Source organism: Nitratireductor sp. ZSWI3, assembly GCF_024655565.1.
Taxonomy (GTDB): domain Bacteria; phylum Pseudomonadota; class Alphaproteobacteria; order Rhizobiales; family Rhizobiaceae; genus Nitratireductor.
Genome location: NZ_JANKOF010000004.1, coordinates 1 through 111,281, shown reverse-complemented (window position 1 = coordinate 111,281; position 111,281 = coordinate 1). Strand labels below are relative to the sequence as shown.

Below are 111,281 nucleotides of genomic sequence, written 5' to 3'. Positions count from 1 at the left end.
GGATGCCGCCGATGGCACGGGTAATGTCCTCGGCGGCTTTGCGCACCACCGAACCGTGCTCGTCGTCGCGCCCCGGCGTGACGCGAAAGGCCGGGCCGGACAGCGAAACGCCGGCCACCGCCTCGCCGAACTGGTTGAAGATCGGCGCGGCGATGCAGCGCATGCCCTGCGTGCGCTCCTCGTCGTCGATGGCGAAGCCCCGCGCGCGGATCGTCTCCAGTTCGGCCGAAAGCGCCTCGCGCGAGACGATGGTCTTGTCCGTGAACGCATCCAGCGACCGCTTCTTCAGAACGTTTTCGGCCTGCGCCCTCGGCAGATAGGCAAGGAGCGCCTTGCCGATGCCGGAGGCATGCACGGGGCCACGTGTGCCGGGCCGGAAGAAGGCGCGGATCGGCTCGTGCGTCTCGACCTGGCTGACGAAGATCACCTCGCCGCGGTCGATGATCGCCAGATTGGCGGTCTCTCCCGTCTCGGCCATGATGCGTTGCATGACCGGCCGGCTCTGCTCGACGATGCTGGTGCGGCCGAGGAAATGGCTGCCGATGCGGAACGCCTCGATGCCGACATGCCAGAGCTGCGCCGCCTCGTCGAATTGCACGATGCGGTGCTTTTCGAGCGTGATCAGGATGCGGTAGGCCGTGGACGCCGACTGGCCGGACGCCTCGGCGATTTCGGTCAGCGACAGCCCGCCGCCGCGCGCCACCACCTTCAGCACGTCCATCGCCCGGTCGAGCGACTGGATAAGCGTGTTCTGCGCGGTGTCGTGAAAGGAGCGGGGCCTGCCGCGCGCGCGGCCGATCTGCTGTGCCATCCTGTCCTCCGATTGCGGCTCTTCTCGATTCCAGAAAAATTTTGCATCTGACGCAAAATAACAAAATCATATAAAAACAAACGTGTAGGCGCGTCCATTAGGAAATAAAAATATTTTTCAAAAAAATTGCTCGCGCGATGGGTAGAGCTTTAATCTGATCCCGAAACCGCAATGCGGCCAGTTTCGGAGGCAGACCGATGTCGACACAGAACCCGATCTTCATCCCGGGCCCCACCAACATCCCCGAAGAGCTTCGCCGGGCGGTGGACTATCCCTCGATCGACCACCGCTCGCCGGCCTTCGCTGAGATGTACAAGCCGGCGCTGGACGGCGTGCGGCGCATCCTGCAGTCGAAGGAGGCGGAGGTGATCCTGTTCCCTGCGACCGGCACGGGCGCATGGGAAGCGGCCGTCACCAACACGCTGTCGCCCGGCGACAAGGTGCTCGCGGCGCGCTACGGCATGTTCTCGCATCGCTGGATCGACCTTTGCCGCCGGCACGGTCTGGACGTGGAGGTGATCGAGACGCCCTGGGGCGAGGGCGCGCCGGCAGACGCGTTCGAGCAGGCCTTGAAGGCCGACACGCGGCACACGATCAAGGCGGTGCTCGTCTGTCACAACGAGACGGCGACGGGCGTCGTCAGCGACATCGCCAGCGTGCGCCGGGCGCTCGACGCGGCGCGTCACCCGGCGCTGCTCTACGTCGACGGGGTGAGCTCGATCGCCTCCATGGATTTCCGCATGGACGAATGGGGCGTCGACATCGCCATCACCGGCTCGCAGAAGGGCTTCATGCTGCCGGCCGGCCTCGCCATCCTCGGCATCAGCCCGAGGGCGCTGGACGCGGTCGCGTCGGCGAAGTGCCCGCGCTGCTTCTTCGACTTCCGCGACATGTTGAAGACCAGGGCGACGGGCGGTTTCCCCTACACGCCGCCAGTCAATCTGATCCGCGGCCTGAGCGTTTCCATCGGCATGCTGGAGGCAGAGGGGCTGCCGCGCGTCTTCGATCGCCATCGGCGCATTGCCGAAGGGGTGCGCAAGGCGGTCGCGGCCTGGGGCCTGCATCTGTGCGCCAAGAGGCCCGCTCTTTATTCCGATACGGTCAGTGCCGTCCTCGTGCCGGACGGTTTCGACGCCACCCGCATCGTCACCCATGCCGCCGAGAAATACGGCGTGGCCTTCGGTGTCGGGCTGGGCGAGGTGGCCGGCAAGCTGTTCCGCATCGGCCATCTGGGCTCAATGACCGACGTCATGGCGCTATCGGGCATCGCCACGGCGGAAATGGTCATGGCGGATCTCGGCTTGCCGGTCGCGCTCGGTTCGGGTGTCGCCGCCGCGCAGGAGTATTATCGTGCGAGTGCCGGCCGCGAGAAGACGGCAGCGTCGCGCGCCGCGGCTTGAAGGAGAGCGAAATGGACATACCCACCTATGCCGATGTCGAGGCGGCGCATGAGCGCATCCGTCCGCACATCCACCGCACGCCGATCCTCGCCAGCAGCTACATCAACGGCCTTGCCGGCGCCGAGCTCTTCTTCAAATGCGAGAACTTCCAGAAGGCTGGCGCCTTCAAGGCGCGCGGGGCATCGAACGCCGTGTTCGGACTGGACGAGGAGATGGCATCCGTGGGCGTTGCCACCCATTCCTCGGGCAACCACGCCCTGTCGCTCGCCTATGCCGCCGGCAAGCGCGGCATTCCGGTGACCGTGGTGATGCCGAGAACGGCGCCGGAGCCGAAGAAGGCGGCGGTGCGCGGCTATGGCGGCCGGATCGTCGAATGCGAGCCCAGCACCTCCTCGCGCGAGGCGGTGTTTGCCGAGGTGGTGGCCGAGACCGGTGCCGAGTTCGTGCATCCCTACAACGATCCGCGCGTCATCGCCGGCCAGGCGACCTGCTCCAAGGAGATCATCGAAGATCTCGGCGAGATCGATGCCGTGGTGGCGCCGATCGGCGGCGGCGGCATGGTTTCGGGTTGCTGCTTGACGCTGTCGACCATCGCGCCTCGGACCAGGGTCTATGCGGCCGAGCCGAAGAATGCCGACGATGCCTACCGTTCCTTCAAGGCCGGACACATCATCGCCGACGATGCGCCGGTGACGGTGGCCGACGGGCTGAAGGTGCCGCTCAAGGAACTGACCTGGCACTTCGTATCGAGGCATGTGGATGACATCCTGACCGCCACCGAGGAGGAGATCGTCGCGGCGATGCGGCTCATCTGGGAGCGCATGAAGATCGTCATGGAACCGTCGAGCGCCGTGCCCCTGGCGACCATCCTGAAGAATCGCGAGCTGTTCGCCGGCAAGCGTGTCGGCGTCGTCATCACCGGCGGCAATGTCGACCTGGGCAGGCTGCCCTGGGCCGAAGCATAGGAGATACAAATGACCAAGCACGAGACCATCGCCGGCCACGAGGTCGGTTACGACATCCCGGCAGCGGTCGGCATGGACGAGAAGGACATCCAGACACCGTGCCTGATCCTCGACCTCGACGCGCTGGAGCGCAACATCCGCAAGATGGGTGACTATGCCAGGGCGCATGGCATGCGCCACCGCGTGCATGGCAAGATGCACAAATCGGTGGACGTGGCCAGGCTGCAGGAGAAGCTCGGCGGCGCCGTCGGCGTCTGCTGCCAGAAGGTGTCCGAGGCTGAGGCCTTCGCCCGCGGCGGCATCAAGGACATCCTGGTGTCGAACCAGGTGCGCGATCCGGCCAAGATCGACCGGCTCGCCCGCCTGCCGAATTACGGCTCCCGCATCATCGTCTGCGTCGACGACGTCGACAACGTCGCCGAATTGTCGGCGGCGGCGCAGAAGCAGGGGACGGCCCTCGAATGCTTCGTCGAGATCGACTGCGGCGCCGGACGGTGCGGCGTCACGACGAGCGAGGCGGTGGTGGAGATCGCCAGGGCGATCGATGCCGCGCCCAACCTGAAGTTCACGGGCATCCAGGCCTATCAGGGCGCGATGCAGCATCTCGACAGCTATGAGGACCGCAAGGCCAAGCTCGACATCGCAATCGCCCAGGTGAAGGAGGCGGTCGAGGCGCTGAAAAAGGAGGGGCTCGATCCGGAACTGGTCTCGGGCGGCGGCACGGGCAGCTATTATTTCGAGAGCGGCTCGGGCGTCTACAACGAGCTGCAGTGCGGATCCTATGCCTTCATGGATGCCGACTACGGCCGCATCAAGGACAAGGACGGCAACCGCATCGACCAGGGCGAATGGGAGAACGCGCTGTTCATTCTGACGAGCGTGATGAGCCACGCCAAGCCCGACAAGGCGATCTGCGACGCCGGCCTCAAGGCGCAGTCGGTCGATTCCGGCTTGCCCTTCATCTACGGCCGGGACGACGTGAAATATGTGAAATGCTCCGACGAGCATGGCGTGATCGAGGATCTGCAAGGGGTGCTCGCGATCAACGAAAAGCTGCGTCTTGTCCCTGGCCATTGCGACCCGACCTGCAACGTGCACGACTGGTATGTCGGCGTGCGCGGCGGCAAGGTGGAATGCCTGTGGCCGGTGACGGCGCGCGGCCTTGCCTATTGAGGCCGGCATGCTGATCGTTTCGGAGGAAAACTGCCGCAAGGTGGTGACGCGCGAGAACGCCTTCAGCGCCGTCGAGGGCGTGTTTGCCGCGATGGCGGGGGGCGAAGCCTACAACTTTCCCGTCATCCGCGAGGCGATCGGCCATGCGGATGCGCTGTACGGCTTCAAGTCGGGTTTCGACCGGGCTGGCGGTGTGCTGGGATTGAAATCGGGCGGCTACTGGCCGGGCAACGAGAAGCGCGGCCTGACCAACCATCAATCGACCGTGTTCCTGTTCGACCCGGACACCGGCCGGCCGCACGCCATGGTGGGCGGCAACCATCTGACGGCGATGCGCACGGCGGCCGCCTCCGCCGTGTCGATCCGTTACCTGGCGCGCGAGGATGCGAAGGTGCTCGGCATGATCGGCGCCGGCTTTCAGTCGACCTTTCAGATGCGGGCGGCCGCGGCGCAGCGCCGGTTCGAGAAGGTGGTGGGCTGGAACCTGCATCCTCAGATGCTGTCGCGCCTGGCGGAGACGGCAGCCGAGCTCGGCCTGCCCTTCGAGGCGGTGTCGCTCGACCGGCTCGGCGCCGAGGCCGACGTGATCATTACCATCACCTCCAGCTTCGAGCCGATCCTGACGCGTCGGCAGGTGAAGCCGGGAACGCACCTGGCCTGCATGGGCACCGATACCAAGGGCAAGCAGGAGGTGGATGCCGCGCTGGTGGCCGCCGCCACGCTGTTCACCGACGAGGTGGCCCAGGCGGTCAGCATCGGCGAATGCCAGCACGCGGTGGCGGAAGGGCTGATCGGCGAAAGCCGCATCACGCCCATCGGCGCCGTCATCAACGGCACGCAGCCGGGGCGCACGCGCGACGATGAGATCACCCTCTTCGATGGCACCGGCGTCGGGCTGCAGGACCTGGCGGTGGCGGCGCTGGCGGCCGATCTGGCAGGCAAACGCGGAATGGCCGACGAGGTTTCCCTTTAGCCCTGCTCGCGGAGGAGACGGCGCATGACGATAAACGTGGCCGGGATCGGCCGGAAAAGCGATGCGGCGGCCGAAACGCCACCGGCCGGCGCCTGCAGCGTCCCGGTTTCCTGCCGGGCGCTTCTCACGGACCGGCGCGGCCGCGTCCTGCTGGTCCGCCCGCACGCACCGGAAAAAAGCGGCCGGTCACCGGAATGGCAGTTGCCTGGCGGCGCCGTCGCGGCCGGCGAGACGCTGGCGCTGGCGCTGATCCGCCGCCTGCACGAGCAGCTCGAGGTGCTGGTCTGCCCGCACTGCATCCTGCACATCGTCGACCATGTCGACGGAACGAACACCATGCGCTCGCTGTCGATCGTCTTCGGCGCCTCGGTGGTGTCCGGCGATCCGGTGCGGCCCGGCGGGCGCTTTGCCGAGGGGCCGCGCTGGTTTGCGCTTGCCGATCTTCCCGAGCCCCTTGCAGGCCACGTCGCCGATGCGCTGGCAAGCCGCAGCGCGATGCCCCTTTCGGCCTGCCGGCGCGACGCCTGAACGTCCCGGGGGCCGGCGGGCAAGGTCCCACGGCCGGTGCGGTGGGCCATTGCTGGAGCCCAGCGGGCGAGGCTTGCCCGGACGATCCCGTTCCTCCATAAGCACTCTGCGAAGAGGCATCGAAGGACGGCCGTGCTCCCAGAACGCAACATCGCGATCCTGCTTGCGACCTACAACGGCGCCGATTTCATCGATGAGCAACTGGATTCCATCGCGCGCCAGGACTGGCCGCTCGTCGACGTCTGGGCGAGCGACGACGGGTCCGCCGACGCGACCGTTGAAAAGCTGGCGGCCTGGCAGGCGCGGTGGCGCAAGGGGGCATTCCGCATCCTCGAGGGGCCGCGCAGAGGCTATGTCGAGAATTTCCGCTCGATGATGGCCAACGGGGCCGTCGATGCCGCCTATGTGGCCTTCAGCGATCAGGACGACATCTGGGACGAAAACAAACTTTCCACTGCGGTAAGAAAACTTGAAGAGATCGCCCCGACGCATTCGGCTATGTATTGCGGCCGGACCCGGCTCGTCGAGAGCGACGGGACACGGAGAGGGGCCTCGCCCCTGTTCTCCAGGGCGCCGAATTTCGGCAATGCAATCGTCCAGAGCATCGGCGGAGGCAATACGATCGTTCTCAACAGGACAGCATTCGGGCTCGTTCGGGAAAGCGCGCGCCGGGCGAGCTTCGTCAGCCATGACTGGTGGTGCTATCAGATCGTTGCCGGAGCCGGCGGCCGGGTTCTCTACGACCCGGTGCCGCGGATCGGCTATCGCCAGCACGGCGGCAACCTGATCGGCGAGAACCAGGGCTGGCGAGCCCGGCTGAAGCGCATCAGGGGACTGGCGGAGGGCCGTTTCGCCGCATGGAACGCGACAAACATCGAGGCGCTCGAGGCCTGCCGCGACCTGCTTGACGAGAACGGGCGCCGCACGCTGGACGGCTTTATCGCCGCAAGGCAGGCAAGGCCTCTGGAAAGCGCGCATAAGTTGTGGCGTTATGGCATACATCGTCAGACGCGGCTTTCCAACGTCGCCCTGTATGTGGCAGCGCTTCTCGGGAAGCTTTGATTCCGATTTGTTGATTCTGGTCTGTTGATTTTGGCCTGCTGATTCTGGAGGGCGGTTTGAAAGGGATTATTCTTGCGGGTGGAAGCGGAACGCGCCTCTATCCGCTGACCATGGCGATCTCGAAGCAGATATTGCCGGTCTACGACAAGCCGATGATCTATTACCCGCTCAGCACGCTGATGCTGGCTGGAATCCGCGAAATCCTCATCATCTCGACGCCGCGCGACCTGCCCACCTTCCGGGAGCTTCTCGGCAATGGCGAGCACCTGGGCATCGAGATCTCCTATGCCGAGCAGCCGCAGCCGAACGGCCTGGCCGAAGCCTTCATCATCGGGCGGCAGTTCATCGGCAACGATCCGGTGGCGATGATCCTCGGCGACAACATCTATTACGGCGTCGGCCTGCCGGCATTGTGCCGGGCGGCGATCAACCAGCCAGGCGGCGCCACCGTGTTCGCCTACCGGGTGGACGACCCGCAGCGCTATGGCGTGGTGGCCTTCGACCGGCAGACGGGCCTTGCCCAGTCGATCGAGGAAAAGCCGGAGAAGCCGAAGTCGAGCTGGGCCGTCACCGGCCTTTATTTCTACGACAACGATGTGGTGGAGATCGCCGCCGCGATCGAGCCCTCGGCGCGCGGGGAGCTGGAGATCACCACCGTCAACAACATCTATCTGGAGCGCGGCGACCTGAGGGTCCAGCAGCTCGGCCGCGGCTATGCCTGGCTCGACACCGGCACCCACGACAGCCTGCATGAGGCGTCCTCCTTCGTGCGGACGATCGAGCACCGGCAGGGCATCAAGATCGCCTGTCCGGAGGAGATCGGCTTCCTGATGGGCTGGCTGAGCGCCGATCAGGTGCTGGAGCGTGCCGCCCTTCTGGGCAAGACCGAATATGCCGCCTACCTGAAGCGGCGGATGGCGGAAGGAGACCTTCTATGATCGAGGTCCGACCGCTCGCCCTTGCCGGCGTGCTGGAGGTCGTGCCGCCCAAATTCGGCGACGACCGCGGCTATTTTTCCGAGACCTACAACCGCGAGAAGCTCGCCGCGCATGGGGTCGATCTCGAATTCGTGCAGGACAACCAGTCCTATTCGGCGCGCAAGGGCGTGCTGCGCGGGCTGCACTACCAGTTGCCGCCGCGCGCGCAGGACAAGCTGGTCCGCGTCCTCAAGGGGCGCATCTTCGACGTGGCGGTGGACATCCGGCGCGCCTCGCCGACCTTCGGCCGCTGGGTCGGCGTCGAGCTCTCCGAGGCGAAGTGGAACCAGCTTCTCATCCCGCAGGGCTTCGCCCACGGCTTCGTGACGCTCGAGGAGGACACGGTCGTCGCCTACAAGGTGAGCGACTACTATTCGCCCGAGCATGATCGCAGCATCCGCTACGACGACCCGGACATCGGCATCGAATGGCCGCTCGAGGGCATCGAGGTGCAATTGTCGAGGAAGGATACCGAGGCACCGCGCCTGGCGGATGCCGAGGTGTTTTAGACACGCCAGGGCAGGGCGGGGCGCATCAGCAGTCGCACAGCAACGCGAGGAACGGACGCGAGATGAACATATTGGTAACCGGCGGGGCCGGCTTCATCGGATCGGCGGTGTGCCGCCTGCTCGTGCAGCGGCCGGATGTCGAGGTGATCAACCTCGACAAGCTGACCTATGCCGGCAACCTGGCATCGCTGAGGCCGATCGAGAACGCCCCCAACCACAAGCACTACCAGGCCGACATCTGCGACGGGGCGGCGGTCCTCGACATTCTGCGCCGGGAAAAGATCGACACGATCATGCATCTGGCGGCCGAGAGCCATGTCGACCGCTCCATCGACGGGCCGGGCGCTTTCATCGAAACCAACGTGCTCGGCACGTTCCGCCTGCTCGAGGCGGCGCTGACCTACTGGCGCACGCTGCCGGGCAGCCGGCAGGACACCTTCCGCTTCCACCACATCTCCACGGACGAGGTGTTCGGCGACCTGCCGTTCGACGAGGGCGTCTTCACCGAGGAGACGCCCTACGCCCCGTCCTCGCCCTATTCCGCCTCGAAGGCCGCATCCGACCACTTCGTGCGCGCCTGGCACGAGACCTACGGGCTGCCGGTGGTGCTGTCCAACTGCTCGAACAATTACGGGCCCTTCCACTTCCCCGAAAAGCTCATCCCGCTGGTCATCCTCAACGCCCTCGACGAGAAGCCGCTGCCGATCTACGGCGAGGGCGCCAATGTGCGCGACTGGCTCTATGTGGAAGACCACGCGCGCGCGCTGGCGCTGGTGGCGACGAAGGGAACGCCCGGCGAGAGCTACAACATCGGCGGCCGCGCCGAGCGGACCAACCTCGCCGTCGTCGAGACGATCTGCGACATCCTCGATCAGCGGCGCCCGCGCCGCGGCGGTAAGAGCCATCGCGACCTGATCACCTTCGTGACCGACCGGCCGGGCCACGACCGGCGCTATGCCATCGACCCCTCGAAGATCGAGAGGGAACTCGGCTGGCAGGCCGAGGAAACCTTCGAGACCGGGCTGGCCAGGACCGTCGACTGGTATCTGGCCAACCAGTGGTGGTGGGCCCCGATCCGCGACGGCCGCTATGCCGGCGAGCGGCTCGGCATCGGGGCGCCGGCATGAGGATCGTCGTGACGGGCAGGCAGGGCCAGGTGGCCCTCAGCCTCGCCGAGCGCGCCGCCCTCCATCCGGGCATCGAGATCGTTCATCTCGGCCGGCCCGAATTCGACCTTTCCCGGCCGCGGACGATTGCGCCGGCGATCGCTGCGGCGCGGCCGGACATCGTCGTCTCGGCCGCGGCCTACACGGCCGTCGATCAGGCCGAGGACGAGCCCGAGGCGGCCTTCGCGGTCAATGCCGAGGGCGCCGGGGCGGTGGCCGCGGCGGCAAACGAGGCGGGCGCGCCGGTGATCCATCTTTCCACCGACTACGTGTTCGACGGCAGCCTCGACCGGCCCTATCGCGAGGACGACCCGACCGGGCCGCAGGGCGTCTACGGCGCTTCGAAGCTGGCCGGCGAAGGTGAGGTGGCGGCCGCCAATCCGCGTCACCTGATCCTGCGCACGGCCTGGGTCTACAGCCCCTTCGGCAGGAATTTCGCAAAGACGATGCTGAAGCTCGCCGAAACGCGCGACCGCCTCGCCGTGGTCGGCGACCAGTGGGGCAACCCCACCTCGGCGCTCGACATCGCCGACGCGATCCTCTTAATGGTCGGGACGCTGAATGAAGATGCGCCCATCGCTGGAATCTACAATGTCGTTGGGGAAGGCAGTGCGACATGGGCTGATTTTGCACGTCACGTGCTGTCTGTAAGCCGAGCACATGGCGGTCCTTACGCGGAGGTGTTCGATATCCCGACATCGGACTTCCCAACAAAGGCGCGGCGCCCTTCGAATTCCCGCCTCTCAACAGAGCGATTGGCTCGTATTTTTCACCATCGGTTGCCGGATTGGCGGGAATCGGTGGAGGCTACGATCAGTCGATTGATATCATCGCCACAAACGTAAAAACCGTTGTGCGAGAAGAGATGCAGGCGTTGCACGACAAGAAGAAAAACGAGATCATGCGCCCCGAGTTCGATAGCGTGATGCTTTTTGCTCTTTTATGTGACGGAACGTAAGATGACCCAGAGTAAATCACATCAGAGACTTAAAGAATTCGGTGAAGATGAAATGTCAAAAACATTGGTCGATCTGCGGAAAGAACTGGAGTCCAGCCGCGAAGCCCGAGCTCAGGCGGAGCGAGAAATCGCGAGCAAGGAGGAGGAGCTTGCGGAGCTCAGAAAGATGCTCGCTCAAACCCAACTGGAGCAGGACGCGCTCAGAATGGAACTGGGCAGGATCCGTCAAAGCCGATCGTTTCGATTGTCGGCGCGCCTTTCGCGCGCATATGCCAGTTCATCGCTGCTGCAATGGGCACTGAGGGGGCGCGTCGGGTTTGAGCTCGTCGACCGTCTTACAAGCGGGGCGGGAGCGAGATCTGCAAGGAAGCGGGGTGCTGGACGAAACGCCGCGAGATATATGGACGCAGAGGTGATAGCCAAAATCAGGGAAACGGGGCTATTTGATGATGCGTTCTATTCTGAAAAATATCTTGGAAGTATAAAGAATAAAGAAGACCTGATCGCCGATTGCTTGGAGGTCTTCCCTCAGGAAATTCGAGACCCTGGCCCTCTTTTTTCAGCCGAGCATTATCTCAGAATTCACCCGGATGTTTCCTCTTCCGGAATGCATCCCCTAATTCACTATGCTGTATTTGGTATGTTCGAGGGTAGGGAGGCTTTCTCGGCGAATAAGGTTCGAGATTTTCTTTCGTCTATGGAAGAGTGTAAATATAATCCCATCGAAGACGTAGTCAGTTCGGGGAAAGCGATTAATATTCTATATGCTCCGAACGGGAATTTCTTTTTTCGCGACATTGCCGAGTATACGAAAACCTTCTTGTCAGAAAAAGGATACGAGGCGAGGGTTCTGGTTGCTCCTCGACGCGAGCCCGGAGAGCAAGAATGTTTGAACCTGGTGGTCGCGCCGCACGAGTACATGGTAATCGGCCCGGGTAAGAACTGGAGTGCCGAGCAGTGCGCTTCGGCCATCTATCTCAATACGGAACAGTGGCAAACGCCTTGGTTTGCAAAATGCTTCTCGTATATGGCGCAAACCACAACCGGCGTTCTGGACATCAATCCAAATTCTGCCGCGGGTCTGTGCAGACTGGGAATAAAAGCTGCCTTCTTGCCGATCGTGCCAATCCCGGGATCCTGTTTTGTGCAGGATAAAGAGATGGTATCCAAGGCTCTAACCAGGGCAAAATACGTTAAAAACCTATCATATTCTGATGATATAAGGGGTAGAGATTATGATATACTTTTTGTCGGCGTCGTGAATGAAAGAAGAGAAAGGGTAATTTCTGAGCTATCAATAAATATATCAAAATTTGAGAATTTCATTCATTGCCCTCGGTTTAATCGACCGATTTCCGATGGCGACGTGGATATGCTCAGCAACAAGGATCTGACACAGATTGCTAAGAATGCGAAAATACTTCTGAACATCCACCGGGATGATGTCGGGTATTTCGAGTGGCATCGTATCTTCTTGTATGGGGTTATGAATGGTTGTGTGGTGGTTAGTGAGCCATGCTTTTCCAATTCATTTATAAAGTCTGATATTCACTACATCGAAGCCACTGTTCCAGACATGGCGGGCGTGCTTGACGACCTCCTGGGAACGGAGCTGGGGTTGGTGCGCCTCAATGAAATAAGTCTTCGGAATTTGGAATTGGCAAAAAATATAAAGTCAGGTGAAAGGCTTGTTTGGTGATGAAGACGCAGGAATACGAGATAAATTTCCAGTCGTTCTACGCCGAAAAAACCTGGCCAAAACTGAGCGTAGTCGTCCCTCTATATAATTATGAGTCTTATATAATAGAAACATTGGATTCTCTGCGTGATCAAACTTTGGCCAATTTTGGCCTCGTAGTTGTGAATGACTGCAGCTCGGATGACTCTGCATCTGTCGTTTCTGGTTGGCTGGAGGAGAATGGAGAACGTTTTGAAGCAGCGGTTCTTGCTAGCAATACCAGAAACGCTGGACTCTCCATTACCAGGAATACGGGCATCCATATCGCGGAATCGGAATTTATTTTCTTTCTTGACGCCGATAACGTCATTTATCCGCGCTGTCTGGAACGGTTGCAGGAAGCGCTGCTTTCTAGTGATGCGGTATTCGCGTATAGCATACTAAACGTGTTTGGTGCGGATACGGGGCTGATGGGAACCGAGGCGTTCAGCCGGGAGCGTCTCAAGATTGGAAACTACATTGATGCGATGGCGCTGATCCGCAGGAGGACGCTACTCCAGCATGAAGGGTATCACGATCTCAAGCATGGATGGGAGGATTACGATCTTTGGCTGCGCTTCTGCGAAAATGACGAATATGGCATTCAGGTTCCGGAGATCCTCGGCGGATACCGCGTGCACGCAAAGTCAATGCTGAGAACGGTTACCTCCGAGAAGAAAAATCACATCGAATTGCGCAAGTTGATAACCCAACGCCATTCCTGGTTGGAGATATAAAGATTATGAAGCTAGCAATCGTTGGGATGCCCGGATTTATCGATCGATCTTTTGCGCGGAGTACGGAAGAACTTTATCGCCTTTGCGGAAATAATACGGGGAATCTCGTTTTTTGGTATGCATTTCAGATGCATGTTCAGGCAGAGGAGAGGGTTTTTCTTCCTTTTAATTTTAACCCGGATGTCGTGAACAAATGCGACATAATGGTCTTCATCTTCGCCAATCACGTCAATCCAGGGATGGATCTCGGCGACCTCGTGGAGAAACTTGAACGTGTTGAAGTTCCGGTTGTCGCCTTTGGATTGGGGGCGCAATCCAAGCTAGGCGAGGATGTTGTTTCACTTCCGGAAGGGTCGGTGGAGTTTTTCCAGGCACTGTCACGGAAGACGGACAAGATTGGTCTCAGAGGAGAATTCACGAAGGAGACCTTGTCGCGATTCGGGGTGCACAACACCGAAGTGATAGGTTGCATCTCTAATTTCATCTCCAGCGATGCTGCCGCACGTATACCGGCTGATTTCAAGAATGTGCAGAATGTGCGGCGAGTCGCAGTGAACTCCGATTTCATTGATTCCGTTGCTCCCTTCAACCGAATGATTGGCCGTGTGTTTCCCGATGCTGCGCTGGATGTCGTGGTTCAGGCACCGATCGAGCTTCTCCATCTTTCCAGGAATGAGCACACAAAAATCGGTAAGGCTTACCGGGCCAAGATCGATAAGGTGCTCTCGTCGTTTGACGGGAAGGATCGGGAAGCGCTGCGGGATCGAGTGTATGCGTTTTATGATGCCCGCTCCTGGATGGAGCATGCACAACGCTATGATTTCTCAGGCGGTTCCCGCATGCATGGCAACATGGTCTCGTTCCAGACAGGAACGCCGACCGTTTTTGTTCCGCACGATTCCAGAACATTGGAACTGGCTTCGACGATGCGCTTGCCTCGATTCCCGATTGCCGATTGTGATGAGGTAAAGAGCGCGGGGGATTTCTTCGCCAACGTCCGTTTTGACAAGGACGAATATATGCAGAAACGGCAGGAGCTCAAAAAGAGGTACGAGAGTATCCTTTTGAATTCCGGTCTTCGGCTCTCGAAAATATTCGAGAGGATTTGACGCAACTTCGATTAATTTCGGTCGAGCGCGGCCCACTCGCTTTCCGATTGGAAGGCTGAAATGGTCCCTTGATCCAGCGTCAATATTTTATTGCAAGTTTTCTTGAGGAGCGCGTGATTGTGGCTGGCGATAACCACTATCCCAGCCTTCTCCGCTAGATTCGCCAAGCGGATTTTCGCCTTTTCCTGAAATCTCGGGTCGCCAGCACCGATCCACTCGTCCATGAGGAGTATCTCGGGTTGCATGCTGGTCGCCGTGGAAAAGGCGAGCCGCGCCGCCATGCCCTGGCTATAGCTCTTGAAGGGCAGATCGATGAACTCGCCGAGCTCGCTGAACTCGATGATTTCCTCCATCCTGGCCTCGATCTCCTGCATGCTCCAGCCGTTGATCAGGCCGCGCAGCACGATGTTGCGCCGTCCGGTGGCTTCGCGGCGAAAGCCGAGATTGATGTTGAACAGCGCGTCGACCCGCCCCTGGATCGCGATGCTGCCGCTGGTCGGCGGGTAGATGCCGTAAAGGACCTTGAGGAGCGTTGTCTTGCCGGCGCCATTGGAGCCGACCAGGCCGAGCCGGTCTCCGGCCTCCAGCTCGAAATTGATGCCGCTGAGGGCAGTGATGACCTGGTTGCGGCCTGACCCTTCGATGCGTCCGCCCGTCGGGGCGCGCTTGTCGCGGCGGGCGAGCGTGAGTTTTTCGCGCAGGACGTAGGACAGGCTGAGGTCCCTGACGCAGATCGAAACGCTCATATGACGAAGACCACCTGTTTGCGGAACCGGCCGAGGAGCAGGATCGCCACCGCCCACAGGGTGAGGCCGGTGACAATGCAGAAACCGAACGCGCCGGCCGGAAAACTGCCATGCAGGATCGGCTGTCGCACCATCTCCAGGAAATAGGTGAAGGGGTTCCAGTAGTAGAAGAGGTGCTGGACGCCGCCGCTGCCCTCGTAGTTCCAGAAGACCGGTGTGAGGAACATGCCGATCCTCATGAGGTTTCCGACGATGAACTGGCTGTCGGGAAAGAAGGCGCCGAGAAAGGCGAACAGCATGATCGCGGCGGGTGTGATGGCCAGAATGATGGCGATCGCCAGCGCCGACCAGGCCCAGGAAAGGGTCGGCATCGTTCCGGTGAGTGCCAGGATCATGGCGCAGCCGAGCAGCGCGTAGCCTGCGCGGATCACCGCCTGCATGGCCATGCGCATCACATAGACCGACAAGGGCAGCGTCGTGCCCTTGATGAAGCTCTCCTCGCGCACGAACAGGGAGATGCTCTGGGTGACCGTCTCCATGATGTAGAACCACACCAGCAGCCCGGTCGCCACGTAAATCGGGTAATTGGAGCTGCCGGCCGAGCCGCGGTGGAAGACGAAGATGAACGTGCCGGCGAAGGCGAGGTAGTTGATCAGCAGCCACAACGGGCCGAGCGTGGTGCGCCGGTGCTGATCACCTATATCTTCCTGCGCCAGCGCAACCCAGACGCGTCTCATGCGCAATCCTGCGTAGATGTCCGCCAGCGCGCTTTTGATGGTTTCGAACATTCACCAGCCTTCAAGATCGGTGGCTGTTAGCATAAGCCGAAACGAATGCAAACAACGTGAAATTGACGCGGCCGGGAAGTTCTCCACAACGGGCCGCGCCGTCCGGACGCGCGCGATCCCGGCGGGAAGGGCATCCCCGGCATCCCCTCTTTATGCTCCGGCGGTGAACGCTTCGAGCTGTCTTGATCGCTCATCGACGTGGGTGATCCGTCAGAAATCCGGGCCGTGCCTGCGCTAGTGGTGCGATCCCAACAGATGGTACCCATCTGTTGGGAAAAATCGCCCCACCAGATCAATAGCTTGTGGGCTGACTTGTCGAAACAGATGGGCACCATCTGTTTCGGTCAGACCACCAGCGCAGGCCGCCGCGCTTTACATCACCCGAATTTGTGCATTTTCGGGCAGCCGTCCGGTCTCGGCCGGGCCCGCTGCAAACCCGCCGCCGCCGGCGTGTCGGCGACCGGCGCCGGGGCTCGGCGCGCGCTGTCGAAAAGAGCTTCCCGGTCCCGCGGAACCCTGTGCGGCCGCCCCGAAAATATCGGCCAAAGCATTGGCTCTTGACTCCGGGAGGCGATCGCAACTTAATTGTAAAGCGTTTTACTAAACCGCTTTACAAGGCGAGCCACACGACGATGCAGCACAAGAAGCCGAGCTTGAAGGATGTGGCCCGCCGGGCGGACGTGTCGGTGACCACGGTCTCGCGGATGCTCAACGGCTCGCTCGAGCTGCCGGCCCTCACGCGGCAGCGCATCGAGCGCGCCATTCGCGAATTGAACTATCAGCCGAACCCGCATGCCAGGCGCCTGAGCCGCGGCCGGTCGGACACGATCGGCCTCGTCGTGCCTGATATCGCCAACCCCTTCTTCGCCATGCTGGTGGCGGCGGTCGAGCAGGCGGCCGACGAGCGGCAACTCGCCCTGGCGCTCTATGCGACGCTGAACCGTCCGGGACGCGAGGTGGCCTATCTCGAACTGATCGAGCGCAACCATGTCGACGGGCTGATCTTCGTGACCAACCACCCGGACGACGGCCGGTTGGCCGAACTCATCAACCGCACGGGCAATGTCGTGGTGGTCGATGAGGATGTGCCGGACGCTCGGGCGCCGAAGCTTTTCTGCGACAACGAGCAGGGCGGCTTCCTGGCCGGCAGGCTGCTCGCCGAGAACGGTCACCGCAACGTCCTGTTCGTCGGCGGACCGGAGGAGATGATCAGCGCGCGCCGGCGCTACCACGGCCTTGCTGCGGCGCTCAGCGAGCATTTCGGCACGGAAGTCGTCCCCGCCCGGTATGCCGGCGATTATACGGAGGAGTTCGGTCGCCAGGCCGCGCAGCGTTATCTTTCCGAGGGCGCCAAGCCGACGGCTATCTTCGCCAGTTCGGACGAGATCGCCATTGGCCTGATCGAGGTGCTGCGCGCCGAGGGCGTGTCGATCCCGCAGGACGTGTCGATCATCGGCTTCGACGATGTCGGCCCGCTTCACCTTTTTGCTCCACCCTTGACGGCGATACGGCAGCCCGTCCGGTCCATCGGACGGCGCGCCCTGTCGCTGCTCACCGAAACCGACTGGAAGGCACGCGGCAGTGTGCCGTCGGAAGAATTGCTTCCGGTCGAAATCGTCGTGCGGGACTCCGTTGCCCCGTGCACGAAGCCATGAACAGCAGCGGAACGCCAAAGAGGAGAACACGATGAGCATGAAATCCACCCGCAGGAACATCCTGACGCTCGGTCTCGGCGTCGCCATGGCCCTGCCGCTCGGCTTGGGCGTCGCCGGCGCGCAGGAGGCGAAGACCTTCGCCCTGGTGCAGATCAACCAGCAGGCGCTTTTCTTCAACCAGATGAACGAAGGCGCGCAGAAGGCCGCCGACGAGGCCGGCGTCAAGCTGGTCATCTTCAACGCCAACAACGACCCGGCGGCGCAGAACAGCGCCATCGAAACCTATATCCAGCAGGGCGTGGACGGGCTCGCCGTGGTCGCCATCGACGTCAACGGCATCATGCCGGCCGTCAACCAGGCCGCGGAAGCCGGCATTCCCATCGTCGCGATCGACGCCATCCTGCCGGACGACGGCCCGCAGAAGGCGCAGATCGGCGTCGACAACGGAGCCGCCGGAGCGGACATGGCCGCGCACTTCCTCGATTATGTGAAGGCAGAGATGGGCGGCAAGGCAAAATACGGCGTCGTCGGCGCGCTGAACTCCTACATCCAGAATGTCCGCCAGAAGGGTTTCGAGGAGGTGGTCGACGCGGCCGAGGGCATCGAGAAGGCCGGCGTTGTCGACGGGCAGAACATCCAGGACAACGCCCTTTCGGCGGCCGAAAACCTGATCACCGGCAATCCGGACATGAATGCGATCTACGCGACCGGAGAGCCGGCCCTGATGGGTGCCATCGCCGCCGTCGAGAGCCAGGGCAAGCAGGAAGACGTGAAGATCTTCGGCTGGGATCTGACGGCCCAGGCGATCGCCGGCATCGATGCGGGCTACGTCACGGCGGTGATCCAGCAGGACCCGGCGGCGATGGGCGCGGCGGCGGTCGATGCGCTCAAGACGCTCGCCGAGGGCGGCTCGGTGGACAAGACCATCTCCGTGCCGGTGACCATCGTCACCAAGGAGAATGTCGAACCCTACAGGGCGATCTTCCAGTGATGCCGGGTAGACAGCAGGAAAGCGCTGTCGCCGCGACCGGGTGGGCGAGCCCCACCCGGGAAGGCGGCACGGCGGGCGGGGCGCGCGTCCCGCGCATCTCGCTCCGGAACATCCGCAAGAATTTCGGGTCGCTCCAGGCGTTGCGCGGCGTCGACCTCGACATCTATCCGGGCGAGTGCCTCGGCCTTGTCGGCGACAATGCGGCGGGCAAATCGACGCTCACCAAGATCATCTCGGGGACCTACATCCCCGACGACGGAACAATCGCGCTCGATGGTGTCGAGGTGTGCTTCAGCGGACCGGCCGAGGCGCGCGGACGCAACATCGAGATGGTGTTCCAGGACCTCAGCCTGTGTGATCATATAGACGTGGCCGGCAACCTGTTTCTCGGCCGCGAGATGACGAAGGGGCTGTTCCTCGATCGCAAGGCGATGCTTGCGGAAGCCCGCAAGATGCTCGATGCGCTGGAGATCCGCATCCCGCGGCTGACCGGCAAGGTGGCGCAGCTCTCGGGTGGCCAACGGCAGGCGATAGCCATCGCCCGCGCAGCCTCGTTCGATCCCAAGGTGCTGATCATGGACGAGCCCACCTCGGCGCTCGCCGTGGCCGAGGTCGAGGCGGTGCTGTCGCTGATCAACCGCGTCAAGGCCAGCGGCGTTTCCGTCATCCTCATCACGCACCGTCTCCAGGACCTGTTTCGCGTCTGCGACCGCATCGCCGTCATGTACGAGGGCACCAAGGTCGCCGAGCGCTCGATCGCCGAAACGGACCTCGAAGATCTCGTCAAACTCATCGTCGGCGAAAAGGACGAAAGATGACCGCCTATACCGAACGAAGCCAGGGCTCCCCATGGGCCGACTTCCTGTCGGAGCAGGCCCAGGTGCTCTCGATTGCCTTTTTCTTCCTGGTCTGTGTGCTGTTCTTTGCGGCGACGACAGACACCTTCCTGACCGTCGGCAACCTTCTGAACGTCATCCGGCAGGCGGCGCCGATCCTGATCGTCGCCGTTGCCATGACCTTCGTCATCATCACCGGCGGTATCGATCTCTCTGTGGGCTCCCAGGTGGCGCTCGTCAACGCCGTGGCGGCGATCGCGCTTGCGGCCGGCCTGCCGTGGCCGCTGGTCGTCGTGGCGATGCTGTGCTTCGGCGCGCTGATCGGCCTCGCACAGGGCTGGTTCGTCGCCTATCAGGGCATTCCCGCCTTCATCGTCACACTGGCCGGGCTTTCCATGCTGCGCGGCATAGCGCTCTATCTCACGCAGGGCTATTCGATCCCCATCAAGGGCGTGCCGGGCTTCTTCGCCCTCGGGCGCGGCGAACTCCTTGGCATTCCCGTGCCGGCGCTGATCGCGATCGCCGTCGCGGCCCTCGGATACGTGGTCATCACCGCCACCCGCTACGGCCGTCAGGTGATTGCCGTGGGATCGAACATGGAAGCCGCCCGCCGCGTCGGCATGCCGGCGCGCTGGACGATCGCCTCCGTATACGTGGTGGCCGGCGTCGCCTCGGCGCTGGCCGGCCTGCTGGTCGCCGCGCGTCTGGGCTCGGGCTCTTCCAACGCTGCCGTCGGTTTTGAATTGCAGGTGATCGCCGCCGTGGTGCTCGGTGGCACCTCCCTGATGGGCGGACGCGGCACCATCGTCGGCACGATCCTCGGCACGCTGACGATAGCCGTCATCGGCAACGGGCTGATCCTGATGCACATCTCGCCGTTCTTCACGCAGATCGTGACGGGCGCCATTATCCTGATCGCCATCTGGCTGAACACGCGCATCTTCACCGCCAATTTCCGCTTCGGCTTCGCAGGGAGGAAATAGGTCATGGGCGACGAACGTTCGAAGGCGCATGTCGGCTCCGGCCTGGTGATGACCGTCGGCGGGGCGATCCCGGCCGAAAGGCTCGGCGTCACGCTGATGCACGAGCACATACTGAACGATTGCCGCTGCTGGTGGAACGAGCCGAAGGAGCCGGAAAGGCGCTATCTGGCCGAGCAGCCGGTGAGCATCGAGATCCTCTCGGAACTGCGTCAGGATCCCTTCGTCAACAAGCACAACATCGCACTGGACGACGAGGCCCTGGCCATTGAGGAACTGGCCCGGTTCGCCACCGCCGGCGGCAGCACGGTGGTCGACCCCACCTGCCGGGGCATCGGACGCGACCCGCTCGCCCTGCAGCGGATCGGTGCGGCGACCGGCCTGCAGATCGTCATGGGTGCCGGTTACTACCTGCAATCCTCCCACCCCCCCGAGGTGGCGGAGCTGTCGGCGGACGGGATCGCCGACCAGATCGTCCACGAGGCGCTGGAGGGCGTCGACGGCACGGGCGTGAAGATCGGGCTCATCGGCGAGATCGGCGTCTCCTCGGACTTTACCCATGACGAGGAGAAGTCGCTGCGCGGTGCCGCCCGCGCGCAGGCGCGCACCGGCCTGCCGCTGATGGTGCATCTGCCGGGCTGGTTCCGGCTCGGGCACCGGGTGCTCGACATCGCGGCGGAGGAGGGGGCGGACCTGCGCCACACCGTGCTCTGCCACATGAACCCCTCGCATGACGATTTCGCCTATCAGAGCGAACTGGCCGAGCGCGGCGCCTTCATCGAGTTCGATATGATCGGCATGGACTATTTCTACGCTGATCAGCAGGTGCAGTGCCCGAGCGACGAGGAGGTGGCACGCGCCATCGCCCGGCTGATAGAAGCCGGCCATCTCGGCCGCGTCCTGCTGTCGCATGACGTGTTCCTGAAGATGATGCTCACACGCTATGGCGGCAACGGATATGCCTTCGTGCTGCGTCATTTCCTGCCGCGCCTCGAACGCCACGGCGTCGAGAGGGCGGCGCTCGACACGCTGATGCGCGGCAATCCGCTGAGTGTCTTTCATGCCGGCTGAGGCCGGCCAATTCCCGAGAAAAAAGAGAAATGCAATGACGAAAAAAGTGCTTCTGGTGGGCGAAAGCTGGTTCAGTGCCGCGACCCATTTCAAGGGGTTCGACCAATTCGGCAGCGTCACCTTCCATCTGGGCGCCGAGCCCCTGGTGAAGGCGCTGAAGGACAGCGAATACGAGCTGACCTACATGCCGGCGCATGAGGCTGTCGAGAAGTTTCCGTTCGAGATGGAGGGGCTCGACGCCTACGACGTCGTCATCCTGTCGGACATCGGCGCCAACTCGCTGCTCCTGCCGCCGGCCGTTTGGCTGCAGTCGAAGACCGTGCCCAACCGGCTCAAGCTCATTCGCAACTGGGTCGAGCAGGGCGGTCATCTTCTGATGGTCGGCGGCTATTTCTCCTTCCAGGGCATCGACGGCAAGGCGCGCTGGCGGCGCACGCCGGTGGAAGAGGTGCTGCCGGTCACCTGCCTGCCCTATGACGACCGCGTCGAAATCCCCGAGGGGACGGTGCCCGACATCGTCCTGGCGAACCATCCGGCCGTCGCTGGCCTGGAGGGCGAGTGGCCGGTGCTGCTCGGCGTCAACGAGGTCGAGCTGCGGGACCGGGACGATGTCGAACTCGTCGCGCGCCTGCCGGACGACCAGGGCGGCCATCCGCTGCTCGTGACGGGGCGCTACGGCAAGGGCCGCACGGCGGTGTGGACCTCCGACATCGGCCCGCACTGGCTGTCCCCGGCCTTCTGCGAATGGAAGGGATACGGCATCCTGTGGAAGAACATCCTGGGCTGGCTGACGGCCCCGGCGGCGCGGTGACGCGGACCCGGAAGACCGTTTCAGCCGGCGGCGAGGATCGCCTTGAGTTCGCTTCTGGAGGGGAATGCGGCATGGGTTCCGTGGCGGCCGACGGTGATCGCCGCGGCCTTGACGGCATCGCCGATGGCGCGCCGGTCGAGCGCCGTGCCGCGCAAGGCGGCGGAGGCGAGCGCGACGGCCATGAAGGTGTCGCCGGCCCCCGTCGTATCGACCACGTCGCAGGCTTCGCCGGGCACATGGACCGCCCCGTCCGCATCGACCAGCAGGGCGCCATTGCCGCCGAGCGTCACGACGACCTGGCGCACGCCCTCGGCGAGCAGACTTCGCGCCGCCTCGGCACCGTCGACGCCGGTGAGCGCGCGCGCTTCGCCCTGGTTGACGAAGGCGATGTCGATCAGCGGCCACAATTGCCCGAAATAGGGCCTCAGCGGCGACGGGTTGAAGGCCGTCAACAGGCCCTTGTCGCGCGCCGCCTTCAATGTCGTCGCGGTGGTCTCGTCGCTGAGATTGCCCTGCAGGACGGCAAGGTCGCTGGCGGTCGCATCGGCGAGCGCGGCGCACGCCTCGGCGGCTGCCAGGTGGCTGGCGCAGTCCGTGGTCGTGACGATCGCGTTCTCGCCGTCGGGCGTGGTGAGGATCATCGAGAAATCGCTGGCACGGCCTTCCAGGAGGATGAGCCGGCAGGCCGCCGGCTCGCCGCTCAACTGCTCGCGGATGGTGGCGGCGCGAAAATCATCGCCAGTCGCCGCCACAAGGCTCGTCGGCAGGCCGCAGCGGGCCATGACGACCGCCTGGTTGCACCCCTTGCCGCCGAGACCCCGCGCCGTCTGTGCGCCGAGGATGGAGGCGCCCGGCTGGGGCCAGTCGTCGATGGCGATCGTTTCATCGACGGTGACATTGCCAATCACGAATGCCTGCATAACCTGCTTTCAGTAGAGGTGAAACAATGACAGCGATAGCGAACACGTCGTCGAACGCCATAAGTGACATCTTCGGCACTGGCAAGGTTCTGATCGGGATGATCCATTGTCCGGCCTTTCCCGGCGCGCCGCGCTATCGGGGCGGCGGCATGGAGGCCATCTATGACGCCTGCATGCGCGACGCGGAAGCGCTGGTCGAGGGTGGCCTGCACGGCCTGATGATTGAGAACCACGGCGACATCCCGTTCTCGAAACCCGATGACATCGGCCACGAGACGGCGGCCTTCATGTCGGTGGTGACGGACCGCATCAACCGTGCCTTCGGCGTGCCGCTCGGGGTGAACGTCCTTGCCAACGCGCCGGTCCCGGCCTTCGCGATCGCCATGGCCGGCGGTGCGCGGTTCATCCGGGTCAACCAGTGGGCCAACGCCTATGTCGCCAACGAAGGCTTCATGGAGGGGCGGGCGGCCGAGGCCATGCGCTATCGCTCGCTGCTGCGGGCCGAGCACATCAAGGTCTTCGCCGACAGCCACGTCAAGCATGGCAGCCATGCCATCGTCGCCGACCGGTCGATCGAGGAATTGACCCGCGATCTCGCCTTCTTCGACGCGGATGCGGTGATCGCCACCGGGCAGCGCACCGGCAACGCGGCGACCTTCGAAGAAATCGAGGAGATCGGCGCGGCAACGCATCTGCCGGTTCTGGTGGGCTCGGGCGTGACCAGCTACAACGTCGCCGACATTCTGCAGCGCACCAGCGGCGTCATCGTCGCCTCCTCGCTCAAGAAGGACGGGGTGTGGTGGAACCCGGTGGATATCGAACGCGTGCGCGCCTTGCGCGCCGCCGCCGCACCCGCACTCGAGGCGTGACCCCGTGCCGTCCGAAACTTTGAGCGAGCAGATGCTGCGCGAGAACGCGGCGGTGCTCGAAGCGATGGTCGACCATCGCTTCGTGAACGACATCGAGCAGGACCGCCTGCCGTTGGAGGTTTTCGAGCGCTACCTGGTCTATGAAGGGGCCTTCGTCGACACGGCGATCTCGATCTTCGCCTACGCGGCGGCGAAAGCCGGGACGATCGGCCAGAAGCGCTGGCTGATCGGCGTTCTCGACGCGCTGGCGAACCGGCAGATCGCCTATTTCGAGCGGACCTTTGCGGCGCGCGCGATCGATCCGTCCTCGCATGCGCTCGACCGGCCGCCGGTGGAAGCCTTCCGCGCGGGCATGCTGGAGATCGCCCGGCGAGGCGGGTTCCTCGACATCGTCGCGGCGATGTTTGCCGCAGAATGGATGTACTGGACCTGGTCGAAGCGGGCCGCCGCCACGAGGATTTCCGACCCCGTCCTCAGGGAATGGGTCGACATGCATGCCGACGACGCATTCGCGGCGCAGGCGAGGTGGCTGAAGGACGAGCTCGACGCCGCCGGCGCCGGGCTCGATGCGGCGGAACGGGCACGGCTGAGCGGTGTGTTCGGCCAGGTGCAGCGGCTCGAGATCGCCTTCCATGACGCTCCCTATGACGGGCGCTGACCGGGTGATGCCGAGGGATACCAGCTTGGCGATCAACGGATGGGGCCGATGCCGCCGTCCGTTGATCGACCCATGCCGATTTCCAGCGCCGGGGAACCGCGATCGTGCTAGATTAAGTGCCGTGCAGGAACGGCGTTGCCGGCAGGAACGACCTTGTCAGGCTGGCCGCATGGCCTTGACCGGAAAGTGCGCCTGACGGGACGGCACCGGGGCTCCCGGCGATGTCGCTCTTAGATCGCGATCAAAAAGTTTGAGCGGGATGCGGGCGGAAAACCGCTTCACACTTTTCCTCATCCCGCTCTGGCGTTCGAGCACGACAGGATTGCCACCAGACTTCAGTGCAGAGCCGGGATGAACATTCCCGCAGAACAGGAGGAGCACATGTTCGTCGCACGTTGGCAAATCGACGCCCGTTTCGGTCACAAGCAGACCGTGATCGACCTGATGCGCAAATGGGAAAACGAGATCGGAGAGCAGGTCGGCCTGCGGGAAATGGAGTTTTCAATGCTGAGCGGCTCGATCGGAGCGCGCGAGGCGACGCTGGAGGCCGATCACCGCGTCAAGTCACTCACCCAGCTCGAGGACTTCTTCTCGCGCATCGGCGCCCTCGATGCCCATCGGGCCTGGGGCAAGGAGATCGAACCTTACGTCGTGTCCGGTTCGTCGCGCTGGGAGATCTTTCGCGTGATCGACCGCTGACCCTCACTCTGCCTTTCAGGCGCCGAAACTCGCCTTCGCCGCCACCTGCCGAAAAGGCGGCGGCGGGGGCCGCACGCCGAGCGGAGCCCCGCTTTGCCCGGCGATCGCGAACCTGCTCGCAGGGCGCGGCGTTCTTCGCAAAAACAATCCGATGGCATCGGAGCGGCGCGGCCGCAACGCATGATCTCACGACGACGCAGCCCGCCTCGCGGCGGCAAACATGCCGTGTGCTCATCGATATTGCGAGTGATCCTGGCGGCTGTAAATGAATGGCTGGGGAACCTGGATTCGAACCAGGACTAACGGAGTCAGAGTCCGTGGGTCTACCGTTAACCTATTCCCCAGCATCGCGGCGGCTGTCGCGCAACCGCTATTTAGCGATCCCACATCCATAGTCAAGTCCGCTTTGAGATTTGAATGGCATGCGCCGGCCTCTGTGGAGAAAAAGTCGGCGCGCAGCGGCGATGCCGCTCTTGGTGAAATCTCCCCGGGCTGATACTCTGTCGTCAACGTAAGAGAGTTGAGCCGCCTGCAGCGCCTTTCATGGCTCGCGCGGCGGCGAAGGAAAAGCGGTGGACAACCACGACGATGCCGGCCTGAGGCCGGCCGCGCGGGGTGTCCGGAATGCCGCGTCGGAAGGGGGCGTTACCCTCGGCTTCGACGACCGGTCGGCCGGACCCTCTGCCTATGCGGAAGAAGCGGCTGCTTCTTCCAAGGGTGCCGATGCGCACCCGCAAAAGCGCAAGCGTCGCAAGCGCCGCCGCCGGCGCGTCTATGTGAAGGGGCCGGAGGGTGCGCGCTCCGCGGCGTCACAGGCGCCTGGGCCCGAGGCCACGCCGGCGCGCCAGCCGTCGGCATCCCGCCGGCCGGTGCCGGCCGGGGAAGAGGCGCGGGCGACCTATGCGGCGCTCGATCTTGGAACCAACAATTGCCGCCTGCTCATGGCCGTGCCGAGCCGCCCCAGCCATTTCCAGGTGGTCGACGCGTTCTCGCGGATCGTTCGTCTGGGCGAGGGATTGTCCCGGGATGGCCGTCTCGGCGAGGCGGCGATGGACCGCGCCGTGGCGGCGCTCAAGATCTGCGCCGACAAGCTCGACCACCGCAAGCCGCGGCGGGTGCGCCTGATCGCCACGGAGGCATGCCGCTCGGCGGAAAACGGTGCGGCCTTCATCGGCCGGGTGAAGAAGGAGACCGGGCTGACGCTCGAGATCATCGACCGCCGCACCGAGGCGCGCCTCGCCGTGGCCGGTTGCAGCACGCTGGTCGAGCGCGGCACGGAAGGCGTGGTCCTGTTCGACATCGGAGGCGGCTCCTCCGAGATCGCGCTGGTCGACATTTCCCGCCACCGCACGCCGCGGCTGGCCGACCACATCGTGTCGTGGACGTCGCTGCCGGTCGGCGTCGTCTCGCTCGCCGAACGGTTCGGCGGCCATCACGTGACGAGGGAGAGCTTTGCCGCGATGGTCGAGGCCGTGTCCGAGCTGCTCGACCGGTTCGACGACGGCGGGCGGCTGAACCAGATCGCCGCGGGCGGCCGGTTCCACCTGATCGGGACCTCGGGCACGGTCACGACGCTGGCCGGCGTGCATCTCGGCCTCACCCGCTATGACCGCCGCCGCGTCGACGGCCTGTGGATGGAGCGCGACAATGTCGACCGGATGATCGACACGCTTCTTTCCTGGGATTTCGAGCAGCGCAAGGCCAATCCGTGCATCGGCGCCGACAGGGCCGATCTGGTGCTCGGCGGCTGCGCGATCCTCGAGGCGATCCGCCGCCGCTGGCCCGCCGAGCGGCTGAGGGTCGCCGACCGCGGCCTGCGCGAGGGCATGTTGAGCGAGATGATGGCCGCGGACGGCGTCTGGCGCCGCCGGCGACGCATGGGGCGAAGCGCATGACGAAGAAGCCGGCGAACAAGGGCGGAGGCGGAGCCCGGGCGCTGAAGACGCGGGTCAAGAAGAAGCGCGGGCTGAAGAACTCTTCCCGCCGCTGGCTGGAGCGGCACCTCAACGATCCCTATGTGCACCGGGCCCAGGCCGAGGGCATGCGTTCGCGCGCTGCCTACAAGCTCACCGAGATCGACGACCGCTACAAGATCCTGGCGCCCGGCGCGCGGGTGATCGATCTCGGCGCCGCTCCCGGCGGCTGGTGCCAGGTCGCCGCCGAGCGCGTGAAGTCGACGCCGGAAAACCCGCTCGTCGTGGGCATCGATTATCTCGGCATGGATCCAGTGCCGGGCGCCATCGTGCTCGAGATGGACTTCCTCGACGACGATGCGCCGGCGCGCCTCATCGAAACGCTCGGCGAAGCGCCGGACGTGGTGCTGTCGGACATGGCGGCGCCGACCACCGGCCACCGGCGCACCGACCACATCCGCACCATGCATCTGTGCGAGACGGCGGCGGATTTCGCCATGTCCGTCCTGAAGCCGGGCGGGCATTTCCTCGCCAAGACCTTCCAGGGCGGTGCCGAAAACAGCCTGCTCGATCAGCTGAAGAAGAATTTCCGCTCCGTTCACCATGTCAAGCCGCCGGCCTCGCGCGGTGAATCGGTCGAGCTCTACCTGCTCGCCAAGGATTTCAAGGGACGCCCGCAGGACGCGGGAGCGGACGCCGAGCAAGCCGGCTGAGCGTCCGGCGGAGGCATGGGAGGGGGTGATGTGGCATCGACTTCGAAGCCCCGTGCAGCGCGTGGCCTACTACACCGTGTCGATCGGCCGCGAGGCGGTCCCGCGCCGCTTGTGGCGGCGGTGGTGGGCGAAGCGGCTCGCCGGGATCGAAGCGGGGCCGCTCGACCCGGAGATCGCCGAGCGCGTCGCCTACTACAACAAGCTGTGGCCCGGCGCCGCGGTTGGCGAGGCGCCGCCACTTGACGCGATGGCACGCCGGCCGAGCTACTATTATTACGATCTGCGCCAGTTCGCCCTGGCCTTCGCGCCGCATCTGCGGTTCGCCCACGTCTTCGGGGACGTGACCACGGTTCCGCCGGTTCCAGCCATCGTCAAAAGCCGGCCGGTCGATGGCGCCAACGAAAATTCGGTCCTGATGAAGCTCGATCGCCTGCGCCATTTCCGCTGGCCGCGCGATGGTGGTGCCTTCATCGACAAGAAGCCGGCGGCCGTCTGGCGCGGCGTCATGAACAACGCCGCCAGGAAGCGCCTCGTCGCGCTTTACGGCAACGACCCTCGTTTCGACATCGGCCATGTGGGGGCGGTGTTCGAAAGCACGATGGCCAAGCCCCGCCTGACGGTCCGCGAGCAGCTCGCATATCGTTACGTCATCTCGCTGGAAGGCCATGACGTCGCCACCAACCTCAAATGGATCATGGCGTCGAACTCGCTGTGCATGATGCCCCGCCCGCGCTACGAGACGTGGTTCATGGAAGGCCGTCTCGAGCCGGGTGTCCATTATGCCGAGCTGCGTGACGATCTCGGCGATCTTCCCGAGAAGGTGGAGCATTTCGAGCGCCACCCCGACGAGGCGCGCCGTATCATCGCGGCCGCGCACGCCCATGTCGCCCGCTTTTCGGATCGCAAGCGCGAGGAACTGATCTCCCTGCTGGTGCTGCAGAAATATTTCGAATGCACCGGGCAGATCGATCCGGGATTTGCCTCGGCAAATCTCTGCCGCTGAGACTCCTGAAATCGTCGCGGGGCTCACTCGGCGGCTTGCGGCTGCTCCTCGCCATCTGCCGTCGGCCGGCGGCGATGGCCGGAGACCCGGCTGCCGGCTTCCGGGGGAAGCATGAAGAACGGCACCGCCGCCAGCGCCGAAAGGGTGGCCACGACCAGGAAAGCGTTGACGAAGGCATCGAGCCCGAGCGCGGTGCCGGTGAGGAAGGCCGTCGCTTCGAGAACGCCGCCGCCGACGGCGACGCCGATCGCGATGCTGATCTGCTGGCTGGCCGCGGCGATGGTGGAGGCCTGGCTCGCTTCACGGTCGTCGACCTCGGCGAACACCAGAGCATTCGACGAGGTGAAGAACAGCGAGCGCAGGAGGCCGGACGCGATCAGCACCGCAACGATGACCGCATGCGGCGTCGATGGGGTGAAGAAGGCGTTGATCGCGATGGTGGCTGCCCCGAGGATCGCCGCCAGGATGAGGACGTGCCGGAACCCGGCGACGCGCAGGGCGGTGGTGGCGACGAATTTCATGGCGATGGCGCCGAATGCCGAGGCAAACGTCAACAGGCCGGATTCGAACGGCGTCAGGCCGAAGACCACCTGGAACATCAGCGGCAGCAGGAACGGCACGGCGCCGATGCCGACGCGGAACAGCGACGCCCCGACGATCGCCGAGCGGAAGGTGCGGTTGGAGAACAGGCCGAGCGCCAGAACCGGGTCGGGCGCGCGTCGCGCATGGCGGATGTAGAGGGCGCCGGCCGCGGCGCCGACCAGCACCGTGAGGACGCCGACGAAGGGTGGCAGCGCCGGCAGGCTGATCACCGAAAGGCCGAACACGACGCCCGAGGCGGCCATGCTGGCCAGCAGGAAGCCCGTCACGTCGAGCCGCCCGCGTTCCTCGCCGGGAAATTCGGGCAGGATGCGCCCCGAGACGAGGATGCCGGCGAGGCCGATCGGCACATTGATGAGGAAGATCCAGTGCCAGGAGAAATAGGTGGTGATGAAGCCGCCGAGGGGCGGCCCGGCGATCGGGCCGATCAGGGCCGGCACGGAAAGCCATGCCATGGCGCTGACGAGTTGCTCGCGCGGCGTCGCCCGCACGAGCACCAGCCGCCCCACCGGCGTCATCATCGCGCCGCCCATTCCCTGCAGGAAACGCGACAGGACGAAGGCGCCGAGGGAGCCGGAAAAGGCGCATGCGACGGACCCCAGAACGAAGACGCCGATGGCCGTGCGGAAGACACGCTTGGCGCCGAACCGGTCGGCCATCCAGCCGCTGATCGGGATGAAGATGGCGAGCGCCACCAGATAGGTGGTGAGGGCGAGCTTCAGGGTGACGGGGCTGGTGCCGATATCGGCGGCAATGGCCGGCAGCGACGTCGCGATGACGGTCGAATCCATCTGCTCCATGAAGAGGGCGACGGCGAGAACGAGCGGGAGGGTGCGTTTCAAGGCCTTGCTTCTTGTGGGCGTTGCGGCGCCGGAGCCACATCGGGACAAGCGGCAAGGAAGCCCCGATGCGCCGCGCAGTCATCCGGACGCGTGGCGCTGTAGCACGCTTGGCGCGGCCTGTCCTGTGGCAGTCCGCGCTGCCGTTTGGTGCTGTTCGGGGCGACTGCGGCAAGAATCCCGCCGCCGAATGAGCCATGCCACCTTTTCATGAGCGCGCCGACGTGGTACCAGCCAGCGCCAATCCTGAAAGGGAATCAAGAAATCGTGGCCGTGCCCTTCCACCGGGGCAGGGTCGCGTATCCTCTCATTTGCAAGGGTCGGCCATGGCTAGAATCATCGAGACAGCAACCGGCGCCCAGGCGCTCACCTTCGACGACGTGCTCCTGCAGCCCGGCCATTCCGAAGTGATGCCCGGGCAGACCGATGTGCGCACGCGCATTGCGGGCGACATCGAGCTGAACATCCCGATCCTCTCGGCGGCGATGGACACCGTGACTGAATCGCGTCTGGCCATCGCCATGGCGCAGGCCGGCGGCATCGGCGTCATCCACCGCAACCTGTCGCCCGTCGAGCAGGCCGAGGAAGTGCGCCAGGTCAAGAAGTTCGAATCCGGCATGGTCGTCAATCCGATCACCATCGGTCCCGACGCCACGCTGGCCGAGGCGCAGGCGCTGATGCGCGCGCACGGCATCTCCGGCATTCCCGTGGTCGAGAACGGCGGTGCCGGCGGACACATGACCGGCCGTCTCGCGGGCATCCTGACCAACCGCGACGTGCGCTTCGCCTCCGATCCGGACCAGCCCGTGCGCGAGCTGATGACCCACCAGAACCTGATCACGGTCAAGGAAGGCGTCGAGCAGGATGAGGCCAAGCGCCTTCTCCACCAGCATCGCATCGAGAAGCTTCTGGTGGTCGACGACGCCGGCAATTGCGTCGGCCTCATCACCGTCAAGGACATCGAGAAGTCGCAGCTCAATCCCAACGCCGCCAAGGATGCCCAGGGCCGCCTGCGTGCCGCTGCGGCCACCAGCGTCGGCGACGACGGCTTCGAGCGCGCCGAGCGCCTCATCGATGCCGGCGTCGACCTTCTGGTGATCGACACGGCGCACGGCCATTCGCAGCGCGTGCTCGATGCCGTGACGCGCGCCAAGAAGCTGTCCAACGCCGTGCGCATCATCGCCGGCAACGTGGCGACCGCGGAAGGCACCAAGGCGCTGATCGACGCGGGGGCGGATGCGGTGAAGATCGGCATCGGGCCGGGCTCCATCTGCACCACCCGCATCGTCGCCGGCGTCGGCGTGCCGCAGCTCTCAGCGATCATGTCGGCCATGGAAGAGGCCGACAAGGCCGGCATTTCGCTGATCGCCGACGGCGGCATCAAATATTCGGGCGACCTGGCCAAGGCGCTCGCCGCCGGCGCCGCCGCGGCGATGGTCGGCTCGCTGCTCGCCGGCACGGATGAGAGCCCGGGCGAGGTCTATCTGCACCAGGGGCGTTCCTTCAAGGCCTATCGCGGCATGGGCTCGGTCGGCGCGATGGCGCGCGGCTCGGCCGATCGCTACTTCCAGGCCGAGGTGCGCGACACGTTGAAGCTGGTTCCGGAAGGCATCGAGGGCCAGGTGCCCTACAAGGGGCCGACGGCCGGCGTGCTGCATCAGCTGACGGGCGGCCTGAAGGCGGCCATGGGCTATGTCGGCGCCGCCGACCTCGCCGAATTCCGCCAGAAGGCGACCTTCGTGCGCATCTCCGGCGCCGGGCTGCGCGAAAGCCACGCGCATGACGTGACCATCACGCGGGAAAGCCCGAATTATCCAGGGGGCGCGTGAGCCTCGTCCGCCCGCTCCGGAACGGGATGGGGAGACGGCAGGGGCCGGCTTCCCTGCCGTCTCGGGCGGATATCTTCACTCCGCCAGATCGCGCATCACCTTGATCAGGTCGGATTTGCCCTCGAACCCGATCCCCGGCAATTCGGGCATGGTGATGTGACCGTCAATCACCTCCACGCCGTCCGGAAAGCCGCCATAGGGCTGAAACAGGTCGGGGTAGCTCTCGTTGCCGCCGAGGCCGAGGCCGGCGGCTATGTTCAATGACATCTGGTGCCCGCCATGCGGTATGCAGCGGGACGGCGACCAGCCGAACTGCTCCAGCATATCGAGCGTCCGCAGATATTCGACGAGCCCGTAGGACAGCGCGCAATCGAACTGCAGCCAATCGCGGTCGGGGCGCATCGCGCCGTATCGAAGAAGGTTGCGCGCATCCTGATGCGAGAACAGGTTCTCGCCCGTTGCCATCGGACCCGGATAGAACGCGCCGATCGCCGCCTGCAGGGCATAGTCCAGGGGATCGCCGGCCTCTTCGTACCAGAACAGCGGATACTGGCGAAGCATCCTGGCATAGGCGATCGCCGTTTCGAGATCGAAGCGGCCGTTCGCATCCACCGCAAGACGAGCCTTCCCGTCGATCTCCTCGAGAACGGCTTCGATGCGCCGCCGATCCTCATCGATGCCGGCGCCGCCGATCTTCATCTTCACGACAGTGTAGCCTCGCTCGACATAGCTGCGCATTTCAGCGCATAGGGCCGCATCGTCCTTGCCGGGGTAATAATATCCGCCGGCGGCGTAGACGAAGACCCGCGGGTTGGCCTCAGTTCCCTTCTGTTCGGCGAGCAGGCGGAAAAGGGGCTTGCCCTCGATCTTCGCGATCGCGTCCCAGACCGCCATGTCGATGGTTCCGACGGCCACGGAGCGTTCGCCGTGCCCTCCCGGCTTCTCGTTCTGCATCATGGCCGCCCAGATCCTGTGGCCGTCGAAATTGGTTCCCTCGTCGTTGAGAAGCGACGCTGCGTCGGCTTGAAGGATGCGGTCGCGGAAACGCTCGCGGATGAGGCCGCCCTGTCCGTAGCGGCCATTGGAGTTGAAACCGTAGCCGACGACGCGGCGACCGTCGCGGATCACGTCGGTGACCACGGCAACCAGGCTAGTGGTCATCCTGCTGAAGTCGATATAGGCGTTGCGGATGGGCGAGGAGATGGGTTTCGTGACTTCGCAGATGTCGATGATGCGCATGAGCCCATCCTTTCAGCTGGACAAGAGCGCGCAAAAGGCGCCAACCACCGCTTTCGTACACGCCCGGCGCTGCCATCTCCAATGCCGACCCCGTAAAGATCCATGCAGATCGCGTATGGATCACGCCGGGTCGATCAGGACGATCTTCTTCCAGAACTGCTCGGCATGGGCCGAAAGCCGCGATCGGGGCCTGAAGACGACGATCTCGACGGGGATATCGGAGCCGGCGCCGCCGGCGCGAACAAGCGTTCCTGCAGCGATGGCTGTTTCGGCGAGCGAGAGCGGCAGCCAGGCCACGCCTTGTCCTTCCTTGGCCATTTCCAGGTTGGTCGCCGCCAGAAGAGAGCTCATCCGCGGCACGAGCGGAGGCCGTCCGTGCATCTTCCAATGGGCTTCCAGGATGCGGCTAAGCCCGGACGCGCTTCCATAGGCGAGATGCGGCACCTTCGCATCCCATGCGTCAAGGTTCCACCTGGGATTGCCCGAGATGTCGGGTGCTGTCAGCGCCACCAGCCGATCCTGGCCGATGACCCGATGGGTGAACTGGTTTTCGGGCAAGCCTCCGCCGGCCGAGGCATGCCAGTGGCAGACGAAAAAGTTGACCGTGCCGCCCAGCATGAGGCGCTCGCATTGCTGCTGACTGTCGGACATCATGTTGAGCGCGCCGATGCCTGCGGGGCCGGCGATCTGCGTGAGCCATCTGGGGACGAAGGTGAAGGAGAGCGCGTGCGTTGCCGCCAGGCTCAGCGCATGTTCCGCCACGCCTGCCGCTTCAAGGGCCGCGCTCCGCGCCTCGGCGACGAGGCGCACGAGCGGAACGGCGCGCGAATGGACGGCCAGGCCGGCGGGGGTCAGCGCGACCGATCGGCTGGTGCGTTGCACGAGCGGCGTGCCGATCGCATCCTCGAGGCTCCTGATCCGGCGGCTGAACGCCGGCTGCGACATGTTGCGAAGATCAGCCGCGCGCGAGAAGTTCATCTCCTTGGCCAGTTCGAGAAAGTCTTCCAGCAATGCCAGGTCCATTGCGATACCTCCTTCACCGCGACGCCGATTGCGCAGGACCGATCGGATCGTGCAGTTCGCGAGCGGTCAGTTGCCAGGGCGTCACGCCGTTGGCGCTCCTGATCTGGGCGGCAAGATGGTCAACGAAGACGCGGACCTTGGCCGACAGGTTGTGCCGCTCGGGATAAACCGCCGAGATGTTGGCGGTCTGCATGTATTCGGGCAGGACGATGCGCAACCGGCCGCTGCGTATGTGCTGTGCGATGTCCCATTCGGACCTCAGCATGATGCCGTGGCCGTCTAGTACCCAACCCAGAGCGATCTCGCCATCATTCGTGCTCAACGCTCCGCCGACCTTGGCCGAAGGTGTCTGCGCGCCGCGATCGTCGAAGCGCCACACGTCATAGGCATCATGATCCTGCCGCAGGACGATGCAGGCGTGTTTCTGCAGGTCCTTCAGGCTCTGCGGGGCGCCGTGCCGTTCGAGATAGGATGGCGCCGCGCACAGGAATCGGCGGTTTCTTTGCAGCAGCCGCATGACCAGGCGGCTGGTCGGCGGCTCGCCGAAGCGGATCCCGAGATCGAACCCCTGCTCGACCAGGTTCAACGGAGCGTCCGTCAGCACGAGCTGGACCTCGACATCGGGGTAGCGCCTCAGGAAATCGGATATCGTCGGTGCAACATAAGCCCGTCCGAAACCGAGGGTAGCATTCACCCGCAGCAATCCGGAGGGCGTGTCGCGGGCCTTGGAAAGACTGTGCTCCAATGCCTCGATCTCGCCCAGCAGCCGGATCGCCTCGACGAAATAGGCCTCTCCTTCACCCGTCAGGCTGACCCTTCGGGTGGTCCGGTTCAACAGCCGAACGCCGAGCCGGTCCTCAAGCCGGGCCAGCCTGCGGCTGACGGCAGAGGCGGACAGGCCGAGCTCACGAGCGGTCTCCGAAAAGCTCTCGTGGCGTGCCAGCAGAACGAAAAAGGACAGGTCGCCTTCGGCCATATTTGCGTCAGTCGCAATAATGATTTGAGAAATCGGAATTTATCAAGTCAGACGAAAAAGTCTACGGTTCATCGATGCCGCGCGGAGCGGCAGTGAACCGGTCGCCGGGCCTTGCCGCCCTCACAAGAACCGGGACGGGAGGAGACACGACATATCCGGATCCGCTCCGAGACAGGCTGCGGCTTCTCTCCTTCCATCTGAAGGGCCGGCGCCCGCCCGGGGCGAGGTCCCGACGTCGCAATTGAGATAGGGAGGAGACCCAATGAGAATTCTCACCATCGCCACGGCGCTTGGCGCCCTCGTGACGGCTGTGCCGCTTGCCGCTCACGCGGCGGAAGACTTTCCGACCAAGCCGATGAACTACATCATTCCGTTCAACGCGGGCGGCGAATCCGACATCTCGGCCCGCTTCCAGCAGGCCGAATGGGAAGCTGTCGCCGGTCAACCCGTGGTCATCCAGTACCAGGCGGGCGCCGGCGGGGCGCAGGCCTGGTCGCAGCTCAATTCGATCGAGGGTGACGGCTACACCATCATGGGCATCAACCTGCCGCACACCGTCCTTCAGCCGATGGAGGCCAATGTCGGCTACCAGACCGACGATCTCACGCCGGTTCATTATTTCCACTACACGCCGGATGCGATCTTCGTCTCCAAGGACAGCGAGTTTGAGACGCTGGAGCAGCTCGTCGAGCATGCCAAGGCCAATCCGGGCCTAGTCACCTTCGCAGGGTCCGGTTCGAACTCCTCGAACAATCTCGCCCAGGCGAAGTTCAACCAGCTTGCCGGCATCACGACGACCTACATCCCCTTCTCCGGCACGGGGCCGGCGATGACCGCGGTGCTCGGCAAGCAGACCGTCGCCGGCTTCAACTATGCGACGTCCGGGGTGAACCAGGGAGAAGAGCTTCGCATGCTGGCGGTGGCTGCGGATGAACGCCTGCCGGTCTTCCCGGACGTCCCGACCTTCAAGGAGCTCGGCTACGACCTGGTCGGCGGTGCCTATCGCGGTGTGGCCGTTCCGGCTTCCACGCCCGAAGAGCTGCGCGAGCGCATCTCGGACATCGTTTCACAGATCAACCAGCGCCCCGATTTCGTGAAGAAGATGGAGGAAGGCGGCTTCGTCCTGACCGACATCCCCTACGACAAGATGAGTGCGTTCGTGGCCGAGAAGAAGGCCGAATATGCCGAGGGCGCCAAGGCGCTCGGCATCGGCAACTGACGCGCCGGGACCGGTGATGGATGTTCTGGCTTACCTCGTCGGCGCGCTGACGCCGTTCAACCTTGCGCTTGCACTTGTCGGCGTGGTGCTTGGCACCGTCGTCGGGGCTCTGCCCGGGCTCTCCGCCACCATGGCGGTGGCGGTGCTCGTCCCCTTCACCTTCACCATGGCCCCCGCCGCCGGCCTGATCGCCCTCGGGGCGATCTACACCGGCGCCATCTATGGCGGCGCCTTTGCCGCCATTCTCGTCAACACGCCCGGCACCCCGTCGGCCATTGCGACGACGTTCGACGGCTACCCGATGGCCCGGCGCGGCGATGGCGGCCTGGCCATCACGCTGGCGACGGTCGCCTCGGTGGTCGGCGGCGTGATAGGAGCTGTGACGCTTCTCCTGCTGGCGCCGCCGCTCGCGCGCGTGGCGCTCGCCTTTGGCCCGACCGAATATTTCTGGCTGGCGGTCTTCGGCCTGACGCTGATCGCCGCGCTGTCGGTGGGCAACACGCTGAAGGGCCTGATCGGAGCCTGCCTCGGCCTCTTCTTCTCGATGGTCGGCGTCGCCGTGGTCGGTGGAGACGTGCGCTACACGCTCGGCATGCAGCGCTTTCTCGGCGGCATCGACATCACCTCGGCGATCATCGGCCTTTACTGCATTCCGGTTCTGCTCGATCTCGTCGCCACCCGTGATCCGCACCTCAGGCCGGCGGAGACCGGCGGCCTCCGCGTCGCCGAGGGTCTGCGCCTCACATGGGCGCGGAAGCTCAACGTCGTCCGCTCCTCGATCATCGGCACCATCATCGGCATCCTGCCCGGCGCGGGCGGCTCGATCGCCGGGCTCGTCTCCTATTCCGAGGCACGGCGCGCCTCCCGTCGCCCGGAAAATTTCGGCAAGGGCGAACCGGACGGCATCATCGCGACGGAAGCCGCCAACAACGCCACGGTGGGTGGCGGCTTCATTCCCACGCTGGTGCTCGGCATCCCCGGAACGCCGCCCGATGCGATCATCCTCGGCGCGCTCCTGGTCCAGGGCATCAAAATCGGCCCGACGCTCTTCAGTGCCGAGGCCGGCGTCGTCTACACGTTCATCTGGGGCCTGCTCATCGCGACCGTGCTGATGCTGCCGGCGGGCCTTCTCATCGGGCGCTATGCCTACCGCTCGGTCGTCGCCATTCCCAAGGCGATGCTTGCCCCGACCGTCGCGCTGCTGACGGTCATCGGCGCTTTCGCCATTCACTCGAACGTTCACGACGCGCAGCTCATGGTCGGGCTCGGCCTCATCGCCTGGGTGCTGGCGCGCTATGGCTTCGCCCCGTCGCCGATCGTGCTCGGGCTCGTCCTGGGGCAGATCGCCGAGCAGGGCTTCGTGCAAACCTATCTGATCGGCAACGCCTCGGGCCGCACGCTCGAAATGTTCTTCGGCCGGCCGATCAGCATCGGCATCATCCTGGCCGCCGCGATCACGCTGCTTTACCCCTTGGTGGCAGAACGCCGGGCGCGCCGGCGCGTCGCGGCGGCGGCGGTTGCCGCGCCGGTTGGCGAGGACAGCGTGCCCGACGCGCCGAACGGCGGTCGCGACGTCGCCGGCATGATCTGCGCAGCCGGCTTCGTCCTCCTCGGGGGTATCGTTTTTTGGGGAGCGCGCAACATGTCGCAGGTCGGGTCGATCTTCCCGACAACCATCGCCGTCGGCATGGTCGTGTTTTCCCTCGCACTGATCGCCGCCATCCTGACCGGCCGCGCCGCGCCGGCGACGGTCCGGGAAATGCGTGCCGGCGGCAGTCGTCACCGGTTAGCACTCGCGGCCGCCATGGCCGCCTGGGTGGCGCTTCTTCCCGTGCTCGGCTTCATCGCGACGAGCCTTGTAGCCTATGTCGCCATCATGGTGATCGCCGACCACGACCGTCCCGGCCCGCGCACCTGGGCGGTGTGGATCGGCTGCGGCGTTGCCATCGTGCTCGGCTTCTGGTGGGTCATGGCTGACGTCCTGTTGCTCCGGATGCCGGCGGGAATTCTCTTCTGAACAGGAGCTCACTGAAATGAACATCCGTACCCACAGGATCGCCGCGATTCCCGGCGACGGCATCGGCGTGGAGGTGGTTGTCGCCGGCCTCGAGGTTCTCGAGGCGCTGGCCGACCGCGAGGGGACCTTCCGCTTCGACGTCGAGCATTTCGACTGGAGCACCGACCGCTACAAGAGGACCGGCGCGTTCATGCCGGCCGACGGCGCGGAACGACTGCGCGCCTTCGACGCCATTCTCTTCGGTGCGGTCGGAGCGCCGGACGTGCCTGACCATCTGACGCTCTGGGGGCTGCGGCTCGCCATTTGCCAGCCGCTCGATCAATACGCCAATGTGCGGCCCACGCGCGTGCTGCCGGGCATCCAGAGCCCGCTACGCCATGTCGGCGCGGGCGAGCTCGACTGGGTGATCGTGCGCGAGAACTCCGAGGGCGAATATGCAGGGCAGGGGGGACGATCGCATCCGGGCCTTCCCCTGGAGGTCGCCACCGACGTGGCGATCTTCACCCGCGCCGGGGTCGAGCGGATCATGCGCTTCGCCTTCAAGCTCGCGCAATCGCGGCCGCGCAAGCTTCTGACGGTGGTCACCAAATCGAACGCGCAGCGGCACGGCATGGTGCTCTGGGACGAGATCGCCGGCGAGGTGGCAGCGGACTTCCCGGACGTGACCTGGGATAAGATGCTCGTCGATGCGATGACCGTTCGCATGACGCTCAAGCCTCAGACGCTCGACACGATCGTGGCGACGAACCTGCATGCCGACATCCTCTCCGATCTGGCTGCGGCCTTGGCCGGGTCCATCGGCATCGCGCCGACGGCGAATCTCAACCCCGATGGCGACGCGCCGTCGATGTTCGAGCCCATCCACGGTTCGGCCTTCGACATCACCGGCAAGGGGATCGCCAACCCGGTCGCGACCTTCTGGACGGCCGCCATGATGCTCGAGCACCTGGGCGAGCGCGAGGCCGCGATGCGGCTGATGGAGGCGATCGAACGGGTGACGGCGGATCCTGCATTGCACACACCCGATCTCGGCGGGCGGGCGACGACACGCGAAGTGACGGATGCGATGCTTCGCGCGATCCGCGGCCGCAACCTCTAGAGCGGGATGAGGAAAAGTGTGAAGCGGTTTTCCGCCCGCATCCCGCTCAAATTTTTTGGAACCGATCGCGTTTATGATTTTGGATTGATTCAATCCAAAATCATCGCGATCTAAGGAGCCGGAAGAATGACCGACAATCATCTGAGGATCGCCGTCATCGCCGGCGACGGGATCGGCAAGGAAGTCGTGCCCGAGGGACTGCGCGTGCTCGAGGCGGTGGCAAAGCGCCATCATCTCGACCTGCGCTTCGACGAGTTTCATTTCGCATCCTGCGACTATTACCAGAAGCACGGGGCGATGATGCCGGAGGACTGGAAGGAACAGATCGGCGGGCACGACGCGATCTTTTTCGGCGCCGTGGGCTGGCCGGCGACGGTGCCCGACCACGTTTCCCTGTGGGGGTCGCTGATCCAGTTCCGCCGCCAGTTCGACCAGTATATCAGCCTCAGGCCCGCGCGCCTCATGCCCGGGGTCCCGTCGCCGCTTGCCGGGCGCAAGCCCGGAGACATCGACTTCTGGATCGTCCGCGAGAACACCGAAGGCGAATACTCGTCCATTGGTGGAAAGATGTTTCCGGGCACCGAGCGCGAGGTCGTGATGCAGGAAACGGTGATGAGCCGGATCGGCGTGGACCGGGTCCTGCGCTACGCGTTCGAGCTGGCGGGCAAGCGCGAGCGAAAACGCCTGACCTCGGCGACCAAGTCGAACGGCATCTCCATCACCATGCCCTATTGGGACGAACGCGTGGAAGAAATGGCCAGATCGTATCCGCAGGTGGCGTGGGACAAGTATCACATCGACATCCTGACCGCGCATTTCGTGCTCAACCCGGACAGGTTCGACGTCGTGGTGGCCTCCAACCTGTTCGGCGATATCCTGTCGGACCTCGGCCCGGCCTGCACCGGCACGATCGGGATCGCACCGTCGGGGAACATCAATCCCGAGCGGGTGTTCCCGTCGCTCTTCGAGCCCGTTCACGGCTCGGCGCCGGATATCGCCGGGCAAGGGGTCGCCAACCCGGTCGGCCAGATCTGGGCGGGCGCGATGATGCTGGATCACCTGGGTCACCCTGAAGCTGCCGCGGACATCGTGTCGGCGATCGAGCGCGTGCTGGCGGAAAGGACACTCCGCACCCGCGACCTCGGCGGCACCGCCGATACCGTCGCCTGCGGCAAGGCGGTTGCCGACGCCCTGGCCTGACGACTCGTTCCTCCCCACATCGCCTCCCGACGGGTGGGCACGGCATTTCCTGGAACTTTTTTGAAGACGCTGCGTCCTTACGCCACCGGCAACACCCGTTCCGGCACGCGTTCGGAGAACGCGAACCCAGGAAACAACGAGAATCGGGAGGAACATCATGAAGTACGGGAGCGCCAAAGGCCTCGCCATCATCACGGCCCTCGGGCTGGTCACCTCGTTTTCGGCATTCGCCCAGGAGGATGCATTGCCGGCCGGCTTCACCGCCGAACCGCTCATCAAGACGAGCGTTACCCGCGACGACGAGCCGATCACCTATCCGACCGGAAAACCGGAGATCATCTCGGTCATCGGTACGTTGGAACAAGGCGGCCGGACCGCGCTGCACGAGCATCCGGTACCGGTCTACGTCTATGTCATGGAGGGCGAGATCGAGCTGAAATCCGAAGGCGGCGAACCGCACCGCTACAAGTCCGGCGAAGCCTTCATCGAAGCTCAGAACCGCAAGCACCAGGCCTTCAACGTGGCCGAGGGGCCGAGCAAGCTGCTCGTGGTGTTCGTGGGCGAGGAAGGCAAGCCCACCACCGTGGCGGCATCCCAGTAGCGCCGGCAGGCAGTTGCAGGGATGCGGGGCGCGAGGGCCTTGGCCGGCCGGCCGAGGCTCCTCATCCGGTCCCGCCCCTGGCTGCCGCAAACAGGAGATCTTGCATCATGAGTGTTACGACGATTGCCTTCGATCCGAGGGACCTGGAAGCCAAGGTCAAGGAGATGTACCGGGCCGTGGCCGAGAACCCGGACGGCGAGTTCCACTTCGAGATGGGACGGGCGCTTGCCGAGCGTCTGGGCTATCCAACAGCCGACCTTGACCGTATTCCGCCCGAAGCCATCGCCTCGTTCGCCGGCGTCGGCTACTATTTCCATCTGGCCGATCTCAAAACGGGTGAAACCGTGATCGACCTCGGCAGCGGGTCGGGAATGGACACGTTCGTGGCAGCCCTTCACGTGGGCGCGCATGGAACGGTGATCGGCATCGACATGACCGACGAGCAGCGGCGGAAAGCGGAGAAGCTGCGCGATGCGAACGGTTTCGCCACCGTCAGCTATCTCAAGGGCTATATCGAACAGGTTCCGCTGCCCGACGCCAGCGCCGACGTGGTGATCAGCAATGGGGTGATCAACCTCGCGCCCGACAAGGCGAGCGTGTTCCGCGAGGCGGCACGCCTGCTGAAGCCCGGCGGCCGGCTCGTGCTGTCGGACATCGTCACGGAGGTGCAACTGCCCGAAAACATCGTCTGCAACTCGACCCTATGGGCTGCCTGCATCGGGGGCGCGGCCCAGCAGGACAGCTACCGCGGGATGATCGAGGCGGCGGGGCTGCGCGTGACGGCGATGGAGGACAATACGGCCTACGCGTTCATTTCTGACAATGCCCTTGGTGCCAGCCGAAAATACGGCGTCAAGAGCGTGTCCATTCTGGCCGTGAAGCCCTGACAGAGGCGACGTTGGAACGGGCGCCCCGGCATCCGCGGGGCGCCCGTTGCGAACCGACCGAGAGGCTGGCAGTATGTAACATGGGCCAGAGTTCCGACCGTGTGTTCTTTCGGACAGAAATCGAGAGGCTGATGGATCGCCTCTACGGGACGGCGCTGCGCCTCACGCGCAACCGCGCGGATGCCGAGGACCTGGTGGCGGAAACGGTCATGAAGGCATGGGCGCATTTCGGCCAGCTCGCCGATCGCCGGTGTTTTCACAAATGGCTCCTGCGCATCCTCGTCAACACCTTCGTCTCGAACCAGCGGCATCTGCACGCCGACATGTTCGAAGCACTCGATCCCGACGACGAGGCGTGCCAGTTTTCCCTCTTCGAGAAAATGCATCAGCCCTTCCTGCTTTGGTGGAGCAATCCCGAGCAGGAACTGGTCAGCAAGATGCTGCGCGAGGACATCGAGGCCGCCATCGACGCCATTCCCACGGCCTTCCGCACCGTGCTCGTGATGGTCGAAATCAACGGCCAATCCTACGCGGAGGCCGCCGAGGCGCTGGCGTTGCCGGTGGGCACGGTGCGCTCGCGCTTGAGCAGGGCCCGGTGCCTGCTGCAAAAGGCGCTGTGGGAGCAGGCCCGAGAAGCGGGGCTGACGCTGGAACGACCGGCCGGAACCGCTCATTCCAACGACAAGAGGACCAAGGTTCGCTGATGTCTGCGATGACGAATATGCGCTGCGAAGAGGTGGTGGAGCACCTGTTGACCTTTCTCGACGGAGAGGTTGAGGAGGAGCGTCGCAGCCTCATGGAGCGGCATTTGGAAGAATGCCGCAGTTGCTGCTCGCGGGCGGATTTCGAGCTGGCCCTGCGTCACAAGATTCGCGAGGTCGCTGCGAAACGGCCGTCCTCCGGGCTCAGCCGCAGGATCAGAGAGATCATCGATCGGTTTTAGGAAATCGGATGTGTGGATTCAGATAGTCGATCTGATGTGAGAGCGTGAAAGGCGGGTGCGCCATGGTTGCGGTTCTGGGTTTCACTCGGGAGCAGATCCTGAACGCCGTGCGTGACATGTATACGGACGTGGCCCAGCAGCCGGACCGCGTCTTCCATTTTCCGACGGGTCGGGAGGCCTGCCTCTTTGTCGGCTATCCCGCGCCATGGCTCGACGCCTTGCCGCCGACCGCGGTCGAATCCTTCGCCGGGGTCGGCTTTCCCTTCCGCGCCGACATCGTGCGGCCGGGCGACCGCGTGCTCGACATCGGTTCCGGGTCCGGAACCGACGTGCTCACCGCAGCGCGGCTGGTCGGGCCCGAAGGCGTCGTCTTTGCGCTCGACATGACGAGCGCCATGCTGAGCAAGCTGCGCCGCAACATCGAGCGGGCGGGTGCCGGCAATGTGCGCGTCGTCGAGGGCAACGCCGAAGCCATTCCGCTTCCTGATGCAAGCGTCGACGTGGTCACCAGCAACGGCGTGCTGAACCTCGTGCCCGACAAGGCGCGGGCGTTCAGCGAGATCTTCCGCCTGGTCCGGCCTGGCGGCTCGGTGCAGATCGCCGATATCGTGGTTGGAAAGCCGGTCAGCGAGAACGCGCGGGCGAATCCGAAACTGTGGGCCGAATGCGTCGTCGGCGCCTCGATCGAGGAGGATTATCTGGAGATGTTCCGGGCGGCCGGCTTCGAGAACATCGTCGTTCTGCGCGGCCTCGACTATTTCGCGGCCAGCTCGAGTGACGACACGCGGCGGGTCGCCGCCGCGCTTGGCGCAAGGGCCATCGAGATCCGCATGTCGAAGCCGGGGTAGGTCTGGTTCCGTATCAGACGGATGAAGGAAAAGGGGCCTTGCGGCCCCTTTCGTTTCAGTCTTTTTCGAAGATGCGGGCCTTGGCGACGAGCCCGGCCGCCGCCGCGCCGAGCAGTGGTGCGAGGATGAACAGCCAGAGCTGGCCGATTGCGGTGCTGCCGGAGAACAAGGCCGGCCCGATGGAGCGCGCCGGATTGACCGAGGTGCCCGTGACCGGGATCAGGCAGAGATGGATCACCGTCAGCGTCAGACCGATCACCAGACCGGCGAATGAGGTCTCGTGCTTCTTCGAGGTGACGCCGAGAATGACCGTGACGAAGATGAAGGTCGCGACGGCTTCGGCGATGAAGGCCGACGGCATCGAATAACCTCCGGCCGCATCCCAGCCGTTGGCCGCAAGGACGGGGGGTGCTCCGGCCGCGTTGCCGCTGGCGATGATCCAAAGCACGGCGGCGCCCAGAATGCCGCCAGCCACCTGGGCCACCCAGTAGGGCACCACGTCCTTCGCCGGCATGCGGCCGGACAGGAACGCGCCGAGCGTGACGGCGGGATTGAGATGGGCGCCCGAGACGGGACCGATGGCATAGGCCATGGCAATCACGGCGATGCCGAAGGAAAGGGCGATGCCGACGCCGCCGGCCGGCAGGAGACCACCATACCCGCCGGTTACGACACTGGCGCACCCGAAGAAAACCAGGCAAAAAGTGCCGAACACTTCAGCGACATAAGCTTTCATGCTGAGATCCTCACGATCGTTTAAGCCCGATCGAGAATTCCGTGAGTCTACAAGAAAAAGCAACTGTCCTTTGTAAAGGAGAGTGCAGATAAGCGGGAAGCTATATGCAGACAACAAGTATATTTCCGGCTAACGATTGCCCTGTTGTGCCGATCCACCGCGTCTGCTGGCGACCGGGTTGCGTCGCTTTTCGTGTCTATCGTCCCTGCGCTCATTACTGTCGAATTGCCGGGCCGAGCCTGGAAATGCCGTGATTCCGCCAACCGGAAGCGCTTGAAAAAGCGCCGGGTAGCGCGCCGATCCACACCCGTCTCTCTTGCTTATGGGCTGCCTTGTCGCTAGTGGTCTGACCGAAACAGATGGTACCCATCTGTTTCGACAAGTCAGCCCACAAGCTATTGATCTGGTGGGGCGATTTTTCCCAACAGATGGGTACCATCTGTTGGGATCGCACCACTAGCTGTGCGGCATTCGGGCAACCGGCGAAGGATCCACATGCGACTTGGCGGAAGACTGGCTGCGGCCATTGAGGTATTGGAGGACATCGACCGGCGCTATCGCCCGGCTGCCGATGCGTTGAAGGATTGGGGGCTGTCCCATCGTTTTGCCGGGTCCAAGGACCGGGCAGCCATCGGCAACATCGTCTATGACGCTTTGCGGCGAAAGCGCTCGACCGCATGGATGTTCGACGAGCAGACCCCGCGTGCCCACGCCTTCGGCGCCTTGCTGATTGAGGCCGGATTCACCCCGCAGACGTTGGACGAGGTGCTGCAGGGAGACGAGTTCGCGCCGCCGCCCTTGACCGCCGGGGAGCATGCCGTCCTCGCCGACAGACGCCTTGCCGACGCGCCGGCGGGGGTCCGGGCCGATTGCCCGCAATGGTGCGAGCCCATTCTGGAACGTGCCTGCGGGGCGGACTGGGTGGCGGAAGCTGCCGCACTGGCCGAGCGCCCGCCGCTCGACATCCGGGTGAACACGCTGAAGTCGAGCCGCGACAAGGTTGCGAACGCATTGGCGCGGACCGGCGCCGCACCTGCTGCGCTGGCCCCCCAGGGATTGCGCATCAAGGCCATAGAGGGGCAGGGCCGGCATCCCAACGTCCAGTCCGAGCCGGCCTTCCAGAAGGGCTGGTTCGAGGTGCAGGACGAGGGATCGCAGATCGTCGCGCAGCTTGCGGGAGCTGAGCCCGGCATGCAGGTGCTCGACTTCTGCGCCGGGGCCGGCGGCAAGTCGCTGGCGATGTCTGCCGCCATGGGCAACACCGGCCAGATCCGGGCCTTTGACGCCGACAGGCAACGCCTGGCGCCGATCTTCGACCGGTTGAAGCGGGCCGGCTGCCGCAACGTGCAGGCGGTCGCCGAGGCGGAGGCCCTCGAAGCGCTCGAGGGCCGGATGGATCTGGTGCTGGTCGACGCGCCCTGCACGGGCTCGGGCACCTGGCGGCGTCGTCCGGATGCGAAATGGCGGCTTACCGAAAAGCAGTTGGAGCAGCGACAGGCGGAGCAGGCCGAAATCCTGCGCCGGGCGAGCCGGTTCGTGAAGCCGGGCGGCCAGCTCGCCTACATCACCTGCTCGGTCTTTGCCGAGGAGAACGCCGATCAGGTGAAGGCGTTCATCGAAGCTTTCCCGCAGTTCCGGCCCGTCGACCATGTGGCGCTGTGGGCACGCAATTTCCCCGTGGCAGATGGCCTGGCGCGTATCGACCCGGCGCTCGGGATCGCCCTTTCGCCCCTGCGCACCAAAACCGACGGCTTTCACTTTGCCGCACTTCGCCGACAGTGAGGGCGGTCATGCATGGAAGGAGCCTCTGCCGATGACAATGGCTGATCCGCAGGAGATCGAGGCGCGTGTGCGCGCCAGCTTCTCGCGCCAGAAGATGATGCGAACGATCGGCGCGGAATTGACGCTGGTCACGCCGGGCATCGTCGAGATTGAGATGTCGCATGCAGAAGAGCTGACCCAGCAGCACGGTTTCCTGCACGCCGGCGTGATCTCCACGGCGCTGGATTCGGCCTGCGGCTATGCCGCCTTCTCGCTGATGCCGGCCGATGCCGCCGTGCTGACGATCGAATTCAAAATCAACCTTCTGGCGCCGGGCAGGGGAGAGCGGTTTCTCTTTCGCGGGACCGTCACCAAGCCGGGCCGCACGATCATCGTCGCCGACGGCCAGGCCTACGCCTACAGCCGGGAAGGCGAAGCCAAGCTGATCGCCACGATGACCGGCACGATGATGAGCATCGTCGGCCGGGAAGGGCTGGAGGGATAAGCATGGCACCTGTCGAGCCGGTGCTCGTGGCGGGCCGCCGCGTTCTCTTCGTGATGGCGGTCGAGGCCGAATACGGGCCGCATCTGAGACGGCGCTTCACACCGCTGATGACGGGCGTCGGCCCGGTCGAGGCCGGTGTCGTCCTGGCGGCGGAGCTGGCGTCTCTGAACATCGAGGGCCGGCTGCCGGACCTGCTGGTTTCCCTGGGGTCGGCTGGCAGCCGCCGGCTCGAGCAGACGGGGATCTACCAGGCGACGGCCGTTTCCTACCGCGACATGGACGCCTCGCCGCTCGGCTTCAAGAAAGGGGCGACGCCGTTTCTCGACCTGCCGGTCTCGGTGCCTCTGCCGATCCGCATACCCGGCATCAGCGAGGCGACGCTGTCGACGGGTGGCAACGTGGTCTCCGGTGCCGCCTATGACGGCATCGATGCCGACATGGTCGACATGGAGACCTATGCGGTGCTGCGCGCCTGCCAGCGCTTCGGTGTCGGTCTGGTGGCGCTGCGCGGCATCTCCGACGGGGCGGCCGATCTGTGCCATGTCGGAGACTGGACCGAATATCTCCATGTCATCGACGAGAAGCTGGCTGTGGCCGTCGACCGGTTGGAGGCGGCGCTCGCCGAGGGGGCGGTCGCACTCTGATTCCTCACCGGGGAGGGTTTTGGGGATTGCCGAACAGGATGCCGCGCATCTTTAGCCGCTGGCGACCGTCGCGCGAGCGGTAGAACAGCCCCTCATCGCACGCATCGAGCATCCAGTCGCCTGCCTGGCCGCCGTCCCATTGCGTCGTGTAGCCATCGTCGAGCAGGCGCCAGCGCCCCGTGCGCGCCTCGCCCGTGTCGAGCAGCATGTGACCGGTGCCGTCGCGGGCCAGATAGACATAGGCGTCCTTGCCGCCGCGCTCGATAATATGGGTGGTGCCGGGAAGGATGTGCTGGAGGACGTCTCTGGAAAGAATGGTCACGCCGTTTCTCCATTGTTCGTGCTGCCCGCTGGCGGGCGGCTTGAAAGTCAAGTAGCTTGACCTTGATAGAAGGGTGGTGATCAATGGTCAAGGATCTTGACGAAAAACCCGGCTGGCCGGACCATGTCGGCTGGTCGCTCTGGAGGGCCAGCCATGCCTGGCAGCAGGCGTTCGTTGCCGCCATGCAGGCGGCCGGACATGCCTGGATGACGGATGCACGGGCGGCGCTGCTCGGCCATGTCGGACGGGCGGGAACGGCGCAATCGGCGCTGATCGAGCGCATGGGGATCTCGAAGCAGGCGGTCCAGCAGCTTGTCGACGGCCTGGAAGCGGAGGGCATTCTCTATCGCGATGCCGATCCGCGCGACCGGCGCGCGCGAATCGTCCGTCACACGGAAAAGGGCCGCGCGGCGCTGCGCGATGCCAACCGCCTGAAGCTTGAGATCGAGGACGAGTATCGCCATGTGCTCGGCGAAGATGGGCTTGCGGCGCTGAAAGCGGCTCTCGCCATGCTTCTGGAAGCCGATGAGGGGAAGAAATCCGTTGGCGAGCCCCGATAGAGGTTGCGAAGCGTTCGCTGTTTCATTAAAGGCTCGCCATGACGACATCCCATCCCGACACCGTTCTCATCGTCGACTTCGGCAGCCAGGTCACGCAGCTCATTGCGCGGCGCGTGCGCGAAGCCGGGGTCTATTGCGAAATCGCGCCGTTCCAGTCGGCTGACGAGGCGTTCCGGCGCCTGAAGCCGAAGGCGGTCATCCTTTCGGGCAGTCCGGCCTCGACGGTCGATATCGGCAGTCCACGCGCCCCGGACGTGATCTTCGAATCGGGCTTGCCGGTTCTCGGCATCTGCTATGGCGAGCAGACCATGTGCGCCCAGCTCGGCGGCAAGGTGGAAGGCAGCGACCATCGCGAGTTCGGCCGGGCCTTCCTGGAGATCGAGGACGAGTGCGCGCTGTTCGACGGTGTCTGGGCAAAGGGCACCCGCCATCAGGTCTGGATGAGCCATGGCGACCGCGTGACGGCCCTGCCGCCGGGGTTCCGCGTCGTCGGCACGTCGACGGGCGCACCCTTCGCGGCGATCGCCGACGAGGCGCGTCGTTATTACGGCGTGCAGTTCCACCCGGAAGTGGTGCACACGCCGGACGGGGCGCGGCTCCTGTCGAACTTCGTGCACAACATCGCCGGCCTCACCGGCGACTGGACCATGGCCGCCTACCGCGAGCAGGCGGTGGAAGCGATCCGCAGGCAGGTGGGCACCGGCAAGGTGATCTGCGCGCTTTCGGGCGGTGTCGATTCCTCCGTCGCCGCGCTCCTGACGCATGAGGCGGTCGGCGACCAGCTCACCTGCATCCTGGTCGACCACGGGCTGATGCGCAAGAACGAGGCGGCGGACGTCGTTGCCATGTTCCGCGAGCACTACAATCTGCCGCTCGTCCTGGTCGATGCTTCCGACCGCTTCATCGGCGCGCTGGAGGGCGAGAGCGACCCGGAAAAGAAGCGCAAGACCATCGGCCGTCTGTTCATCGAGGTTTTCGAGGAAGAGGCGGGCAAACTCGGCGGCGCCGATTTCCTGGTCCAGGGAACGCTCTATCCCGACGTGATCGAGAGCGTCTCCTTCACCGGCGGCCCTTCGGTGACGATCAAGTCGCACCACAATGTGGGTGGCCTGCCCGAGCGCATGAAGATGAGCCTGGTCGAGCCCTTGCGCGAGCTCTTCAAGGACGAGGTCCGCGTCCTGGGCCGCGAGCTCGGCCTGCCGGATCATTTCATCGGCCGTCATCCGTTCCCCGGCCCGGGCCTCGCCATCCGCTGCCCCGGCGGCGTGACGCGCGAGAAGCTCGACATCCTGCGCGCCGCCGACGCGATCTACCTGGACGAGATCCGCAAGGCCGGCCTCTACGACGCCATCTGGCAGGCCTTCGCCGTGCTGTTGCCTGTCCAGACGGTCGGCGTGATGGGAGACGGGCGCACCTATGAATATGTCTGCGCGCTGCGCGCCGTGACCTCCGTCGACGGCATGACGGCTGATTTCTACCATTACGACATGGAATTCCTCGGCCGCGCCGCAACCCGCATCATCAACGAGGTCAAAGGCATAAACCGCGTCGTCTACGACGTGACCTCGAAACCTCCCGGGACGATCGAGTGGGAGTGACGGGTCGTAGATGCGGCGGGGAACGGCGAGGTGCGCGAGAAGTGCCAGGCGATAGATGCTGATAGTAGCGAACGACGCAGATAGCCATAGTGGATGCCAATAGCAGGTCAGGCTCTAGCTCCGCACCCGCAACGACGCAGCACCAACTTCGATGATCCGACTCTCACATCTCTTGCCTTAAAAGCACGCTACTTGAGAATTTCAGGCACCACCGCGGGCGCGCTCCTGCAGAAGTTCTTCACTGACCAGAGGAATGGGCAATAAGTCGACAAGATTAGGGTAACGGGGTCCCGACCCAGTTCGTTAAAACGTGACGCGAACCTGAACCCAGCGCGCGTTACTCGTCCTGCGCCCCGAGAGTTCGGCAAATCCGAAATCAACAAAAGGATTGTCGTCCAATGGCTGAATCCTTCAGCAATACCGTCGCATTAATCACAGGCGCCTCCAGTGGCATCGGTCAGGCGTCTGCTATCCGCCTGGCCGCATCGGGCGATCGAGTTATACTCGTGGCACGTCGTGCTGACCGATTGGGAAAATTGGCAAGCGGCATACGCACTACCGGCGGCGAAGCGATTGCGCTTTGCCGACCTCTCATCGGGAGCGACGCCGAACATGTCGTGATGCGTACCGTCGCTGACCTCGGCAGGCTCGACGCCTTGGCTTGGACCGCGAGCGGGACTATTTTTCATGGGCGACATGTGCGGCATGGACAGGAGCATAGCGCTGCCCGAGGATCCGTTCCGGCGCAAAGATGCCGCTGATGTAGGCGATTTCATCCTGGCTGAGCGCGACGTTGGTTGCGGCCAGGTTTTCCTCGACATACGCGGCGCGTTTCGTTCCTGGAATCGGAACGATGTCGAAGGGCTGCGCCAGAAGCCAAGCGAGGGCGAGCTGCCCCGCACGACATCCCTTGCTTTCGGCCAGTGTCTTGAGCGTCTCGACAGGGGCGAGATTGGTTGCGAGGTTTTGCGCAGCGAAGCGGGGATTTGAGGCGCGAAAATCGCCAGGAGCGAAGTTTGTAGCGGCCTGAAGCGCACCGGTCAGAGCGGAACGCCCCAGCGGACTGAATGGCACGAAGGTGATACCGAGCTCACGGCAGGTCGGAAGGATACCGGTTTCGACGCCGCGCTCCCAAAGCGAATATTCCGACTGAAGGGCGGTCAGCGGATGAACGGAGTGCGCCTTGCGCAGTTGTTCGGCCGATGCCTCGCTCAGGCCTATCGCCCGCACTTTGCCCTGCTCGATCAGGCGAGACATCGCCCCGACGGTTTCTTCCACGGGGACCTTAGGGTCGATTCGATGGCTGTAGTACAGGTCGATGACCTCAACCCCCAACCGGCGAAGGCTGGCGTCGCAGGCTTCGGCGACGTATTCCGGACGACCGTCAATAACGACATTCCGGCCGTCCTCGCTAAGCCGGGCTGCAAATTTTGTTGCGATGACCACTTCGTCGCGCCTACCTGCAATTGCCTCGCCGATCAGTTGCTCGTTGTGACCAAAGCCACGAATTTCCGCGCCAAGACTGATGTCCGCAGCTCCATAGATGTCCGAGGTGTCCAGAAAATCGACGCCAAGATCGAGAGCGGTGCGGATCGTCGCGACCGACTGCGCATCGTCCGCCGGACCGTAAAACTGCGACATGCCCATGCAGCCGAGGCCGACGGGACGAACGCTTAACTCGGAATGACCCAAGTAGATCCGTGCCGAACCTTCGATACCGCGAGTCAAATGGTTGTCGTTCTCACTCATTGGTCATGTCCGTTGATCGGGTGATTGTTTTCGGCACATCGAAGGGGGCGCTCGCCAAGACGCTCCCCCTTCGATGCCGGGTAGAGTTCAAATGGCGATCAGGGATGATCGTCGGCGGGCTCGTCCACCAGTGTGGAAAGAGCCTTTGCGGCACTCCATGCCGCCGGAAATCCGGCATATGGAGCGGTCTGTACGATGGCTTCCTCGATCTCGGTTTTTGTCAGGCCGTTGGTCAAAGCAACACGGAGGTGATTTTCGAGTTCGTCGGTCTGACGGAGCGCTATGAGCGCGCCAATCGTGACGAGGCTGCGTCCCTTGCGGTCCAGCCCGCCACGGGCCCAGACTTTTCCGAAAACGAACTCCAGCGACAGGTCCGCAATCGCGGCCTCCGCGCCAGACTTCTGTGCCAGGCTTGTCATTTTATCCGCCCGGGCCTCGCCACGAAGCTCCGCATAAACGCGGACACCGTCTGAATGATGCGCGATCATGCCCGGACGGCGCCCAGCAACGCTTTGGGTTCGAGATAGGACTGGAGCCCGAACACGCCGTATTCGCGGCCGATGCCGGATTGCTTGAACCCGCCAAAGGGCACTTCGGGATCGTGCTGAGCGCCATTGATCGATACGCGCCCGGCCTGGATCTGGCTGGCGATGGCCGTTGCCCGCTGGGAGTTCGAAGAAATCACATATGCATACAGGCCATAAGAGGTGTCATTGGCGATTCGGATCGCATCTGCCTCGTCTTCATAGCTGATGAGGCACAGTACCGGACCAAAAATCTCTTCCCTGGCGATCGTCATGTCGTTGGTAACGTTCGCGAAGAGAGTCGGACGGACGAAATAGCCACCAAGGCCTTCGGGATGGCCTTCGCCTCCGGCGACGAGCGATGCACCTTCCTCGATGCCCACCCGGATATACCGCTCCACTCGTTCATACTGGGTTTGGCTGACCATCGGGCCAATCATCGTTTCAGGATCGCGCGGATCGCCCGTTTTGATGCCAGCAATGTACGTTTTCGCCAAAGCCATGGCCTCGTCGGTCCGCGCAGCCGGGATCAGAATGCGCGTTCCGTTGATGCAGGCCTGACCGTTGTTGCCAAGTCCCGCCTGCAAAGCGAGCGGAATCGCTGTGGCGAAATCAGCGTCTTCGAGGATCACTGTCGGAGACTTGCCGCCAAGTTCGAGGGTCACGCGCTTCATGGTGTCGGCAGCCGCCCGCATGATTGACTTGCCGACAGCGGTAGAGCCGGTGAATGATATCTTCGAGATGTCCGGATTTGCGGTCATCTCGGCGCCGACAACGTCACCACGTCCATTGACGATATTGAAGACTCCGGCCGGGGCGTCGGCTTCATGCAGTGCTTCCAGCACGACCTGCGTTTGGGTCGCGCTCATCTCGCTAGGCTTGATGACGGCCGTGCAGCCAGCGGCGAGAGCATAGGCGAGCTTGTTGCAGATGAAGCTGGCATTGCTGTTCCATGGCGTGATGAGGCCGGCGACGCCAATCGGCTCCATAACAACTTCGGCGGTGCCAATCTTCTGGATCAGGTCGTACTTCTCAAGCGCGCGGGCTGCGTCGAGGAAGCTGGTCGCTGCGTGATCGGCCATCCACGACGAGCGGGAAACTGGCGCTCCATACTCAACCGTAATCGCCTCGATCAGTTGATCTCGCTTGGCCGCCATGGCGGAATGCATCCGTTGGAGCAGTGCGAGGCGATCGGCCTTCGTGGTGCGGGACCACGAGGCGAAAGCACGTTTCGCTGCAGCGATCGCGGCGCGCGTGTCTTCAACGTCTCCGAGCCGGACGCGGCCGATAACCTCGTCCGTGGCCGGATTATGGAGATCGAATAGCTCGGTACCGTGCGGGAGCACAAATTGGCCATCGATATAGATTCGGTCGATTGTTCGCATGGTTATTCCTCTACTGAATTTACTTCGAGATATGCGGCATCGGCGTTGATCTGATAAGACTTACAATTAGAGACAGGGTGATGAAGAGAATTGCGCAATGGGTAAGGTAACAATTGCTGAGCTGGAGGCGGTCGCCGCGGTTGCTCGGCACGGAGGGTTCCGAGCAGCCGCGCGAGAACTTGGAGTGTCCTCATCGGGTCTCAGCCACGCCATTGCCGGATTGGAGGACCGGTTGGGTCTGCGGCTATTCAATCGCACGACGCGCAGTGTCGTGCTCACGGCGGCAGGCGAGCAGTTTGTTCAGGAGATTGCACCAGCGCTTGCCGTCATCGAAGGAGCTATCGAGAACGCAGGCGAGTATCTCACGCAGCCCTCAGGGACGTTGAGGCTCAATATGGCCCTCGGCGCAGCGCGCTTCGTCCTCGAGCCCCTGGTGATAGAATATCTACGTCGCTACCCGCTCATGCAGATCGAAGTCGCTACGGAGGACGAGCTGGTCGACGTTGTCGGTCGGGGTTTCGATGCTGGGGTCCGCATGGACGACCTGGTGCCGCCCGACATGATCGCGGTGCCAATCATGTCCAGCGTGGACCAGGCGATCGTGGCTTCGCCGGAGTATCTTCAGCGGCGCCCCTTGCCGATCACGCCCCAGGATTTGTTGGAGCATGAGTGCGTTCGCGCGCGCATGGCCAGCGGCGGGATCTATCGCTGGCAGTTCGCTAAAGCCGACAATCACTTCACTTTGGATGTTCCGGGCCGGCTCGTGCTGGACGACAGCGGGCTCATGCTGGATGCCGCCCTACAAGGAGTGGGGTTCGCCTACCTTCCAGAACGCACGGTTGCACAACATCTCAGCGCAGGGCGTTTGAAGAAGGTCCTCGAAAACTGGATGCCCTCGGAGCCTGGCCTTTCTCTCTATTATCCTGGACGTCGTCATGTTCCCCGAAAACTGCGAGCGTTTATCGAGCTCGTTCGTGAGCGCGCCCGAACGGAAGATCGCGAATAACATGCGGAACCCTGGCGGCGGCTGCCATCGGCATCGCTCTGCATAGAGGGCCCTTGGAAAGCGGCCGGTCGTTTGGAAAAACGCCTGGGCCAGAGATGCTCACCGGAGCGAATCTTTGCGATCTGATCGCCTTTCGTAGGACGAACCGAAATCGCGAGATCGCGCCAAGGCGAGTATCTTATGCAGATTTGGGTTGCGGTTAGAGCTCAGCCAAACTGCAATCCGAAGAAGGGGCTCGTCACCGGACAGCCGTCGCACCACAATGTCAGATCTTCGCGCGCCAACGATTGATTCATGGCCTGCTGCCGGTTCTGTGGACACGAGGTTAAGCTAATTGGACCACCCCTCGTCCGGATAATGCGGCCTCAATCCGCACTCGCGATTCCCGCGATCTAGCCGACATGGGCGTCGATCCAAGCGCGCGTTTGCTCAAGAACCTCGTCAGATAAGTCAGGATCGTCGACCGCTCTGGCTAGGATGACTGCCCCCACCATGGCCGCCCAGCTTCCGATCGCTGCACGACGCGTCTCGGCCGAATCCTCGTCCGGAAGCGCCTGCTCAATACGCGCAATCTGGGAGCGCAGACCTTCGGTCATGGTCGCCTTCGCGGCTGGCGTCTGGAGGCGAATGGCGGCGGCCAGACCCGCCGTCGGGCATCCGTTGCCGGGATTATCCCGATGACCAGGCGCCAGGTAGGAACGGACGAACCCGCTGAAATCGCCCTCTCCGACACTGTCTGCGGCGAGCGCATGCGCCAGAGTCTGCGCCACCAGATCGTCCTTTGATGTGAAGTGTCCATAGAAGCCGCCATGGGTCATGCCGGCCGCCTTCATGACCTCCGCGACGCTCACTGCGTCGAACCCCTTCTCCTTAAACAACCGGCTGGCGACGTCCAGAATCCGGCGGCGGTTCTCCGCCATCTGTTCTCGGCTGACCTTCATTTTCAGAATTCTCCGCGATACCCGTTGACATTTACATGATGGTCATCATATTTAAATCCAATCATGATGTCCATCATGAATATAGTATCAATGACAGAGAAGAGCAAACCGATGAGCCAAGTTTCCGCAGTCCTGATTACCGGCGCCTCCACGGGCATCGGCGCTACCTATGCCGAACGCTTCGCGCGCCGCGGACATGATCTCGTGCTGGTTGCCCGAGACGTGGCGCGTATGGAAGCGCTTGCGGGCCGTCTGCACCAGGAAACCGGCGTAACGATCGATATACTCCAAGCCGATCTCACCCTGCCGACCGATCTTGCCGAGGTTGAGACCCGGCTGCGCGACGATGCACGCATCGGCATCCTCGTCAACAATGCCGGAACGGCGATCGGCGGAAGCTTCGTCGACCAGAGCGTCGATGACATGAGCAAGCTTGTGGCGCTTAACGCGACCGCGCTCGTCCGCCTTGCCGGCGCAATTGCTCCGCGTCTTGCCAAGGCTGGCGAGGGCGCGATCGTCAATATCGGCTCGGTCGTTGGCTTGGCACCGGAATTCGGCATGACGGTTTATGGTGCGACCAAGGCCTTCGTGCTCTTCCTGTCGCAGGGGCTTGCCCACGAACTTGGGCCCAAGGGCGTCTACATCCAGGCGGTACTTCCCGCCACGACCCGGACCGAGATCTGGGATCATGTCGGCGCCGACGTCAATGCCATGAACAATGTCATGGAAGTGGGCGATCTGGTGGACGCCGCCCTGGTCGGGTTCGACCGCCGCGAACCGGTGACCATCCCGTCGCTGCACGATGCGGGCCAGTGGGACGCCTTCGATGGCGCGCGCAAAGCCATGCTCGGCAATCTCGCCAATGCGCTTCCCGCTGAACGGTATCGCACGCCCACCTGAGCATCACTCGTTCGGCAAACCAACCACTGCAGAAAAACACCACAGGTAAATCATAACCAACAATACGCTTTTCGAACCCACCGCCCTTGGTGCCATGACCCTTTCAAACCGGATCGTCATGGCACCGCTCACGCGTAACCGAGCTGGCGAAGCTTCGTGCCCAGCGACCTGACCGTTGGGTATTACGCCGAGCGCGTTTCGGCCGGTCTAATCATTTCCGAGGCCTCCCAGATTTCTCAACAGGGGCAGGGCTATCAGGACACGCCCGGCTCATGCCAGCAACTGCGGGACAGGCAGTGCGGGCCCTTGCTTGGTGTTTGACTACATCGAGCGCTTCTACAACCCTCGGCGGCGGCACTCGACACTGGGCTGTCTCAGCCCCGTCGAGTTCGAGGGGCAAGCTATGTTAGCTTAACCTGGTGTCCACGAAGCCGGCAGCAGGCCACCCTGCGAGAAGCTAAAATTCGTGTGCCTGATTGGAGGCCAAAACGAATTAAAGCGGGTGCAGGAATGTCTCGGTGAAGGTGTTGGTCCGGAAAGACGGGACCAACACCGCATCAACGTGAACGCCGGATCACCTAAGATCCTGTGACGAAAGGCAGACGTCTCTGGGACTCTCCCGTCAGTCGGCGCACTGCGTTCGAAATGGCAGGCGCCGTCATCGGCACTCCGATTTCGCCGCCACCGCTCGGCGCCTCTCCGGACTCGACGAACCGCACCTCAATCTCCGGAATGTCCGAGATCCGGATCGGCTCGTAGTCGTAGAAGTTGCTCTGGTCGATCTGTCCTTTCGTGAAGGTCGAGCGTTCGCGCAGAACGCTCGACAGGCCGAACAGGATGCCGCCCTCGACCTGGGCACGGTAGGCTTGGGGGTGGATGACAATTCCCGGGTCGATGGCAGTCCAGAAGCGGTGAACCCGTAGCCTCTCGCCCTCGTAAGACACCTCCGCCACGCCTGTCGCCAGCGTTTTCTTGTACCCGGCGAAGGCGATGCCATGCGCCCGGCCCTCGGGAGGGTTGCCGAAGTCGGACATCGCGACCGCCGCGTCGAGAACGGCGAGCGCCCTTGGCGATCCGGCGAGCAGCCTGCGCCGGTAGCTTACAGGGTCGATGCCGGCGCGCTCGGCCAGCTCGTCCATGAAACACTCGCGAGCGAAGCAGTTGGGCGCCCAGCCGATGCCGCGCCAGGCAGAGAGGCGCGATCGCCGGGGTACCAGCACGTGTTCGGCCTGGAAGGTGCCGAAGTCGTAGTCGCTGCTTTCGGCGCCCTCCATCACCAGGAGGTCGCGACGGGTTTCCGGGTTCCAGCGATCGGGCATGGCGAACTGGAAGATCGAGGGCGAGGCGATCCGGTGGCGCAGGGCAGTGGGATAGCCCTCGGCGTCGAGCGCCGCATCCAGACGCTGTACGGTCGCCGGGCGGAGCCATCCGTTCTTGACGTCATCCTCGCGCGTCCAGACCAGTTTCACCGGGCGTCCCGCCGCTTTCGACAGCAGCAGTGCGTCGCGCATCTGTTCGCGGGCAAAAACGGTCCGCCGTCCGAAGGCGCCGCCCATCTGCATCGCATGGAACCGGATGCGGTCCGGAGTGGTGCCGAGAACGGCGGCGGCGATCATGATCGAGGCGGTCTGGCTCTGGGTGCCGAGCCAGATCTCCGCGCCCATCCCGTCGGCATCGACCGAGGCGACTGCGTTCAGCGGCTCCATCTGGGCATGGTAGACATGCTCGGTCGTGTAGGTGCCGGTCACGACATCGGCGGAGGAAAAAGCCGCCTGATCACCGCCACGGCTTTCCCAGACCACAGCGTCTGCGGACATGTCGTCGGCGGCCGCGGCCAGGGCGGCCAATTCGTCGGCGCTGTTGGCTTTTCGGAAAGGTGAGGTCTCGGTCCAACGGACGTCCAGGGCATCCCGCCCGGCGAGGGCCGCCGTGTAGCTGCGGGCCAGCACGGCCACAGCATGATCCATCACGATGACATCCACCACGCCGTCGACAGCGCGGGCGTCGGTGTCGGAGTTCAGGGTCGGCGTCTCGCCTTCGACCGGGGAGAGCAGCAGGGCGCCATGCAGCATGTCCGGCACCTCCACGTCGATGGAATAGACGGGTGCCCCGGTCGTCTTGCCCGGAATGTCCAGCCGTTCCACATCGGTGCCCATGATGGACCAGTCCGCGCGGAGCTTCAGTTCGGCCTGGGGCATCTCGCCGCTCGGCCACACAGGATCGGGCAGGGCTGCGACCTCGCCATAGGTCATAACGGCGCCAGTAGGCTCGTGCAGGACTGTGCTTTGCCGCGTCGTGACCTCCTCGGGGGGAACGCCCCAATGCGCGCCGGCGATCCGGATCAGGATCTGGCGGGCCTGTGCTCCGGCCTGCCGTAGATAGGTGAAGTATCCCTCAACCGACGAACTGCCGGCCGCGAAGAGAATGCCCCCCGCCATGGGATTGCCGTAGACCCCCTCGGGATCCGTGCTCACCTGCTCGGAAGCGACGGTGGACCAGTCCGCATCCAGCTCCTCGGCGACGATCATGGGCAGCGAGGTGCTGACGCCCTGACCCATCTCGGCAGAGCCGAACATGATCGTCATGCGATTGTCGGGTGTGATCGTCACCCATGCGGTGACCCGGCCGTCCGGTAGCGGCTGCGCCTCCGTGGCGGAGGGAAGGACAGCGGCGCTGCCGGTGGCCAGAAGAGCAAAGGACAGGGCGCCGGACCCCTTGAGGAAGCCGCGGCGCGTGGGATGCCTGGTGTGAACCTTCATGGATCAGCCCTCCTGTGCGGCGCGCTCGATGGCGCGGATGATGCGGGGATAGGTGCCGCAGCGGCACAGGTTGGCGGACATTTCATCGACAATCTCCTGTCTGCTTGGCCGGGGATTGTTCGCCAAGAGAGCAGCGGCCCGCATGATCTGGCCCGACTGGCAGTAACCGCATTGCGGCACCTGCTCGGCGATCCAGGCCTGCTGCACTCTGTGGTCACCTGTTTCCGAAAGCCCCTCGATGGTGGTGATTTCGGCACCTGCGGCATCGCCGATCGTCATCTGGCAGGAAAAGGTGGCCTGCCCGTCGATATGCACGGTGCAGGCGCCGCACATACCGGCGCCGCAGCCGTAGCGCGTGCCCTTCAGCTTCAGTTCGTCCCTCAGCGCCCAAAGAAGAGGCGTGTCGGGGGCGGCATTCACGTCGACCGTCCGGCCGTTCACGTTGAGAGTGACCATGTTGGCTCCTTGTCGTGGATGTTGCTGTGGGATTTGTCGGATCAGCCGCCGGTGCTGGCGTCCTGAAGGAAGGCGATGATCGCCGCGCGCTGCTCCGGGTCCGGAATGCGCACGGCCATCGTCGTTCCGGGGACGGTGTCACGAGGGTTTTCCAGGAAGGCGTCCAGCGTTGGCGCATCCCAGACCAGATCGACCTCCTGCATGGCTTGCGAGTACCGGGCGCCATCGAGCGTCCCGGCCTCGCGTCCGACAACCCCCGCGAGGGACGGACCGCTGCCGCGCCGGCCGGGCTCGATGCTGTGGCAGGCCGCGCAGCGTTGCCTGAAAAGGCGCTCGCCTTCGACGCTCTGCGCGTGGGCCGGGGGCGAGGCCAGAGCTATCATCAGGGCAAGGGCGCCACCGCCCCAGACAGGCCAATGGTGCTCGGACGAGGCAAGGGGTGATCGGAGCATGGCGCTATCCTTTCCGGATGATCTTGGTGGTGTGGAAGCCGACCGGGCCGAAGCGAAACGGAGGTGGAACAGGCGGTTCTGTCGCAAGACGGGGTCTGACGGTGTGGTCATCGCGGAGCTCCCATGCGGCCTTCATCCTTGGAAATCTGAGTGCGGCAGGGCCGAACGGCATGCCTGAAGCTCTGAAATACTTGCCTAAAGCCACGATCTTGATAGGGCTCGCCGCGGGGAGGGGGCGACAGCCGACCTTGAAGACCGGTGTGATTGAAGCGCTACAAGGCGCGGTTCGCATGGACGACGTAGCCCTGCCAAAAGGCATGCTGCCAGATCCGTTGAAGTCGCGATGCTGGGCCATGTCGATGTTCTTTCCAATCCTGCAACGACCGGCTTTCCGCCGCTCTCGGACAAGAATGGGGCTAGCCTATTGGAAAGAGTAGGCGCCTTCTGCTACTTTGACTGTGAAGCAAATCTAATTAATTGTTGCCATGCGCCAGAGTGATCTCGAGTCCTTCCTTGCAGTTGTGCGTCACGGCAGCTTCAGAGCAGCCGCGCGCGAGCGGGGGCTGACCGGTTCTGCACTCAGCCAGACCATTCGCGCGCTGGAGGAAGACCTCCAGGTCCGCCTCTTCAACCGGACCACCCGAAGTGTGGTCCCGACAGAGGCCGGTGATCTGCTCGCCCGTCGTCTCACGCCGGCACTCGCCGACATCCGTGCCTCGCTCGATGAGGTGCGCTCGATCGGCGGCCGACCCTCTGGCCGGGTGCGGATGAACGCGCCTGCGCCTGCGCTCGATTGGCTGATTGTGCCGCACCTGCCGGAATTTCTGCGAAGCCATCCCGACATTGCCGTGGAGATCATCGAGGACGCGAGCAATGTCGATATCGTGGCCGAGGGATACGATGTCGGCATCCGACTAGGGCTGGAGATGGCTCAGGATATGATCGCGCTGCCGCTGGGACCGGAGCAGGACTACGCCGTTGTCGGGTCGCCGGAATATTTGGAGCGCGAGGGGTGGCCCGAAACGCCCCAGGATCTGACTCTTCTTGACTGCATCCGGCACCGGTTTCCGAGCGGCACGATCTTCCCGTGGCGGTTCCGGATAGGCGAGGAGGACATCGCAATCGTGCCGCAGGGCCGCCTGACCGTCAGCAATGCCCGCCACGCGGTCGAGGCGGCTACCGCCGGGATCGGTCTGGCCCGTGTTGCTCTTCCCTATGCGCAAGGCGATCTGCGGCAGGGGCGTCTGGTCAGAATTCTGGACAGGTTCTCGCCTCAGCTTCCGGCTTGGCATCTCTACTATCCGAGCCGTCGGCACATGCCACCGGCGCTTCGTGCCTTCATCGATTTCTTCATGAAGGCGGCCCGATAGGCCCGGGGGCGCGGGGACGACGATCTGCGGATCGTCGCGGCGCCACCCGCTTGCGCAGGTCAGAGACCCAGTTGGGCGCGATGCGGGCGCAGAGTCATGGCATCCTGTTTCGGAGGGCTGCCGAACAGCCGCGAATATTCGCGACTGAACTGCGACGGGCTTTCGTATCCTACCTCGAAGGCGGCTCTGGTGACGTTCGCCGCTTCCATCACCATCAGCCGCCGGGCCTCGATCAGACGGAGCTGCTTCTGATACTGCAGCGGTGTCATCGACGTCAGCGTCTTGAAGTGCTGATGAAAGGACGACGGGCTCATGCAGGCGACATCGGCCAGTTCCTCGATCCTGACCGGCCTCCTGAAATCCCGGCGCAGGTGAAAGATCGCGTCGGCGATGCGCTGCGTATGGCTCTCTGAACGAACCATCTTGGCGATCTCTCCGCCGTTTGGCCCGACGAGCAGCCAATAGTAGAGTTCCTGCATGATGGCGGGATAGAGCACCGGCACAGCCTCCGGCATCTCGAGCAGCCTGACCAGCCGGGCAATGCAATCTTGCTGAGCGTCGCTGAGCTGTTCGACGAAAAGCCCCGAGCCGTCCGAGGCGGTGGAGGGCGGCGTCGGCAGCTTGTCCAGAACCGCGCGGATCATGTCCATGTCGAACTCGATCGTCATGCCGAGGAATGGCTCTTCGGAACTGGCCTGCGTCACACCCCCGTACCCCGGCAGCTCGACACTGATCGCAAGAGCGGTGCCCGCGGGATAATCCAGCACCGTTTCGGCAACCTCGATCCTCTTGGCCCCTTGCGCCACTATGCAGAGCGAGGGTTTGTACATCTTGCGAAACGGTAGCCGTTTCTTGGTGCTGCACATCAGAAAGAGGTTCTCGACGGGAGTTGAGGACAGTGCATCGGGGCCGCCATGTGCGGCGACATAGCTGGCAAAAGCATCGGCAAGATCGGTTTTCACAGCGGCGCTCCCGGTCAGTTTCTCGGAACCGAATATGGTTGATCCTTCCAGCGCTGACCAGACGCTTGGAGTTTCAGGCAGGTTTTTGCACGGATCAGGCAAGCGATGCCGATCGTACGACTTCATCTTTGGGTGAAACGAGCAAAGCCTGGAAACGTCGATGACTGCATTGCCCTCTCTCTCTCTCCGAAACCCTGCCAATATAGGAGTGCGTCCTTTCAGACCGGGGAGGTCCGACATGGTTGAACTCAAGATCTGTCGGACCAAGGCGTCAGAAGCGAAGAGCGGACCGCTCTTGACGCGATCAACTGCCGAAGGCGCCGCCGCCCGATTGCTCCGCTGCCCTCCTCATCTGCGTGGGCACGCAGTCGACAGGCGCGCCGAGGGCTCCGACACGCTCCGCTTTCTTCGCTCCTGGAAGGCGGCGCCGCTTCGTGTGGCCGCAATCGCCCCGTCCAGCGGGGCGCTGGCCGCTCTCATAACCTCGGAAATCGAGATGCACCATGCCCCCGTGATTGAACTCGGGCCGGGAACAGGGGTGTTCACCAAAGCCCTGATCGCGCGGGGCCTCGATCCGGAGGCACTCACCCTGATCGAACTGGATGCCGAGTTCGCATCATTGCTCAGGGTACGATTTCCTCAGGCGCAGGTCTTGGAGATGAGTGCGGCGCGTCTGCGGGTACAAACGCTCTTCAGTGGCCGCAAAGCAGGGGCCGCCATTAGCGGCCTTGGTTTGCTGTCGATGTCGCCGCGCACGGTGATGGCGATCCTGGCCGGAACCTTCTTTCACCTGCGGCCCGATGCAGCGTTCTACCAATTCACATATGGACCGCGTTGTCCGGTGCCCCGGCCAGTGCTCGACCGCCTGGGACTTGATGCCGAGCGTATTGGCGGCACGTTTCGGAATCTGCCCCCGGCCTCCGTCTACCGGATCAGACGGGTCTCTCCCGCGCCGCAACGCCTTTATTCAGCACACGGATACTGAACGGATGACCAAATGGACAACGAACGACATTCCCGACCTGACCGGCCGCTCGATGGTGGTGACCGGCACGGGAGGGATCGGATTCGAGACCGCATCGGCGCTGGCGCAAGCGGGGGCGGAGGTTATCGTCGCCGGCAGGAACCCGGTCAGCGGTGCCAAAGCGGTTGCGCTCATCCGCGCCAGATCGCAGACGGCCAATGTCGTCTTCGAACAGCTTGATCTTGCGGACCTGTCTTCGATCGCGGCCTTTGGCGAAAGGCTGCGTGCCACCCGCGAGAGCCTGCATGTGCTGATCAACAACGCAGGGGTCATGGCGCCGCCCGCACGACGTCTGACGTCCGACGGGTTCGAGCTTCAGTTCGGCACGAACTTTCTGGGGCATTTCGCGCTGACCGCACAGCTCTTGCCGCTCCTGCTGAGGGGCGAGGACGCCCGGGTTGTATCCCTGAGCAGCGTTGCGGCGAATGGCGGAGAGGTGAATTTCGAGAACCTGAATGCCGAGCGGTCCTACAAGCCGATGGTGAACTACAGCCAGTCGAAGCTTGCCTGCCTCATCTTCGCGTTCGAACTGCAAAGGCGCAGCGACGCAGCGGGATGGGGCGTTGCAAGCATCGCCGCGCATCCCGGGATCTCGCGCAGCGATCTGATCCCCAATTCCGCGGGCCGATGGGATTTCAGCAGGATCGTTCGCACGGCCTTGCCGTTCCTGTTTCAGCCCGTCGCAAAGGGCGCCTTGCCCAGCCTCTACGCGGCGACGTCCCCGAACGCGCGCCCGGGGGGCTATTACGGCCCCGATCGTCTGGCGGAGACGCGGGGGCACCCATCCCCCGCGCGGATCGTCGATCGGGCGAAGGATGTAGAGGTCGCGGCGCGTCTGTGGAGTGAAGCCGAGAAGATGACGGGCGGGTCGTTCGATCGCGCCGTCTCAAGCAAGTCCTGAAGAGCGCGGCCTTCCTGCAGGGACCATCCGAGTGGGGCGGCCCGCAGCGAGGGACGCCTTGCCTCTGCGGGGACCTGCCATGTCATCTCATCGCGTTGAAACCGCAATCGAACGACTGCTTGCCTGTCCCCGATGTGACGCGCTCTATCGGGAGGCCGACCTTGATCACGGTAAAACGGCGAGATGCCGGCGGTGCCGCCTACGAAGCCGCGCTGGCATCTGGTACACGAGCGGGACTGGGACGAGCGCGGCTGCGGTCTCTATCCCAGGGTGAGGCGCGGACATTTGCTGACGGGGACGCGGCGTCGGCGCCCCAATCCTGAATACTGTGCGGCGGTCAATGGGCATGGATTGTACCTCCGGTGTGGCATGGCGCCGTGACGGGCGCGTCTCGATATCGGTTTGCATGGTGCACTCTGGTCAGTTCACGCGTTCCCATTCGATTTCGATGCGCGTGCCTTCAGGTCGTGTGAAGGTTTCGAACATCCGGTCGCCCTCCACGGTGAGAGTAAGGTCTTCGGTGGTGCGTGTGCTGCCAATCCAATTCGGAAAGGTGGCGCCCTCGACGCGGTTGCCGCTGAACACTCCGTTTTCGTCCACCGAGTAAGTGCCGAAGAATGCGATGCTTTGCGCCATCGCCATGCGATTTTCCTCGTCAGTTCCTTCGCCCCGTACATCTGACGCGAAGCGGGGCGTATCCCCGTTTGTGAGCACTTCGATGAAATGCATGTCGGGTGTGAAAACCAGCATGCTGTTTGGCTTCCGGCCGTAGGGAAGGACGTTCTCGCCGCCCGGGTCGAGCGTCGCCTGCACCATGCGCCAGGTGCCGACGATCTCATTGGGCGGCTCAGCTTGCGCCAGCGCGGGCAGAGCGGCGATAGACAGGGTGAGGGCGGTGGCCATATGCCTAAGATTCATGGTTCGTCCGATCTTTTTGCTGTTTGGCGGGAAAGGGATGATGCCGCGGCTCTCTGAAATCAGAGGTCCGTCCGGTCTGCCGCGAGGGCCACGTCGCATTGCGCTTCGAGCGCTGCGAGGCGTGTCCTCAGGGCCGCGGAGATCGAGTCGTAGGCCGTGCTGCCCAGGGTCAGGCGAAGGGGGGGCTTACTGCTGTCGGCGGCGTCGATCATCGCCGCAGCGGTCCGGGCCGCGTCCCCTTTCAGCACGAAGCTGCCGTCGCCAATCGCCCGGCGCACCGCACCGGCGGGGGTGTCCGCGTAAGTATCGGATGCCGCGGCCACCACGAGGTTGGCGCCGAAGTTCGTTCCCGTGGGACCGGGTTCTGCAATGACGCAGGATATCCCGAAGGGCGCCACCTCCTGCGCGAGGGACTCGACGAAGCCTTCGATGCCCCATTTGGTGGCATGGTACAGGCTGAAGCTGGGATAGGCGATCTGGCCGCCTTCCGAAGAGACCTGAACGATACACCCTCCACCCTGTCGGCGCAGGTGGGGCAAGGCGGCCCGGATCAGGTGGATCGGACCGGTCAGGTTGGTCGCGATCTGCCGGCCGATCTCTGCCGCGTCCAGCTCCTCGGCGGCTCCAAACAGGCCATAGCCCGCATTGCTGACGATGACGTCAATCCTGCCGTGCCTGTCGAAAACGCGGTCGACGGCGTGCCGGAGGCTGTCAGGCTCGGTAAGGTCAAGCAGACAAGCGTCGAAGCGGTTCGGATATTGCTCCGAGAAATCTTTCAGCGAGTCCACGCGGCGGGAGGTGCCGATCACCCGGTCGCCTCGTGCGAGCAATTGGGCGGCCATTTCGTTGCCGAGGCCGGAGGAGGTGCCGGTGATGAACCAAGTTTTCGTCATGCGAATATCCTTCGGTTTTGGCGGTCCCTTCTGATCTAGGTGCTCCTATTGATGCTATAATGGCTCCAATTTCGGATTGCCTGGTGAGGAAAGTTCACGAATGACGAGACCCAGCCTGAACGATCTCTCCGCCTTTGCAGCAGTCGCGCAGCATCGAAGCTTTCGCAAGGCGGCGGATGTTCTCGGCGTGTCGCGATCCTCTCTCAGCCACGCCATCATCGGGCTGGAGGAGAAGCTGGGCGTGCGCCTGCTCAACCGCACGACCCGAAGCGTCTCGCCGACGCAGGCGGGCGCCGACCTGCTCGAAAGGCTCAATCCGGTTCTCCGGGATCTTGACGATGCGCTCGATACGCTGTCGGAGGTGCGTGGCCGCCCGAGCGGGATATTGCGCATCAACGCCAATAAAAGCGGCGCCCGGATTCTGCTGCGCAAGGTGGTGCCGCGGTTCCTGACGAACTGTCCCGATGTCGAACTGGACCTGGTCTCGGAGGGCGAGCTTGTCGATATCGTCGGGCAGGGCTTCGATGCGGGGGTTCGTCTCCTCGAAGCCGTTCCACAGGACATGGTCGCCGTGCGTTTGGGTGGTGAGACACGCTTCATTGCCGTGGCCGCTCCGGCTTACCTGCGCGACCATGGGAGGCCGCGCACACCCCAGGATTTGCTGGCGCATGTCTGCATCAGGCAGCGCCTGCCCAGCGGCAAACGCTATCGGTGGGAATTCTCGAAGCAGGGCACCGAAGTCGCCCTGGATGTCCCCGGCGCGCTGACCCTGGACGACAACGACCTGCTGGCCGAGGCCGCAGCGGCGGGTCACGGCATTGCCTATCTGCCGGAGCACTTCGCGCAGCCATTCCTCGGCGACGGGCAGCTTTGCGCGGTTCTGGAAGACTGGTGTCCGCTCATTGACGGGCTCGCGCTTTACTACCCCCGCAACCGGCACATGCCCTCGCCCCTGCGGGCCTTCATCGACACTTTGAAGGCGATGAAACTCGGGACATAGGCTCGGGAAGGGCTTGACCGGCGTGCCGGTGTTGCAGCCGCGCCGCGATGCGGTTTGCGTCTGTGAAGAGGTCCTCGATCGTCCCGTGATCATCGGGCACGGCGTCCGCGATCGCCTCAAGCGAGGCGATCACGTCCTTGCAGGCAGACAGGGGCGGGCTCCAGCGCCTGGCTGCGGAGAGACTGGAACCGGAGGATGTGGCCGAAGTGGCCGTGAGCGGGTGGGATGCGATGATCCTGCGCTGCACCGAGCCGGGCAATTCCTGATTGCAGGAATAGGCAGGTTTAATCGAGCTTTGAGCATTCGATCTCAGGCGACACTGATTAGGTTGAAGCTCGAAGCGAGGCCATGCGCCGGAACAGACCATGGCGGCCCAAGGCCATTCTTTCGGACCGGGAGCCGGCCTTTGCTTCGCACCTGAATGTGACGCTTCCCCAGAGGATGCCTGCGTCGCGCGATGGCTCATGCGCCCGCATGTCCCAACCCGGCGGCGTGGCCCGAACCCTCGCGGGGCTCAAATCGAAGAGGCCTGTAGCATGACTGAACCGAACGACACCCCTGGCACGTCCCGCCGCACCTTTCTGGCGCTCACTGCGGCAGGCCCGGCAGCCCTTGCTCTCGGCGGAGCGGCGTCTGCACAGACGGCCCCAGAAGTAACCACCCTGCCCGGAAGCGGCCGCGCCGCCATCGTGACCGGATCGTCTCGCGGAATTGGCGCGGCCACCGCCAGACGGCTGGCCCGAGACGGCTTTGCCGTCACCGTCAACTGCCTGGTCAATACCGATCTGGCCGCGCAGGTCGTTGCCGAGATCGAAGCCGGGGGCGGGCGGGCGATCTGGCGGCAGGCTGACGTGGCCGATCCGGATGCAGTACGCGCCCTGTTCGCGGCCAACGAAGAGGCCTTCGGCGGCGTCGATGTCGTTGTCGGCAACGCTGGCATCATGAATGTCGGCACCTTTGCGAATATGACCGACGACGCATTCGATCGCATGATCGCCACCAACGTGAAGGGCGGATTCAACACCCTTCGCGAGGCGGCTCGCAATGTGCGCGACGGCGGCCGCATCATCACCCTTTCATCGGGCATCGTTCGACAAACGCCTCCGGCCGCCGCCGCCTATGCCGGCACGAAGGCGGAGCTGCAGATTTATGCACGTGTTCTCGCCAAGGAACTTGCCGGAAGAAACATCACGGTCAACGCGGTCGCCCCGGGCGCTGTCGACACCCAATTGCTGCGCCAGCACGGGGAAGAAGCCTTGCGAGGCATCCCAGAGGCAACGCCGCTGCGTCGGCTCGGGCAACCGGAGGACATCGCCGAAGTGATCGCCTTGCTCTGTTCCGAAGGCGGTGGCTGGGTCAATGGAGAGACCGTCTACGCGAATGGCGGTCTGAACTGAAGCGCGACGGGCCGGAGGCCCTGAGGCAGGGCCGGACGCGCTGGCACCACGAAGTGCTTCCGGTCACGCGAGGCTCCTGCCGAATACGGAGTCCGAGAGATAGTCCGGAACATCTCACTCAAAGGAAAACCAGGAATGCTGACCCTCATCGAAGATAGATTCACACGTTTCATGGCCGAGGATGACGGCCTGCCAGTCGTCATGCTCAATCTGCTCCGGTTCCGGCCTGACGGGGGGCGGGAGCGATATGCCGCATATCTTGAGGTCGCCGGTCCGCTTGTTGCCAAGTACGGTGCGGAAATCGTTTACGTAGGAGAAGGCCTGCCAGCCCTTTCCGCCGAAAGTGGTCAAGCCTGGGACGCCGTGGCGTTGGTCCGTTATCCCAACCGCCGCGCTTTCGCTGACATGGTGCAGGACAGCGACTACCGGGAAAAGGCCGCCCCTCTGAGAGAGGCATCCCTTGCGGAGGCTGTTCTTCAGCCGACGCGAGGGCAAGGCTGAGACAAAGCCAGCCATCGCGACGAACAATGCGTAAGGACATGGACTGCGAAAGCGGCGGGCGATATTCCCGGCAGGACGGGCCGAAACAGCCCCTCCTGCCGGGCCCGTTTCAGAACTGCCAGTTGGCCGGTACCCAGGCGTAGCCTGTGTCGGTGCGCAGGATGTGCCCGAGTCCGGGGAATGGGAAGTGGAAGCCCAGCACCAGCATCCGCTCGGCGGCGGCACGGTCGAATATCCGCTGGCGGGAGGCGGCGGCGGTCTCCTTGTCCCGATCCGGGCCAGGGCGCCATGGCTCGTTGATGTTGACCACAGGGTGATAGGCGAGATCAGAGGTCAGCAGCAGCTGGTCATCGCCCGAGTGGATGAGGAACGCGGCCATTCCGGGGGTGTGTCCCTCTGCGGGAAGGGTCGCGAGGCCTGGTAGCACTTCGGCCCCAGCCTGGTACAGCTCGACGTCCTGCGCGTAGGGCTCGACGCTGGCCTTGATGTTCGCGCCGAACCGGTCGCGGAAATCCTGTGGCACGGGCATGTAGGACAGATCGGGGTCGGATTCGATGAAGAAGGCCCAGTCCGGCTGTGGCACCATCACTGTGGCGCGCGGGAAGGCACGGGAACCGTCCGCTGCGCGCAGATTGCCGACATGGTCGGGGTGCGTGTGGGAGATAACGATGACGTCGATATCCTCGGCCGTCAGGCCCATGGCCTTCAGGTGCCGGAAAAGGCGGCCCCCGTCGGGTCCCATCGTCGGGCCGGCCCCTGCCTCGAGCAAGACACGGCGCCCGCCGATCTCAAGCAGCAGCGTGTTGAGGTTCAGGGTCATGCGATCCGTGGGGAGGAAGGCCCTGCGCAGGACCTCTTCCAACTCGGTTTCGGGGGCGTTGCCGGCATAGACAGCCGGCGGCCCGCCGATGTTCCCGTCCGAGACGACCGTGGCGGCGATGTCGCCGACGTGGAAGCGATAGATGCCGCTGTTCCAATTCGCCTGCTCCGCGACATCTCCCGCGCGGGCACGAGGAACCGCACCGGGCACCAGCAACGCGCCTGAGGCGCCGGCGGCGGCTGTCAGCATGATCCTGCGTCGATTGATCGTGAGCATGGTGATCCTTTCTTGTTTCTACGGTTAGAAGCACGGCCATTCGGTTCAGGAGGATAGATGACATCGGCGCGCCGTTGATATAACCCGGACAGAGTTGAGCAAGCTGTTCGGAAAAAGCGATCAATGGCCCCTGTTCGTCTGGATCATCTCGAAACCTTCGCCCTCGTGGTGCGCGCGGGCGGGTTTCGCGCTGCAGCGCGGGAACGCGGCGTGGCCTCTTCGGTCATCAGCCAGACCGTCGCGACGTTGGAGCGGGCCGTCGGCCTGCGCCTCCTGAACCGGACCACGCGCAGCATGGCGCCGACGGAGGCGGGGACGCGGCTGCTCTCCCGGCTTGACCCCGCCCTGGCCGACATCCGCCTCGCGCTGGCCGAGATCGACCAGCTGCGCGACCGACCGTCAGGGACGCTGCGCATCAATGCACCCGCGCCCGCCGTGGACCATGTGCTTTGTCCGCTGGCCTTCGCCTTCATGGCCGAATACCCGGATGTGAACGTCGAGTTCGTCAGCGACGCGGCCATCGTCGACATCGTCGCAGAAGGCTATGACGCCGGGGTGCGGTTCGGCGAACATCTGGCGCAGGACATGATCGCGGTGCCGCTGGGGCAGCCGCTGCGCTATGCGATCGTGGCCGCGCCGGAGTATCTTGCCGAGAACGGCAAGCCCGGGGCGCCGGCCGACCTTGTGGGGCACACCTGCATCCGGCGCCGTTATCCCGGAGGCACCATTGCCGAGTGGCATTTCGAGAAGGGCGGCAAGGTGGTGGAGATCGAACCCCGGGGACGCCTCACGCTCAATTCCGCGCATCAGGAGCTTCAGGCGGCTCTGGCCGGGCAGGGGATCGCCCATGTCTTCGAGGATTACGCCCGGGCGTCGATCGACCAAGGGCGGCTGGTCGAGGTTCTGGCGGACTGGAGCCCACGTCTGCCGAGTTGGTATCTGTACTACCCCAACCGTCGGCACAGCAGCGCGGCGATGCAGGCGTTCCTGGGATTCGTCCGTCGCTCCAACAGGCCAACGGCCGCGCACACAGGTCCATGACGAGGCTCTCACCCTGTCTCACCACCATCCCCGACTGATGCGGGCTGGCTCGCTGCACGTCAAGATACGGGCGCGCCTCCGGCCGACTGGGCGACGTCGTCGCGCGGGTCTCTGAATCGCCGGACATGATCCACCAGCGCCCGCAGTTTGGGGGGCATGTTGCGGCGCTGTGGGAAGTACAGGAAAAAGCCCGGAAAGGCGGGAAGGAACGCGTCCAGCAGAGGAACGAGCGAGCCGTTGTCGAAATGCTCCTGCAGGCACTCTTCGGGGGCGAAGGTGATCCCGGCGCCCGCAAGGGCCATCCGGATCATGAGGCGCAGGTCGTTCGTGGTGAATCCGGGATTCACTGCCACGTCGAACGGCTGATCGTTCTCGACGAATTCCCAGCGGTGCGGGGCAAGTTCCGGCGCGCGGCGCCAGCCGATGCAGGGGTGGTCAACCAGCTCGCGCGGATGGGCCGGGACGCCGTGTCGGGCCAGATATGCCGGGGAGGCAGCGGCGCGTTCCTGCTGGTCTCCGCCGACCGGCACCGCGATCATGTCTTTCTCGATGACCTCGCCCAGCCGGACGCCGGCATCGAAGCCATGGGCGACGATGTCGAATTCCTCGTCCGTCACCGTCACATCCACCGTCACCTCCGGGTGGCTCCGCACGAACCCTGCCAGGAGCGGGCCCGAGAGGAATGGCTCGGCGATCGAGGTGGCCGTCAGCTTGAGGTGTCCGCGCGGTACGTCCCGTGCCTGGGCGGTTTCCAGCGCCCCGCCGATTTCGGTCAGCGGTGCCTGCAGCGCAGCGACAAGAGCCGCGCCCGCCTCGGTCAGGTGGACCGAGCGGGTGGTGCGCAGGACGAGAGCGGTTCGTAGCTGGTCTTCAAGCCGCCGGATGGACTGGCTGACAGCAGAGCGCGTGACTCCCATCCGGTCGGCGGCGGCGCGGAAATTCCGCTCCTCGGCGACGGCGAGCAGAAGCGGGAGAAGGTTGAGATCCATGACAATTGTCCAGCTTCGCTAACCATAGCATCAACGCAGAAGGGGCTACAAGCGACAGCCAACCGCCGCCACCTTCTCGTCAGACGCAAGACAGGGCGAAACGAAGGAGTTGCACATGGACAAGGTCATTCTCATCACCGGCGCCTCGAGCGGCATCGGGGAGGGTATCGCACGCGCCCTCGGGGCCGCCGGTGCAAAGCTGCTGCTCGGCGCAAGGCGCACAGACCGGCTTGCCGCGATTGCCGCGGACATCAGGGCCGACGGCGGCACTGCCGAGTTCCGCGCGCTCGACGTGACCAGCCGCGATGAGTTTGCCGCCTTTGCCGCCACCGCCCTCGATCTCTGGGGCCGCATCGACGTGCTTGTCAACAACGCGGGTGTGATGCCGCTGTCGCCGATGTCGGCAGGCAAGCAGGACGAGTGGGAGCGCATGGTGGACGTGAACGTCAAGGGCGTGCTCTGGGGCATCGGCGCCGTGCTTCCGGTGATGGACCGTCAAAACGCCGGCCAGATCATCAACATCGCATCCATCGGCGCGCTGCACGCGGTGCCGACGGCGGCGGTCTATTGCGGTACGAAATTCGCGGTGCGGGCGATCTCGGACGGGTTGCGGCAGGAAAGTCCTCATATCCGGGTGACCTGCGTGAACCCGGGTGTCGTCGAGAGCGAACTGGCGCAGACGATCACGCATGAAGAGACGATGGCCTTCATGGATGAGTATCGCGCCATCGCCCTTCAGCCCACCGATATCGGCCGGCTTGTGCACCATGTCATCGAGAGCCCGAAAAATGTCGGCGTGAACGAGATCACCGTACGCCCGCAGGGTCAGCAGGGATGAACCACGCAGGCCTCCCAACATCCAGTACCTCAACCAGAAGGAGAAACACCTTGAGAAAATCCATCCGTAAGAGCGCCATTCGATCCATGCTGCTCGCCGGCGCCTTCGCTGTTCTGGCAGCCCCGGCGATGGCCAATCAATCGGGCACGGCTGCACGAAATGAGGCCCTCGTGCGCGAGGCTTTCGACAGATGGGCGGCGGGCGGCAGCGTCTTCGACGCTTTGCTCGCGCCGGACGTGCGCTGGACCATTCATGGCTCCGGCCCGGTGGCGGGCACCTATGAAAGCCGCGACAGCTTTGTGGAGGATGCCTCCTTGCCGCTGGTCAGCCGCCTGTCCTCGCCGGTTGTGCCCGACGTCCACGCCATCTGGGCGGTGGAGGACACGGTGATCGTCCGCTTCGATGGCGCCGCGACCACCACCTCCGGCGCGGCCTACGAAAATCAGTTCGTCTGGATCTTCCGGATCGAAGACGGGCTGGTCGTGGAAGCCGAGGCCTTTCTCGATCTGGAGGCCTATCAGGAGGTCGTCGAGAACAACGAGCCGGTCACGGAGTAACCCGACAAGGCGGCGCATTTGAAGAACGCGCCCCTTCCCACCCCCTTCAGTTGAAAGAGATCAAGATGCAGAAAACTTTTGCCTCCGCCGTTGCCCTGGCCCTTCTGGGGCAGCCTTCCGGCGCAGCTTCGGACAGCGCCCGGGCCGATCACCCCTATGTCGGAATGTGGCACACCGACGACAACAGGGTTCGCCATGAACTCTTGCCGAACGGTCGCTACGACGAAGCGCGCGGAACGCGCGAGAGCGCCTACCAGGGGCGCTACGAAGTGGACGGGAATTATATCCAGTACTGGGATGACACCGGCTTCACCGCCGATGGCACCTTTGTCGATGAGAACACGCTGCACCACGGGGGCATGATCCTCCGGCGGCAGGAATAGGGCCTCACCTGCGACGCTGCGGCCGCGCCGAGGAAGCTGACCGCAGCGTCCTGCACCGGAGTCGCGATGCCGGCATGGAGTGAGCCGAGCGCGCCCACCAAGGCGAAGCCCCCAAATCTGTGCGACATCGGGGCATTGCTGTCCCCAACTGTCACACTTGCACGCGCGCCTCAGACATTGGCGGCGAGACGAAGAGAAGAGGCCAAGCGTTGGCGGTTCCAGACGAGCTTACCGACATAGAGTTCGTTGTTGAGGATGCCGTTGCCTCGCTTGACGTTGCCGAACAGCGTGCTCGGTCCCATCCTTTGCCGCGCGGGCCGGGGATGCCTTCGGCATTCAATTCCTGGGCAATGCGGCGTGGTGATTTGCCGACGGCGTAGTCCTGGAAGATGCGCCGGACGATAGAAGCCTCGGCGGGGTCCACCTTGCGTTCGCCGCGGATAGGCTCGCCATCGGCGGTCGCCTGGCGCATAACCCGATAGCCGTAGCTGTTGCCTCCGCCGGACTTGCCTTCCTCCACCCGCCGGCGCAGGCCGCGGCGTGTCTTATCGGCAAGGTCCTTGAGATAGAGAGCACCCATCGTCCCTTGAGGCCAATATGCAGTTCGCTGATATCGCCTTCGGATAGCGTGACGATGCGCACACCGGCGAAAGTCAGGCGTTTGTAGACGCCTGCGATATCTTCCTGGTCACGGGAAATGCGATCGAGCGATTCCGCGAGCACGATATCGAAGCGGCGCTCTTGGGCGTCATGCAGCAGTGCCTGAATTCCCGGGCGGAGGAGGCTCGCGCCAGAAATCGACCGATCACTATAGCTGTCGGCAATCCGCCAGCCCTCGCGCTCGGCTCGTTCGCGGGTCAAATCCTCGAAGTATCAGGATTTCGAGTCTGAATCCTTTTCTGCAGCCAAGCAAGACTCCGCATGGTGCTGTCTTGCAGCCATGCGCGCCAAAGCATGCACTATGTTCCTCAGTTTGCTCGCGGTGCGCTGCTCGAAGTCGGATCCCTCGTCCCCTGAATCGTTCGATACTCTGGTAGATGCCTTCTTACGTGTCATCCACTCTTCAAAGCAGCGATTGTCGTCTGCAAACAGTGGTACGCAGCCATCGTGAGCCAAGAGTCAGTCAGCCGGGATAGCGATTGTCGGCCTGCCTTGGCTCTACCAAGCTTTAAGCTCTCTAACGATCAGCTCAGCATTAAGCGACATTGACGGCAAGTGACGTGCGCACGTGAATGTACCCATTCATAGGCGAGCCTTGTTCACGTTGTGAAGTGCTCCCGTCCGGCCCCAGCCGGTCATAGCTTCGTCGGCAATGAACAAATTCCTGGATGCCTCGTTAACCCTCACAGATCTTCATCTCATCGCCTTCGTCTGAATCATACTCAAAAAACGCTGCCCAGCTCGCCGCAGATCCCTAACAGCCGCCAGGCTCAGAACCCATGATTTTGACAGATTTCGGGCGGTCGCCCCTTGGTGTTGTTGATCTTCCATGGGCTCTCGGCGGTATATCCTCGCTTCAACATTCAACGATGGACGACACTCAGGGTTGGAATCTGATCGGAGTCTTTGCAGTCAAAATGCTATAATTGTAAGAACAGGCTTTGTGCCAGCTGTGCTGTACCTTCGTGACGTGGGGTTGGAGCAAAATGGAACTGACAGCACGGAGAATGGATGTCCCGCCCGGAGGCGGCTCCTTTTCGCTGCCGCGCCTTGCCGTCGGGGTATTCCTGGTGGGGCAGGATACGCACAGGGTTGCCGTTGGTTCGGATCGGAAGCGGCTCGTCCCATTGCCTGAACTTGCCGGCTGGGTTCTCCCGCCTGGCATTTCCGGCGTCTGTGAATTTGATGAGGCACATTCCTATCTCACTGTCGAGTTTGCCAACTCCCTCTTGCACGACGTCGGCTATGATAGTCGTCGTCACTTCGAACCGGCATTCGGTCATCTCGACCCGCTTCTTGTACAGCTTGTTCATCGTGCAGTCCTGGAGCGGGAGGGGGCTTCGACGCTTTACCGCGAGACGATGGACCTGGCGCTGGCGGCGCACCTCACGCGACTGGTTCAACCAATTGAGGCGTCCATCAGCGCAATCGACGATGTGCGCCTGCGCCGTGCCGTTGGCTATTTGCAGGACAATTTGGCGAGCGATCTTTCCCTCGAGGCGCTGGCTGCGGAGGCGGCCATGAGCCGTTTCCATTTTGCTCGGGCATTCCGGACGACCTTCGGTCAATCTCCACTTCAATATGTCATTCGCCAGAGGATCGAACGCGCAAAGATCCTCCTCGTGACGACACGCGTCCCGATTGCCGAGGTAGCAGCGCGAGTGGGCTATCAGGATGTGTCTCGTTTCGGCCGGCACTTCAAGCGGCAAGTCGGCGTAACCCCAGGAGCGTTTCGCAAGCATTAGTCCCTTTCTCATGCGGCTTGTGGAATCCACCTCGCCGAGGCCCTTTGCTCACTGCGTTCCAACTTCCGCAAGAATGACCGAAAAGTCGCCAATATTTGCAGCGGCGCCGATCAGATAGCGCAGTCATACTCCCGCTCAATCAAATCCGAATGAGAGGAGTTGGCCATGGGAAAAGCGCTGGTCTTGTCGGCACTCGCCGCCGTCTTGATGACTTCCGCCGCACATTCAACTGATGTACGCACCCGTCAGGTGTCGTTTGAAAGTGACGGGGAGACGCTGGTTGGAACCCTGTATGTTCCTGCTGAAGCGTCCGCAAGTGCGAAGCTGCCGGGCATATTGGTGACGGGGTCATGGACCTCGGTCAAGGAGCAGATGCCGGGGCTTTATGCAAGAGAAATGGCCGAGCGCGGCTTTGCCGCACTGGCCTTCGATTTTCGTGGCTGGGGCGAGTCGGAAGGTGATGTTCGCTTCAAAGAAGATCCGGCGGCAAAGACCGCTGACATTATGGCTGCTGCTGAGTACATGACCACTCTGCCGGAGATCGATTCGGAAAGGATCGGTGGGCTCGGGATTTGTGCATCGGCGGGTTACATGGCAGATGCGGCTGCGAGTCACGCGACGTTGAAGAGCGTATCTCTTGTCGCGCCGTGGCTTCACAATGCCGAGATCGTCGAGCAGGTGTATGGAGGTGCCGATGGCGTCGCCAATCTCATCGAGACCTCGCGCGAAGCCGAAGCTGCGGAGGCAAACGGTGACGCGCAGATTATCGTGGCGGCAAGCACGACGGACGAAACTTCGCTGATGTACCAGGTGCCATATTACACCGAGACCGATCGCGGTTTGATCCCGCAATATGACAACAAGTTCAATCTTGCGTCCTGGGAACCGTGGCTGACCTATGATTCCGTCGTCATTGGCGGGCACCTGCGAAAGCCGACACTCGTTGTGCATTCCGAGGCGGCGGCGGTGCCACAGGGAGCGCATGCGTTCTTGGAGTTGCTCGGCTCTGCCGCGTCTGAGCTATGGCTCGACAATGTCAGCCAGTTCGATTTCTACGATCAACCCGACCCCGTGAAGCGGGCCGCCGATGCAGCGGCAGACCATTTTGGACGCACTCTCAATCCCGGCGGGTAGGTCGAGCAGACCGGCAACGCAGCAACCGGAGACAAATCATGAAGACGGCTATTCTCTTATCCGCCAGCACGATCCTTATGGGGGCCGCAATGGCAAAGGCCGAGGTCGTCGATATTCGGGATCGGCAAGCGATCGTCGAAACAATCACAGACATCGCGGCCGGTGCAGATCGGCACCAATGGGACCGTGTTCAGGGCGCCTTTGCCGAGACGGTAACGCTTGACTATACGAGCCTTTGGGGCGGAGAGCCGACACGTCAATCCCGCGACGAGGTGATCGCGCAGTGGTCGTCCTTTCTGCCGGGATTCGATCAGACACTACATTTGGTAACCAATCACACGATCATCGAGTACACCGGCGAATCGGCAATCGCGGAGGCGGACTTTCAAGCGGCGCACAGCATCGAAGATCAAAATTGGGTGCTCCTGGGGCACTACCGATACGAACTCGTGAAAGTCGAGGGTGACTGGAAGGTGAGGCGTCTGATCATGACCCGAACCCACGAGATGGGAGATCGTGGATTGGTAGAGAAAGCCGCCGAGCGGACCCGATCAGGTAACTGATTTCTAGCAATTCGGAGGCTGCTACGAGGCATCGACGCGGATCTTGGAAATGTGAATGAAATAGAGCAGCGCGCCGGAACGACCTATTGGGAGAGTCTGGAACGACTCTCCCACCCGAGGCGACCCGCTGCGGACATTGCCAGTGCCCAAGAACGGCGGCAATGACGTCCATCAATTCGGAGAAGCATCTATCGACGCCACAGCTTTCGTTCGGGTCCAACGGTTCATTGAAGAAAACTTGCCGATCGGCCCGGTACCCTCGGTCCCGGAGATTCGTCTGCACCGCGCAACCCCGAAGAGCGGGCTGTGGCGACTTGCTGAAAGGGACGAGAATTTCGGCACCCCGTATTGGGCGTATGACTGGGGTGGTGGTCTCGCACTTGCGCGCCACGTTTTGGATAATCCGAAACTTGTCGTCGGCCGACGAATACTCGATCTGGGCGCCGGCTCGGGGATCGTCGGCATTGCAGCGATGAAGGCGGGTGCAATGGAAACAATCGCCGCTGACACCGACCCCTACGCCATGACAGCGATAGACCTAAACGCCGCGGCCAATGGCGTTACAGTCGTGCCCTCCCTGGGAGACCTGACGGCATCATCGCCCCCAGTGGTTGACCTTGTGTTGGTCGGCGACCTCTTCTACGATCAGGATGTTGCGGAGCGTGTCACTATCTTTCTGGAACGATGCCTTGAAGCCGACATCAAGGTCTTGATTGGCGATCCATGGCGTGCCTTTTTGCCTCGCACGCGGCTTCAACTGCTTGCCGAATACTCGGGACCGGATTTCGGGGCGATTAACCGGGTTGGGCCGCAAAAGAACGCAGTCTTTTTATTCGAACCTGAGTCTCAGCGTGGTTCATAGTCACAGACCTGTTGAAGGTCTGCAGCACACAACAGTGAGATTCCCGAGCCACGCCGATGTTCTTCTGCGCAGGCCCATTTGTCGGAACATATATTTGAGAACCGAGCTCTACAATATCCGCCATACGCGGTGGCACTGCCCGACGGCGCCTCTTCGCTTTTCGTCAGGCGATGAGCTGGTCGCTCCCGACGTCAGTCCTCTATCCAGGCACTCTCAAAATGCTGCTCCAATGCCTGATGTTGCTCGCACCCGTGTACGCCCGGCCGGAAGGACCGATACACGGAACGCCAATAGGGTTGGATGATAATGCCGGAATCGCGCAGTTTCCGCTCGATCTTCGCCATCAGGTCGCGCCGCTCCTCGACATCGGGTGTCGCCACCGCCTTGTCCAGCAGATCGTCGAACTCCTGGTCGGAATATGCGCTTTCATTCCATGCCGCGCCCGTCCTGTAGGCCAAGCTTAGAACCTGAACGCCGAGCGGTCTTCCAAGCCACTCGGTGCAGGAAAACGGAAACTTGTTCCAGTCATTCCAGAAAGTCGAGGCCGGCAGCACAGTGCGTTTCACGCTCAGACCGGCTTCGCGCATCTGCGCGGCGATCGCATCGGCAGTGAGCCTGTAAAAATCATCGTCGGCCGAGATCAGCTCGAATTCGAATTTGCTTTGCCCCGCTTCGCTCAACAGCGCCTTCGATGCCGCGACGTCACGGATGTGCGGCCCGACATCGGCATATTCCTGATGGATCGGCGAGACGTGATGGTTCTCCGCCACGGATCCACGGCCGTCGATCGCCAGTGTCAGGATTGCGCCGTTATCGACCGCAAGCTGGGCGGCACGGCGCACCCGCACGTCGTCATAGGGCGGGTTCATGACGTTGAATCTGGCCACGACGGTGTTGGCCGTCTGGATCTCGGAGTTCGACAGACCGACGGCTTCCGCCTGCAAGAGAAGATCGGCGGAAGTTTCATGATTGGTGTCGACCTCTTCGGATTCGAAAGCCGAAAACATCGTGTTCGGATCCGCTCCATAGTCGACCCATATGATGCCGTCGAGCAGGAAGTCGCCCTTCCACCAGGCCGTCGGCTTGCGCCGGACCTCGGCACGCGTGCTGCCTTCCCATGCGACCAACTCGCAAGGCCCGGTCGTGATCGCCAATGCGTCGAGGGGATCCGTGCTGCCGTCATAGCTGCGGTGCATGATGAGGCATGGATAGTCCGTGAAACCAGCGATCAGAGACACATCCGGATAAGCCAGGTTGAGCTTGATCGTGTGGTCGTCAACCTGCTCGATGGCGTCTGAGCGGGCACGGTTCGTGTCGGGATCGATCAAAGACCGCAGACGCGATGCAACCGAATTGCCGGGCGCGGAAGCGTCACACCAGCGGACAAGATTATGCACCACATCACCAGCATCGAACGCGTCGCCGTTTGACCACTCGATGCCCGGTCTGACCTTAAGGGTAAGCTGTCGTGCGTCGTCGCTTGCTTCCCACCCCTCGAGAAGCCAGGGCTCGAAGGTGAAGTCCCTGTTCCACCGGACCAGATATTCGTTGCATTGACGCGCAACATTCGACATCTCGACGCCATCGAAGCTACGCGGATCTCTGAAGGGTTTGACCTGCATGGCTACCCGCAGGACGCCTCCCCGTTTCGGTTCCTGCGCACGTGCCGGCGTCGTCGCCATGCCGCCGAGCGCAAGGGAGCCAGCGGTGCTGACACCAAGGCCGGCCATGATCGCCAGATATTCGCGCCGATTCAGGAAACCCTTCCGGAAATCGGACGCAACAGGTTCTGCTTGGGGATGGAGCGACCTGTCGGTTAGCATCAAACTTGGCATGATCGATCCCATTGTCCTTGTATCGGTGAGTGAGACCGGATGAGTTTTCGCCCGGTCCATTCGCTGAAGCGATGTTAAGGCCGCTCGGCGAACATAAACGAGCGCTTCTCCGCAAATACTATGCTGAAATCCGCAAATTGGCCCTCGGCAGGCCGGTTGCAACAGGCGGTCAATAAGGCCAGCTACCCTTGGCAAGAGCCGAGGTGTCAGCGAGGATGGCCTCGAATGCTGCCTGGGCGCGGCGGACCGTTCTGCGCGAGCGCAGAAAACTGTGCGTGAGCCTTGGTTCGTTGCGCCAATATGCACGACAGCCAGCTGCGGTCAGCCGCCCTGTATAGTTCCTGCCGTCGTCTGATAGAGGATCACATTCCGCGGTCACGACGACGGTTGGCGGAAGGCGTGAAAAGTCCGAATCCTGAAGGGGCCAAAGAGTGGGATCCTGATGGTTCATCACCCCGCCGGTGCGGATGCTGCGATACACGGCGAGATCGGCCAAGGACAGGAGAGGCGCGTGGGCGTGTTCCAAATAGGAGCCGCTTCCGGCTTGCCCGCCAAGATCGGGGTAGATCAGGACCTGTCCCAGAAGATGTCGGTCGCCACGGGCTGCATGGGCAACCGCGGCCGCAAGGTTGCCGCCCGCACTTTCGCCGCACAACAGGATGGCAACGTCTTGATCGCCCAGCCACCGGTAGGCGGCAACAGCATCGCGGAACGAAGCGGGATGAAGGCTTTCCGGCGCCAGCCGGTAGTCGACGGAAATTACCGCAAGTCCCGCGCCGGCGCAGATCTCGGCGCAAATGTCATCGTGGCTGTCGAGGCCACCGAACGTGAACCCACCGCCATGGAAGTAAAGTACCACGACCGACGAGGATCCATCGGGTATAAAGTAGCGGCGCATGCGAACCGGACCGTCCGCCGACGGTATGGCAATGTCCATTGCACGAACCCCGGAGGGGCGATCGGCATGGAAGGCCCTGCACATCGCGTCGTAGACTTTACGTTGCTCATCGACGGGTCTGTCCAGAATGTCGGGCGGGAACCAGCGTTCCACGTCATGGATGTAGTCCCAGGTCTCCCGGTCCAGCATGGCCTGGTATTTGCCGCGCTCCATAGGCATGGCGTACGCGTCTAGAGTTCCGCAAAGAGGGTTGACGCATTGTGGTAGGTGAAGCGCAGCGGCGTTGAGCCCTCCACCATCCAGACGTTAACTGCCGATCCGTCCAGCAGCCTGCAGGCGCCGATCGTATCGGTGACAGCGCCGCCGTAGAGTCGGTTGGCGAGATTGAGCATGGCGGTCTCATGCATTGCCTGCGTGCCGCTGCCGCAAGCGTCCTTGACCAGTAGCACCCTGAAACCGGCGCGGATCGCGTCCTTGACCGTCGCGTCGATGCAGGCCTCCGTCCAGACGCCCGCCACGAGCACCCACTCGACGCCTCTTTGCCGGAGCTCACCGGCCGGAGACGCTGCGCCGAAAGCGCTCGCCTCGGTCTTGGTGAGCAGCCGCTCTCCCTTTGTCGGCGCAACTTCGGGACAGACTTCTGTCCACGGATGGCCGTTGTTGCTGAAGATGGCGGTGCCGTCAGGCATCTTCGGGTGAAATGTGTCGTTCGCATCGGTCGGGTCGACCACATAGGCGAAATGATAGAGCATCACGCCGTTGCGCCGCGCGGCTTCCTGGATCATCCGGACATTTGCCAAAATGGCATCGAAGCGATCGACCAGATAGCGACTGTCCTGACGGTGCTCTTCCTGCAGGTCGACAAAAACGGCCGCGATCTTGCGGCGGTCAATCGCGATGGGGGCTTTCATGAGCTTCAGCTCTCGAGGAACTCGTCTTCATATGGGAAGCGCGACAGAAGCTCGGTGCCTGTCTCGGTGATCAGGATCTCGTCTTCCAGCTTGACGCCTTCACGGCCGCCCTTCTCGCCGATATAGCTTTCGACGGAAACCACCATGCCTGGCTGCATGACACCCTCGCGCCCATAGGTTTCGTAGTCCATGGCATGGGCGATGAACGGCGTCTCGCCATGCATGCCGACGCCATGCATCACCGACGTATAGCGCTGATCGATAAAGCGATCGGGTATTTTCCAAGCCTTCTCGGCGATCTCGCGAAAGGCCATGCCCGGTTTGACGAGGTCGATATTGTGCTGCACTTGCTCATGAGCCATCTGGTAAAGCGACTTCTGATACGCCGTCGGTTTGCCCGGTCCGCAGCGGAACGTGCGCGAAAAATCGGAATAGTAGCCGTAGCATCCGATCGTATCGGTATCGAGCGCGACCAGTTCGCCCGGCCGCACCTTTCGGCCACTCGCCTCGCTGAACCAGGGATTTGTGCGTTGTCCGGAGGTCAAAAGCCGCGTCTCGATGAACTCGCCGCCTTGTCGGATCACTTCGTGATACATGATGGCAAAAAGTTCGTTTTCCGAGACGCCGGGTTTGATCGCCTCACGGACTGCGGCCACCGCGGCCTCCGCGCCAGCCATGCTCGCCTGCAGGCATTTGACTTCTTCGGGTGTCTTTACGGCGCGCACCGCGAGGATCTCTCCCTGGCAGTCCTTCACATCGGCACCGCGCTTTTCCAGCGCCATGGCCTGCAGATGGCCGCACCGATCAAGGCCGAGCTTCATCGAACCGCCGCCATGTGCCTTGAGAAGGTCGACGATTTCATCGGCAAACGGGCCCGCCGTTTCATCGTCCCGCCCCGAGACGGACGACCAGACCAGTTTCGAGGGCCTCGCCTCATCGACCGTGTCGAGCGCCATGGAAACGTGATAGCTTTGCGGATACTCGAACAGCACGATCGGCCCTTCGGTCGGCACGAAGAAATAGCGCGTCGAGTTGCGTAGGAAATAGCCGAACATGTTGCGCGAACCAGTCGCATAGCGCTGGTTGTAGGGGTCGAAGAGGACAACGGCGCCATAGTCAGCCTCCGCCATCCAGGCGCGCAGCTTTTCCAGTCGCCCCTTTCTCAATCTATCCGCATCGATGAAAGAGGGTTCTGTATCGGAAAGCCACATGCCGCCTGAGGGATCCGCGGCAGCCGGGTGACGCATGCGGTCTTTGAAATCCACGTCCTCGGTGCTGTCGGGATCGAAAACAACAATGCTCATATGCGCCTCCTTTCCCGCGACCATGCTCCATCGTGGAGGGCGATGTTGCGTAGGAATCCGCAAAAATTATGCGATATTCAGCGCGCTGGATGAAGGGGGAATCAGTGCTTGCGTGTTTGCCGGGGTGTATGGCCATACGCATCCTTGAACGCCCGTGCGAAGCTCGACATGTTCTGAAAGCCGCAGGCGAGTGCCACCTCCCTGACCGTGATGGAAGAATGGGCAAGCAGATCCGCTGCCCGCTTCAACCGAAGCCGGCGATAATAGGAATTCGGCGAGACCCCGAGTTCCGCCCGGAATGCACGCTCCAGGCGATCAGCGGATACCTTCAGGCGCGCGGCCAGCCGAGACATCGCCAGCCGCTCTTCGACCTCTTCTTCCATGATTGCGATGGCTGAAAGAACGAGTTCATCCCGCACACCGGTGCGTAGGCGCACCGGCATCAGTTGCCGATCGACGCTTGAGCGCAGTGGGCTGTGCACGAACCACTCCGCGACGCCGGACGCCAGTTCAGTGCCGAAGTCGCGGCCTATGATATCCAGCATCATGTCGAGACTGCCAACGCCGCCGGCGGACGTAAACCGTTTGCGGTCGATGACGTAAAGATCCCGCCTGAGTTCCACATCGGGAAATGCTTCAGCGAATGACGATTGGCTCGTCCAGTGCAATGTACAGGCGTGCCCGGCCAGGAAGCCCGCCCGCGCCAGGAAGAAGGCGCCGTCGGCGACGGCGCCGAGTTCGGCACCAGCGCGCAAGCTCCTGCGAATCCAATGCACCGCTTCATCGGCCGTGACGTGATCGGCATCGCCGCCGGAGCAGACGACGATCCGGTCGGCCCTGGGGTTGTTGCCAGCATACTCGTCAGGGCTGATGGTGACACCGTTCGAGGCCCGCACGGGTCCCGGGCTCGCCCCGACCACCGTCCATTCGTAGCACTTTCGCTTCGCAAGCACGTTCGCGGCCCTGAGCGGCTCTATGACGGAACCGAAGGCCATCATCGGAAAGCCCGGAAATGCCAGAATGGCATAGGTGATCGGTCTGACCTGCGACATCATCCCTTGCTCTTTGCTGTCGATCGAACCTCATTGGCTCCATGCAAAGCCGAGCCCCACTCCTTCGTCCCGGGCATTGGAGCGCGCCTGGAAAGCCCCCGAGCAGCTCATCGACGATCTATTCGCTTATCTGGCGAAAGTCGAATAATGGGCAGGCATGCCATTTTGAATCGGCAGGGCGGAGCTTCGATCGACCTGCCGATTCAGCCGCTTTGCGCGATTGGCCTTTGCCCGGTTACCGCGTCACGATCGTATGCACGCCTACGGGAAGCCGGACGCTTTCACCCGAGGGAACGAGTCTCGGTTGGCCCTCGGTTTGCAGGCTCCAGATTTCGACAGCGCCGCCGAGTGGTGCTTCTTCGTTTCGATACCGATTCACACCGGCATAAAGGCGGCTTCCCTTCCGATCGAACGCAAGACCCTGTGGGAGCACGGCGGGAAAGGGCCATTCTCCATGCGGGATCAGGCGTCCCGTTTCATTGTTGAGCTCATAGAGGCTGAGCGATGCTTCCTCCGTCCAGTCTCTGGATCCGTCCGGCTTTCCGGTGCCTCGGAGATTGGATGTGACCAGGAAGCGTCCGTCCGGGCTGAACGCGATCGTTTCCGCTCCCCAACCACTCAGCGCGATATGCGGGACCGTATGCCTTGCCGCATCGCCAGTGGCGCCGACTGTCGCCAGTTTGACGGTTGTCAGGATACCTTCCTGCACTCCGTAGAATCCGTCGGTATCAATGCCCCACTGGAGGTCCGACGTGATGTAGTATCGACCATCCGGCGAGAACTTTCCCATGAATGGAAACTTGCTGGTCTGGACGCGATTGCCCCACGGGCGGATGTCCGAGACGGTTCCGCTCCGATCGCGCACCACTTCGTAGAACGCCACTTGGTTGCGATCCACCAGATTGACTGCAATGTATCGACCGCTTGGGTGCCATTGCACCCAGGTGGACCTGAGCGGGATAAATCCAGTTGAAGGTTCCAGGTTGAGACCGAAGCTTGACACTTTGCCGAACTGCCCGCCGGTAACCGGCACGAAGGCCAGTTCCCGGTCGTTGTCCACCGTTATGGCAACGATTAGATCGCCTTCAGGGCTGAGGTGGATTGCTTGAGGTTGGGTGCCGATCTGCACGGTGTCGACCAAGGCCGGGCCATCTCGTTGGAGCCTGATCGATCGAATCGCGTTTCCCTGAGGCAACTGGTCAAGCCGAACCGCGCCTTCAGGTCGTTGGCCGAACGTTTCGGCGACGAAAGCGAAGCGGCCGTCCTGGGATACCGCGAGGGCGCCGGGCGGGCCGTAGGTGGAATTCGACACCGGGACCCCTGTCGCTGATGGTGATCCGTCGTCGGCCAATGTCACGATGGAAAGGGTATCCGTCTGCCGGGTCTCCAAAGGACCCAGTTCGCCTGTTTCATAAACGGTCGGAACCATGTCGGTGTCTGAAAGCACGAGAATGGCTTCAGTTCCGGTGCCGGAGTCCTCTGCGTGCAACAGCGTCGGCATCATACACATCGCCAGCGCCATCAAGCTTGTACGTGTTCGCATGCGTCTGTCTCCCTTGATGCGGCTGCCGTTCTTTCATTAGAGGCGGAATTCGTCTAATCGATATTGGACATCTGGTTATTTCCCATAGAAATAAAGACACCTCTAGGACAATCCGTCATGAACCTAGCTGCGATCGATCTGAACCTGCTTGTTGCGTTTGACGCTCTGCTCGCTGAAGGCAGTGTGAGTGGTGCCGCAGCGCGGATCGGCCTCAGTCAGCCCGCAATGAGCAAGCGGTTGGCTCATCTGCGGCAACTGTTTTCAGATGACTTGTTCGTGCGCTCCGCAGATGGCGTCCGTCCCACGGAGAAGGCTTTGGACCTTGCCGATCCGATAAGGGCGGCGCTGCGTCAGATCGAAGACGCGCTCGGGGGCATGGGAAAATTCTCCCCGAAGCTATCAGGCCGGGTTTTCAGGATCGGCACAACCGACCACGTCGCGGCAACGTTGATGCCCGGTTTGATGGCAATGTTGCGTTCAATCGCACCCAAGACATCGATCATCGTCAGAAACCTGCATCGACAGGAGATCGTTGAGCAACTCGAGAAGGGATCGGTTGACCTCGCAATCACGATTCTCCCGGATGCACCGACAACCATCAAGCGCGCACCGCTTTTTCACGTCGATTGGGTTTCGATTGTCTCGTCGAGCCATCCGGAGATACGTGATGAACTGACGCTGGAGCTATTTCTCAAGTACCCGCACCTTCTGATTACGCATGTGGGCGATCTGAAGGGCTATATTGATCGGATGCTCGATGACCGGGGCTTGAAACGGACCGTGGTGATGAGCCTGCCCTACGCACTGGCCGTGCCCGCTATCATTGCTCGGACCGATCTCATCTGTACCTGCTCGGCGAATATCCTCGATATGGCTCCCTGGCCTGGCATTCGATCCTATCCGGTGCCGTTAGAGTATTCCGGCTACGAAGAAACGATATTGTGGCATCGTCGAAACGACAGCGATCCCGCTCATAGCTGGCTCAGAGCCACTTTGCGGGACGTAAGTTCACAATTGGCGATATGATTGCCGTCGGCGCCGATGAGTTGGCAGTCAGGTGCTTCACCAGATGGCGCCTACCGAGGCTCCAAGGAAGGGTTCAAGCGCTTCGACACGCCCATCATGCAATCGATGAATGCGCGAAGCTTCGGGAGCGCCTGCGCGCGGCTTGGATAGTAGAGGAACAAGCCAGGTGAAGTGCTGCGAAAACGATCGAGTACCGTCTTCAGCGCGCCTCGTTCCAGATATGGCGCCACGATGGGCTCCGCGCTGTAGATCAAACCGGTTCCACGCAGGGCGGCCGACAATTGCACGCTGGTGTCGTTGACGATGAGCGGCCCGTCCACCGCAATCTCGAATTCCCGGCTGCCCTCCTGAAACTCCCAGCGATATATGCCCGTTTTTGCTCCGCGGAAGCGGATGCATTGATGCAGGCGCAGATCCTCCGGTCGCGCGGGTGTGCCATGCTTGTCGAAATAACTTGGCGCTCCGGCAACGCAAAACTGAAACGGCGGGGACAGGCGAACGGCAGTCATGTCGGTTGCGAGATACTCTCCGAGCCTTACCCCGGCGTCGAAGCCTTCGGCGACAATGTCGGTGAATCCGTCATCGGCAAATATCTCGACTTGCACATCCGGATGGGCCTTTGCAAACTCGTCGAGAATGGGGTCCAGCAGAAACGGGATCACACCGCGCGGCATGTTGAGCCTAAGCAATCCCGACGGGTGGCCGACAAAGGCCTGAACAGTCTCGAAAGCCTTTTCAAGGCCGTCGAGTGAGGGGCGAAGCTGCTCCAGAAACACGCTTCCCGCCTCCGTAAGACCCACGCTGCGCGTCGTCCGCGACAACAGCGCCGTGCCCAGGCTTGTCTCGAGCGCCTTGATCGTCTGGCTCAATGCAGAGGGTGATACCCCGAGCTCGGTAGCGGCTGCACGGAAGCTGCGTCGCTCTGCCACCTCCAGAAATGCGACCGCACCGTCCAGGAGACGGCCCTGAATTGTGAATTGTTGCTTCATAGTCTGTGAAGATTAAGGTGAATTGTTAGAACAATCAACGCCCGATATGCTGCCGGCGACGCTTCGGAAACTGCGGTGGTGCGGCAATGCGGATCGATTTCCAGATCAATGGCGATGACATTTCCATCGAGGTGGATCCTGCCAAACCGCTCCTGTGGGTCTTACGCGAAGATCTCGGGCTCACCGGCACGAAATATGGCTGCGGCGTTGCGGCCTGCGGGGCCTGCACCGTCCACCTCGACGGTGAGGCGAAACGGTGCTGCGTCCTGCCGGCCGAGGCGGTCGCCGGTCGCGCCGTCACGACCATCGAGGGGCTCGCGGCGAAAGGCGAACCGCATCGCGTGCAGCAAGCCTGGATCGACGCGCGCGTGCCGCAATGCGGTTACTGCCAGTCGGGAATGATCATGGCTGCGGCGAGCCTGCTTGCGAAAACGGCCAACCCGACCGATGCCGAGATCGACGCGGCGATCACCAACATCTGCCGCTGCGGTACCTATCCGCGGGTCCGTGCGGCCATCCGCGCCCTTTCTGAAGCGGTGTAGGGGGCAAGCCTATGCGTCGCAGGTCATTCCTCATCGGCTCGGCCGTCATCGCCGGCGGGCTTGCCGTGGGCTACCGTGCATGGTCGCAAAGCTTCGAGCGGAACGCGGTCGACCTTGTTGCGGGCGAGGGCGAGCACCTCCTTGCCGGGTGGATCAGGATCGGCACGGACGATACCGTGACGGTCCAGATTCCGCATGTCGACATGGGGCAGGGGATCTATACCGCGCTCGCCATGATGGCGGCAGAAGAGCTCGACGCCGACTGGTCGACGGTAAGGGCCGAGCGGGCGCCGGGCGAGAAGGCGTTCGCAAACCGGTTCCTGGCGCGCGGTTGGGTCACGCAAGGCTTCGACGTTCCGCGTTTCGCGGACCGCATCACCGACATGGTCTTCACCGAGGCGGCGCGGTTCGTCAATTTGCAGATCACCGGCGGATCGACGGCCGTGCGCTTCACCGGACAAGCCGGCATGCGCGTCGTCGCCGCCGCCTCCCGGCAGATGCTGGTCGAGGCCGCGGCACGGCGCTGGGGCGTTGCGCCACGACAACTGACGGTCAGGGACGGCGTCGTGACCGATCCCTCGAGCGGGCAAACGGCGCGCTTCGGAACGCTCGCCGAGGAAGCTGCACGCCTCTCCGTGCCATCCAATCCACGGCTCAAGAAGCGCTCCGAGTGGCGGCTGGTCGGCACCTCGCCGCTCAGGTTCGACATCCCCGCCAAGACCGACGGGACGTTCGGTTACGGTATCGATCTGCAGCTCCCCGACATGCTGCATGCCGCCGTCCGTGCAGCACCCGTCCATGGCGGCAGGCTGCTCGGCGTCGACACGGAGCCAGCGAAGGCTCTCCCGGGCGTGGAGCGCGTCGTTCCACTTGAACGGGCGGTCGCGGTGGTGGCCGCGAGCTGGTGGCAGGCCAGCCGGGCGCTCGATCTCCTGGAACCGGAGTTCTCCGCCGACGGCATCACGATCTCCACTCAAGCAGATCTGGAGCGCGCGCAGGATGAAGCGCTCGAGTCGACCGAGGGAGAGACCGTCGTCACGCTCGGCAATGCATCGGAAGCGTTCCCCTCGGCCGATGCGTCTCGCCGCTTCGATGCGACCTATCGCGTGCCCTATCTTCACCACGCCGCCATGGAGCCGATCAACGCCACCATGCAGTTCGCCGATGGCGTCCTGACCTTCTGGGGCGGCGAGCAGGATGCACTCGGCACCAAGGCACGGCTTCTCGAGCTTTCCGGTCTCGCCGCGAGCAAGGTGGTGGTCCACGGGCTTCCCGCCGGCGGCTCCTTCGGCCGCCGCATTGCGCCCTCTGCCGACTATCTCGATCACCTCGTGCCGATTGCCCGTGCGATGGCGCCGCGACCGGTGAAGCTTATTCTCAGCCGCGAGGAGGAGTTCACCCACGGCGCCTACCGCCCGGCGCTTGCGGCACAAATGACCGCCGCGCTCGATGCGGACGGCATGCCGACTGCGTGGATGCAACGCTACCTCAACGGTCCGACCCGGAACGAGGCGTTCCACATTCCCTATTCGATCCCCAGCCAGGAAATCGCCTCGATCGACTTTGCCACCCATGTACAGACGGGCACCTGGCGCTCCGTCGCCCATACGCAGCATGCCTTCTGGACGGAATCTTTCATCGATGAATTGGCCCATGCGTCGGGGAGGGATCCCCTCGATTATCGCCGCATGCTGTTGCCTGAGGGTTCGCGCGCGCGCCGAGTCTTGGAAATTGCGGCCGAACGAGCGGGCTGGGGCGAGGCGCTCCCGCCCGGTTCCGGTCGCGGTATCGCGCTCGCCGAAAGCTACGGTACCTGGGTGGCGGAGGTGGTCGAGGTTTCGCTCGGCGAAGACAGCATGCCACGCATCCACCGCGTGGTGGCGGCAGTCGACTGCGGTGGGCTCGTGCACCCCGATACCGCGCTCCAGCAGGTGGAGGGCGGCATCATCATGGGGCTGAGTGCCGCGCTTCGCGAGAAGATCACGCTCGAGGACGGTGCCGTGGCGCAAACCAACTTCCCGGACTATCCCGTGCTTCGGCTGCCGGAAACTCCGAAGATCGAGGTGCACTTTCTTGAGAGCGACGGCCCCTGGGGCGGCCTCGGCGAGCCGGGCGTGCCGCCGGCGGCACCCGCGCTGGCCAACGCGCTTTTCGCCGCGACAGGCCGGCGCATCCGGCGTCTGCCAATCATCGACGCCCTGTCCGGCGAAGGGGGAAGGGCGTGACGACAGGTGCAATCGCTGATGCCGCGCAGTTCTTTCGGGCCTGGCTGTCGGACCCTCTTCGGGTCGCCTCCGTCATCCCCTCGAGCGTGGCCCTGGCCGAGGCGATAACCGCCGAGATCTCGCCAGCAACGGCTCCCGTGATCGAACTCGGTGCGGGTACCGGCGTGTTCACGCACGCCATCATCGCCAGCGGCGTACCGGAGGAGCAACTGGCGCTCGTGGAACTTGGCAGCGACTTCGTCCGGCTGCTGCAGTCCCGTTTTCCGGTCGCAAGGATTATGCAGATCGATGCGACACGCCTCAAGGATATCGAGCCGTTCGGGGGGATTCCGGCTGGCGCCGTCGTCAGCGGACTGCCGCTCCTTTCCATGAAACCGAGAAAGGTCATGGCCATCCTGGACGGTGCCTTTCGGCACCTCAGGCCGGATGGTGCCTTCTACCAGTTCACTTACGGGCCGCGCTGCCCCGTCTCGCGCGTCCTGCTGGATCGCCTCGGACTCAAGGCCACCCGCATCGGCGGGGTTCTCGCGAATGTTCCGCCGGCGGCGGTCTATCGAATCCGCCGGCGTCCTGATCGCTCGGCCAGGGCCACACACGCAAGCCGAAACGGGGGCACCGGGTGTCCGCTGGCTTGATTTGCCCGAATCGTGGCACCGGAAACCGATAGCTGAGTGGCGCGGCTTCCTCATAATCGCGGGTCTTTAGACGCCGTGCCTCGACAATCGAGAAAACGTAAGGTCGTGTCACGGCTGCAGAAAGAATCCTGTCGCTATTGTGGTGGCTGTCTCGATCGGGTCCTCTGCTGATTGTGAGCAGGAGGCGCCCGATCATGCTCCGCTAGGCGGGAGGCGAAGTAGTGACCACGTGCTGTTAACTCAGCTCCGCCACCACCTGCAAAAAGGCGGCGCTTGTGTGCGTCATTTGCGGCGGGTGCCACGCTGCCGCCAACGGCAGCCGCGGCGCATCCGGCTTGACCGGGCGGAAATCCACCCCCGGCCTGCCGACCGCCGCGATCCCGCTCGTTACAAATCCCATCCCGACACCTGCGGCAACCAGGCCTGTCAACGTCGTCATGGGTGTCACTTCCTGGACAACGTTCGGGCTGATCCCCTCATTCTGAAAAAGCGCGATGATGCGGTCATAGATGCTGGGTCCGATGCTGCGGGGTGCGAGCAGAAACGGTTCCCCGCCGAGATCGGCCACCCGGATCCTTGAATGTGCGGCAAGCCGGTGCGATGTCGGCAACGCCAGGACGAGAGGCAGGTCCGGTAGCGGATGTATGTCAAGTTCGGGCGTCGCAAGCGGTGGATGGAGTACGGCAAGGTCGAGATCGCCCGCGGTCAGTGCCGCTTCAAGAAGGGGAGAGTTCATCTCTACGAGCTCGACGACAACGTCCGGAAAGCGGCTCCTGAACGTCCTGACCGCCTCCGGAAGAACGCCATAGAAGGCGATCACGGTGAATCCGAGACGCAGGCGCCCGGTTTCTCCCCGCACCGCTCGCAGAGCTTGCGATTTGGCCGCTCGTGCATAGGCCACGGCCTTTTGTGCAGGCTCCAGGAAGGCAAGTCCGGCCGGAGTAAGGGCGACATGACGGCGATCGCGCTCGAACAAGGCGGTGCCGACCTCCTCTTCGAGAGTGCGGATGCGCTGGCTGAGAGACGGCTGGGTGAGATTGAGTTTTTCTGCCGCCCGCCTGAAATGCAGCAGCTCGGCGACGGTTGTGAAACAGAGAAGTGAGCGAATATCCATGGCGATCAGTGATTTTCTTTGACTATCACAGAGAGATGAATTCCGATTGGACCGCAATCAGTTTCTCGGTTCATCCTCACAAGGACAAGATGAATTTTCGCCTGCAAGGACCTTGTTGAGGACAAGACATGACCATCGTCCGTCGCTTCCGTGTTTACGCCGCCATAGCCATTTTTGGCCTGCCAAACTCCGCTGCCGCAGAAATGCCGGCCTTCATCAATGACATCTCCGCCGGAACGATCGCCGTGATCTCGGATGGTGACTTCGTGGCCCAAACCTACGCCACCGGCCGGCTCGCTCCCCCTGAGGCCGGATATCGCGACACCCTGACGATCCTGTCACTTGCCGATGGCCGCGTCGCCTCAAGCGCGCTTCCCGTCTCGAACTCCGTCACCGCTCCGCCAGAGATCATGGAACTTGCTCCCGATGGCCTGACGGCCTTCGTGATTGAGCGGCTCGGTGAACGCTCCCGGGGCAGCGAAGTCATAAGTGATCTGCCGTCGGGCCGTCGTCTTTTCGCGATTGACCTTACTGACAAGACCAATCCGCGCATCGCGGCGGCGACCGATATTGCGGAGTTGCCTGAGGCTCTTGCCGTCAGTCCGGACGGACGTCGTGTTGCGGTGGTGGCGAATACGCCTGATGCGAGCCTGGTTCAAATAGCGCGCTATGATGAAGGCTCGTTCGGTCAGATCAAGAGTTTTGACCTTTCGGAATACGGTATCGTCGGCAAGGGTGAGACACCGCGCGGCGGTGTGACGGCCACCGCGGTAAACTGGCATCCTTCGGGCAGGTTCATCGCCGTGAACATCAACACGCAGAATCGGGTGGCTTTTTTCGAGCTGCTGGAGACGGATGGCGGTCTCGCTCTAAAACCGTGGGGCAACGTTGTCGAGGTCGGTAGGGATCCCTTTGTCGGGCGTTTCACGCCTGACGGCGGCTACTATCTCACTTCCGATTGGGGACGTGACTTCACGGCGACAACCTTGGAAGGGCGGCTGCCCGAGCAGGCATCCTCGGTAAGTGTCATTCGTCTGGCAGATCTCACGGCCACCGACGCTGCCGTGCGTCATGAACGGATAGGGGGTACGGCTACCGACGTGTCGGCCGAGGGCATCGCAGTCAGTCCGGACGGTCTGCTGATTGCGACCATCAATATGCGAGGCACGCCGCTACCACCCGTTTCACCGCGTTTCGATCGCGAAGCCAGTGTGACGCTGTTGACCTTCGATCCACAGAATGGCGACCTGACCAAGGTCGCGGACTACCCCGTCGACGGCGTTCTACCCGAAGGGGGCACTTTCGACCTGACAGGCGAACATTTCCTGGCGACCGTGTTTCAAGGGCATGACCAAGCCGCCTCCGATGCTGGGGCGGGACTTGAGGTATTCCGTGTCGTTCGCGGCGAGCCGCCGGCCCTTGAAAGGCTCGGGCGCATTCCCATGCCGCATGGTGCGCATCATGTCGATGTCGCGCGATAAAACGCAGACCATGCCAAGCACGTTGCCGAAGCGGATCGCTCCGATCCTTCCCTGGTTGATCCTGGCCGCCAGCGCTGCCCTTGCAGACACCGATCACAGAGATGGATTCATGCGATACGCGCGCGTCGATCGACCGGACGGCAGTTTTCGGAAACTGTTCATCGACGAGAAAACGCTCGGCGCATTGCGGCTCGGCCAAGCTGTTTCCGATGGTGCCTCCATAATCATGGAGAGTTATTCGGGTCCCGACGAAGTGCGATCCGTATTTGCCAAGAAGCGGAAAAACGGACGCTGGCAGTATGGCTCGCTCAATCCTGGAGAACCGCTTACCGCCTTTCGCCCTCGGCCCCAATGTTCGGGATGTCATGTGGCGGCCAATGATTCCGATGGGGTGTTTACGCTTTCGATGCTGCAACGCTTTGCCGAGACCGGCGAACCGCAGGAGATCAGATGCCCCCGTGTCGGTCGCATACCCTGTGATCGTTCGGTCTACGACACGCGATAGAGCTATAACGCATTCAGGGGCTGAGCCTGTCACCGTTAACGCGGATACCAACGGGCACATTTCCCCGAACGGCTTTGGAATAGGGGCATGTCGCGTGCGCGTGGCTGACCAGATCTTCGGCAGTTTCACGGTCCAGCCCATCGATGATGACTTCAATTTCGACACTGAGGGTGAAGTCACTGGTTTCGGACCGCAGCAAATCGACGGTGCTCGCCACCGAAAGAGATGAAAACTGAATATCGGCGTGGCGCGCAACAAAGCGCAGCGCGCTCTCGAAGCAAGCGGCGTAACCGGCCGCAAACAGTTGTTCTGGATTGGTCGCCCCTCCGGCGCCGCCGAGTTCTTTTGGCGCGGCGAGGTCGAGTTGGAGAACACCGTCAGAACTTGCGACGCTGCCGCGCCGGCCGCCGGCAGCCTGCACCGTTGTCGAATAGACCTTTTGCATGGTCACCTGTCCGTCGTGTCGTTGCGCGCAGCACCCGGCGTGGCAAGAGGCGTGTCCGCTACTGCCTCGAGGTACCTTGCAATTTCGGTATGGTCTGCCGTGGGATCAAGATGCCGGGCTGCAGCCTCGACGATGTGCCCTGCCGCCTGCGAGAGGGAGGCAATCGACTCACTGGTTCGATCCAGTGACAACGCCGTTGCCACATCCTTCGCCATCAAGGCATGCGCAAAACCGGACGCATAGTTGCCGGAGAGAACGAACTGCTCGATCTTGCGGTCGGTTGAGTTGTTGCGACCGGTCGAAACGTTCAGCACGCGATTCATGAGGTGAGGATCAAGCCCAAAATGCCTTCCCAGCAACAATGTTTCGATCGTCAGAACCAGAGTGCCGGCGGACAGCAGGTTGTTCAGCGCCTTCATCGCCTGTCCGGTTCCCAGGGAACCCGTTTCGAAGATCATGCTTCCAACGATGTCGAAAACGGGTCTTGCGCGGGCGACTTGTTCGGATTCGCCGCCTGCCATAATCGTCAAGGTTCCTTCCTTGGCTCCCTTTACGCCGCCGGAGACCGGCGCATCGACGATTGCCGTGTCCGACCTCGCCAACTCTGACAAAAGTGGTCCGTAGGTGCCCGGATGGGACGAACTCATGTCTATGATAAGTCCGCCCTTCGCCATTACCGAACAAAGGGCAGGCCCGCCATCGCCGCGGATCACCTGTTCTACGACAGCCCCGTTGGGCAGCATCAGCACGACGATTTCACAGCCTTCCGCCGCCTGTACCGCGGTCCCTGCCGCTTCCGTGCCGGTTTCCAGACCGAACGCGCGGCAACGATCCGGATCAGCGTCATGGATCCTCATCTCGAACGAACCGGCTTCCACCAATCGGCGAGCCATTGGAAACCCCATATTGCCCAGACCGATGAAGGCTACCTTCGTCTTTCCTTTCGCGGATGTGCCCATTCTTCCTCACCATGTGCGATTACAGGAATAGAAGCATACTGTATTACAATCCATTGACAAGTGTGGTTTTGCAGATATTCTGAATGCGCTGCGGCCTGGGCCCCGGGAGTGAGGCAAGGAAGCCGGAACGCATGCGAACAACAATGTGGAGGATGTCATGCTTAGAATTCTGGGAATGTGTGCAGCTCTCGGCCTGATGGCAGGAACCGCCTCGGCTGAGATCGAGGAGATGACCCTCCGGTATGCCGTTCACGTGCCGGAGAACAATGTCGTGTCCGACTCCGACAAGTTCTTTGCAGAGAAAGTCGAGGAACTGTCCGGCGGCAAGATCAAGGTCGATATTTACTGGAACCGCGCGTTGGGCCGTCAGGCCGAGATGCTCCCTCTCATCAGTGCAGGCGCCGTGGATTTCACAACGCTTGAGACCGGCCAGTATGGCGAGACACCCGTGGTGGGGTTCGGGAATTCATTGCCGATGACCTTTTTCGATGCCCGGGAAATGGTCACCATTTCCCGTGGATTGTACGAAGAGGTCGCGCCCATACAAGAGGAGATGGAGCGCATCGGCGCGACCATGATCTGGGTCCGTCATCTGCCGAATTATCGTCTGATTTGCCGTGAGCCTTATAAGACGATGGCGGATCTGAGGGGTAAGAAACTCCGGTCCTACGGCGCCTACGTGCCGATCATGTGGCAGTCGATCGGAGCCAATCCTGTCAACGTTGTAGCCACGGAAATCTACGACGGCCTCGCCAAGGGAGTGATCGATTGCGCCTATCTGCCGATCCCGTTTCTGTCGAGCTACAAGCTCTATGAACCTGCTCCTTATCTCCTAGACCTCAAGCTCGGCATGATCGAATACGCGCCCACGCTGGTGCCGACTGTTGTCTGGAACAACTGGTCGGAGGAGGTCCAAGAGATCGTGCGGGAAGCGGGTCGGCAGGCGGAAGAGTTTGCGATTTCGCAGACCGAGGAAAATACCGACGCCATGGAAGCGGATATGATCGCAGCCGGTGCCACCCTCGTCACGTTCGAGGAAAAGGATGCCTTCAAAGCAGCGGTGCCCGACATGATCGAGGAGTGGGCCAAGCGCCAACGTGAACAAGGCAGGCCGGCTGCGGCAGACGCAGTATCGAATTATGTGCGCAGCAGAATGAGCAACTAGACTGCACGGACTGACTACAGGGGAGGACGTCATGGCTGAAGCGCGCGGGTTCGGCGCGGGTGTCGTCGAAACAGCGGATCGAGTGCTCCGTTACTGTACCTTCGCAACTCTGGTGGTATCCAGCCTGGCCATCGGCGTTCTTGCCCTCCTGGGAACCGCCGACATCGTCGGCGTTTCCCTCTTCGAGCGATCCATCCCCAGTGCGATCGAACTGATGGAGGCGACGGCGGCCGTCGCAATCGCCGGTGCCATGGGAGCTGCCCAATATGAGCGGGCGAACATCGAGGTTGACATACTCACGGGCGCCCTCAGTGACGGTATGCGCCGATTTGCCGAGGCGCTGGCGGGATTTTGCGGTTTTGTCGTGTTTGCCGCCTTGTTTCAGGAAAGTGCCAAGCTTGCCATCCGCAGCCTGGATGTTCTCGAGCTGAACCACGGCTTCGTCGCGTTCCCGATCTATCCGTTCAAGATCCTCGTGGCCGTCGGTTTTGGAATCACAGCGCTGCAGTTTCTCCGCCTGCTGCTGCGGGCACTTCTCGGTCGGCCTACGACCAAGTCGGAGAGCCTGTTCCCCCAACTTCACAAAGTGCCGGAAAGGGAAGGCTGAATGTCTCCTCTTGCAGTTGGTTTTGGAGCCATCGTCCTGATGATGCTCCTGGCGTTGTTCGGCGTCCCTGTAGGCGTCGCGGTAGCCCTGGTCGCGGGATTGGGCATGATCGCCACGACGGGTGTCCCATATTCTCTCGTCACGTTCCAGTCCGTGCCCTACGCGGCGCTCACGGACTACGCCTTCATCGTCGTGCCGATGTTCATCCTGATGGGCAACATTGCCTGGCGCTCCGGCATCATCGAGGAGATGTTCAACGTCGCTGCGATGTGGATGGCGCGTGCCCGAGGGGCCTTGTTCTACGCGGTCACCCTGGCATCAGCGGGTTTTTCAGCGGTGTCAGGCTCGACGGTTGCGAACGCGGCGGTCTTCACCCGGATCGTCCTCCCGGAGATGCTTCGCCTCGGCTACGACCGCAAGCTCACAACGGGATGCGTGGCAGCGGCGGGCACCTTCGCTGTCCTGATCCCACCTTCGCTAGCCTTTGTCCTTTACGCCATCATGACCGGAGAATCCGTGGGACGGCTTTTCATGGCGGGGGTTTTTCCCGGTCTTCTCACAGCAGCAGCCTACATGGCCGCGCTGCGACTGCTCATCTGGCATCGTCCTGAGCTTGCGCCGGAACCCATAGCTCGCGTTCCTCTCGGCAAGAGAGTAAAGGCTTTGCAGGGCCTATGGGGCATCCTCGCTCTGGTGGCGGTGGTGCTCGGCGGCATATACACCGGCATTGTCCCGCCCTCTGCGGCCGGGGCGGTCGGCGCCGTTGGCGCACTTCTCATTGCGCTGCTCAGGCGGCGGATGAGCTGGGCGGCCCTGTGGGATTGCGTTGCCAGGTCGGCCGTCACCACCGCTTCGCTTTTCTTCATCGTGATATCGGGGTTCCTCTTTTCCCGTTTTCTGATCAGCGCAGGTTTCGTGCCGCAGTTGACGGCTCTGGTCTCCGACGCAGAGATCGGCAAATGGGAATTCCTGGCGATCATGGTCGCCGTCTACATTGTGCTCGGTATGTTCATCGACGGCGCTTCAATGGCTGTCGTCACATTGCCATTTGTGTATCCGATCGCGCAAAGCCTCGGCATAGACGGCATCTGGTTCGGCGTGATCTTCGTCAAGCTCGTTGAAATTGGAGCGATAACTCCGCCGATTGGTATCAATCTCTTCGCGGTCATTTCAGCGAGCGATGGCACAGTTCAGATGAGCGACGTGATACGCGGCATATGGCCATTCATTGTCGTTGAAGCATGTGTCTTTGCGGTGATACTTGCCGTCCCCGCCTTATCGACCTGGCTGCCGGGAACCATGTTCTGATGCTGCATGAACTGCGAATCTACGAACTGCGCGTTGACGGGGTGGCGCCCTACCTGAAGCTCTTTGAGACGGTTGGCTTGCCGATCGTGCAACGCTACATGAAACTGGTCGGATACTGGCGCAATGTCAGTGGCAATCCCAATGGCGTCACGCATCTGTGGGCGCATGAGAGTTTTGCGACTCGGCAGGCTGCGCGAGAAGGGCTCGCGAACGACGCCGAATGGCGGGATCGTTATCTACCGCGCGCGCTGCCATTGATCGAGCGTCAGCACGTCACACTCCTCCAGGCTATGGATTTTTCGCCGATCCGCTGACCCTCGCCTCCGGGTGCGTTGGCCAATCGGATGGAATCAGTTGGAGCGAAGCATTTCGATAAGGTCGTCGATAAGCCCGTGTGGGTCAGACCGACCCTTGCCATCTTCGGAAAGATGGCCGCTGAGGGCCATGTTTATCGATCCGTGCATGAGGGCCATGAACATGGCAGCCGTTCGTTGATCATCCCCTGGCCTTATTTGGTCATTCTTACGAAGCGCCGCGATGGATTCGACAAACAGACGCAACGTTTCATTGGCGGCCTGAGCTAGGTCCTCGTCGTATCGCTCCCAGCGCCCGAAGATCAATCCGAACCGGTTGGGGTATTTCAGCCCCCAACGAACGTGATCGTGGGCCATCTGCTGGAAGGCGGACAATGGATCGTTGGACGCTGCCGAAACCGCGATCATCACAGCGGTTCTTGCACGCAGTTCCTGCGCGGCAACGGCCGCAAGCAACGCTTCCTTGTCCTGGAAATGCTTGTAAGGCGCGTTGTGTGACAGACCCGCAATCTGGGCGACACCACGCAAGGTCACGCCGTCCGGACCTGACAGGTCCAGCAACTCGGTCGCTGCCGCGAGGATGGAATCGCGTGTTGTCGCCATGCCAACGTGAGATCGCCTTCCCGTGACAATGTCAACCATGGGAAATCAGAGGGGCTACTGGCTGGCTGTTCTGGACGTATTGCCCACAGGCTGGATTCTCCAAAATCCCGCCTGTGGGCTGTTTGGATCATTCGCCAGTGACGGGTGAGGAGACTCCGTTGGTCGCCGGTGCGATCGAACCGTCTGCCGGCTCGGGATCGGCCCCCTCGCTCAGACCCAGCCAATCGCTGAGCCGGGCCAACCAACGGGGCGCCCACCAGTTGGTCGAGCCGAGAAGCTGCATCGCTGCGGGCACGACGACCGATCGAACGATCGTGGCATCGATGACGACCGAAAGCGTCATGCCGATGCCGAACGTGATGAGGAACAGCGATCCGGCCGTCAGGCCCATCGTGGCGAGAACCACGATCATCAGAATCGCTGCGCGGGTGATGATCGATCCCGTCTGCTGCAATCCCGTCGCGACAGCGCGCCTGTTGTCACCGGTAGCGAGGTAGGCTTCGCGGATTCGGCTGACCAGGAACATTTCGTAGTCGGTGACCAGCCCGAACGCGATCGTGACGATCAGTCCGGGCGTCCAAAGATCGGTGGTGCCGACGACCTGAAAGTCGAGCAGGCCGGCAAGGCCACCGAGCTGAAAGCCCCACACGACGATGCCCAGGGAGGCTGCCAGCGACAGGAAAGCACAAAGGACCGCCTTGATCGGTACGAGAACCGAGCGGAAGGCCAGAGCGATCAGGATCAGCGTCATGGCGGCTATGAAGCCAAGCGCTCCCGGCAATGCCGCAAGCGTGGCGGCGTTGTTGTCGAGGCTTATGGCGGGACCGCCATGCCCGCCGACGAGGACGGTGGTTCCGGATGGCGGCGGCGTCGCACGAATGTCGCGCACCAGCTGCAAGGGACCTGGGTCATCGGCTTCGCCGCGATAATCGACTTTTATCCACGTGAGCTCCGTATCGGCCAGGTGAACGCGTGCGGCAGCAGCGACCGGCAGTTCGGCCAGGGCTGCGAGATATGCCTGAAGATCAGATTCGCCCACGGGTCCCTGCAGGGCCAGATCGAGCGACATCCCTGCCGGCCCGTGCTGCGGGAACTCGACGCCTGTATAGTGAGCAACAGTCTGTCCCTGATTGTCGGCAGGCAAGTAGCGATGGTTCGTTAGTCCCGGCCGCAGCTCCAGTAGAGGCGCGGCGGCAACGAGCAGCGCCAGGAGGCCGAGCAGAAGCGACACGGCAGGTCGCCTGCTCACCACGCGGGCAAGCAACGCCCAGCCACCTTCGTCCGGGCCACGACCGGCGCGGCCGAATCGCGGTAGAGGAACACGCCCTGCATTCACCCGGTGTCCGAGGATGGCCAGCACAGCAGGAAGCACAACGACGCCTGCGACGATGTTGAACATGACTGCGCTGATGCCGCCCCAGGCGAAGGAATGCGATATCGGTTGCGGGAAGAGCAGCAAGCCGCTCAGACCGGTGATGACGGTCAGCCCGGAGATCGCAACGGTTCGACCGGCGGTGGCAGTGGTCGCAATCACTGCCGCTTCGACACCGCCGCCCCGCTCCAGTTCTTCGCGGAACCTGCTGACGACAAAGAGGCCGTAGTCCACTGCCAATCCCAGTCCGATCAGCATGACAATCTCAAGTGCGAAGATCGAGACATCGGTCACCGTGGTGAGCAGCCGCAGCATGACCAGCGATCCCAGGATCGCAAACATGCCCAGAGCGACCGGGATGGTCGCTGCCACGAACCCCCGATAGAACAGGATCAACAGGACCAGCAGGATCGGCAACGAGATCACCTGCGCCGTCGCCAGGTTTGCCGATGCTTCGCGCTGCAACTCGAATACGCTGGTCAGTCCGCCACCCAGATATGTCGCGATGCCGTCGCCGGCCTTGATGAGATCCTGGATCTCGCCATAAGCCTCCATGCGCGCCTCCTGGTCCTCTCCATGCAGCGTGATCACGGCGTAGGTTGCGTGGCGGTCAGGGCTGACGAGTTCGGCGCGTTGATCCGCCGTCAATCCCGGCGTCCAATAGCTGACGACGGACATGACCCGGGCCGCTGGCAAAGCATCCAGCACGTCCTGGACGGGAGTGGCGAACGCGGGGTCATCCACCGTTCGTCTGCCGGATTCGTCATCGAAAACCGCAACGACGTCCGGATCACCCGGCCGGTGCCCGAAGTGGCCTTCCAGCAGATCGTTGGCGCGGGTTACCTCCGCTGTTTCGGGAGCAAGGCCGCCGGTGGTCAAGAACCCGAACACACCGCTGCCCCAAGTGATCGCCAAGGCCACGAAGAGACCGGAGGCAAGCAATACGAGCCACCGATATCGATATGCGAATAGTCCCAAGCTTGAGAACATGGATGCTGTCCCTGGTTCATGAGGGGCGAGTCCATGCGCCTTCCATCTGCCTGACTCGCCCAAGTTGACAGTGTCAACCTAGGCGCAGTCGGTGTACAGTGTCAACCAGTATGGCAAGCTAGGCCAGAGGGGTGTGTTGCGCGCCGATACCGCTGGGCCCGAAACCACGGCCGACCGCTCCGTCACGGTCTGGAGCCCCAGCGATAATCGACGCCAATCGTCATTATAGCTGCCCTCGCGGACGGATTTCCAACATACGCAATTCCACGTTGGCCGGCGTGCTGAGCGCATAGGACACTGCGTCGGCCACGTCATCAGGCAGGATCGGTTGATATCCGCGGTTGCGGATCGAAGCCAGGACCTCGGGATCTTCCGTCGCATCCAGGATGCCTGTCCCTCCGACGAGCCCCGGACAGATCTCCGTGACGCGTATGCCGTGATGTGACAATTCGACCCGCAAACCTTGGGTTACGGCGGCCAAGGCATGTTTCGTTGCGGCGTAGACGGTGGTGTAGGGATAGACCGCTCGCGCAAGTGCAGAGGAGATGTTGATGATATGTCCCTCGCCACGCGCAGCCATTTTGCCGCCGATACGCCGACACAGGTCAATGGTGGCAAGAACATTGATATCAAACATTTGCGCATCATCGTCGGTCGAACCTTTGAGGAACGGTGTCTGGCGCTGCCAACCCGCAGCGTTGATCAGGGCACCGGCATCTTCTCCCGCTTCGGCGAGGCGGGCCCTCGATCGAGGATCGCGGAGGTCGCATTCGACAATAAGATGCTGATTGCCTGGAAGATTGTTCGCAATCTGAGCAAGCCGATCCGACGGCATGTCGGAAAGCACCAGCCTGTGCCCATCCTTAGCGAGACGCGAGGCGATCGCCCTTCCGATCCCGCCGGCGGCTCCCGTGATCAGGATCGGCATTTTTGTGTCTCCCATGCGAGCCTCCATCTTGAATATTATTGTCTTACAGTAGTAGAGTATTCCTGAAATCGATAGCAGGAGATTGCCGTGAAGTACAGAACCTTGGGCCGTTCAGGGCTGTTGGTTTCCGAGCTTTGCCTCGGTGCGATGACGTTTGGAGGCGGTGGGGTCTGGGATCAAATCGGCGCCGTTGACGGCCATGGAGCGAAGGAACTGTTGGCTGCGGCGCTCGACGCTGGTGTCAATCTGGTCGACACGGCCGATTACTATTCGCTCGGGCAATCGGAGACGATGTTGGGTGCGGCCTTGGCTGCGCTGAACGTTCCGCGCGATCGGGTGCTGATCGCGACGAAGGGCAGACTCAGAATGGGGGACGGTCCGAACGATGTCGGGTCATCCCGTCATCATCTGATCCAGGCGGCGGAAGCGAGCCTGAAGCGATTGGGGACGGATTACATCGACCTCTACCAGTTGCACGGCTTCGATCACGTTACGCCGATCGAAGAGTCGGTCCGGGCACTGGAAGACCTGATCAGGGCAGGGAAGGTGCGTTATATCGGCTTCTGCAACTTCCCTGCCTGGGAAGCGATGAAAGCAATGGCTGTCTGCGAACACCTCAGAACCAATCGCTTCATCTCCACGCAAGTGTACTACAATCCTGGCCTTCGCGACTTCGAACGGGAACTTCAGCCGTTTTGTCTGGATCAGGGGGTCGGCGCGCTTGTCTGGAGCCCGCTTGCCGGTGGACTGCTAACGGGAAAGTACCGCAAGAACGGCAGCGGCCGCCGAAATGCCTTCGACTTTCCTCCGGTGAACGGGCGCGTTCTTGATGAATTGCTCGCAGTTCTGGACATGATCGCGACAAGACGGGATGTGACCGTGGCTCAGGTTTCTTTGGCCTGGACTCTTGCCCGCGCAGGGATATCCAGCGTGATTCTGGGCGCACGATCGGTTTCTCAGTTGCAGGAAACATTAAGGGCGACTGAGCTGGTGCTCGACGAGACCGACATGGCGGCGATCGATGCTGCCACACCACTTCCCCCTGTTTATCCGGAATGGATGGTGGAAAGACAGAAGAACGACCGGCTCCCTGGCGCGACAGCCGGGTTGATACCGCTAAAAGCAGGAGAGAACGAATGACCACGACCGGACGCGACGAAGAAAAGGTTGTGGTCATCGGTGGCTCTTCAGGTATAGGCCGCGCAACCTCGCTCATGCTTGCGCAGAAAGGTGCGCACGTCACAATCGCTGGCCGGCGGCGGCAACCGCTGGAAGCGGTGGCCAGTAGGGCCGATCGAATCGAGGTTCGTGAGCTCGACCTGGCATCGGAAGCATCGCTCGACGTGTTCGCCCAGGAGCTTGGGTGCTTCGATGCTCTGGTGATTTCCGCAGGCGTCCGGGGAGTGGGCAAGCCATTCCTCGATGCGCCCTTTTCGGATATGGCAGCACAGATCGAGCTTCGGCTGACATACACCTTGCGCGCGGTCCATCGTCTGGCGCCGCTATTGTCTCCGGAAGGTTCGATCGTGCTCATTTCCGGCATTGCCGCGCGTCGCGCACTCGCCAACGCCGTAGCGTTGACGGTAACCAATGCCGGGCTCGAAGCGGCGGTTCTGGGACTTGCGAAGGAGCTGGCGCCCGTGCGGGTCAATGCAGTTTCACCAGGGCGGCTTGACACCGGCTATTGGGATGGGCTGCCGGAGAATCTGCGCCAGCGGATGCGGGAGGATGCTGCCGCCAAATTGCCAGTGCGGCGGATCGGTACTGCCGAAGACGTCGCGAGTGCCGTCTGCTTTCTGCTTGGTCACAGCTTCATCACAGGCACGGTGCTTGATTGTGACGGGGGGATGAAGCTTGCCTAGGGTCAGGACCTATTAATATGGCCGCAATGGTCGGCCTGATTTGTGCGGATACGCGGAGCAGGACCGCAGGAAGACTTCACGTCTTTCAAGGTCTTGCGACAAAGTAGCCCGTGCAAATCAGGCCGATCCGAAGGACGCTCGATAGACCGGCGAGCTGCCGTGTCAAAGCCCTTGACCGGGGGAAAGACCCCGCTCTGCGGGCTTTTCCTTGCATCTCTTGGTCTATCGAACGCCATTGTGGTCATATTAATAGGTCCTGACCCTAGCTAATCCTGCACCTGCGCCATGACCGTCTTCGCAGCCTCCTGGACGTGGCTGCGAGAAAGGGCAAAGGCATGCTCCGCGTCGCGCTTGGTTATCGCCGCCACGATCGCCTCTATTTCCTTGAGGCTTTCCGGGAGCCGGGTCGGAGACGACAGGGACAGTGTTCGCACCTGATTGATACGGGCATTGATGGTGCAAAACATACCAGGCAGAACATCGTTGTTCGACCCTGTCATCAGCAAATCATAGAAGTCGTTCTTCGCCTGCATGCGCGCCGCAAGATCGCCTCGCGAGTATGTGTCGCGGATGCGGTCCAACTTCTTGGACAACAATCCAATTTGCTCGTCAGTGGCATTTTGTGCGAAGGCGAAAGCGGCTGTCGCCTCCAGTGCCGCCCGCACCTCGTACAAGCTGCGGATCATGCTGCGATCGAGCTTCGTGACGACCGGACCCCGGTTGGGAACCGTGGTGACAAAGCCCTCGGCATCAAGCTGCCGCAAGGCTTCGCGGATGGGCGGCCTGCTCACGCCGAACATTTCGCACAGGTCACGCTCGACCAATCGCTGACCGGGCGCGAACTGGCCGGAGGAAATCGCCTGGCGCAACGCGTCGACAACCTGTTGGCGCACGGGAGCTGCGACAAATGACAGCTTCGTCGATTGCTCCATCACTGACCTCATGTAGTTCCGTATGATCGGCTTACACTCTGACTAAGCCGTTTGCTGTTCTTCCGCAACACCCGTGGGAAGGGCGCCTTCCTCGAGCATCACCGCATGGGCGACTTTGAACGCATCGAGCCCCGCCGGTATGCCGCAGTAGATGGTCACCTGCATGAGCACTTCTTTGATCTCGTCTGGCGTGAGCCCGTTCTTCAAAGCACCCCGTACATGAAGACGCACCTCCGCCATTCGATTGAGGGCGGTAATCATGGCGAGGTTGATGATGCTTCTCGTCTTGCGGTCGAGCCCCGGACGCGTCCAGATCCGCCCCCAGCACCACTCGGTGGTAAGCTCCTGAAACGCCATCATGAAATCATCGGCGGCTTCGAGGGACTTGTCCACATAGTCTGCCCCAAGCACCTCACGGCGAACCTTGAGACCCGCGCTGAAGAGTTCCGTCCTGGATTCACTGTCCGCTGCCATTGTGCTTCCTTCCGTATTCGTGAGCTACAGTAGTCTTGTATTACAATGTGAGCTATGGCAGAGAGAACGTCAAGGACTTCTGAGAGGAGATTGTCAATGAAGGCTGCTGGCTTGCCCATCCACGGGACATGCGATCCCGCCTTTTCCAGTGTGCGTGACGCATTCGCCGCGAACTTCGAAGAAGGAATGGAAGTCGGCGCTTGCTGCGCCGTTTTCGTAGAGGGGCGGAAGGTCGTAGATTTGTGGGGTGGCTATACAGATGAGACATCCAGTGTTGAGTGGAGCCGCGACACGATCGTTAACCTGATGTCCGTGGCCAAGGGGGTCGCCTCGCTCAGCATTCATCGATTGGTCTCGCAGGGGAAACTTGAGTTGGACGAGCCGATCGCGCGCTACTGGCCGGAGTTCGCGAAGAACGGCAAGGACCGCATCCTTGTGCGGCACGCGCTCGATCACCGGGCGGGGATTCCAATCATCGAGGATCCGCTTTGGTCAGGCGCCGTATATGATTGGGATGCGATGATCCGCGCGCTGGAAGCGCAGACCCCGATATTCCCTGTGGGCCAACAGCCTGCCTATCACACCGTGACGATGAGCTTCCTTCTTGGAGAGTTGGTGCGCCGAGTGACCGGCGATTCGCTTGGTTCCTATTTCAAGCGCGAGATCGCCGAACCGCTTGAACTGGATTATTGGTTGGGCTTGCCGGAAAGCGAACACTCCCGCTGTGCGCGCTTTATCCCCTGGACCGGCTACAACAACAGAACCGGCAACGGTGACGGTCCTCCTGAATTGCTCATCAAGGCATGGCAGCAGTTCGATCCCGCCAACGATGACGGCTATAATTCGGCACAGTTCAGATCGGCCCAGATCCCGGGGGTCAGCGGGCACGGAAACGCGAGGGCGATCGCCAAGCTCTATGCTGGTCTTGCCCTTGGCGGCACGCTGGATGGTCATCAGATCATTCCCCAGGACGCATTGATGCGGGCAACAGAACTGCAATGGGAGGATGAAGAGCCCGTGCTTACTCACGACTACCGGATGGGACTCGGTTTCACGCTGAATTCAAAGGACGCCTATATGGGTCCCAATGCAGAAGCCTTCGGACATGTTGGCGCCGGCGGTTCGACGGGTTTTGCCGATCCCGTGGCGCATGTGGGTTTTTCCTATGGGATGAACCGTATGTATCCCACGCGAGACAACGGTCCGCGCGCCCGCAGGCTGATTGAGGCAACTTACGCGTCTCTGGAGGGGTCGGCATGAGCAACGGCTGGGAGATATTTGCCATTCGGTATAGCCGGCTCCCGCGCAAGCGGCGGGAGAACATGATTTTCTGCCCGCCGGAGCGGCAGGACGAGGAGATGCCGATCGACTATTCCTTTTGGGTTTTGAGAAACGAGGCGGAGGTCTGGGTGGTCGATACCGGATATTCGACGGAACTCGCCGCCCAACTCGGTCGCACCTTTATCTGTGATCCGATCGAGACATTAAGAGAGATGGGCATTGCGCCGGAAGCGGTGAGGAACGTGATCCTGACCCATCTTCACTACGACCACGCGGGCAATCTCCACCGGTTCCCGAACGCCCGGTTCCTCCTGCATGCGGCGGAGCTTCCCTTCGCAACCGGCTGGTATGCGAAGGAGCCCACATTCGCGTTCGCCTTCAACAAGGTGCATGTGATGCAGGCGGTCGAGCTTGTGTATGATCGCCGGGTCGATTTTGTCGAAGGGGACACTGTCGTTGCCCCAGGTATCGAACTCTATCACATTCCCGGGCATAGCCCTGGGCATCTGTCCGTCCGAGTGCATACGACACGTGGATGGGTTTTGCTGGCGGTGGATGCAGCGCACTTCATCGACAATATGGTGGAGCGGCGACCCTATCCCATCTATCTCGACCTCCATGAGACCCTGATGGGCTATGATCGCCTTGCCGAGTTGTGCCCGAATCCGGAGCTTCTCATTGGCGGGCATGATTCCAGCGTCATCGAGCGCTATCCGTCGCTTCCAGGCTTCGAGGGAAAGGTTGCCGCCTTGCACCTTGCTCCTGGCCCCTGAAGCTGCGCGGAACTCCTGATGTTCCGGCTGCAAAGACAAGAGCTCTTGAGAGAAAGAGCCTTCATCGGTGGCGTCTGGATTGGCGATCCCGAGCGACCGGTCGCCAATCCGGCAACAGATGCTGTCGTGGGGCACGTCCCGCATCTGGATGGTCAGGCATCGCAGGCGGCAATACGCGCAGCCGTCGCTGCTTTCCGCGGCTGGGCAGGCCAGTCTGCCTTTGCGCGCGCGGACCTTTTGAAGCGCTGGTTCCAGCTGATCATGAAGCATCAGGAAGATCTGGCGAGTATCCTCACCGCCGAGCAGGGAAAGCCGCTGAGGAAAGCACGGGCTGAGATCGAATACGCGGCCCGCTATGTCGAGTACTACGGCGAGGAAGCGAAGCGCATCTATGGCGAAACGGTTCCCTCGCCGTTTCCCGACAGCCGAATCCTCGTCCTCCGCCAGCCTGTGGCGTTGTCGCGGCAATTACACCGTGGAATTTTCCGGCGGCCATGGTGACGCGCAAGCTCGCACCTGCCTTGGCGGCGGGCTGCACGACGATTCTGAAACCGGCACAGGAGACGCCGCTGACGGCTTTGGCCCTCGCATTCCTTGCCGAGGAAGCCGGTTTTCCCGAGGGTACAATCAACGTGGTCACTGGCGACGCGGCAGAAATTGGAGAGGCTCTCTGCGCCAGTGTGGACGTTCGCTGCTTGACATTTACGGGCTCGACACCGGTTGGCCGCCTGTTGATGGCTGCCTGCGCGGGAACCGCGCCGCGATCACGCTGGTGAGAATGGTCGGAACATTGAAGGCTTTTGCCAGCTTCGCCAGCGCGGTCGTGTTGTTGACCACCATGTGCGGATCGTGGCTGTTCAGGTTCGCGAGCTGGTAAGGCTGGTGATCGATCAGAACGAGGACCGAATCCTCGGGACGAAGAAGCGAATCGAGGCCGTTACGAGGGGTCGTCAAGACATCCTTTCTCTGCCGCCATGGGCGGCAATGGGGTCACGGGAGACATGCGCCAGCGGGTGACGTTGCCGGAACGCAATTTGCTGTTCCTTTTGGTGCTGGGGTAGTGCGATAGTCAGGCAAGCCGTGTCGCGGAACGGGGAACGCCAGAATGGACATCGAAGATCTGCAGACATTCGTCGCTGTGGCCGACACCGGGGGCGTATCGGCCGCCGCGCGCCGGCTCGGCGTCTCCAAGTCAATCGTCAGCCGGAGGCTTTTCCGGATTGAAGCGGAACTCGGTGTCCAGCTCCTTGCGCGAACGACCCGCGGCGCCGCGCTCACGGAAGCGGGAAGCACGTTCAGGGATCATGCGGCCCGCGCCAGCGCCGAGATCGACATCGCCAGGGAAACGATCCTTCCGAGCGGTGATCTTCGCGGCCGCCTGCGGGTTGCCATGCCGCTTACTTTCGGCCCCACCCACTTCGCCCCCGTGCTTGCTGAAATGGCGCGCCAGCACCCAAAGCTCCACATCCATACCTACTACAGTGATCGTTTCGTCGATCTTATCGCCGAAGGTTTCGATTGCGCGATCCGGGCTGGCTATCTTCAGGATTCCAACCTGATCGCGAAGCGCATCGGGCCGTTCCATGGCAAGCTTGTCGCAAGCCCGGACTATATCGCAGCGCACGGTTCACCTGAGACGCCAGACAACCTCGTCACCCATCAGGCCCTCATGCAAGGAACGGAAACCTGGCAATTCATGGATGGCGGCAAGGTTGTCACGGTTCAGCCGCAGGGCAGGTTCAAGGCCGACAACGCTATGGCACTTGCCGCGGCGGCGGCGGCAGGCCTCGGCATCGCCTGGCTCCCCGATTGCATCATACATGACTATGTGGCCTCCGGCGCGCTCGTTCCGATCATGACGCGCTATCCCGTACCGGCAGCAGGTGCGTATGTCGTCCGTCCGCCAGGTCAACATCCCGCCCGGAAAGTGCGGATCCTCACCGAGATGCTGACTGAGCATTTCAAACGGAACCCGGATCTTTGGGGTCTCGACCGCTAGGACGGATCGACATTTGGGA

111 protein-coding genes, 1 tRNA gene and 5 pseudogenes (1 of these 117 running past the window's edge) are annotated in these 111,281 nt (G+C 62.8%); 76 read left to right on the top strand and 41 right to left on the bottom strand.

Going from position 1 to position 111,281, the window contains the following annotated elements:
• Positions 1-811 carry the 5' portion of an HTH-type transcriptional regulator BhcR gene (bhcR, locus tag NUU27_RS02980; RefSeq protein ID WP_257760559.1) on the bottom strand. It extends 14 nt beyond the left edge of the window, so 811 of the gene's 825 nt are visible here — the first part of the coding sequence; the start codon lies at positions 809-811; its stop codon lies beyond the left edge, outside the window.
• Between the two features lie 197 nt (positions 812-1,008).
• Between bhcR and bhcA the strand changes: the two genes are divergently transcribed.
• The 13 genes from bhcA to NUU27_RS02915 all read left to right on the top strand — a co-directional run bounded on the left by bhcA (position 1,009) and on the right by NUU27_RS02915 (position 14,085).
• Positions 1,009-2,211: an L-aspartate--glyoxylate aminotransferase BhcA gene (gene bhcA / locus NUU27_RS02975; protein ID WP_257760558.1), complete on the top strand. Its 1,203-nt coding sequence runs from the start codon at positions 1,009-1,011 to the stop codon at positions 2,209-2,211.
• Positions 2,212-2,222: 11 nt separating this feature from the next.
• Positions 2,223-3,176, top strand: coding sequence for a beta-hydroxyaspartate dehydratase BhcB (gene bhcB / locus NUU27_RS02970; RefSeq protein WP_257760557.1), 954 nt, complete (start codon positions 2,223-2,225; stop codon positions 3,174-3,176).
• A gap of 9 nt (positions 3,177-3,185) precedes the next feature.
• Positions 3,186-4,349, top strand: coding sequence for a 3-hydroxy-D-aspartate aldolase BhcC (gene bhcC / locus NUU27_RS02965; protein WP_257760556.1), 1,164 nt, complete (start codon positions 3,186-3,188; stop codon positions 4,347-4,349).
• Positions 4,350-4,356: 7 nt separating this feature from the next.
• On the top strand, positions 4,357-5,322 hold the full coding sequence (gene bhcD / locus NUU27_RS02960; RefSeq protein ID WP_257760555.1) for an iminosuccinate reductase BhcD: 966 nt from the start codon (positions 4,357-4,359) through the stop codon (positions 5,320-5,322).
• A 24-nt stretch (positions 5,323-5,346) separates the two neighbouring features.
• Complete coding sequence (locus NUU27_RS02955) at positions 5,347-5,850, top strand: NUDIX hydrolase (RefSeq protein ID WP_257760554.1); 504 nt, start codon at positions 5,347-5,349, stop codon at positions 5,848-5,850.
• Positions 5,851-5,982: 132 nt separating this feature from the next.
• Positions 5,983-6,912 carry a glycosyltransferase family 2 protein gene (locus NUU27_RS02950; RefSeq protein ID WP_257760553.1) on the top strand — a complete coding sequence of 310 codons (930 nt, stop codon included), beginning with the start codon at positions 5,983-5,985 and terminating at the stop codon, positions 6,910-6,912.
• 56 nt (positions 6,913-6,968) lie between these two features.
• Positions 6,969-7,850 (top strand): glucose-1-phosphate thymidylyltransferase RfbA, encoded by an 882-nt coding sequence (rfbA, locus tag NUU27_RS02945; protein WP_257760552.1) that lies wholly within the window; start codon positions 6,969-6,971, stop codon positions 7,848-7,850.
• Positions 7,847-8,398 (top strand): dTDP-4-dehydrorhamnose 3,5-epimerase, encoded by a 552-nt coding sequence (gene rfbC / locus NUU27_RS02940; protein ID WP_257760551.1) that lies wholly within the window; start codon positions 7,847-7,849, stop codon positions 8,396-8,398. Before rfbA ends, rfbC begins: the two co-directional genes overlap by 4 nt.
• Positions 8,399-8,460: 62 nt before the next feature.
• Positions 8,461-9,525 (top strand): dTDP-glucose 4,6-dehydratase, encoded by a 1,065-nt coding sequence (gene rfbB, locus NUU27_RS02935; protein WP_257760550.1) that lies wholly within the window; start codon positions 8,461-8,463, stop codon positions 9,523-9,525.
• The gene (rfbD, locus tag NUU27_RS02930) at positions 9,522-10,409 is read left to right on the top strand and encodes a dTDP-4-dehydrorhamnose reductase (RefSeq protein WP_257760549.1); all 888 of its coding nucleotides are present in this window, start codon (positions 9,522-9,524) and stop codon (positions 10,407-10,409) included. The genes rfbB and rfbD overlap by 4 nt, the downstream gene beginning before the upstream one ends.
• A 114-nt stretch (positions 10,410-10,523) precedes the next feature.
• Entirely contained in the window at positions 10,524-12,221 is a 1,698-nt protein-coding gene (locus NUU27_RS02925; RefSeq protein ID WP_257760548.1) for an ATG16 family protein, read from the top strand.
• Positions 12,221-12,976 (top strand): glycosyltransferase family A protein, encoded by a 756-nt coding sequence (locus NUU27_RS02920; RefSeq protein WP_257760547.1) that lies wholly within the window; start codon positions 12,221-12,223, stop codon positions 12,974-12,976. Before NUU27_RS02925 ends, NUU27_RS02920 begins: the two co-directional genes overlap by 1 nt.
• A gap of 5 nt (positions 12,977-12,981) precedes the next feature.
• A complete protein-coding gene (locus NUU27_RS02915; protein WP_257760546.1) occupies positions 12,982-14,085 on the top strand; it encodes a polysaccharide pyruvyl transferase family protein in 1,104 nt (367 codons plus the stop codon).
• An 11-nt stretch (positions 14,086-14,096) separates the two neighbouring features.
• Here NUU27_RS02915 and NUU27_RS02910 read toward each other — a convergent pair whose 3' ends face one another.
• Complete coding sequence (locus NUU27_RS02910) at positions 14,097-14,831, bottom strand: ABC transporter ATP-binding protein (protein WP_257760545.1); 735 nt, start codon at positions 14,829-14,831, stop codon at positions 14,097-14,099.
• Positions 14,828-15,619 (bottom strand): ABC transporter permease, encoded by a 792-nt coding sequence (locus tag NUU27_RS02905; protein ID WP_257760544.1) that lies wholly within the window; start codon positions 15,617-15,619, stop codon positions 14,828-14,830. Before NUU27_RS02905 ends, NUU27_RS02910 begins: the two co-directional genes overlap by 4 nt.
• 632 nt (positions 15,620-16,251) lie before the next feature.
• Between NUU27_RS02905 and NUU27_RS02900 the strand changes: the two genes are divergently transcribed.
• Genes NUU27_RS02900 through NUU27_RS02875 form a run of 6 tightly spaced genes read left to right on the top strand, consistent with a single transcriptional unit; the run spans position 16,252 to position 21,963 of the window.
• Positions 16,252-17,274 carry a LacI family DNA-binding transcriptional regulator gene (locus NUU27_RS02900; RefSeq protein WP_257760543.1) on the top strand — a complete coding sequence of 341 codons (1,023 nt, stop codon included), beginning with the start codon at positions 16,252-16,254 and terminating at the stop codon, positions 17,272-17,274.
• A gap of 31 nt (positions 17,275-17,305) precedes the next feature.
• Entirely contained in the window at positions 17,306-18,265 is a 960-nt protein-coding gene (locus NUU27_RS02895; protein WP_257760542.1) for a substrate-binding domain-containing protein, read from the top strand.
• Positions 18,265-19,083 (top strand): ATP-binding cassette domain-containing protein, encoded by an 819-nt coding sequence (locus NUU27_RS02890; RefSeq protein WP_374565379.1) that lies wholly within the window; start codon positions 18,265-18,267, stop codon positions 19,081-19,083. Before NUU27_RS02895 ends, NUU27_RS02890 begins: the two co-directional genes overlap by 1 nt.
• The gene (locus NUU27_RS02885) at positions 19,080-20,084 is read left to right on the top strand and encodes an ABC transporter permease (protein WP_257760540.1); all 1,005 of its coding nucleotides are present in this window, start codon (positions 19,080-19,082) and stop codon (positions 20,082-20,084) included. Before NUU27_RS02890 ends, NUU27_RS02885 begins: the two co-directional genes overlap by 4 nt.
• 3 nt (positions 20,085-20,087) lie before the next feature.
• Positions 20,088-21,152: a phosphotriesterase gene (locus tag NUU27_RS02880; RefSeq protein WP_257760539.1), complete on the top strand. Its 1,065-nt coding sequence runs from the start codon at positions 20,088-20,090 to the stop codon at positions 21,150-21,152.
• Positions 21,153-21,186: 34 nt separating this feature from the next.
• Complete coding sequence (locus NUU27_RS02875; protein WP_257760538.1) at positions 21,187-21,963, top strand: glutamine amidotransferase; 777 nt, start codon at positions 21,187-21,189, stop codon at positions 21,961-21,963.
• A 20-nt stretch (positions 21,964-21,983) separates the two neighbouring features.
• On the opposite strand, the gene NUU27_RS02870 is transcribed toward NUU27_RS02875, so the two are convergent.
• Complete coding sequence (locus NUU27_RS02870) at positions 21,984-22,883, bottom strand: ribokinase (protein WP_257760537.1); 900 nt, start codon at positions 22,881-22,883, stop codon at positions 21,984-21,986.
• A 26-nt stretch (positions 22,884-22,909) separates the two neighbouring features.
• On the opposite strand from NUU27_RS02870, the gene NUU27_RS02865 reads away from it, so the two are divergent.
• The 3 genes from NUU27_RS02865 (at position 22,910) to NUU27_RS02855 (ending at position 25,109) form a co-directional block, all read left to right on the top strand.
• Positions 22,910-23,752, top strand: a complete 843-nt coding sequence (locus tag NUU27_RS02865) for a BtpA/SgcQ family protein (protein ID WP_257760536.1) — start codon at positions 22,910-22,912, stop codon at positions 23,750-23,752.
• Positions 23,753-23,783: 31 nt separating this feature from the next.
• Positions 23,784-24,410: a TenA family protein gene (locus NUU27_RS02860; RefSeq protein WP_374565398.1), complete on the top strand. Its 627-nt coding sequence runs from the start codon at positions 23,784-23,786 to the stop codon at positions 24,408-24,410.
• Positions 24,411-24,791: 381 nt separating this feature from the next.
• Positions 24,792-25,109 (top strand): hypothetical protein, encoded by a 318-nt coding sequence (locus NUU27_RS02855; protein WP_257760534.1) that lies wholly within the window; start codon positions 24,792-24,794, stop codon positions 25,107-25,109.
• A 270-nt stretch (positions 25,110-25,379) separates the two neighbouring features.
• On the opposite strand, the gene NUU27_RS02850 is transcribed toward NUU27_RS02855, so the two are convergent.
• Positions 25,380-25,453: transfer RNA gene (locus tag NUU27_RS02850), tRNA-Gln, on the bottom strand.
• Between the two features lie 228 nt (positions 25,454-25,681).
• Here NUU27_RS02850 and NUU27_RS02845 point away from each other — a divergent pair.
• Genes NUU27_RS02845 through NUU27_RS02835 form a run of 3 tightly spaced genes read left to right on the top strand, consistent with a single transcriptional unit; the run spans position 25,682 to position 28,738 of the window.
• Positions 25,682-27,004: a Ppx/GppA phosphatase family protein gene (locus NUU27_RS02845; RefSeq protein ID WP_257760533.1), complete on the top strand. Its 1,323-nt coding sequence runs from the start codon at positions 25,682-25,684 to the stop codon at positions 27,002-27,004.
• Positions 27,001-27,735, top strand: coding sequence for an RlmE family RNA methyltransferase (locus NUU27_RS02840; protein WP_257760532.1), 735 nt, complete (start codon positions 27,001-27,003; stop codon positions 27,733-27,735). Before NUU27_RS02845 ends, NUU27_RS02840 begins: the two co-directional genes overlap by 4 nt.
• 28 nt (positions 27,736-27,763) lie before the next feature.
• Complete coding sequence (locus NUU27_RS02835) at positions 27,764-28,738, top strand: glycosyl transferase family 90 (RefSeq protein ID WP_257760531.1); 975 nt, start codon at positions 27,764-27,766, stop codon at positions 28,736-28,738.
• A gap of 23 nt (positions 28,739-28,761) precedes the next feature.
• Here NUU27_RS02835 and NUU27_RS02830 read toward each other — a convergent pair whose 3' ends face one another.
• Positions 28,762-30,180, bottom strand: coding sequence for an MFS transporter (locus NUU27_RS02830; protein ID WP_257760530.1), 1,419 nt, complete (start codon positions 30,178-30,180; stop codon positions 28,762-28,764).
• 323 nt (positions 30,181-30,503) lie between these two features.
• Here NUU27_RS02830 and guaB point away from each other — a divergent pair, with 323 nt between their 5' ends.
• On the top strand, positions 30,504-32,006 hold the full coding sequence (guaB, locus tag NUU27_RS02825) for an IMP dehydrogenase (protein WP_257760529.1): 1,503 nt from the start codon (positions 30,504-30,506) through the stop codon (positions 32,004-32,006).
• Between the two features lie 75 nt (positions 32,007-32,081).
• Here the strand turns inward: guaB and NUU27_RS02820 are convergent, their stop codons facing one another.
• The 3 genes from NUU27_RS02820 to NUU27_RS02810 all read right to left on the bottom strand — a co-directional run bounded on the left by NUU27_RS02820 (position 32,082) and on the right by NUU27_RS02810 (position 35,244).
• Positions 32,082-33,245, bottom strand: a complete 1,164-nt coding sequence (locus NUU27_RS02820) for a mandelate racemase/muconate lactonizing enzyme family protein (protein WP_257760528.1) — start codon at positions 33,243-33,245, stop codon at positions 32,082-32,084.
• Between the two features lie 120 nt (positions 33,246-33,365).
• Positions 33,366-34,268, bottom strand: a complete 903-nt coding sequence (locus NUU27_RS02815; protein WP_257760527.1) for a LysR family transcriptional regulator — start codon at positions 34,266-34,268, stop codon at positions 33,366-33,368.
• A 13-nt stretch (positions 34,269-34,281) separates the two neighbouring features.
• Complete coding sequence (locus NUU27_RS02810; protein ID WP_257760526.1) at positions 34,282-35,244, bottom strand: LysR family transcriptional regulator; 963 nt, start codon at positions 35,242-35,244, stop codon at positions 34,282-34,284.
• A 262-nt stretch (positions 35,245-35,506) separates the two neighbouring features.
• Here NUU27_RS02810 and NUU27_RS02805 point away from each other — a divergent pair, with 262 nt between their 5' ends.
• The 9 genes from NUU27_RS02805 to NUU27_RS02765 all read left to right on the top strand — a co-directional run bounded on the left by NUU27_RS02805 (position 35,507) and on the right by NUU27_RS02765 (position 44,058).
• A complete protein-coding gene (locus NUU27_RS02805) occupies positions 35,507-36,463 on the top strand; it encodes a tripartite tricarboxylate transporter substrate binding protein (protein WP_257760525.1) in 957 nt (318 codons plus the stop codon).
• A gap of 16 nt (positions 36,464-36,479) precedes the next feature.
• A complete protein-coding gene (locus NUU27_RS02800) occupies positions 36,480-38,480 on the top strand; it encodes a tripartite tricarboxylate transporter permease (protein ID WP_257760524.1) in 2,001 nt (666 codons plus the stop codon).
• 22 nt (positions 38,481-38,502) lie between these two features.
• Positions 38,503-39,579, top strand: a complete 1,077-nt coding sequence (locus tag NUU27_RS02795) for a tartrate dehydrogenase (RefSeq protein ID WP_257760570.1) — start codon at positions 38,503-38,505, stop codon at positions 39,577-39,579.
• A gap of 126 nt (positions 39,580-39,705) precedes the next feature.
• Entirely contained in the window at positions 39,706-40,779 is a 1,074-nt protein-coding gene (locus tag NUU27_RS02790) for a tartrate dehydrogenase (RefSeq protein WP_257760523.1), read from the top strand.
• 157 nt (positions 40,780-40,936) lie between these two features.
• Positions 40,937-41,380 carry a cupin domain-containing protein gene (locus NUU27_RS02785; RefSeq protein ID WP_257760522.1) on the top strand — a complete coding sequence of 148 codons (444 nt, stop codon included), beginning with the start codon at positions 40,937-40,939 and terminating at the stop codon, positions 41,378-41,380.
• A gap of 107 nt (positions 41,381-41,487) precedes the next feature.
• Positions 41,488-42,267, top strand: coding sequence for a methyltransferase domain-containing protein (locus tag NUU27_RS02780; protein WP_257760521.1), 780 nt, complete (start codon positions 41,488-41,490; stop codon positions 42,265-42,267).
• An 80-nt stretch (positions 42,268-42,347) separates the two neighbouring features.
• Positions 42,348-42,971, top strand: a complete 624-nt coding sequence (locus NUU27_RS02775; RefSeq protein ID WP_257760520.1) for a sigma-70 family RNA polymerase sigma factor — start codon at positions 42,348-42,350, stop codon at positions 42,969-42,971.
• On the top strand, positions 42,971-43,210 hold the full coding sequence (locus NUU27_RS02770; RefSeq protein WP_257760519.1) for an anti-sigma factor: 240 nt from the start codon (positions 42,971-42,973) through the stop codon (positions 43,208-43,210). The genes NUU27_RS02775 and NUU27_RS02770 overlap by 1 nt, the downstream gene beginning before the upstream one ends.
• A gap of 62 nt (positions 43,211-43,272) precedes the next feature.
• Positions 43,273-44,058 (top strand): methyltransferase domain-containing protein, encoded by a 786-nt coding sequence (locus NUU27_RS02765; protein WP_257760518.1) that lies wholly within the window; start codon positions 43,273-43,275, stop codon positions 44,056-44,058.
• Positions 44,059-44,113: 55 nt separating this feature from the next.
• Here NUU27_RS02765 and NUU27_RS02760 read toward each other — a convergent pair whose 3' ends face one another.
• Complete coding sequence (locus NUU27_RS02760; RefSeq protein ID WP_257760517.1) at positions 44,114-44,794, bottom strand: MIP family channel protein; 681 nt, start codon at positions 44,792-44,794, stop codon at positions 44,114-44,116.
• Between the two features lie 495 nt (positions 44,795-45,289).
• Here NUU27_RS02760 and NUU27_RS02755 point away from each other — a divergent pair, with 495 nt between their 5' ends.
• Genes NUU27_RS02755 through NUU27_RS02745 form a run of 3 tightly spaced genes read left to right on the top strand, consistent with a single transcriptional unit; the run spans position 45,290 to position 47,704 of the window.
• Positions 45,290-46,576: an RsmB/NOP family class I SAM-dependent RNA methyltransferase gene (locus NUU27_RS02755; RefSeq protein WP_257760516.1), complete on the top strand. Its 1,287-nt coding sequence runs from the start codon at positions 45,290-45,292 to the stop codon at positions 46,574-46,576.
• Between the two features lie 31 nt (positions 46,577-46,607).
• Positions 46,608-47,060 carry a PaaI family thioesterase gene (locus NUU27_RS02750; protein ID WP_257760515.1) on the top strand — a complete coding sequence of 151 codons (453 nt, stop codon included), beginning with the start codon at positions 46,608-46,610 and terminating at the stop codon, positions 47,058-47,060.
• Between the two features lie 2 nt (positions 47,061-47,062).
• On the top strand, positions 47,063-47,704 hold the full coding sequence (locus NUU27_RS02745) for a 5'-methylthioadenosine/S-adenosylhomocysteine nucleosidase (RefSeq protein ID WP_257760514.1): 642 nt from the start codon (positions 47,063-47,065) through the stop codon (positions 47,702-47,704).
• 4 nt (positions 47,705-47,708) lie between these two features.
• On the opposite strand, the gene NUU27_RS02740 is transcribed toward NUU27_RS02745, so the two are convergent.
• Positions 47,709-48,026, bottom strand: a complete 318-nt coding sequence (locus NUU27_RS02740) for a hypothetical protein (RefSeq protein ID WP_257760513.1) — start codon at positions 48,024-48,026, stop codon at positions 47,709-47,711.
• Between the two features lie 83 nt (positions 48,027-48,109).
• Between NUU27_RS02740 and NUU27_RS02735 the strand changes: the two genes are divergently transcribed.
• The 3 genes from NUU27_RS02735 (at position 48,110) to NUU27_RS02725 (ending at position 50,945) form a co-directional block, all read left to right on the top strand.
• Positions 48,110-48,586: a MarR family winged helix-turn-helix transcriptional regulator gene (locus NUU27_RS02735; protein ID WP_257760512.1), complete on the top strand. Its 477-nt coding sequence runs from the start codon at positions 48,110-48,112 to the stop codon at positions 48,584-48,586.
• A gap of 38 nt (positions 48,587-48,624) precedes the next feature.
• Positions 48,625-50,184, top strand: a complete 1,560-nt coding sequence (gene guaA / locus NUU27_RS02730) for a glutamine-hydrolyzing GMP synthase (RefSeq protein WP_257760511.1) — start codon at positions 48,625-48,627, stop codon at positions 50,182-50,184.
• A gap of 398 nt (positions 50,185-50,582) precedes the next feature.
• On the top strand, positions 50,583-50,945 hold the full coding sequence (locus tag NUU27_RS02725; RefSeq protein WP_257760510.1) for an SDR family NAD(P)-dependent oxidoreductase: 363 nt from the start codon (positions 50,583-50,585) through the stop codon (positions 50,943-50,945).
• Here the strand turns inward: NUU27_RS02725 and NUU27_RS02720 are convergent.
• The 3 genes from NUU27_RS02720 to NUU27_RS02710 all read right to left on the bottom strand — a co-directional run bounded on the left by NUU27_RS02720 (position 50,863) and on the right by NUU27_RS02710 (position 53,842).
• Entirely contained in the window at positions 50,863-51,933 is a 1,071-nt protein-coding gene (locus NUU27_RS02720; RefSeq protein ID WP_257760509.1) for an aldo/keto reductase, read from the bottom strand. The two genes, NUU27_RS02725 and NUU27_RS02720, sit on opposite strands and share 83 nt — an antisense overlap.
• A gap of 98 nt (positions 51,934-52,031) precedes the next feature.
• On the bottom strand, positions 52,032-52,421 hold the full coding sequence (locus NUU27_RS02715) for a carboxymuconolactone decarboxylase family protein (protein ID WP_257760508.1): 390 nt from the start codon (positions 52,419-52,421) through the stop codon (positions 52,032-52,034).
• Positions 52,418-53,842, bottom strand: a complete 1,425-nt coding sequence (locus tag NUU27_RS02710) for an aldehyde dehydrogenase family protein (protein ID WP_257760507.1) — start codon at positions 53,840-53,842, stop codon at positions 52,418-52,420. The genes NUU27_RS02715 and NUU27_RS02710 overlap by 4 nt, the downstream gene beginning before the upstream one ends.
• A 97-nt stretch (positions 53,843-53,939) precedes the next feature.
• Here NUU27_RS02710 and NUU27_RS02705 point away from each other — a divergent pair, with 97 nt between their 5' ends.
• Positions 53,940-54,848, top strand: a complete 909-nt coding sequence (locus NUU27_RS02705) for a LysR family transcriptional regulator (protein WP_257760506.1) — start codon at positions 53,940-53,942, stop codon at positions 54,846-54,848.
• A gap of 392 nt (positions 54,849-55,240) precedes the next feature.
• Here NUU27_RS02705 and NUU27_RS02700 read toward each other — a convergent pair whose 3' ends face one another.
• On the bottom strand, positions 55,241-55,789 hold the full coding sequence (locus NUU27_RS02700; protein WP_257760505.1) for a TetR/AcrR family transcriptional regulator: 549 nt from the start codon (positions 55,787-55,789) through the stop codon (positions 55,241-55,243).
• Between the two features lie 111 nt (positions 55,790-55,900).
• Here NUU27_RS02700 and NUU27_RS02695 point away from each other — a divergent pair, with 111 nt between their 5' ends.
• From NUU27_RS02695 to NUU27_RS02685, 3 genes and pseudogenes are all read left to right on the top strand, one after another.
• Positions 55,901-56,689: an SDR family oxidoreductase gene (locus NUU27_RS02695; RefSeq protein ID WP_257760569.1), complete on the top strand. Its 789-nt coding sequence runs from the start codon at positions 55,901-55,903 to the stop codon at positions 56,687-56,689.
• A gap of 52 nt (positions 56,690-56,741) precedes the next feature.
• A pseudogene (locus NUU27_RS02690) lies at positions 56,742-56,959 on the top strand (alkene reductase); the annotation flags it as partial.
• 43 nt (positions 56,960-57,002) lie between these two features.
• Positions 57,003-57,104 (top strand): annotated as a pseudogene (locus NUU27_RS02685) (IS3 family transposase); the annotation flags it as partial.
• A 163-nt stretch (positions 57,105-57,267) separates the two neighbouring features.
• Here the strand turns inward: NUU27_RS02685 and NUU27_RS02680 are convergent.
• From NUU27_RS02680 to NUU27_RS02670, 3 genes are read right to left on the bottom strand one after another with little or no spacing between them, the layout of a single operon-like run.
• Positions 57,268-59,448 carry a molybdopterin cofactor-binding domain-containing protein gene (locus tag NUU27_RS02680; RefSeq protein WP_257760504.1) on the bottom strand — a complete coding sequence of 727 codons (2,181 nt, stop codon included), beginning with the start codon at positions 59,446-59,448 and terminating at the stop codon, positions 57,268-57,270.
• Between the two features lie 3 nt (positions 59,449-59,451).
• A complete protein-coding gene (locus NUU27_RS02675) occupies positions 59,452-59,904 on the bottom strand; it encodes a (2Fe-2S)-binding protein (protein WP_257760503.1) in 453 nt (150 codons plus the stop codon).
• A gap of 41 nt (positions 59,905-59,945) precedes the next feature.
• A complete protein-coding gene (locus NUU27_RS02670; RefSeq protein ID WP_257760502.1) occupies positions 59,946-60,356 on the bottom strand; it encodes a c-type cytochrome in 411 nt (136 codons plus the stop codon).
• A 485-nt stretch (positions 60,357-60,841) separates the two neighbouring features.
• Between NUU27_RS02670 and NUU27_RS02665 the strand changes: the two genes are divergently transcribed.
• Positions 60,842-61,726, top strand: coding sequence for a LysR family transcriptional regulator (locus NUU27_RS02665; protein WP_257760501.1), 885 nt, complete (start codon positions 60,842-60,844; stop codon positions 61,724-61,726).
• A 59-nt stretch (positions 61,727-61,785) separates the two neighbouring features.
• Here NUU27_RS02665 and NUU27_RS02660 read toward each other — a convergent pair whose 3' ends face one another.
• Entirely contained in the window at positions 61,786-62,928 is a 1,143-nt protein-coding gene (locus NUU27_RS02660; protein ID WP_257760500.1) for an AraC family transcriptional regulator, read from the bottom strand.
• On the opposite strand from NUU27_RS02660, the gene NUU27_RS02655 reads away from it, so the two are divergent.
• Together NUU27_RS02655 and NUU27_RS02650 are read left to right on the top strand one after the other, a co-directional pair.
• Positions 62,927-63,673 (top strand): class I SAM-dependent methyltransferase, encoded by a 747-nt coding sequence (locus NUU27_RS02655; RefSeq protein ID WP_257760499.1) that lies wholly within the window; start codon positions 62,927-62,929, stop codon positions 63,671-63,673. The two genes, NUU27_RS02660 and NUU27_RS02655, sit on opposite strands and share 2 nt — an antisense overlap.
• 4 nt (positions 63,674-63,677) lie before the next feature.
• Positions 63,678-64,613, top strand: coding sequence for an SDR family oxidoreductase (locus tag NUU27_RS02650; RefSeq protein WP_257760498.1), 936 nt, complete (start codon positions 63,678-63,680; stop codon positions 64,611-64,613).
• A 420-nt stretch (positions 64,614-65,033) separates the two neighbouring features.
• Here the strand turns inward: NUU27_RS02650 and NUU27_RS02645 are convergent, their stop codons facing one another.
• Together NUU27_RS02645 and NUU27_RS02640 are read right to left on the bottom strand one after the other, a co-directional pair.
• On the bottom strand, positions 65,034-65,516 hold the full coding sequence (locus NUU27_RS02645; protein WP_257760497.1) for a lipocalin-like domain-containing protein: 483 nt from the start codon (positions 65,514-65,516) through the stop codon (positions 65,034-65,036).
• Between the two features lie 74 nt (positions 65,517-65,590).
• On the bottom strand, positions 65,591-66,424 hold the full coding sequence (locus NUU27_RS02640; RefSeq protein ID WP_257760496.1) for an SDR family oxidoreductase: 834 nt from the start codon (positions 66,422-66,424) through the stop codon (positions 65,591-65,593).
• Between the two features lie 100 nt (positions 66,425-66,524).
• On the opposite strand from NUU27_RS02640, the gene NUU27_RS02635 reads away from it, so the two are divergent.
• The 4 genes from NUU27_RS02635 (at position 66,525) to NUU27_RS02620 (ending at position 69,322) form a co-directional block, all read left to right on the top strand.
• Positions 66,525-67,424 (top strand): LysR family transcriptional regulator, encoded by a 900-nt coding sequence (locus tag NUU27_RS02635; RefSeq protein ID WP_257760495.1) that lies wholly within the window; start codon positions 66,525-66,527, stop codon positions 67,422-67,424.
• A 137-nt stretch (positions 67,425-67,561) separates the two neighbouring features.
• Positions 67,562-67,690: a hypothetical protein gene (locus NUU27_RS02630; RefSeq protein WP_257760494.1), complete on the top strand. Its 129-nt coding sequence runs from the start codon at positions 67,562-67,564 to the stop codon at positions 67,688-67,690.
• Between the two features lie 270 nt (positions 67,691-67,960).
• Positions 67,961-68,821 carry an SDR family oxidoreductase gene (locus NUU27_RS02625; protein WP_257760493.1) on the top strand — a complete coding sequence of 287 codons (861 nt, stop codon included), beginning with the start codon at positions 67,961-67,963 and terminating at the stop codon, positions 68,819-68,821.
• Positions 68,822-68,956: 135 nt separating this feature from the next.
• Positions 68,957-69,322 (top strand): DUF1330 domain-containing protein, encoded by a 366-nt coding sequence (locus NUU27_RS02620; RefSeq protein WP_257760492.1) that lies wholly within the window; start codon positions 68,957-68,959, stop codon positions 69,320-69,322.
• Positions 69,323-69,431: 109 nt separating this feature from the next.
• On the opposite strand, the gene NUU27_RS02615 is transcribed toward NUU27_RS02620, so the two are convergent.
• Positions 69,432-70,424 (bottom strand): MBL fold metallo-hydrolase, encoded by a 993-nt coding sequence (locus NUU27_RS02615; RefSeq protein WP_374565394.1) that lies wholly within the window; start codon positions 70,422-70,424, stop codon positions 69,432-69,434.
• Between the two features lie 117 nt (positions 70,425-70,541).
• On the opposite strand from NUU27_RS02615, the gene NUU27_RS02610 reads away from it, so the two are divergent.
• Positions 70,542-71,459, top strand: a complete 918-nt coding sequence (locus tag NUU27_RS02610; RefSeq protein WP_257760491.1) for a LysR family transcriptional regulator — start codon at positions 70,542-70,544, stop codon at positions 71,457-71,459.
• Positions 71,460-71,518: 59 nt separating this feature from the next.
• Here the strand turns inward: NUU27_RS02610 and NUU27_RS02605 are convergent, their stop codons facing one another.
• Positions 71,519-72,454, bottom strand: coding sequence for a LysR family transcriptional regulator (locus tag NUU27_RS02605; RefSeq protein ID WP_257760567.1), 936 nt, complete (start codon positions 72,452-72,454; stop codon positions 71,519-71,521).
• Between the two features lie 109 nt (positions 72,455-72,563).
• Between NUU27_RS02605 and NUU27_RS02600 the strand changes: the two genes are divergently transcribed.
• From NUU27_RS02600 to NUU27_RS02590, 3 genes are all read left to right on the top strand, one after another.
• Positions 72,564-73,286: an SDR family oxidoreductase gene (locus NUU27_RS02600; RefSeq protein WP_257760490.1), complete on the top strand. Its 723-nt coding sequence runs from the start codon at positions 72,564-72,566 to the stop codon at positions 73,284-73,286.
• A gap of 86 nt (positions 73,287-73,372) precedes the next feature.
• Positions 73,373-73,843, top strand: coding sequence for a nuclear transport factor 2 family protein (locus tag NUU27_RS02595; protein WP_374565392.1), 471 nt, complete (start codon positions 73,373-73,375; stop codon positions 73,841-73,843).
• Between the two features lie 65 nt (positions 73,844-73,908).
• On the top strand, positions 73,909-74,226 hold the full coding sequence (locus NUU27_RS02590; protein ID WP_257760488.1) for an Atu4866 domain-containing protein: 318 nt from the start codon (positions 73,909-73,911) through the stop codon (positions 74,224-74,226).
• Positions 74,227-74,377: 151 nt separating this feature from the next.
• Here the strand turns inward: NUU27_RS02590 and NUU27_RS25470 are convergent, their stop codons facing one another.
• Positions 74,378-74,806: a recombinase family protein gene (locus tag NUU27_RS25470; RefSeq protein WP_308219950.1), complete on the bottom strand. Its 429-nt coding sequence runs from the start codon at positions 74,804-74,806 to the stop codon at positions 74,378-74,380.
• A 95-nt stretch (positions 74,807-74,901) separates the two neighbouring features.
• Positions 74,902-75,087: pseudogene (locus tag NUU27_RS25465) on the bottom strand (recombinase family protein); the annotation flags it as partial.
• Positions 75,088-75,872: 785 nt separating this feature from the next.
• On the opposite strand from NUU27_RS25465, the gene NUU27_RS02580 reads away from it, so the two are divergent.
• From NUU27_RS02580 to NUU27_RS02565, 4 genes are all read left to right on the top strand, one after another.
• The gene (locus tag NUU27_RS02580; protein ID WP_257760487.1) at positions 75,873-76,631 is read left to right on the top strand and encodes an AraC family transcriptional regulator; all 759 of its coding nucleotides are present in this window, start codon (positions 75,873-75,875) and stop codon (positions 76,629-76,631) included.
• Between the two features lie 165 nt (positions 76,632-76,796).
• A complete protein-coding gene (locus NUU27_RS02575; protein WP_257760486.1) occupies positions 76,797-77,765 on the top strand; it encodes an alpha/beta hydrolase in 969 nt (322 codons plus the stop codon).
• Positions 77,766-77,803: 38 nt separating this feature from the next.
• On the top strand, positions 77,804-78,328 hold the full coding sequence (locus NUU27_RS02570; RefSeq protein WP_257760485.1) for a nuclear transport factor 2 family protein: 525 nt from the start codon (positions 77,804-77,806) through the stop codon (positions 78,326-78,328).
• 142 nt (positions 78,329-78,470) lie between these two features.
• A complete protein-coding gene (locus NUU27_RS02565) occupies positions 78,471-79,190 on the top strand; it encodes a methyltransferase (RefSeq protein WP_374565356.1) in 720 nt (239 codons plus the stop codon).
• Positions 79,191-79,381: 191 nt separating this feature from the next.
• Here the strand turns inward: NUU27_RS02565 and NUU27_RS02560 are convergent, their stop codons facing one another.
• The 6 genes from NUU27_RS02560 to NUU27_RS02535 all read right to left on the bottom strand — a co-directional run bounded on the left by NUU27_RS02560 (position 79,382) and on the right by NUU27_RS02535 (position 86,733).
• Positions 79,382-81,037, bottom strand: a complete 1,656-nt coding sequence (locus NUU27_RS02560) for an ABC transporter substrate-binding protein (protein ID WP_257760484.1) — start codon at positions 81,035-81,037, stop codon at positions 79,382-79,384.
• A 157-nt stretch (positions 81,038-81,194) separates the two neighbouring features.
• The gene (locus NUU27_RS02555) at positions 81,195-82,142 is read right to left on the bottom strand and encodes an alpha/beta hydrolase (protein ID WP_257760483.1); all 948 of its coding nucleotides are present in this window, start codon (positions 82,140-82,142) and stop codon (positions 81,195-81,197) included.
• Positions 82,143-82,153: 11 nt separating this feature from the next.
• Positions 82,154-82,834 (bottom strand): isochorismatase family protein, encoded by a 681-nt coding sequence (locus NUU27_RS02550; RefSeq protein ID WP_257760482.1) that lies wholly within the window; start codon positions 82,832-82,834, stop codon positions 82,154-82,156.
• Positions 82,835-82,839: 5 nt separating this feature from the next.
• The gene (locus NUU27_RS02545) at positions 82,840-84,138 is read right to left on the bottom strand and encodes a Xaa-Pro peptidase family protein (RefSeq protein WP_257760481.1); all 1,299 of its coding nucleotides are present in this window, start codon (positions 84,136-84,138) and stop codon (positions 82,840-82,842) included.
• 101 nt (positions 84,139-84,239) lie between these two features.
• Complete coding sequence (locus NUU27_RS02540) at positions 84,240-85,190, bottom strand: GlxA family transcriptional regulator (protein WP_257760565.1); 951 nt, start codon at positions 85,188-85,190, stop codon at positions 84,240-84,242.
• Positions 85,191-85,425: 235 nt separating this feature from the next.
• Positions 85,426-86,733 (bottom strand): beta-propeller fold lactonase family protein, encoded by a 1,308-nt coding sequence (locus tag NUU27_RS02535; RefSeq protein ID WP_257760480.1) that lies wholly within the window; start codon positions 86,731-86,733, stop codon positions 85,426-85,428.
• A gap of 117 nt (positions 86,734-86,850) precedes the next feature.
• Here NUU27_RS02535 and NUU27_RS02530 point away from each other — a divergent pair, with 117 nt between their 5' ends.
• Positions 86,851-87,759 (top strand): LysR family transcriptional regulator, encoded by a 909-nt coding sequence (locus tag NUU27_RS02530; RefSeq protein WP_257760479.1) that lies wholly within the window; start codon positions 86,851-86,853, stop codon positions 87,757-87,759.
• A gap of 50 nt (positions 87,760-87,809) precedes the next feature.
• Here NUU27_RS02530 and NUU27_RS02525 read toward each other — a convergent pair whose 3' ends face one another.
• Positions 87,810-88,748: a LysR family transcriptional regulator gene (locus NUU27_RS02525; RefSeq protein WP_257760478.1), complete on the bottom strand. Its 939-nt coding sequence runs from the start codon at positions 88,746-88,748 to the stop codon at positions 87,810-87,812.
• Between the two features lie 86 nt (positions 88,749-88,834).
• Here NUU27_RS02525 and NUU27_RS02520 point away from each other — a divergent pair, with 86 nt between their 5' ends.
• From NUU27_RS02520 to NUU27_RS02510, 3 genes are read left to right on the top strand one after another with little or no spacing between them, the layout of a single operon-like run.
• A complete protein-coding gene (locus NUU27_RS02520) occupies positions 88,835-89,290 on the top strand; it encodes a (2Fe-2S)-binding protein (RefSeq protein ID WP_257760477.1) in 456 nt (151 codons plus the stop codon).
• Between the two features lie 11 nt (positions 89,291-89,301).
• The gene (locus NUU27_RS02515; protein WP_257760476.1) at positions 89,302-91,515 is read left to right on the top strand and encodes a molybdopterin cofactor-binding domain-containing protein; all 2,214 of its coding nucleotides are present in this window, start codon (positions 89,302-89,304) and stop codon (positions 91,513-91,515) included.
• Entirely contained in the window at positions 91,512-92,150 is a 639-nt protein-coding gene (locus tag NUU27_RS02510) for a class I SAM-dependent methyltransferase (protein WP_257760475.1), read from the top strand. Before NUU27_RS02515 ends, NUU27_RS02510 begins: the two co-directional genes overlap by 4 nt.
• Positions 92,151-92,385: 235 nt before the next feature.
• On the opposite strand, the gene NUU27_RS02505 is transcribed toward NUU27_RS02510, so the two are convergent.
• The gene (locus NUU27_RS02505; RefSeq protein WP_257760474.1) at positions 92,386-93,264 is read right to left on the bottom strand and encodes a LysR family transcriptional regulator; all 879 of its coding nucleotides are present in this window, start codon (positions 93,262-93,264) and stop codon (positions 92,386-92,388) included.
• 128 nt (positions 93,265-93,392) lie between these two features.
• Here NUU27_RS02505 and NUU27_RS02500 point away from each other — a divergent pair, with 128 nt between their 5' ends.
• Together NUU27_RS02500 and NUU27_RS02495 are read left to right on the top strand one after the other, a co-directional pair.
• On the top strand, positions 93,393-94,745 hold the full coding sequence (locus NUU27_RS02500; RefSeq protein ID WP_257760473.1) for a lactonase family protein: 1,353 nt from the start codon (positions 93,393-93,395) through the stop codon (positions 94,743-94,745).
• Entirely contained in the window at positions 94,726-95,250 is a 525-nt protein-coding gene (locus NUU27_RS02495) for a hypothetical protein (RefSeq protein ID WP_257760472.1), read from the top strand. Before NUU27_RS02500 ends, NUU27_RS02495 begins: the two co-directional genes overlap by 20 nt.
• A gap of 13 nt (positions 95,251-95,263) precedes the next feature.
• On the opposite strand, the gene NUU27_RS02490 is transcribed toward NUU27_RS02495, so the two are convergent.
• Both NUU27_RS02490 and NUU27_RS02485 read right to left on the bottom strand, forming a co-directional pair.
• The gene (locus NUU27_RS02490) at positions 95,264-95,695 is read right to left on the bottom strand and encodes an organic hydroperoxide resistance protein (protein ID WP_257760471.1); all 432 of its coding nucleotides are present in this window, start codon (positions 95,693-95,695) and stop codon (positions 95,264-95,266) included.
• A gap of 2 nt (positions 95,696-95,697) precedes the next feature.
• Positions 95,698-96,654 carry an NAD(P)-dependent oxidoreductase gene (locus tag NUU27_RS02485; RefSeq protein WP_257760470.1) on the bottom strand — a complete coding sequence of 319 codons (957 nt, stop codon included), beginning with the start codon at positions 96,652-96,654 and terminating at the stop codon, positions 95,698-95,700.
• 157 nt (positions 96,655-96,811) lie between these two features.
• Here NUU27_RS02485 and NUU27_RS02480 point away from each other — a divergent pair, with 157 nt between their 5' ends.
• From NUU27_RS02480 to NUU27_RS02465, 4 genes are read left to right on the top strand one after another with little or no spacing between them, the layout of a single operon-like run.
• Entirely contained in the window at positions 96,812-97,819 is a 1,008-nt protein-coding gene (locus tag NUU27_RS02480; RefSeq protein WP_257760469.1) for a TRAP transporter substrate-binding protein, read from the top strand.
• 31 nt (positions 97,820-97,850) lie between these two features.
• Positions 97,851-98,426 carry a TRAP transporter small permease gene (locus NUU27_RS02475; RefSeq protein WP_257760468.1) on the top strand — a complete coding sequence of 192 codons (576 nt, stop codon included), beginning with the start codon at positions 97,851-97,853 and terminating at the stop codon, positions 98,424-98,426.
• On the top strand, positions 98,427-99,734 hold the full coding sequence (locus tag NUU27_RS02470; RefSeq protein WP_257760467.1) for a TRAP transporter large permease: 1,308 nt from the start codon (positions 98,427-98,429) through the stop codon (positions 99,732-99,734).
• Positions 99,734-100,048, top strand: a complete 315-nt coding sequence (locus tag NUU27_RS02465) for an NIPSNAP family protein (protein ID WP_257760466.1) — start codon at positions 99,734-99,736, stop codon at positions 100,046-100,048. The genes NUU27_RS02470 and NUU27_RS02465 overlap by 1 nt, the downstream gene beginning before the upstream one ends.
• Positions 100,049-100,084: 36 nt before the next feature.
• Here the strand turns inward: NUU27_RS02465 and NUU27_RS02460 are convergent, their stop codons facing one another.
• From NUU27_RS02460 to NUU27_RS02450, 3 genes are all read right to left on the bottom strand, one after another.
• On the bottom strand, positions 100,085-100,651 hold the full coding sequence (locus NUU27_RS02460; RefSeq protein ID WP_257760465.1) for a TetR/AcrR family transcriptional regulator: 567 nt from the start codon (positions 100,649-100,651) through the stop codon (positions 100,085-100,087).
• Positions 100,652-100,778: 127 nt separating this feature from the next.
• Positions 100,779-103,013, bottom strand: coding sequence for an MMPL family transporter (locus NUU27_RS02455; protein WP_257760464.1), 2,235 nt, complete (start codon positions 103,011-103,013; stop codon positions 100,779-100,781).
• A 223-nt stretch (positions 103,014-103,236) separates the two neighbouring features.
• Entirely contained in the window at positions 103,237-103,956 is a 720-nt protein-coding gene (locus tag NUU27_RS02450; protein ID WP_257760463.1) for an SDR family oxidoreductase, read from the bottom strand.
• Positions 103,957-104,028: 72 nt separating this feature from the next.
• Here NUU27_RS02450 and NUU27_RS02445 point away from each other — a divergent pair, with 72 nt between their 5' ends.
• On the top strand, positions 104,029-105,081 hold the full coding sequence (locus NUU27_RS02445) for an aldo/keto reductase (protein WP_257760462.1): 1,053 nt from the start codon (positions 104,029-104,031) through the stop codon (positions 105,079-105,081).
• Entirely contained in the window at positions 105,078-105,803 is a 726-nt protein-coding gene (locus NUU27_RS02440) for an SDR family oxidoreductase (RefSeq protein WP_257760461.1), read from the top strand. Before NUU27_RS02445 ends, NUU27_RS02440 begins: the two co-directional genes overlap by 4 nt.
• 266 nt (positions 105,804-106,069) lie before the next feature.
• On the opposite strand, the gene NUU27_RS02435 is transcribed toward NUU27_RS02440, so the two are convergent.
• Positions 106,070-106,735, bottom strand: a complete 666-nt coding sequence (locus NUU27_RS02435) for a GntR family transcriptional regulator (protein WP_257760460.1) — start codon at positions 106,733-106,735, stop codon at positions 106,070-106,072.
• Between the two features lie 42 nt (positions 106,736-106,777).
• Entirely contained in the window at positions 106,778-107,209 is a 432-nt protein-coding gene (locus NUU27_RS02430) for a carboxymuconolactone decarboxylase family protein (RefSeq protein WP_257760459.1), read from the bottom strand.
• Positions 107,210-107,305: 96 nt separating this feature from the next.
• On the opposite strand from NUU27_RS02430, the gene NUU27_RS02425 reads away from it, so the two are divergent.
• The 3 genes and pseudogenes from NUU27_RS02425 (at position 107,306) to NUU27_RS25555 (ending at position 110,039) form a co-directional block, all read left to right on the top strand.
• A complete protein-coding gene (locus NUU27_RS02425) occupies positions 107,306-108,469 on the top strand; it encodes a serine hydrolase (RefSeq protein ID WP_257760458.1) in 1,164 nt (387 codons plus the stop codon).
• Positions 108,466-109,263: an N-acyl homoserine lactonase family protein gene (locus NUU27_RS02420; RefSeq protein ID WP_257760457.1), complete on the top strand. Its 798-nt coding sequence runs from the start codon at positions 108,466-108,468 to the stop codon at positions 109,261-109,263. Before NUU27_RS02425 ends, NUU27_RS02420 begins: the two co-directional genes overlap by 4 nt.
• A gap of 18 nt (positions 109,264-109,281) precedes the next feature.
• Positions 109,282-110,039: pseudogene (locus tag NUU27_RS25555) on the top strand (aldehyde dehydrogenase family protein).
• Here NUU27_RS25555 and NUU27_RS02405 read toward each other — a convergent pair.
• Positions 110,017-110,217, bottom strand: a pseudogene (locus NUU27_RS02405) (hydrolase); the annotation flags it as partial. The pseudogenes NUU27_RS25555 and NUU27_RS02405 sit on opposite strands and share 23 nt — an antisense overlap.
• Positions 110,218-110,368: 151 nt before the next feature.
• Between NUU27_RS02405 and NUU27_RS02400 the strand changes: the two are divergent.
• Positions 110,369-111,262, top strand: coding sequence for a LysR family transcriptional regulator (locus NUU27_RS02400; RefSeq protein WP_257760454.1), 894 nt, complete (start codon positions 110,369-110,371; stop codon positions 111,260-111,262).
• The last annotated feature ends 19 nt before the right edge of the window (positions 111,263-111,281 follow it).

Bases quoted from the DNA above. Each gene is read 5' to 3' on its own strand.
- NUU27_RS02835 (WP_257760531.1), top strand. From the start codon at position 27,764: ATGTGGCATCGACTTCGAAGCCCCGTGCAGCGCGTGGCCTACTACACC.
- NUU27_RS02660 (WP_257760500.1), bottom strand. From the start codon at position 62,928: ATGTCGGACCTCCCCGGTCTGAAAGGACGCACTCCTATATTGGCAGGG.
- bhcD (WP_257760555.1), top strand. From the start codon at position 4,357: ATGCTGATCGTTTCGGAGGAAAACTGCCGCAAGGTGGTGACGCGCGAG.
- NUU27_RS02500 (WP_257760473.1), top strand. From the start codon at position 93,393: ATGACCATCGTCCGTCGCTTCCGTGTTTACGCCGCCATAGCCATTTTT.
- NUU27_RS02495 (WP_257760472.1), top strand. From the start codon at position 94,726: ATGTCGATGTCGCGCGATAAAACGCAGACCATGCCAAGCACGTTGCCG.
- NUU27_RS02550 (WP_257760482.1), bottom strand. From the start codon at position 82,834: ATGAAAGCCCCCATCGCGATTGACCGCCGCAAGATCGCGGCCGTTTTT.
- NUU27_RS02735 (WP_257760512.1), top strand. From the start codon at position 48,110: ATGGTCAAGGATCTTGACGAAAAACCCGGCTGGCCGGACCATGTCGGC.
- NUU27_RS02490 (WP_257760471.1), bottom strand. From the start codon at position 95,695: ATGCAAAAGGTCTATTCGACAACGGTGCAGGCTGCCGGCGGCCGGCGC.
- NUU27_RS02715 (WP_257760508.1), bottom strand. From the start codon at position 52,421: ATGATCGCGCATCATTCAGACGGTGTCCGCGTTTATGCGGAGCTTCGT.
- NUU27_RS02435 (WP_257760460.1), bottom strand. From the start codon at position 106,735: ATGGAGCAATCGACGAAGCTGTCATTTGTCGCAGCTCCCGTGCGCCAA.
- NUU27_RS02875 (WP_257760538.1), top strand. From the start codon at position 21,187: ATGACGAAAAAAGTGCTTCTGGTGGGCGAAAGCTGGTTCAGTGCCGCG.
- NUU27_RS02520 (WP_257760477.1), top strand. From the start codon at position 88,835: ATGCGGATCGATTTCCAGATCAATGGCGATGACATTTCCATCGAGGTG.
- NUU27_RS02870 (WP_257760537.1), bottom strand. From the start codon at position 22,883: ATGCAGGCATTCGTGATTGGCAATGTCACCGTCGATGAAACGATCGCC.
- NUU27_RS02705 (WP_257760506.1), top strand. From the start codon at position 53,940: ATGGGTAAGGTAACAATTGCTGAGCTGGAGGCGGTCGCCGCGGTTGCT.
- NUU27_RS02595 (WP_374565392.1), top strand. From the start codon at position 73,373: ATGCTGCTCGCCGGCGCCTTCGCTGTTCTGGCAGCCCCGGCGATGGCC.
- NUU27_RS02680 (WP_257760504.1), bottom strand. From the start codon at position 59,448: ATGAAGGTTCACACCAGGCATCCCACGCGCCGCGGCTTCCTCAAGGGG.
- NUU27_RS02635 (WP_257760495.1), top strand. From the start codon at position 66,525: ATGACGAGACCCAGCCTGAACGATCTCTCCGCCTTTGCAGCAGTCGCG.
- NUU27_RS02555 (WP_257760483.1), bottom strand. From the start codon at position 82,142: ATGCCTATGGAGCGCGGCAAATACCAGGCCATGCTGGACCGGGAGACC.
- NUU27_RS02530 (WP_257760479.1), top strand. From the start codon at position 86,851: ATGAACCTAGCTGCGATCGATCTGAACCTGCTTGTTGCGTTTGACGCT.
- NUU27_RS02645 (WP_257760497.1), bottom strand. From the start codon at position 65,516: ATGGCCACCGCCCTCACCCTGTCTATCGCCGCTCTGCCCGCGCTGGCG.
- NUU27_RS02880 (WP_257760539.1), top strand. From the start codon at position 20,088: ATGGGCGACGAACGTTCGAAGGCGCATGTCGGCTCCGGCCTGGTGATG.
- NUU27_RS02900 (WP_257760543.1), top strand. From the start codon at position 16,252: ATGCAGCACAAGAAGCCGAGCTTGAAGGATGTGGCCCGCCGGGCGGAC.
- NUU27_RS02400 (WP_257760454.1), top strand. From the start codon at position 110,369: ATGGACATCGAAGATCTGCAGACATTCGTCGCTGTGGCCGACACCGGG.
- NUU27_RS02745 (WP_257760514.1), top strand. From the start codon at position 47,063: ATGGCACCTGTCGAGCCGGTGCTCGTGGCGGGCCGCCGCGTTCTCTTC.
- NUU27_RS02655 (WP_257760499.1), top strand. From the start codon at position 62,927: ATGGTTGAACTCAAGATCTGTCGGACCAAGGCGTCAGAAGCGAAGAGC.
- NUU27_RS02865 (WP_257760536.1), top strand. From the start codon at position 22,910: ATGACAGCGATAGCGAACACGTCGTCGAACGCCATAAGTGACATCTTC.
- NUU27_RS02485 (WP_257760470.1), bottom strand. From the start codon at position 96,654: ATGGGCACATCCGCGAAAGGAAAGACGAAGGTAGCCTTCATCGGTCTG.
- bhcB (WP_257760557.1), top strand. From the start codon at position 2,223: ATGGACATACCCACCTATGCCGATGTCGAGGCGGCGCATGAGCGCATC.
- NUU27_RS02860 (WP_374565398.1), top strand. From the start codon at position 23,784: ATGCTGCGCGAGAACGCGGCGGTGCTCGAAGCGATGGTCGACCATCGC.
- NUU27_RS02855 (WP_257760534.1), top strand. From the start codon at position 24,792: ATGTTCGTCGCACGTTGGCAAATCGACGCCCGTTTCGGTCACAAGCAG.
- NUU27_RS02915 (WP_257760546.1), top strand. From the start codon at position 12,982: ATGAAGCTAGCAATCGTTGGGATGCCCGGATTTATCGATCGATCTTTT.
- NUU27_RS02750 (WP_257760515.1), top strand. From the start codon at position 46,608: ATGACAATGGCTGATCCGCAGGAGATCGAGGCGCGTGTGCGCGCCAGC.
- rfbC (WP_257760551.1), top strand. From the start codon at position 7,847: ATGATCGAGGTCCGACCGCTCGCCCTTGCCGGCGTGCTGGAGGTCGTG.
- NUU27_RS02760 (WP_257760517.1), bottom strand. From the start codon at position 44,794: ATGAAAGCTTATGTCGCTGAAGTGTTCGGCACTTTTTGCCTGGTTTTC.
- NUU27_RS02670 (WP_257760502.1), bottom strand. From the start codon at position 60,356: ATGCTCCGATCACCCCTTGCCTCGTCCGAGCACCATTGGCCTGTCTGG.
- NUU27_RS02640 (WP_257760496.1), bottom strand. From the start codon at position 66,424: ATGACGAAAACTTGGTTCATCACCGGCACCTCCTCCGGCCTCGGCAAC.
- NUU27_RS02540 (WP_257760565.1), bottom strand. From the start codon at position 85,190: ATGTCGCAGGTCAGACCGATCACCTATGCCATTCTGGCATTTCCGGGC.
- NUU27_RS02475 (WP_257760468.1), top strand. From the start codon at position 97,851: ATGGCTGAAGCGCGCGGGTTCGGCGCGGGTGTCGTCGAAACAGCGGAT.
- NUU27_RS02650 (WP_257760498.1), top strand. From the start codon at position 63,678: ATGACCAAATGGACAACGAACGACATTCCCGACCTGACCGGCCGCTCG.
- NUU27_RS02430 (WP_257760459.1), bottom strand. From the start codon at position 107,209: ATGGCAGCGGACAGTGAATCCAGGACGGAACTCTTCAGCGCGGGTCTC.
- bhcA (WP_257760558.1), top strand. From the start codon at position 1,009: ATGTCGACACAGAACCCGATCTTCATCCCGGGCCCCACCAACATCCCC.
- NUU27_RS02575 (WP_257760486.1), top strand. From the start codon at position 76,797: ATGGGAAAAGCGCTGGTCTTGTCGGCACTCGCCGCCGTCTTGATGACT.
- NUU27_RS02770 (WP_257760519.1), top strand. From the start codon at position 42,971: ATGTCTGCGATGACGAATATGCGCTGCGAAGAGGTGGTGGAGCACCTG.
- NUU27_RS02450 (WP_257760463.1), bottom strand. From the start codon at position 103,956: ATGGGAGACACAAAAATGCCGATCCTGATCACGGGAGCCGCCGGCGGG.
- NUU27_RS02925 (WP_257760548.1), top strand. From the start codon at position 10,524: ATGACCCAGAGTAAATCACATCAGAGACTTAAAGAATTCGGTGAAGAT.
- NUU27_RS25470 (WP_308219950.1), bottom strand. From the start codon at position 74,806: ATGGGTGCTCTCTATCTCAAGGACCTTGCCGATAAGACACGCCGCGGC.
- NUU27_RS02775 (WP_257760520.1), top strand. From the start codon at position 42,348: ATGGGCCAGAGTTCCGACCGTGTGTTCTTTCGGACAGAAATCGAGAGG.
- NUU27_RS02815 (WP_257760527.1), bottom strand. From the start codon at position 34,268: ATGGACCTGGCATTGCTGGAAGACTTTCTCGAACTGGCCAAGGAGATG.
- NUU27_RS02480 (WP_257760469.1), top strand. From the start codon at position 96,812: ATGCTTAGAATTCTGGGAATGTGTGCAGCTCTCGGCCTGATGGCAGGA.
- NUU27_RS02885 (WP_257760540.1), top strand. From the start codon at position 19,080: ATGACCGCCTATACCGAACGAAGCCAGGGCTCCCCATGGGCCGACTTC.
- NUU27_RS02800 (WP_257760524.1), top strand. From the start codon at position 36,480: ATGGATGTTCTGGCTTACCTCGTCGGCGCGCTGACGCCGTTCAACCTT.
- NUU27_RS02700 (WP_257760505.1), bottom strand. From the start codon at position 55,789: ATGAAGGTCAGCCGAGAACAGATGGCGGAGAACCGCCGCCGGATTCTG.
- NUU27_RS02625 (WP_257760493.1), top strand. From the start codon at position 67,961: ATGACTGAACCGAACGACACCCCTGGCACGTCCCGCCGCACCTTTCTG.
- NUU27_RS02890 (WP_374565379.1), top strand. From the start codon at position 18,265: ATGCCGGGTAGACAGCAGGAAAGCGCTGTCGCCGCGACCGGGTGGGCG.
- NUU27_RS02455 (WP_257760464.1), bottom strand. From the start codon at position 103,013: ATGTTCTCAAGCTTGGGACTATTCGCATATCGATATCGGTGGCTCGTA.
- NUU27_RS02840 (WP_257760532.1), top strand. From the start codon at position 27,001: ATGACGAAGAAGCCGGCGAACAAGGGCGGAGGCGGAGCCCGGGCGCTG.
- NUU27_RS02580 (WP_257760487.1), top strand. From the start codon at position 75,873: ATGGAACTGACAGCACGGAGAATGGATGTCCCGCCCGGAGGCGGCTCC.
- NUU27_RS02440 (WP_257760461.1), top strand. From the start codon at position 105,078: ATGACCACGACCGGACGCGACGAAGAAAAGGTTGTGGTCATCGGTGGC.
- NUU27_RS02755 (WP_257760516.1), top strand. From the start codon at position 45,290: ATGCGACTTGGCGGAAGACTGGCTGCGGCCATTGAGGTATTGGAGGAC.
- NUU27_RS02620 (WP_257760492.1), top strand. From the start codon at position 68,957: ATGCTGACCCTCATCGAAGATAGATTCACACGTTTCATGGCCGAGGAT.
- NUU27_RS02810 (WP_257760526.1), bottom strand. From the start codon at position 35,244: ATGGCCGAAGGCGACCTGTCCTTTTTCGTTCTGCTGGCACGCCACGAG.
- NUU27_RS02545 (WP_257760481.1), bottom strand. From the start codon at position 84,138: ATGAGCATTGTTGTTTTCGATCCCGACAGCACCGAGGACGTGGATTTC.
- rfbD (WP_257760549.1), top strand. From the start codon at position 9,522: ATGAGGATCGTCGTGACGGGCAGGCAGGGCCAGGTGGCCCTCAGCCTC.
- rfbB (WP_257760550.1), top strand. From the start codon at position 8,461: ATGAACATATTGGTAACCGGCGGGGCCGGCTTCATCGGATCGGCGGTG.
- NUU27_RS02420 (WP_257760457.1), top strand. From the start codon at position 108,466: ATGAGCAACGGCTGGGAGATATTTGCCATTCGGTATAGCCGGCTCCCG.
- NUU27_RS02460 (WP_257760465.1), bottom strand. From the start codon at position 100,651: ATGGCGACAACACGCGATTCCATCCTCGCGGCAGCGACCGAGTTGCTG.
- NUU27_RS02720 (WP_257760509.1), bottom strand. From the start codon at position 51,933: ATGAGTGAGAACGACAACCATTTGACTCGCGGTATCGAAGGTTCGGCA.
- NUU27_RS02895 (WP_257760542.1), top strand. From the start codon at position 17,306: ATGAGCATGAAATCCACCCGCAGGAACATCCTGACGCTCGGTCTCGGC.
- NUU27_RS02785 (WP_257760522.1), top strand. From the start codon at position 40,937: ATGAAGTACGGGAGCGCCAAAGGCCTCGCCATCATCACGGCCCTCGGG.
- NUU27_RS02515 (WP_257760476.1), top strand. From the start codon at position 89,302: ATGCGTCGCAGGTCATTCCTCATCGGCTCGGCCGTCATCGCCGGCGGG.
- bhcC (WP_257760556.1), top strand. From the start codon at position 3,186: ATGACCAAGCACGAGACCATCGCCGGCCACGAGGTCGGTTACGACATC.
- NUU27_RS02560 (WP_257760484.1), bottom strand. From the start codon at position 81,037: ATGGGATCGATCATGCCAAGTTTGATGCTAACCGACAGGTCGCTCCAT.
- NUU27_RS02805 (WP_257760525.1), top strand. From the start codon at position 35,507: ATGAGAATTCTCACCATCGCCACGGCGCTTGGCGCCCTCGTGACGGCT.
- NUU27_RS02765 (WP_257760518.1), top strand. From the start codon at position 43,273: ATGGTTGCGGTTCTGGGTTTCACTCGGGAGCAGATCCTGAACGCCGTG.
- NUU27_RS02525 (WP_257760478.1), bottom strand. From the start codon at position 88,748: ATGAAGCAACAATTCACAATTCAGGGCCGTCTCCTGGACGGTGCGGTC.
- NUU27_RS02465 (WP_257760466.1), top strand. From the start codon at position 99,734: ATGCTGCATGAACTGCGAATCTACGAACTGCGCGTTGACGGGGTGGCG.
- NUU27_RS02665 (WP_257760501.1), top strand. From the start codon at position 60,842: ATGCGCCAGAGTGATCTCGAGTCCTTCCTTGCAGTTGTGCGTCACGGC.
- NUU27_RS02570 (WP_257760485.1), top strand. From the start codon at position 77,804: ATGAAGACGGCTATTCTCTTATCCGCCAGCACGATCCTTATGGGGGCC.
- NUU27_RS02470 (WP_257760467.1), top strand. From the start codon at position 98,427: ATGTCTCCTCTTGCAGTTGGTTTTGGAGCCATCGTCCTGATGATGCTC.
- NUU27_RS02780 (WP_257760521.1), top strand. From the start codon at position 41,488: ATGAGTGTTACGACGATTGCCTTCGATCCGAGGGACCTGGAAGCCAAG.
- NUU27_RS02425 (WP_257760458.1), top strand. From the start codon at position 107,306: ATGAAGGCTGCTGGCTTGCCCATCCACGGGACATGCGATCCCGCCTTT.
- NUU27_RS02695 (WP_257760569.1), top strand. From the start codon at position 55,901: ATGAGCCAAGTTTCCGCAGTCCTGATTACCGGCGCCTCCACGGGCATC.
- NUU27_RS02955 (WP_257760554.1), top strand. From the start codon at position 5,347: ATGACGATAAACGTGGCCGGGATCGGCCGGAAAAGCGATGCGGCGGCC.
- NUU27_RS02590 (WP_257760488.1), top strand. From the start codon at position 73,909: ATGCAGAAAACTTTTGCCTCCGCCGTTGCCCTGGCCCTTCTGGGGCAG.
- NUU27_RS02725 (WP_257760510.1), top strand. From the start codon at position 50,583: ATGGCTGAATCCTTCAGCAATACCGTCGCATTAATCACAGGCGCCTCC.
- NUU27_RS02710 (WP_257760507.1), bottom strand. From the start codon at position 53,842: ATGCGAACAATCGACCGAATCTATATCGATGGCCAATTTGTGCTCCCG.
- NUU27_RS02920 (WP_257760547.1), top strand. From the start codon at position 12,221: ATGAAGACGCAGGAATACGAGATAAATTTCCAGTCGTTCTACGCCGAA.
- NUU27_RS02675 (WP_257760503.1), bottom strand. From the start codon at position 59,904: ATGGTCACTCTCAACGTGAACGGCCGGACGGTCGACGTGAATGCCGCC.
- NUU27_RS02820 (WP_257760528.1), bottom strand. From the start codon at position 33,245: ATGCGCATCATCGACATCTGCGAAGTCACGAAACCCATCTCCTCGCCC.
- NUU27_RS02535 (WP_257760480.1), bottom strand. From the start codon at position 86,733: ATGCGAACACGTACAAGCTTGATGGCGCTGGCGATGTGTATGATGCCG.
- NUU27_RS02600 (WP_257760490.1), top strand. From the start codon at position 72,564: ATGGACAAGGTCATTCTCATCACCGGCGCCTCGAGCGGCATCGGGGAG.
- guaA (WP_257760511.1), top strand. From the start codon at position 48,625: ATGACGACATCCCATCCCGACACCGTTCTCATCGTCGACTTCGGCAGC.
- NUU27_RS02610 (WP_257760491.1), top strand. From the start codon at position 70,542: ATGGCCCCTGTTCGTCTGGATCATCTCGAAACCTTCGCCCTCGTGGTG.
- NUU27_RS02910 (WP_257760545.1), bottom strand. From the start codon at position 14,831: ATGAGCGTTTCGATCTGCGTCAGGGACCTCAGCCTGTCCTACGTCCTG.
- NUU27_RS02505 (WP_257760474.1), bottom strand. From the start codon at position 93,264: ATGGATATTCGCTCACTTCTCTGTTTCACAACCGTCGCCGAGCTGCTG.
- NUU27_RS02790 (WP_257760523.1), top strand. From the start codon at position 39,706: ATGACCGACAATCATCTGAGGATCGCCGTCATCGCCGGCGACGGGATC.
- guaB (WP_257760529.1), top strand. From the start codon at position 30,504: ATGGCTAGAATCATCGAGACAGCAACCGGCGCCCAGGCGCTCACCTTC.
- NUU27_RS02905 (WP_257760544.1), bottom strand. From the start codon at position 15,619: ATGTTCGAAACCATCAAAAGCGCGCTGGCGGACATCTACGCAGGATTG.